Genomic DNA, 115,343 nt, shown 5'->3' with positions numbered 1-115,343 from the left:
TTAAAAAATCAAACTACTTTACCGGAAGGCGTTTATCTTTCAAGCTTAGCTCAAAAAATTGCTGCTTTTTTTGGATTTAAAACGAAACCAATTGTTGTTTCTAATGCCTGTGTTTCCGGAGTGATGGCAATTGCTGTTGCGAAAAATATGATTCAGGCAGGAAAATATAAAGATGCTTTTGTGATTGCCGGAGACGAAATTTCGGAGTTTGTAATTTCAGGCTTCAATTCTTTTCAGGCAATCGGAACAGAAATCTGTAAACCTTACGATAAAAACCGTGACGGAATTAATATTGGTGAAGCAACTGCAGCAGTTTATATCACAGGTCATTGCGAGGAACGAGGTGACGAAGCAATCTCAAACGAAAAATTTCGTTTCAAAATTTTAGGAGATTCAGCCATCAACGATGCGAATCATATTTCCGGTCCTTCAAGAACAGGAGATGGATTGTTTGCAAGCATTAACACTGCAATGACAGAAGCAAATATTCCTGCAGAGAAAATCGATTTTATTTCTGCACACGGAACGGCAACAATATATAACGACGAAATGGAAGCCATCGCTTTTAACAGAATGGAGTTACAAAACGTTCCTTTAAACAGTATGAAAGGTTATTACGGACATTGTTTGGGAGCATCGGGTTTATTGGAAAGCATTATTTCAATGGAAAGTGCATTGAAGAATATATTAATTCCATCTAAAAACTTTAAAGAGACGGGAACTTCCCAGTCTTTGAACATTATAAAAGAAAACCAACCTGCGGAAATCAAATATATTTTGAAAACAGCTTCAGGTTTTGGTGGGTGTAATGCGGCAATTGTTTTGGAAAAAGCATAAAATTAATTTTGTAATTTTGATAGATATAAAGTTTTAGAAAATGGAATCTACTTTAGAAATCAGAAAAAAAATTCATGAATTCATTGATATTGCGGATGAGAGAATTCTACGTATTTTCAAAGGAATTATTGATGCTGAAGAACAGGAGGATAATTATCCAGCTGTTCCAGATTATGTCTATGACCGAATCGAAGAAGAGCGTGAAAAATATCTGAAAGGAGAAGTAAAAACATCCAGCTGGGAGGAAGTAAAAGAAAGATTGATGAAAAAATTATGATTTATCAATTTTCTTTATCTCCAAATGCTGAAGCCGATTTGCTAGAAGCCGCATCATGGTACGAAAGTCAGCAAACCGGACTTGGAGAAAAATTTGCACAAAAGGTTGAATCTTATTTTTTCAGAATTCAAAATAATCCATTGCATTTTCCTTTAAAAAAAAGAAACTTACGGAAGGCATACATTCAAAAGTTCCCTTACGTAATCATTTATCAAATTATAGAAAATAATATTATTGTTTTTGCTGTTTTCAATACTCACCAAAATCCAGAGAAAAAGCCTTAAAATTTATTAATGAAGAAAACAGACATTTGCACCATAAAAAACTCAAAAATAATACTCAATAACGAAATTGTTTTTGAAACCCCGACCGAAAACTTTTCAGATTTTGCGAAAGAAGCCTATAAAAGTTTAGAACTGAGTTATCCTAAATTTCATAAGATGGATAACTTAAGTAAGCTTGCTTTTCTAGCTTCTGAAATGATTTTAAAAGATGAAGATCATAGTAGAACAGCATTAGTTTTTGCTAATAAATCATCAAGTTTAGACACCGATTTCAAATATCAGGAAAGCATCAATTCTCAAGGAAATTATTTTCCGAGTCCTGCTGTTTTTGTTTATACATTACCAAATATTTGTGTCGGTGAGATTAGTATCAGACACAAAATGCAGACAGAGAATGCTTTTTTCGTTTTAGATGAATTTGATGAAAAATTTTTAAACGATTACTCAGAACAGATTTTACAGTCAGGCAAGGCTGATAAAGTCTTGTGTGGCTGGGTAGAACTCTATCAGGAAAGTTATAAAGCTTTTGTATATTTGCTGACTATGTAATTTAACAATATAAAGATGTACCGGTTTATCAATATTTAAAATAATCTATAATTATTATTACATTGTTAAACTTCTACATTGGTACATTATAAATGAAATTTATTTATGGAAAACTTAAAAGAAGAATTAAAACACAAAATCATTGAAGTCCTTAACCTTGAAGACGTTGCAGTAGAAGAAATCAAAGATACAGATCCGTTATTCGGAGGAGGTCTTGGACTGGATTCTATCGACGCTCTTGAATTGATCGTTCTTCTTGATAAAGAATACGGAATAAAATTAGCCGATCCGAAAAAAGGAAAGGAAATTTTTTCTTCTATCGATACAATGGCGAAATTCATTGAAGAAAACAGAACAAAATAAATTAATATACCAATGTATCAATGTAACAGTCTAGCAATTGGTAAACTGTTACATTGATACATTGTTACATTTTGTAAAAATGAGTCAAAAAATTGCCATAACAGGAATGGGAATCATTTCCTCCATTGGAAACAATGTAGAGGAAAATTTTATTTCGCTGACAACCGGAAAACACGGAATTTCAGATATCCAATTGTTTGAAACCCGTCACACCGGAAATATCAAAACAGGTGAGATAAAATTATCTAATGAAGAATTGGTGCAGAAACTTCAGCTGAATGAAGATAATAATGCAACAAGAACTGCTTTATTAGGCATGGTTGCTGCAAAAGAAGCCGTAGAAAGTGCCGGAATTTCTGACATTAATGAATATAAAACAGGTCTTATTTCCTCAACCAGTGTTGGCGGAATGGATATCACCGAAAAATATTTCTACACCTACGAAGACTTTCCTGAAAAGCAAAAATATATAGACTCACACGATGCGGGAAATTCATCATTACTCATTGCAGACTATCTTGGCTTGAAAGGGATGGTTTCAACCATCAGTACAGCTTGTTCATCTGCGGCCAATGCGATTATGATGGGTGCAAAACTGATTAAAAATGGAGTTTTAGACCGTGTAATTGTTGGCGGAACTGATTCTCTTTCAAAATTTACCTTGAATGGATTTAATACGCTGATGATTTTGACGGATTCATACAATACACCTTTCGATAACGACAGAAAAGGTCTGAATCTTGGTGAAGCAGCAGCTTTTATTGTTTTGGAATCTGATGAAGTCGTGAAAAAAGAAAATAAAAAAGTTTTGGGTTATCTTTCAGGATACGGAAATGCAAACGATGCCCATCACCAAACCGCTTCTTCGGAAAATGGACAAGGTGCATTTTTAGCAATGGAAAAAGCGTTAAAAATTTCAGGCTTAAATAAAGAAAATATTGATTACATCAACGTTCACGGGACTGCAACTCCAAATAATGATTTATCAGAAGGAATTGCAATGATCCGAATTTTTGGTGAGAACAATGTTCCGGAATTCAGTTCTACGAAAGCTTTTACAGGTCATACTTTGGCTGCAGCAGCAGGAATTGAAGCAGTTTATTCGTTGTTAGCCATTCAAAATAATATCATTTTTCCTAATTTGAATTTTAAAAATAAGATGGAAGAATTTGATTTGACACCGGTTACTGAATTAAAGGAGAAAAATATCAACCACGTTCTTTCTAATTCATTTGGCTTTGGAGGAAATTGTTCAACTTTAATTTTCTCGAAATCATGAGTGCGGTTTACATCAACAGTGCAGCCTGTATTTCAGTTCAGGACACTTTAAATGAAAATTTCTTCGAAAATCTTAAACCTGAAAATTCCACTCAGGTTTTAAAAGCTATCGAACCGGCTTACAAAGAATTTATTCCTCCTGCAATGATCAGGAGAATGTCTAAAACAGTAAAAATGAGTTCTGTCGCTTCGAAATATGCTCTACAAGAAGCCGGAATTGAAAATCCTGACGCCATTATTGTCGGAACAGGAATGGGTTGTTCACAGGATTCTGAAAAGTTCTTAAAAAATGTTTTGGATAATAATGAAGAGTTTTTGACTCCGACTTTTTTTATTCAATCGACACACAATACTGTTGCAGGGCAAATCGCTTTAGGTTTGCAATGTCACGCTTATAATTTCACGTATGTGAACACTTCTTCGTCGCTGGAATTTTCGTTTTTGGATGCAAAATTACAGATCAATGACGGCGAAGCGGAAAATGTTTTGGTAGGTTCAACAGACGAGCAAACCGACAGAACAATGGAATTGTACAAATTAAACAAAACCATTAAAAAAGAAGAAAATTTTCCCGTTGATTATCTGACCTCAACAACTGATGGAGTAATTTGGGGAGAAGGAGCAAGTTTCTTTGTTTTAGGAAAAGATAAAACGGAAAGTTCTTATGCTCAATTAAAAGATATTCAGATCAGTAACCGATTAGATTTAGAAGAAACTCAACAATTTATTGAAGATTTTTTAGTTAAAAATAATTTGAAAAATGATGAAATTGATGCTGTAATTTTAGGATTTAGCGGAGACAAAGAATCTGATTCTTATTATAAAAAATCGATGGATTTATTTCCAGATTCAGCTTTGTTGTATTACAAACATTTGAGTGGAGAATTCAATACTGCAAGTGGTTTTTCAACGTTTATGGCTTGCCATATTCTTAAAAATCAGGAGATTCCGGAAGTGATGATGATTAATTCTATGAAGAAGGAGGAAATTAAAAATGTTCTGCTTTATAATCATCTTGGAGGGAGTGATCCTAGTTTGGTTTTATTAGAGAGAGCTTAGTTTGTTGAGTTTTTTTACGCAAGATAATCAGTCTTTTTGGTCATTCAGAGCGAAATGAAGTGTAGCGTGGAATCTAAGCAACGTTAAAATTTACACCGAGATTCTTACAGAATGACAAACATGCCGCTTAAAAAAATAGAATATTTAAACCAAAAAATTCAAAAACAATAAAGATGAAACATTACCCGTTTATCCTATTTTATCTTTTCTGTAACGTTTTTATTTACACGTTTCACGGAGGTTTTTTGGTGTATTTCTTTTGTTTTCTTGGATTTACGGCGGTTTTGGCTTGGGGTTCTTTTGATATTGAATTAGGATATTTTGTCAACAGTATTACTCATAAACGAACAAAAATCAAGGAAGTAGCTTTGACTTTTGATGATGGACCGACTGAATTCACTCCAAAATTTTTAGATATTTTAAAAGAAAATCAGGTAAAAGCAACCTTTTTCTGTATCGGAAAACAGATCGAAAAATACCCTGAAACTTTCCGAAGAATTATCGAAGAAGGTCACACGATTGGAAATCATACGCTTTCGCATTCGAATAATACAGGATTTTTATCAACATCAAAAATGGTTGAGGAAATTGAAAAATGTGATGAAGTAATGTTGAAAGTTGGAAATATAAAAACTAATTTATACCGACCTCCTTTTGGCGTTACCAATCCTAATATTGCAAAAGCCATCAAAAGAACTCACAAAAAAAGCATTGGCTGGAATGTTCGTTCATTGGATACGATCATAGACGACGAGAAAAAAATTTACAAAAAAGTAACTAAGGGATTAAAAAAAGGAAGCATCATTCTTCTTCACGATACTTCGGAGAAAACTTACAATGTCTTAGTAGATTTATTGTTATTTTTGAAGGATAAAAATTATTCAACTTTTACGGTTGATTCAATGATTAAAAATCAAAAAAAATGATTAAAAATATTGCTTTCGGAGCATTTTTATTAGTTTCTACTCTATTTTTTGCACAAAATACGGCAATGACAGGAGCGGAAGCAAAAGCATTTGTAACCAAAGTTTCATCGGAAACCAAAGAAATAAAATCTCTACAAGCTGATTTTACTCAAACCAAAAAAATGGATTTCTTGGATAAAAGCATTGTGACCTACGGGAGAATGTCTTTAAAAACACCTAATATTTTAAGCTGGAAATATCTAAAACCTTATCAGTACAGCATTATTTTTAAGGACAATAAAATTTTCATTAATGATCAGGGAAAAAAGTCTTCGGTTGATGCAAAGAGCAAAACGTTTGAAAAAATCAACAAACTGATTGTCGGAAGTTCAAACGGGCAAATGTTTAATGATCCTGAATTTTCTGTTACTTATTTGAAAAATGCCAATTTCAACATTGCAAAATTTACTCCGAAATCTGCTCAATTGCTGAAATATATTAAGCAAATCGAACTTCATTTTCCTAAAAACCAATCGACGGTTTCGCAGGTGAATATGACGGAAGCTTCGGGGGATACAACGAATATTGTTTTTAAAAACACAAAAATCAATGCGCCGATTTCTGCTTCAGAGTTTTCTTTATAGTCTGATTTCATTGTTGTTTCTCTCTTGTAAAACATACAAATTAACAGACGCAAAACCTGTTTCAAATTCTGAGAAAACGGTTGAAAATTTATATTTTTCTTCCACTGAAGACTATGTTTATAAATGTCAGATGGATATTTATAAAAATCATGTAAGCGGAATTTTAATTATCAAAAAAATCAACGAAACCACTCACCGCGTTGTGTTAACTTCGGATTTCGGAAATAAATTAATTGATTTTGAGATTTTTGAGAATGATTTTAAGTTGAATTATGTTTTACCGGATCTGGATAAAAAAATTGTCATCAACTTTTTAAAGAACGATTTTCAACATCTTTTAAGACAAAAATATCCTGTTAATGAAAGTTTTGAAAATGGTAATTCTGATATTTATCTTTCAAAAATTGATAAAAAATCCTACTATTTATTCTTCAACAAAGAAAATAATTTATTAAAACAAATCGTTTACACGAAAAATAATAAGGAAAAAATCGATTTTACTTTTGATGCAAAAAAACATATCTTCGCGGATAGTTTGAATCTTCAACATAAAGATTTCAAGATCAACATAAAACTATTTCAAATAACTGAAACTGAGTAGCCAATGCAGACCATTCTTACAGACTTTTATACGTTACAATCATACGAAAAAACAGAAAGCGGAAGTTTTATTGCCCATATTTCTTTAAATAGAGATCATGATATTTTCAAAGGTCATTTCCCTGGAAATCCAGTGACTCCAGGCGTTTGTATGATGCAGATCGTAAAGGAACTGACTGAAGAATTTACAGGTTTACAATTATTCTTAAAAACAGCTTCTAATGTGAAATTTATGGCAATTATCAATCCATTTGAAACACCGGATCTGAAACTGCAATTAGATATTACACAAACGGAAGAAGACGTTAAAGTAAAAAACATCACTTCTTTTGGCGAGACTATTGCATTAAAAATGTCAGTAAACTATCAAAAATTGATCTCATGAAGCTTATCTTTTCATTCTTAACCGTTTTTTTCACTCTTTTTTTCCAGTCAGGTCTTGAATCATTAAGAGAAAGCTATGCAAAGGCAAATTTATCGAATGCAAATACAGAAGCTTTCATCAATATTGCCGAAAAAACTTCAGGTTCTGATGCTGTGATTCAGGGATATAAAGCAGCTGCGCAGATTATGGGAGCCAAAATTGCAACTAAAAACAGAAAAGCCCTCGTAAAAACCGGTGCAACAAGTCTTGAAGCAATTATTAAAAGTAATCCGAACAACGCCGAGCTAAGAGTAATAAGAATGAGCGTTCAGGAAAATATTCCTAAAATTGTGGGATACAGAGGAAGTTTAAAAGATGACAAAGCATTTCTATTAAATAATTACGCTAAGCAGAATACTGCATTGAAAAATTATATCAAAAGATTTGCAGCTCAATCTAAAACAATGACAGAAGCAGAAAGAGCAACATTAAAATAAAACAATGATCCTTCCTGAAGTACAAAATGCAATTTCTGAAAAGAAAATCTGTGTTTTAATACCCACTTACAACAACGAAAAAACGCTGAAAAGAGTGATCGACGGTGTTTTGGATTATACTGAGAATATTATTGTTGTGAATGATGGTTCCACCGATTCCACACTGAAAATTTTACATGATTATCCTCAAATCAACGTAATTAATTTACCTGAGAATAAAGGAAAGGGAAATGGTCTTAAAATCGGCTTCAGAAAGGCAAAAGAATTAGGCTACAATTACGCCATTACAATAGATTCCGACGGACAGCATTATCCGGATGATATTCCTGTTTTTGTAGAGGCTTTGTTAGAAGAAAAAGAAGATATTCTTCTGATCGGAAACAGAAATATGTCACAAGATGGCATTCCAAAGAAAAGCAGCTTCGGGAATCGTTTTTCTAATTTCTGGTTTTGGTTTGAAACCGGAATTAAACTGGAAGACACGCAATCCGGTTACAGATTGTATCCTTTACACAAAATTCCAAAGAAATATTTCACCCCAAAATTCGAGTTTGAGATTGAAATTATTGTAAGAACTGCATGGAGACACATTCCTGTAAAAAATGTTCCCATAAAAGTGCTTTACGATCCTGCGGAAAGGGTTTCACATTTCAGACCTTTCAAAGATTTCACGAGAATCAGTATTCTGAATACGATTTTGGTGACAATTGCTTTAGTTTACATTATTCCGAGAAACTTCGTGAATAATTTCAAAAAAAAAAGCTTTAAAAGATTCATAAAAGAAGATGTGCTGGAAAGCGACGGAACCAACCGTACAAAGGCATTTTCTATCGCTCTTGGAGTATTTATAGGGTTCTCTCCTTTTTGGGGATTTCATACGTTGCTTACTATTTCTTTAGCCGTACTTTTTAAGCTCAATAAAGTTTTAGCTTTCGTAGCTTCCAATGTAAGTTTGCCGCCTTTTATTCCTTTTATTATTGCTGCGGCATTATTTTTAGGATCTCCATTCGTACATGGAGAAAGTAATATTCTAAACCAGGAATGGAATTTTGAATTGATAAAAAACAACCTGCTTCAGTACATTATCGGAAGTTTTATTTTGGCAACATCAATGTCTGCGATTTCAGGAATTGCCACTTTTCTTTTCCTGAACAAAGTAAGTCCTGATAATAATTGATTTCTTTGAAAGTTATTTCCCTGATTGAAATCGCCTTTCTCAATTTTTCAAAATAACCACAACGTTTGTCATTCCATAGGAATCCAAATCCATTTTTAAGAGATCGAATTGCGAAAATCTGTGCTTAGATTTCTACGGAGTGAAACTGAGTGTAAAATTTACTTTAGAATAAATTGAGTAAGATCCTTTAAAAACTGTTCATTTACATTTCCTTTGATTTCATAATCTTTCGGAGAGGGCGTTCCGGAACCCATTATAAACAAGTGACTTAAACCCGGATAAAACTTAAATTCTGCTGATTTATTACTTTTCAACTGATTTTTCCAAAGTACAAAATCTTTTTCCGTTACCTGATAATCTCTTCCTCCCTGTGCAAAAAACATCGGGGTTTTGATTGATTTTACAGCTTCAAGAGGCTTATAATCAATCAAATATTTCCAGTATGCCGCAGATTGTTCCAAAGGAAGTTCGGATTTTGGAGTATTCAAATTAAATTTACTCGAATTCAAAAAGTCAACTTTTTTCTTCATATCCAAAACATCTTTATCTGAAACTTTTGAAGGATCGATTTTATGAAGATATTCAAATTGCTCAACTAATAAATTCTGCAGTGGTCTTGCATTTCCAGCCATGAAAACATATTTTGAAACCTGAGCTTTTTCCGCAATTACAGGCATCAGATAAGCACCTTGACTGTGTCCCAAAACAATAATCTGATATCCTTTAAAATTTTCATTATTTTTAAAATAATTCGAAATATTTACCGCATCATTGATTGTCTCCTGCTCAACCGTAGACTGATCATTAAAAGTCTCAGGATTTGAATACGTTCTTTTGTCATATCTGTACGAAGAAATTCCGTTTTTTAAAAGATATTCAGCAATGTCTTTGAAGGGCTTGTTCTCTCCTATCGTTTCATCTCGATCTTGTGGTCCTGAACCATGAACTAGAATAACCAGTTTTTTATTATTGTTTTGCTCAGGCTGCAGAAGAATTCCGTTCAGATCAATACCATCACTTTTTATTTTTAAAACAGTTTTATCATCAGCTTTATCAAAAATTTTATGAGGAACAAAGTAAAAACCAACGATCTTATTACTTTCATTAAAGGTAATCTGAATGTCTAATTTTGCTTTAGAAAAGTCGGAATAGAAGTAATATGTATCTTTTTCGTTATTAGTTTCAAGAATATTTCTAAGTCCGCCCAATTGTCCTTCCAATTGCTCTTCCAAAGATTTTAAATCTTCCGGAGAAACCTGTCCGCCCATTGATGGATCAAAAAAAGCATGGGCTTTTTCCATATTTTTATCGGTAAACAACGTTTTGATGAATTGAGAACCAAGCTCTTTTCTGTTTTGAGCAAACGAAAATAATGATACAAAAATCAAAATTAGATGTAAAAATTTCTTCATGTTAATTCTTTAGTTTCTTCTTTGTTTTATTTAAATATTTTTCAATATTTTCTTTATCAGGAACGGTTGTGATTTCCTTCGTCAAAGCTTTTTCAAATTCAATTTTCGCTTTAGAATATTCTTTTTTATTAAAATAATACTTTCCGGATTGATAATAAACCAACCAAAAATCAGGATTCAAAGATTGATAATATGGGAGAAAATCATCCGTAAGTATCATATCTTTATCATCAGCTGCATTATTAACTTCAGAACTGGCAAACTTATATTCTTCATAATTTTTAAATTCCTGAGAATCTACAAAAGGATCTTTTGCAATATTCAATTCAGATTTTGAAAATTTACCGTTTTTTAATCTCTTATCGGAAAAAATTTCATTCAGATCATAACATACAAATTCTCCCAACTGATAAGGATTTGCAGACACCCAAACCAATTTTTTCTGTGGCGAAAAAATCACCGCATGATGTGCCAATAACTGGTTAATTGCTTTTTCATTTCCATAACCAATCTTCTGCCCTTTTAAACCAGATTTATCTCTTAAAATTGAAGCCATTTTTTCAGGAGTCAGCTTTTTATTTTCCTGTAAAAGTTCCTGTAGCTTTTCGTAACGGTATTCAGAATGACTTTCAAGAATATGTTTTTGATTTCTTTTATCATTTTTGTAAGCATCTGACTGAAAATGATTTGTACAGAAAACCCGGCTGGTATTTTCAACTTTGTAAACTCCGAAATTATCCGGAGAAACTTCAATAATTACGGCGCTTTTATCATTTGCACTTCCCACCAAAATCGATTCGGATACGAAAACTTTTCTTTTTTTGGCAATCTCAATCGCTTCATCAATAGTTGTAGCATATTGTAAAATTTCTCTTGTCACTAAAGAAATTGGTGTTTTTGCTGTTAAAGGAATTTTCGATTTTCCGGCATTGATTGTCACTGTAATTCCTTCTTTATTCATTCCCGAAACCACTCCAATCATCCCGGGCCAACTTACAGATATGTAAGGAATTCCGTTTTCCGGTTCTACAAATTCGATCAGTTTATTTTTAGCAAAATCATCCCCAACATAAAAATCAAAATTTCTTCCAATCAATAAATCTCCATCTTCTGTATTTTCGTTCCAGACTGCGAGAGAAGTACAGCCTACAACCATCAAATCCTGCATTGCATGACCGATATCGTGCGCTCCGTGCAAATACATGCTTCTTAGAAATTTTGGAGCAATAAAATCATATTTATCCGATGAATATTGAGATAATCCGTACAATTCTGCCTGAAAATCTTCACGAACATTCAGGTACATTTTTCGGTTGTACCATTTCAGAAAACCTCGTAATAAATTCTGCTTAAACTTCGACGGAACAAAACCTTCCACTTTTGAAAAGAAAATCTCTTCCTGTTTCTGCATCAAATTTTGCGTCAAAGCTCCGTTATTGTAACCCAGTTGCAAAGGATTTCCTTTGATATATAATTCCCAAAGCTGTTGCTTGTTTTTGGTCAAATAATTTTGATTAAAGCTAAAAGTTGAATCGTTTATTTTATTAACCTCCGGAATTTCAAGTGCATATTGTTTTACTTCAGGAATGTGTTTTATAGATTTTCTGACACCACAAGATGTAAGGTTAATTATCAAAAATAAGTAAAATAAAACCTTTATTTTGCGGTATTTGTCATTCTGATGACAGGAAGAATCTTTATAAATTAATTTAGATTCTTCATTAGGCTTTGCTCCATTCAGAATGACAGACTGTATATTATTTTTCACGTTTATTTTTATTAATCATTTGTGTCAACCGTTCATCGATCAGCTCTTTTCCTAAAATTTCCGCACAGGTATTGAAAGCACCGATTGTACAGCCCAGAATTCCGTGCATATTGACGGATTGGCCTGTAAGAAACAGATTATTGATCTTAGTTCTTGGGGAAACCATTGTTTTTAAAGGATTCTCAGAGCTTTTAATGTAGCCGTACATATTTCCTTCAAAGCTTCCGATATAATCTCGGTAAGACAGCGGAGAAGAGGTGTAAATACTTTTAATTGAACCTCTTAAATCCGGAATTTTCTTTTCCAAAGCATTAATCATTTTTTCTGCTTTTTCAAGTTTAAACCTTTCATACTGTTTTCCTCTTTCATGTTCATCTGCAACCGTATTGACGGTTTTCGCCCATTCTTTAACTTCATCAAAATCCATATAAGAAATTGCGGTTAAGCTTTCTGCAAATTCAGGTTCGTGTTTGGACTGTGTTGATGAAAGCATATAAGTTTCCGGCCAGCTTTCTTTTTTGTATTGATAAGCGTTCCAAACCAATTCTTCTGATGAATAATGGTAAATATTATAATTGAAATTTGGAATAGAATGAGGTTTCAACACAAAATAAACACTGAAACATGAAGGAACAGGTTCCCAACTCAACACTCTGTTTAAAAAGGATTTTTTTAAGCGATCTTCTCCAATCAATTTAATTGTTGAACGGATTTCTATATTTGAAATAATCTGTTTTGCAGAATATTCTTTTCCTGATTTGGTCTTTGCACCCGTTAACGTATTATTTTCATTAAAAATAAATTGCGAAACTTCCGAATGTTTATGTACTTCTGCTCCGTATTGACGAAGTTTTCGAATTAATAATTTAGAAATCTGGCTTCCACCTTTTACGCATTTGTACGCACTTTGAATATAAGAATTCACCGTCAAGGCATGAACGTAAAACGGAACATTTTCAGAATCACCACCATATAAAAAATTTGATCCTAATAAAACAGATTGTAGTTTTTTATTTGAAGTAATCGATTCAATGAATCTTTTTGTATTTAAATGGAGAATTTCTTCATTGTAATTATCCTTTCCGACCACATTGTATCTCGGAAACTGACCGCAAACTCTCTGAATTTCTTCACAATAATCTTCTAAATTTTCTCTTTCCTCAGGAAAATACTGAGATAACTGTTCAACAAAATTTTCATATCCTTGAGCATGGGGATATGCGATTTCATCATTTTCAAAAGTTATTTTGTCATAACCGTCTTCATCCATTTGCTGGATTTCAAGCTCATCCATAATTTCCAGATAAGAAAAATATTGATGTAAGTTTTGACCTTCTGAAAGTCCACCAAGATAATGAACTCCGGTATCGAAAATCAGTTTATCACGGGAAAATGTCTGTAAATTTCCTCCGTACTGATTATTTTTCTCCAGGACACAGACCTTCAGGCCTTCTTTCGCCAAAATTAGAGCCGAAATAAGACCTCCCAATCCGCTGCCGATTACAAGTATGTCGTATTCTTTTTTCAATGGAGAAAATGCGTTTTCTTTAAAGGTAAGAAATTTAGAATCAAAAGTCGATTTGTCAGGCTGAAAGTCTCAATATCGCTTAGATTCCTACGGAATGACAAACTATGAGAATAGAATCAGGTGCAAATTAAAACTTAATAATTAATTCTAAATAATCTTAAAGGTTTGAGTTTTTAAATATTAGTTTTTCGGGAGTAAAAGTAGGAAATTAATCCATATCATCCCAAAAATCGAAGTAATTGAACCATTGAAGAGGATATTTTTTAATCATAGATTCCAGATTTTGGGTGTAAGAATTCAAAAGTCCCTGCGCATCACGTTTTTTCACTTGTTGAGCGACTCTTGCAAATAAATGATAATGAAGATTTTTTTCTTTCATTACATACACATACACAACAGGAACTCCCAATCGGGAAGCAATCAGGAAAGGACCTGCCGGAAATTTTGCACTTTTGCCGAGAAGATCTCCTTCCAAAAATTTTGACCCTTCAAAATAACGGTCTCCTGTAAAACAGATCAATTCATTTTTTGACAAAGCTTCATTGATGTCAAAAATATGCGACATATCCTCTTTTACATAAATGAATTTGATATTGCTTTTTTTAACGGTAACACTTTCAAGGTATTCTTTAATGACCGTAACTTCCTGATCTGTTGTTACTAAATTAATCTGACAATCAAAATCAATCTCTGCGAAAAAATGTTCTGCAATTTCAAAATTCCCGATATGGGCACTGATTAAAACGCCGCCTTTTTTTTCTGCTAAAAGATTTTTGAGGTTTTCAACCCCATCGAACTCATAAGTATATTTATCTCTTAATCCTGCAGAAATAGCCGTTTTATCAATCAAAACAGTTCCAAAAGTGAAGTAACTTTTATATAAAGAAAGCTTTGTTTTCCAAAATCCGTAATTCAGTCTTTTCTGGAAATAATATCTGTAATATTTGTTGCTGTTTTTTTCGAATAAAAAGTAGTATAGCGCAACAAAATAAAGCACGAAATATGAACTTCTGATCCCGATATTTCTAATGCACCAGACGAAAATTCTATAGCCCAGAATCGTCCCTTTAGATTTACCTTTCCACTTGTTCATACTATTAATTTAACAATGTATCAGTCTAACAATGTAACAATATTGTAAACATTGGTAAACTGCTAGATTGCTATATTGTTACATTTTTTCAGAGTAAATTTTAATCAATAGTTATGCGTTTTTTTCAGTGATTTTATTTTCGATTGTTGAATAAAAATCATCAAAAGTGATCATTTTTTTAAAGTCTGCTTCACCTAATTTCACTCCGAAATTAGATTCAATCACCACAACCATATCAATGTAATCTAAGCTGTCTAAGCCTAAAGTTGTTTTTAAGTTTGCTTCATTGCTGATCTCATCGCCGTCTACTTCGAATTCATTTACTAAAAAATCGTTCACAATAGCAATAATTTTCTCCCTTTCCATGTTTTTAATTAAATTTTTTAACGATTAATGCGGAATTGGTTCCCCCAAATCCGAAAGAATTCGACAAAAATACGTCAATTTTTTGACTTTTTGTTTCTGCTACTAAATTTATCCTTTTCGCCTCATCGTCAGGATTTTCCAGGTTGATATTCGGGGCAACGAAATCATTTTGCATCATCAAAATTGAGTAAACTACTTCACTTGCACCTGCCATCCAACATTCGTGACCGGTCATAGATTTTGTAGAACTTACCGGAACTTCGCTTCCGAAAATCTCGTAGATGGCTTTTGCTTCATTTGCATCACCAATCGGTGTAGAAGTCGCATGAGCATTAATATAATCAATATCTTTCACCTGTAAACCAGACTGTTGCAAAGCTCTATTCATTGCTAAAGCAGGCCCGTCAACATTAGGTGTAGAAATATGTCCTCCATTTGAAGAAAAACCATAACCTACAATTTCAGCTAAAATTGTAGCTCCTCTTTTTTGTGCTGATTCTAGACTTTCAACAATTAAAGAAGCCGCTCCTCCACTAGGAATCAAGCCGTCTCTGTCCTTATCAAAAGGTCTTGAAGCTCTTGCAGGTTCATCTTCTCTTACAGAAAATACGCCTAATCCATCGAAACTCGCCATTGAATATTTATTGGTTTCCTGGGCTCCTCCACAAACAATTATATCCTGAAAACCGTTTTTAATCATCATATAAGCCAATCCCAAAGAATGAGAGCCGCTTGCGCAGGCTGCACTGATCGTTAAATTGATTCCTCTTAATTTAAAAATCGTTGAAAGATTCATGGTAACCGTGGAATTCATCGATTTGAAAATCGCTCCTGAACCCATTAAAGTTGTATCTTTTTTCTCTCTTGCAATGTCGATAGATTCTACAACTGCCTGAGAAACACTGTCGTTTCCGTATAAAATTCCGACTTCGTTATTATCTAAAAAGTCTTGGTCAATATTTGCCTGTTTTAAAGCATCAAGCGTAGCAACATAAGCATATTCGCTTTCTTCACCCATGCTTACGCGTTGTCTTCTGTTCAAAAGATTTTTCAGATCCGGCTTCGGAACAACTCCCGTTAATCCTGATCTGAAACCAAATTCTTTTCTTTCGTCCACTAAAACAATTCCGGATTTCCCTTGAAATAAAGATTCTTTCACCTCTTCCAAAGAAGTCCCGATGCAGGAATAAATTCCCATCCCGGTAATTACAACCCTATTTTCCATTTTTATAAATTTAACAATGTATCAGTTTGACAATGTAACAATAATTGGTACACTGGTAAATTGTTATATTGCTACATTATTTTATTATTTATGAGTAGATTCCTCCGTTAATATTAATAACTTCACCTGTAATGTACGAAGATTTTTTAGAAGCCAGGAACGCAACCAAATCTGCCACTTCTTCCGCTTCACCGAATCTGTTTGCAGGAATCATTGCTTTCAATTCGTCTTCATTGAATTCCTGAGTCATATCTGTTCTGATGAATCCCGGTGCGACTGCATTTACAGTGATATTTCTTTTTGCCACCTCTTGTGCAAGAGCTTTTGTAGCTCCCACCAAAGCTCCTTTGGCTGCAGAATAATTCGTTTGACCTGCTGTTCCTTTCACTCCGGAAACAGAAACCATATTGATAATTCTGCCATATTTGTTACGCAACAATTTTTGTATAAAGAAATTGGTTACGTTAAAAAATCCATTTAAACTTGTGTTAATCACAGCGTTCCAATCTTCACTTGGCATCCACATGAATAAACCGTCTCTTGTAATTCCGGCATTATTTACGATCACTTCAACAATAGCTTTTGGGTTATTTTCCTGCCATTCCCCCAAAACCTTTAAGGTTTCTTCGGCATTTCCTACATCGAATTTAAGAATTTCTCCTGTAGAACCCAATTCTTTAACTTTAGCCAAGGTATCCTTTGCTGCAGCTTCATTTGAAGTGTAATTAATTAAAATATGATAATTTTTTTCTTCTGCCAGTTTTATACAGATTGCTCTTCCAATTCCCCTAGAGCCTCCTGTGATGATTGCACATTTCATGTGTTTGCTATATTAGTTTTTTTAAGTAATTTTCCTTTTATTATGACAATTAATTTTAGTTAAAAATTACATTGTCTTTAAATATTGTTTAACATTTTCTAAATATGGATACATTACCATATCATCTGAGAACGCAGGAATGATCTTTCTTATTTCATCGTACAACTCTTTTGTTGAAGATGAAACTTTATCTTTAAAATCAAGATATTCAATAGCCTGAACAATCGTAATCGCTTCAATTGCCAATACTTCGAAAGCATTATCAATCACCTTTCTGCAAATCACAGCAGCGTTCGTCCCCATGCTTACAATATCCTGATTATCATTATTATTAGGTATACTGTGAACATACATGGGATTCGACAGCATCTGGCTTTCCGCGGTTGTAGAAGTTGCAGTAAACTGAACGCCCTGCATCCCGAAATTGAACCCCAACTTACCTAAATTGACAAAAGGCGGCAAAATTTCGTTGATTTTAGCATTTAAAAGATAGTTTAATTGTCTTTCAGCCAGCATTGTCAACTTTGTCACCACAATTTTTAACTTGTCCATTTCCAGAGAAATATAATCTCCGTGGAAATTTCCGCCGTGGTAAACATGTTGATCTTCAACGTTTATAATAGGATTATCATTCGCTGAATTGATCTCATTTTCCAATACTTTTTCCGTATATTCCAATGTATCTAAAACAGGTCCCAAAATCTGCGGAACACATCTTAATGAATAATATTCCTGAACTTTTTCTTTGAAAACCTTTTCCTGCTCTTCAAAGTGAGTATATAAATGGTCTTCTCTTTTTCTTATCAATTTACTGTCAGACAAATGTTCGCGCATTCTTGCTGCAATTTTTTGCTGACCTGCATGAAGTTTTGTTCCGTTCAAAGCTTCAGATAAATGATCATCATAAGCCTGAACAATTTCATTAATCGCACAAGATAATTTAATGGAAATATCAGTTAATTGATTGGTTTTGTACGCATTAACAATACCAATTCCCGACATTACAGAGGTTCCGTTCATTAAAGCCAAACCTTCACGTATTTCAACCTGAATTGGTTCCAAACCTTCAATTTCAAAAACTTCTTTTGTAGATTTTCTTTCACCTTTGTAGAAAACTTCGCCTTCGCCAATTAAAACCAAAGCCAGGTGAGCTAATTGCACCAAATCACCACTTGCACCAACCCCTCCGTGTTCGAAGATCAATGGCGTAATATCTCTGTTTATTAATTCTTTAAGTAAATTAACAACAGAATGATGAACCCCTGAATTTCCAAGAGACAAAGTATTCAATCTTGCCAACATACAAGCCTTAACCTCTGTCGGAGGAAGCGGATTTCCAATTCCCGAAGAGTGACTTCTGATTAAATTATATTGTAATTGATGGGTATCTTCATCGCTGATTTTGAACTGTGCCATCGGTCCAAAACCGGTGTTCACACCATATATTACTTTATTTTTCGAAAAATCCTTCAAGAAATGAAAACTTTTATCCACTCTGGCAAGAAGTGTTTCATCCAGTTCTATTTTTTCATTCTCAATGATAATTTTTTTAAAGTCGTTCAGTTCTAAAAAGTTATTTATTTTCATTAATTAAAAGTAATAATAGATAATTTTGTAATTATTAATTAATTGTCATTAATTTTGCGGCAAAGATAGAAGTTATTATTAAAATAAAAAATCAAAGATGAGCAAAGAATTTGTTGACGTTCTTGTAATCGGCGCGGGACCGTCGGGTTGCGTATCTTCTTCATACTTAAAGAAAAACAATGTCAACGTAAAAGTTGTTGAAAAGACGAAGTTTCCAAGATTGGTTGTCGGTGAAAGTTTAATTCCAAGAGTAATGGATCATTTTGATGAAGCCGGATTATTTCCTGCTTTGGATAAAATGGGTTTTGAAAAGAAATTGGGAGCGCGTTTTTTACGTGGCAACGAAGTCTGCATTTTTGATTTCAGTGATAAATTCGGCGAAGGCTGGGACTGGACTTGGCAGGTTCCTAGAGCTGATTTTGATAATACTCTTGCTCAGGAAGTCATTAATAAAGGAATTGACCTTGAATTTGAAACAGAAGTAATAGGTATTGAATTTAATGGGACAGACTCTATCACAACTGTAAAAAACAAGGACGGTAAAACGAAGGAAATTCATGCTAAATTTGTGATCGATTCCAGTGGTTACGGAAGAGTTTTACCGAGACTTTTAGATTTAGAAAAACCCTCAAAACTGTCTCCTCATTCAGCGATTTTTGCCCATGTAGAAGATGTTAACAGAGAGGAAGGAACGGAAGGAACATTGATTTCTTTTGATATTATTGAAACTGAAGTCTGGCTTTGGGTAATTCCTTTTTCAAATGGGAATACGAGTGTAGGAATTGTTGGTCCGACTGAATATATCGACAAACTATCTGAAAACGGAGACACAACGGAAGCGTTGAAAAAAGCAATCTCACTTTCTGATTATTATGTAAAACGTTTCGGAAATGTCGATTTTCTTTTTGAGCCGAAACATCTGAAAGATTATTCCTGTTCGGTGAAAAAATTATTCGGAGACGGATTTGCATTGACAGGAAATGCTTCGGAATTCCTTGATCCTGTTTTCTCTTCAGGAATGGCTTTTGCAACAGAAGGGGGAATGACGGCTGCGAAATTGGCAATAAGGCAACTGAACGGTGAAAAAGTTGACTGGCAAACAGAATTTGCTGATTATATTTTATATGGGGTTGATGTTTTTACAACCTACGTGAAAGAATGGTACACCGGAAATTTACAAGAATTATTTTTCCATCAACCGGAAAATCCTGATGTTAAAAGAAAAATCTGCGCCGTTTTAGCTGGCTATGTTTGGGATAAAAAAAATACATTTGTAAGAATACATGATACTGCAATAAAGAATCTTGCAGAATTCATTAAAACAGAAAAAATGCAATCATAAAAAAACGGTCTGAGATTTTCAGACCGTTTTTTGGTTTTATTTTTAAGGTTCTACTTTACATATCTCTCGATTCTCTGAGCAAGAGTTTTACCCGTTTTTGCAAAACCTTCACCCACCCTGGTTTCATTATTAAAATTACTTCCCCATTGATCTCCCGGAGCATCTACACTTTCAATTTCGAATAAAACTTTCTTAGTATTTGATTCTACAAAAGTAAGTTGTGTTGTTACTTTCGCAGGCTGCTTCATAATTCCGGCGTCCCAACCTGGATAAATCCATTTAACTTTCACTATTAATGTATATGGACTTTCGGCGTTTTCTTTTAATTTAGTATTAATATTTTCTTTCGAAAAGATTTTGTTGAATAACATAATAAATTTTGGATTCCAAAGTTCTTCTTTACTTCTCTCCCATTGTTTTCTCCAAATTTCACCGCTTCCTTCAGTCTTTTTATTAAGCTCTTCGACTCTTCTCGGGATATATTCAGCTTCTGTATAGTTTTCTTTCATCAGCTTCATATCAGAATAATCGAAAATTACATTAACAACTTCAGTTCCTTTTAGAAATTTAGCATCGCCGCTTTGGATCTTAAATTTTTGTGCCATCGCAACTGTTGATGTAGCAAAAAGCATCAACAAAAATAATTTTTTCATGTTTTATAATTTTATTTTAAATGTTTGAATATATTCAATAGATTTTATTTTTTAGTATAATGATCCACCTTCAAAGCCAGCATTTTTGAAGTTTTTGCATAACATTCTGCAATGCGGTCATTATTATTTGGAATTCCAATGACATTATCTCCAGTTGCTTTTATTCCTTCGACAACCATTAAAACATTATCCGGATTATCCGTCTCTATAAAAGTCATTTTAGAATTCATCTCTGCAGGAATACTCCCAATTCCTCCAAAAAATCCCTGAAAAATCCAGATCGGCTCGACCATTAAAGTGTATTTTGTCATTTCGAAATTTGTTGCAGCTTTTATATCTGTGTTTTTATTCCAAGAAGCTAGAAACTTATCCTGAAAAGTTTTTTCTTTAGAATATTGCCAATCAGCTTTCCATTTTTCAGCTTCTTCTTTACCACTTTTCTTTTCAATTTCTTTTATTCTATCCGCTATAAATTGATCTTCACTGATTTTTTTCTTGGCAAAAGTTACTCCTTCAAATTTGAAAACCACTTTTATGAATTTCTGATCTTTCAAAAAATTATAATCCCCAGAAATCACCTTCACTCTTTGCGCCACCAAACATGACGAAAAAGCTATAAAGAATAGAAATAATGTTTTTTTCATGTTTTTTTATTAGTTTTTTATCTTAAATCTGTAAATGTAATTGGTTTTCTGCTGTTTGGATTAAAAACAACTTTAGACAAAACATCAAAATCTATAATCTCAATTTTCGGACTTACCCTCAGTTTTGCTCGGAAATGATCTCTCACTTCATTTACAAAGTTTTCTGAGTCGCTGTTTGTACTTATTTTAATGATAATTTCATCCAATCCGATTTCATTTGACTGAATAACGATCTGGTAGCACAAAATAGTATTAAAATCATTCAAAATATCGTTCATCGCAGGCGGATACAAAGTTGTTCCTTTATATTTGATCATCTGCTGCTTTCTTCCGACAACAGGACCTAATCTCATCGTATTTCTTCCACACCGGCAAGGTTCGTAATGTGCTTTTACAATATCTCCTGTTTTGAATCGCAATAAAGGAAGTGCCTCAACTCCTAAAGTTGTAATCGTTAATTCTCCGCTTTCTCCTTCCTGAACAAGATTTCCATTCTCATCAAGAATTTCTGTGATGATTAATTCAGGATGTTGATGTCCTCCGATTTGATGTTCGCATTCTGTAAAAGCTGTGCTCATTTCTGTGGAAGCATAGGTAGAGAATAGCCTAATATCCCATTTTTCTTTGATCTTTTGTGAAAGAATATTATCTGTAAAATCCTGATTTTTGATACTTTCCCCGATACAAACAGCGCCGTAAACACTGGAATTTTTATAATCTACCCCATGTTTTTCAGCATAATCGATCATTTTCAACAGAAAAGAAGGAACAGTAATTAAATACTTAGGTTTATATCTGAAAATCGAATCCCATTGCAGTTCAGGAATTCCGGGCCCCATTCTGACAACGCTTGCGCCCATTTTTCTCAATCCTAAAAAATAAGCAAGTCCGGCCATGAATCTTTTGTCAATCGTTGTAATCATCTGCACAACATCACCTTTCTGGATTCCTGCACAGGCAAAAGAAATTGCTTCGTTGTAAGCCAGTCTTTCCAGGTCGTTATCTGATAATCCGAAAGTTACAGGATCTCCCAACGTTCCCGACGTCGTACTGTAATCCACTATTTTATCCGGAGTAATGCAGAAAAAGTCATCATTATTCTGTTGGATATCATTCTTTGTCGTTGTCGGAATTTTTTGCAGATCTTCTAAAGTCTGAATATCAGCAATGTCGATATTGTTTTCTTTGAATAATTTCTGATAAAAAGGTGAGTGCATTTCAAGATAAGTTAAAAGTTCCTGAAGTTTTTGCTCCTGAAACTTTTTTATTTCCTGAATGTCTGATTTTTCGATTGATGGATAAAATTCCAATGGTTTTTATTTTTAAAGAACAAATTTATTTAAAATTAAAAGATTGAATGATTAAAAATTTAAAAATTAGATCCGGCTACCATTTTATCTCTGAAAAGTAAAAGTTTGTGTATTTGTATTTCCGGCAGTGTTGGCTGTTGTAACTTTCAAAGTATGTGAACCAGAACCTTTTGGACATTTTTCATCGAAAATGTAGACAAAATCATCTTTTACACGGGAAAAACGAAGCCATTTTCCATCCAGTTCTGCACGAAAATATTCAATATCCCCTATTTTCGTCGTTCCCTTTAATTTTAATGAATTTGCAGTTACAACCGCTCCTTCTTTCCAACCTGGAGAAACTGATGGCGAAGTATTATCCAATAACAATCTGGCAGTTCCTAATCTGTTGAATTGACCTTCTGCCCAATCACCATTCCATTTTGCTTTGACCACATTTTTATCGCTTCCGTAATTGAGTTCTATGACGGATTTGTCTTTTTCTTCGTTTGACAATTTTCTGTCAGACCTAATTTTTAACGTATATTCATCATGAATCGGAATGTAAGGATTATTTAAAATAACAATATTAGAAACCGCTTCAGCATCAGTTTTTTCATTTATATTAAAATTTACAACATCATAAACTGCATTTTTGCTTAAATTAATTTCTGCGTTTTCGGTTTTAATCGTTTTTGCTTCGTTTGGATTTACCGTTTTATCATTCGATAAAATTTTATCTGAAGCTTGATTGAACTGAATTTTTGTAGTCAACCTGCTTGTATTTCCGTTGACGTCTTTCAAAATAATTTCAATATTGTGAACCTCATTATCCTGAAGATTAATAATTCCATCCGAACCGGAACTGTAATTTTTTAATTTCATTCCCGGTAAAGTCGATAAATGCTGAATACTCATTTTATCACGGACAAATTTCATATAATCGATACAGCCATTAATATAACGGGTATCATCATAATGTACTTTATCAATTTTAAAACTGTAAACCAATTTTCCATCCATCATTAATTCCGCACCATAAATTCCCAAATTAAAACCTTGATTGGCTTTATCCACCGCTTTTATCGCAAAGCTTACTTCAGGAGAGTTGACCTGAATAATATTAGAAGTATAAATATTGCCGTTTTTTTTAACAGCAACTCCATTCGCTCCGGGTTCATAAGTGCTAAAACGTCTGTCATACCAATATAAACCACTGATAATCGGAGCAATATTATCCGCAATACCAAATCCAAAAAGTAAAGGATTGATACATTCTTCTGTTTTTGTATCTCTGATTTCAAAATGCAGATGCGGACCTGCTGAACCTCCTGTATTTCCGCTCAAAGCAATTAACTGTCCTTTCGTTACAGGAAATTGATTCGGAGAAAAAGTAATATCCTGTTCCCATTTTTCATCCTTGTATTGTTTCTCTTTTACAAATTCGTCGAGTTTATCGAAATATTTATTCAAATGGGCATAAACTGTTGTGTAGCCATTTGGATGAGTGATGTACAACGCATTTCCAAAACCATAACGTTCCACTTTTATTCTGCTTACATAACCATCTGCCGCTGCTGCAACAGATAAATTTTCTTGGCTGTTTGTACGGATATCCAATCCCATGTGAAAATGATTGGAACGAACCGCTCCGAAATTGGCAGCCAGATTGATGGGAATATTTAAAGGATTTCTGAAATAATTTTGGGGATAATTATTCTGAGCTTGTATTATCGTTCCGATAAAAAAACAAACAATGAACATCATTCGGAAAAAGGCTTTCATACAAATGGTTTTAAGTGGTATTTTAAAATTACGAAATTTTGTTCTTATTTCCCACTGACTTCACTGATTTTCACAGATGTTTGTGTTCAATTAATTTAAACGCAAAGTTTTAATTTATTAAGTTTATTTATTCAGAAAGCAAAGGCAAATAAATTTGCCGCGCGAAGCTTGAAAACAAAGTTTCATCAAATCATCTTGTTGATTCTTCTTTGCTCACTTAAAATTGTGATTAATAAATTAAAACTTTGCGTTTAAAAATCTGCGTGAGAAGAAATTTAAGTCTTGACTAAAGTCAATTTGGAAACATTTTAAGTTAAGCAGGCTAAAGCCCGCTCCTATTGATGAAAACCAACAAAAATTTTGAGAAAGTTGTTTAAAATTACATTTAAAAAATCGACTGATTCACCCTTGATAATTCATATTTCAAACATCTCAACATTTATATTTCTGAAACAGAACTTTTTAATACAAACTATCAAAATAAAACATATATTATAAACCGACAAATTTTAGTAAATTTGCCAACTTAATTAATCAACGATATTGAGATATTACAATGAGCCAATTTAAAGAATACAAAAACCTCAACCTTATTGACGTAGCAGAGAATGTAGCGGAATTTTGGAAACAAAATAAAACCTTCAATAAGAGTGTTGAGATTCGTGAGGGGAAACCTGAGTTTGTTTTTTATGAAGGTCCGCCTTCAGCAAACGGTATGCCCGGAATTCATCACGTTATGGCCAGAGCTTTAAAGGATATTTTCTGTCGTTATCAGACTCAGAACGGGAAACAGGTTTTCCGTAAAGCGGGTTGGGATACACACGGACTTCCTGTGGAGCTAGGCGTAGAAAAAGAATTAGGAATCACTAAAGAAGATATTGGCTCAAAAATTTCTATTGAAGATTACAATAAAGCTTGTCGTGAAGCGGTAATGCGTTACACTGATGTTTGGAATAACCTTACCGAGAAAATCGGGTATTGGGTTGATCTTGAAGATCCATATATCACGTATAAGTCAAAATACATGGAAACGGTTTGGTGGTTGTTGAAGCAGTTGTATGATAAAGGACTATTGTACAAAGGCTACACAATACAGCCTTATTCTCCGAAAGCGGGAACAGGACTTTCTTCACACGAAGTTAACCAGCCCGGAGCTTACCGTGATGTTTCTGACACAACGGTTGTTGCACAATTCAAGACACTTCCGGAAACATTGCCTTCGTTCTTACAAGGTTTTGGAGACGTACATTTCTTAGCCTGGACGACAACTCCCTGGACGTTGCCTTCGAACACAGCTTTGACTGTCGGACCAAAAATCGATTATGTTTTAGTTAAAACTTTCAATCAATATACTTTTGAGCCGATCAATATTGTTTTGGCTAAAGCGTTGGTTGGAAAACAGTTTGCAAAAAAATATAGTGAAGGAACAGACGAAGATTTTGAAAATTACACTTCAGAAAGCAAAGTTATTCCTTACCAAATTTTAACAGAATTCAAAGGGGCTGATTTGGTTGGAATCAAATATGAGCAGTTATTAGATTACGCTAAACCTTACCAAAATCCGGAAAATGCTTTCAGAGTAATTTCTGGAGATTTTGTGACGACAGAAGATGGAACAGGAATCGTTCATACAGCTCCGACTTTTGGTGCTGATGATGCGAAAGTGGCTAAAGAGGCTACTCCTGAAGTTCCGCCAATGTTGGTTTTAAATGAAAACGGAAATCCGGTTCCATTAGTGGATTTACAAGGTAGATTTTTGTCTTTAGTAAAAGATGAAGTCTATGGTTTTGCCAACGAATATGTAAAAGCAGAATATCTGAATGACGAAGAAAAAGGCACAGAATTCAACATTCAGAAGGAGCAATTAAAATCAATCATCGCAGACTTAAAAAACTATCTTTCTGTTGACGAAAGAATTGCTTTAAAATTAAGAAAAGAAAATAAAGCTTTTAAAGTTGAAAAATACGTTCACAGTTACCCACACAGTTGGAGAACTGATGAACCGTTATTATATTACCCTCTAGATTCCTGGTTTGTAAAAATGACCGCTGTAAAAGACAGATTGGTTGAGTTGAACAAAGAAATTAACTGGAAACCAAAATCAACCGGAGAAGGTCGTTTCGGCAATTGGTTAGAAAATGTAAACGACTGGAATTTATCCCGTTCAAGATATTGGGGAATTCCGTTGCCAATCTGGAGAACTGAAGATTTGAAAGAAGAAATCATCATCGGTTCTGTTGAAGAATTGTATAATGAGATCGAAAAATCTATCGAAGCAGGATTCATGACAGAAAATCCTTTCAAAGGTTTTGTAATCGGAGATATGTCTGAAGAAAATTATTCTTTGGTTGATCTGCATAAAAATATTGTTGATAAAGTTGTTTTAGTTTCAGCTTCAGGAAAAGCGATGAACCGCGAAAGCGACTTGATCGACGTTTGGTTTGATTCAGGTTCTATGCCTTATGCACAGTTGCATTATCCTTTTGAGAATAAAGAATTAATCGATAATCATAAAGCATTCCCTGCAGATTTCATTGCAGAAGGAGTTGACCAGACTCGTGGTTGGTTCTACACGCTTCATGCGATCGGAACCACAGTTTTTGATTCTGTTGCTTATAAAAATGTAATGAGCAACGGACTTGTTTTGGATAAAGACGGCATCAAAATGTCAAAATCCAAAGGAAATACTGTTGATCCGTTTTATACAGTGAACAAATATGGTCCTGATGCTACCCGTTGGTATATGATTTCGAATGCAAATCCTTGGGAAAATTTAAAATTCTCTTGGATTAAGCCTAATAAGGAAAATGGAGAAGACTTTACTGAATATTCTCCTGGAATTGAGGAAACTCAGAGAAAATTCTTTGGAACATTATACAACACGTATTCATTCTTTGCATTGTATGCAAATGTTGACGGGTTCAATTATTCTGAAAAAGAAGTTGAAAATCGTCCTGAAATCGACAGATGGATTTTGTCTGAATTAAATTTATTAATCAAAGAAGTAAAAGCATTTTACGAAGATTACGAACCGACAAGAGTTGCAAGAGCAATCAACACATTTGCAAATGATAACTTGAGTAACTGGTACGTAAGATTGTGCAGAAGACGTTTCTGGAAAGGAGATTATTCGGAGGATAAGATCTCGGCTTATCAGACTTTATATACATGTCTTGAAACTGTTGCTAAATTATCTGCGCCAATCGCTCCATTCTTTATGGATCAATTGTATCAGGATTTAAATAAAGTAACTGGTAAAGAAAATGCTGAATCAATTCACTTAACGGATTTCCCTGTAGCTGACGAAAGTTTAATCGATCAGGATTTGGTTGAAAAAACGCATTTGGCTCAGACGATAACAAGTTTGGTGCTTTCAATCAGACGTGCAGAAAGTTTAAAAGTAAGACAGCCACTTCAAAGAATATTGATTCCTGTTTTGGATAAAAAAACGGAAGAGCAAATCTTGGCAGTTGCAGAATTAATTAAACAGGAAGTTAATGTTAAAGAATTGCAATTAATTAATGCAGAAGAAGCATCTCATTTAATTGTAAAACAGATAAAACCAAATTTCAAAGCGCTTGGTCCTAAATTAGGAAAAGACATGAAAGTGGTTGGTGGAGAGATCGCAAATCTTGATACGGAACAGATTTCAAAATTAGAAAAAGAAGGAAAATTAGACATCCAGGGATACGAAATTACGCTTGAAGATGTTGAAATTTCTACAAAAGATATTCCGGGATGGACAGTAACTTCCGACGGAAAAACAACTGTGGCATTAGATTTGACGCTAACAGATGAATTAAAATCTGAAGGTATCGCAAGAGAATTCATCAACAGAGTTCAGAACCTGCGAAAAGAGAAAGATTTCGATTTGACAGACAGAATCAATATTTTCCTTGAAGAAAACGCTCCTTTTCTGAGTGATATTCAGAAAAATGAGGAATATATTTCATCGGAGGTCTTGTCAAATAAAATAGAAATTGTATCTTCACTTTCAAATTTTAACGAAATCGAAATAGATGAGGTTAATTTTAAGATAAATGTTGAAAAAAATTAACATATAGTTATTGTTTTTCAAATACCATTTCATAATTTTATTAAAAAAGAGAAACGAACATGTCAGACGAAAGAGTAAGATACAGTGATGCTGATTTACAAGAGTTTAAAGCTATCATTAAAGAAAAAATAGAGAAAGCTGAAAAAGATTTACAACTGATCAGAGAGAGTTTTATCAATGACCAGAATAACGGAACTGATGATACTTCACCTACCTTCAAAGCATTTGAAGAAGGTGCAGAAACGTTGAGCAAAGAGCAAAATTCTATTTTAGCAGGAAGACAGGAAAAATTCGTGCGTGATCTTAAGAATGCTCTTATAAGAATTGAAAATAAAACTTACGGAGTTTGCAGAGTAACAGGAAAACTGATTCCTAAGGAAAGATTGTTGGCTGTTCCTCATGCTACATTAAGTATCGAGGCGAAAAATATGCAGAAATAACCACTAGGTTAATTAAAAATAAATTTGGGTTTATATCGTATTTCATGAAATACTTTATAAACCTAATTTTTAATGTATACCCATGACCGAATCATTAATTTTAATAATTATTATTGTCGCAGTTTTAGGATTTTTATACAAAGATTGGATCAAAAACAGATTCTTTCCTGATAAGCAGCGAAACTACACAATGGATGATAAATTCAATTCTGATAAACGAGACAGGGAAAAAGAGATCGACGAACTTTTAAGTAAAATGGGCAAAAACGGCATCAATGATTTATCTGCGCGGGACCGGAAAAAATTGGATGAATTGTCCAAAAAATAAAAAATAAATTAAAATAAAGATGGAGGCATTAATTGTACACCCAAAGAACCAAATGGAGCTGAACGCACTAAAAAGCGTGATGAAAGATATGGGAATTCGTTACGAAAAATTTCATACAAGAGGAGCAAAAACTCAAACCTTCGAGCCACGAACTCCTGCTAAAAAAGAAAATACCGGGAAAAACTTTAAAGACAAACCAAAGACAAACCTGTAATGAAAAAGATATTATTTGTAACCTTTCTTATTTTATTAATTGATCAGGCCTCAAAAATTTACGTAAAAACACATTTCAACTTAGGTGATAGTGTTTCTATTCTTCCAGGTTTCAAACTTACTTTTGTAGAAAATCCGGGAATGGCTTACGGACTTCATTTCGGTGGAATTATTGGTAAATATTTCCTTGTCATCATAAGAGTTATTCTAATCGGAGGAATGATCTATCTTTTCAAAAAATGGTTACAAAAAGGAGAATCGAACTATCTTCTGATTCCAATGTCAATGATTTTTGCAGGAGCCATCGGAAATTTAATTGACGGAATGTTTTATGGATTAATCTTTGATTATGGAACAGTTTACGAGTCAAGTATTGATCGGTGGATTGATTATAATGGTATTGCAAAAATTACCGCTTTTGGTCATGGATATTCTACTTTTATGAAGGGCTGTGTGGTTGACATGTTTCATTTTCCATTAGTAGACTGGAATGTTCCTGAAAGCTGGCCTTTAATAGGAGGAAAACATATTGAATTTTTTAAATATATTTTCAATGTTGCAGATTCAGCGATTACAGTAGGTGCAGCTTTATTATTGATTTTCAGAAAAAAAGCTTTCCCGAACGGTCTGGAATTTTAAAGGATCTTACACTCAATGAAAAAACTCATTAAAAATATTTTTAAAATTTTCCTGCTTCTTCTCGTTGCAGGAATTATTTTTATTGCCTGGGCGAATTATAGCATTAAAAAAGATAGCGATGCTCATATTTCTTACAATATTGCTGATGTTCCACAAACCAAAACCGCATTACTTTTAGGAACAGGTAAAAATCTAAGTAACGGACAACCGAATGCTTATTTTTACAATAGAATCCAAGCAACTGCCGATTTGTTTAAAAGTGGAAAGATCCAATATGTCATTGTAAGCGGAGACAACAGTCAGAAAGACTATAACGAACCTGAAGATATGCAGCTTACATTAATGAAATATGGAATTCCGCAGGATAAAATATTCCTTGATTTTGCAGGTTTCAGAACGCTGGATTCTGTTGTAAGAGCTAAAGAAATCTTTGGACAAACCAAGCTGGTTATTATTTCACAGAAGTTTCACAATGAAAGAGCCGTGTTTTTAGCCAAACAAAACGGCATTCAAGCATTCGGATTTAATGCGAAAGATGTGAATAAATATGCAGGCTTTAAAACCAATATGAGAGAATATCTGGCTAAAGCAAAAGCATACTTAGACCTGATTTTAGGAGTTGAACCGAAATTCGGAGGAGATAAGGTTTTGATTCCTTAGTTTTTTTGTTTTTTGCAGATTGGGTTGACTTTTTTGACGCAAAGTTTTAATTTAATAATAAACAGTTTCAATTGAGCAACGAAGAATCAACAAGTTGATTTGATAAACATCTTTTTCAAGCTTCGCGCAGCAAATTTATTTGCCTTTGTCTTCTAAAAATAATAGGTTTGGAAATAAAATCTTTGCGTTTAAATAAAGATAAAACACAATCATCTGTGAAAATCCGTACAATCAGTGGGAAAATAATTAAATTTGCAATTCATTAATTTTTAAATATAAATTTTAAACAATGTCAAGAATTCTTACCGGCATTCAAGCCACCGGAACACCACACCTTGGAAACTTGTTGGGTGCAATTATTCCTGCGATAGAATTATCGAAACAGGAAGGAAATGAGTCATTTTTATTTATCGCGAATCTTCACTCGCTGACACAGATTAAAGATGCAAAAGAACTTAAACAGAATACCTACGAGATTGCTGCGGCTTGGCTTGCTTGTGGATTAGATACCGAAAAAACATTTTTTTACAGACAGAGTGACATCCCTGAAACCTGTGAACTTTCTTGGCATTTATCTTGTTTTTTTCCTTATCAGAGATTGACTTTAGCGCATTCATTTAAAGATAAAGCAGACCGTTTGCAGGATGTAAATGCCGGTTTGTTTACCTATCCGATTTTAATGGCCGCAGATATTTTGCTGTACGATGCGGAAATCGTTCCTGTTGGAAAAGACCAGCTTCAGCATTTGGAAATTGCCCGTGATGTAGCTTCAAGGTTTAATAATCAGATGGGTGAAGTTTTGGTTTTACCTCAGGCTGAGCTTCAGGAAAACACAAAATATGTTCCCGGAGTTGATGGTCACAAAATGTCAAAATCCAGAGGAAACATTATCAATATTTTCCTGCCTGAAAAGGAATTGAAAAAACAGGTAATGAGCATTGAAAGTGATTCCAAATCTTTGGAAGAACCTAAAGATCCTTCTACGGACAAGACTTTTGCGATCTATGAACTCATTGCAACGCCTGAACAGACAGAAGAATTAAGAGCAAAATACTTAGCCGGAAACTTCGGTTATGGTCATGCTAAAAAAGAGCTTTTAGATTTGATTCTTGTAAAATTTGAGAAAGAAAGAGAACTTTTCTCTTATTATATGAACAATCTTGAAGAACTGGAAGCAAAACTTCAGGAAGGAGCGGGAAAAACAAGAGTAATCGCGACTGAAACAATTAAAAGAGTAAGAGAAAGTTTGGGAATTTAATTCTGACTTTTTACATAATAAGAAAGCCTTTCAAATTGAAAGGCTTTTATTTTTTATAAATATTCTTTAATCTGCAAAAGATGCTTAATGACTTTTAATCCTTCCTCTTCTCTTTTTTCATTCAAAACATCAAAGAAAATGACATCCATTCCGAAGTTTTGCGCACCGACAACATCTGCAATCCAGTCATCACCAATCAAAATACTATTCTCTTTCGTAGCATCAGAAAGCCCCAAAGAGTATTCGAAAATTTCCGGTCGTGGCTTTCTTACGCCAACAGAATCTGCGCTTGTAATAGTTTGAAAATATTGAGCAATTCCTGATAAAATACATTTTCTTTCCGTTACTTCTTTAAAGCCGTTGGAAATGATGTGCAAAGTATAATTTTTAGCTTTAAGATATTCCAGAATATATTCTGCGCCTTCCACCAATTCATTATGATTAAGAATTTTATCCAGAAAATGCTCTTCAAAATACATCGAAAGCTCTTCATCATCAATTCTGAAATGTTTGAAGGTATCATAAAAACGATGCTTTCTCAGATATTCCTTATCAATAATTCCGTCGCGGATATCTTCCCATAGTTTTTCATTGATCTCATGATAAACAGAATGAAATTCTTCAAAATCGATCTCATATTTTAAACCGATTTCTTCTTTCTCGAAAAGATCTTTGATGGTAAGATAAGCGTTCTTGCGGTGATCCCAAAGCGTATTGTCCAGGTCAAAAAAAATGTGCTGAATTTTCATACAGCACAAAATTAATAATTTTAATTTTTAGAAATCGGATAATTCTTGTTCTTGGCTTTCACAATCTCAAGACTCTTCGAAAAACTGAGCAAAAACTCAATTGTTTGTTTCTTAGGTTTCAAAGTTTTCACTTTTAAGGAATCATTTTTTCTCATAGGCGATTAAATGTTTTTCCTTAAAACGAGAATTTTCCGAAATTATTATCTATCTCGTTAAGACAATATTTTTTTCTTCCATGATTTTTCTCAGGTTGATCAAAGCATAACGCACTCTTCCTAGTGTAGTATTGATACTCATGTCGGTATGATCTGCGATTTCTTTAAAGCTTAAACCATCAAAAAACCTTAATTTAATCACCTCTTGCTGGTTTTCTGGCAAGAATTGAAGCATTCTTAAAAGGTCTTCCTGAATCTGGTTGGTTACCAATTGATCTTCAATATTTTCAGAAGGTTCTCTCAACAAATCAAAAATAGAATATTCGTCTGTTTCAAAAGTAGTTTCAGAAACTTTAATATTTTTTGCTTTTGATCTGAAATGATCGATAATAAGATTATAAGCAATTCTTTTTGCCCAAAGGATGAATTTTCCTTCTTCGTTATAACGTCCTTCTTTTAGCATAACAATAATCTTCATGAATGTATCCTGAAACACATCGTTTGCTAAATCTTCATCATTAATTTTGTAAAAAATGAATGTAAACAGTTCTCTCTGATGACGGTGAATAAGGGTCGATAACGCCTCTTCGTCTCCTTTCTGGTAAAGGGAAATTAGTAAACTATCCGATTTTGATTTCATAACTTCTTCTCAATAAATATTTTCGCTGACAATCTTTTTTCCAGATATTTTATCTGGTTTCAGCTGTAAATACAAAACAATTCTTCAGAGTAAAGTATAATCAATAGGCGGATACAATTTTATATGGTGTAAATATAATAAAATTTTAATAACTGTTAACCTATTATTAATTTTTTAAGAGAAAAATTTAAAAAAAATCAGTTAAACATGTCGTGAATGAACACAGTAGGGATATTTAGTGTAAAATTAATATTCAAACCTTTCAATTCTTTGCCATTTATTCCGCTATCTCCTATCGGAAAAGCATATCCTCCTGCCAAATCAAGGATTCCAAAAATCGTAACTCCAATTTTTGGTGCTATATATTTGTTGGTTCCTTCCGCTCCGATCAGGAAATAATAAGAGTGAGTGAAGTCTACATTTTTTTCAAAATTTAACAAAACATCCGCAGAAACTTTCGGCATAATGGCAAATTTGGAATTCGCAGAACCCATCATCGCAGTGGCTCCCAATCTGTAAATAACATCATCATTTTTAAGGAAAAGTAATTTACCCCCCAATTCCCCGAAACTCTGGTTTTGATATGTATAGCCTACGCTTATCATTTTATGCACCGTATATTGTGCTTTGGCGAATGTACTGAGGAAAAATAGGGAAAGGATTGTAATTACGAATCTAGCGTGCTTCATCTTCTATTTATTTAAGTGTAAAATTAAAAAAAACTGCCTTACCTGAAAGATAAAGCAGTTATTTATTATGTAAAGAAAAAATTAAATCCCGAAAGAAGCTTTAATTTCATCTACTTTGTCAAGTTTTTCCCAAGTAAAGAATTCTAATCCCGTAAGAGTTAATTCGTTCTTGTGACCTTTATTGAAAGTTTTATCAGCAATATAATGCTCTCTTCCCATATGTCCGTAAGAAGCTGTATCCTGATAAATTGGGTTTCTCAATTTTAGGTTTTGCTCGATTGCATAAGGTCTTAAATCGAAAATTGTAGAAACTTTTTTAGCAATATCTCCATCGTGAAGATCAACTTTTGCTGTTCCGTAAGTGTTGATATATAAACCACATGGCTCAGCAACGCCAATCGCGTAAGAAACCTGTACCAAAACCTCATCAGCAACACCTGCAGCTACTAAGTTTTTAGCGATGTGTCTTGTTGCATAAGCAGCACTTCTGTCTACTTTTGAAGGATCTTTTCCTGAGAACGCACCACCACCGTGAGCACCTTTTCCACCGTAAGTATCAACGATGATTTTTCTTCCCGTAAGACCTGTGTCTCCGTGAGGACCACCGATTACAAACTTACCAGTCGGGTTGATGTGATATTTGATCTGATCGTTGAATAACGCTTTGATTTCCTCAGTCTGTAAAGCAACTACTCTTGGAATCAAAATATTTTTGATGTCTTCTCTGATTTTGTTCAGCATTTCTTCTTCATCTCCGAAATCATCGTGTTGAGTAGAAACAACGATAGAATCGATTCTTACCGGCTTATGATCGTCAGAATATTCGATTGTTACCTGGCTTTTTGCGTCGGGACGAAGATATTTGATTTCAGAATCTTCTCTTCTAAGCGCAGAAAGTTCTTTAAGAATAGTATGTGCCAAATCCAATGCAAGAGGCATATAATTAGCCGTTTCATTAGTTGCATAACCAAACATCATCCCTTGATCTCCAGCGCCTTGTGCATTTGCTTTAGCTTCAAAAGACTCATCATTTACAGCTCTGTCAACACCCTGATTGATATCCGGAGACTGCTCGTGAATTGCAGAAATAACTCCACAAGAATCACCGTTAAACATATACTCTCCTTTTGTATATCCAATCCCGTTGATTACTTCTCTTGCAATCGTCTGAACATCCAAATAGGCATCAGATTTTACTTCCCCTGCCAAAACTACCTGTCCTGTTGTAACAAGAGTTTCGCAAGCTACTTTTGAAGACTTGTCGTATGCTAAAAAGTTGTCGATTAATGCATCGGAAATTTGGTCGGCAATTTTATCCGGATGTCCTTCTGAAACTGATTCAGATGTAAATAAATAAGACATATTACTCTATTTGTTTTTTAGATTAAAAATTCACGAAGAAAAATAAGAATAATTGCCCAGAATGTCTAAAAAAAGTAATACTGTTTTAGCATTTTTTTATAGAGGTTGCAATCAGGTCAAATTTTTCCTCGTTCGTAAACGTTGGCAAATTTAAGTACTATTTTTTAATACTCAAAATTTTTGCTTATTAATTATAATTTTCTTTAAATTAATGATTTATCAGGCTTTAACAATAAAAAACTATTGTGGTTTTATGCTTACGAATTCTTTTGGACTTTCGTGATAATTCAACTTTTTTTCTAATGAAGCTCTAATAGAATGTGATAATTCGTCAATAATTTTTTGTTTGAATGTCGGCTTGTAATAAATAATACTGATTTCTCTGTAAGGAAAAGGTTTTTTGAATCTGAAAACATTTTCCTTCTGCACCTCAGAAAGCTGGCTTAATGCAAGTTCAGGTAAAATACTTATTCCTCCAACTTTATCTACCATATGAACCAGAGTCTGGATATTTGAAGCCAGGAAATCTAAATTCTTAGGTTTCAAAGTATTTTCTTTTAAATGACAGATATTTTCAAATTGATTTCTCAGACAATTTCCTTCTTCAAGCAACCAGACTTTTTCTACATTAAGATCTTCGGGAACTACATAAGAATTTTTTTTATTTGCTTCAGTATCAGAACTATAAATCATTAATTCTTCATTAAACAGGAAGTCCTGATAAAACTCATCAGCAGTATCGTAAGGAGTTGAAATAATTCCGGCATCCAGCTCTCCTGCTTTCAAAGCTTTGATAATATTATCGGTTGTCATTTCTTTTACATTCATCTGGATTTTCGGATTATCTTCCAAAAATTTGAAAATCTCAGTCGGTAAAATAAAAGAAGAAACAGTAGGGATAATTCCCAGATTAATAGTTCCTCCTAAAATATTATTCAACAAATTAGCTTTATTTTTCAGCTCATTGACAGATTCTATGATAACCTTTGCCTGATCAATAATTTGTAGTCCCACATCTGTCGTACGAATGGGATGTGTTGTTCTGTCGAATACCTTTACATCCAGTTCATCCTCAAATTTCTGTATCATTGCACTTAACGTAGGCTGCGTAATGAAGCATGCTTGAGCTGCTTTACCAAAATGTTTGTACTTATCTACAGCGATAAGATACTCCAGTTGCTGAATGTTCATTTGATTAATATTATCTATTACAAAGATAAAATGTTTTTGCTATTAGTAATTAAAAATTGAAGTAAATTTGATATTTAATACGTCAATATAAATCGGTTTATTAACAAAACCGATTATTCAAATCATAACTCTATGGATTCTAAAAAATTAACTTTAAGTAACGGCTCTCCTTATTTTGAACATCAGGATTCACAAACAGTTGGTCCGAGAGGTCCGGTCTTGCTGCAGGATTTCATTTTACAGGAAAATCTTGCGCATTTTGTGAGAGAAAGAATTCCTGAAAGAATTGTTCACGCAAAAGGAAGCGGTGCTTACGGGACTTTTACTGTAACACATGATATAAGCCAATATACGAAGGCAAAATTATTTTCAAAAGTTGGGAATTCGTGCCGAATGTTTGCCCGTTTTTCTACCGTGGGAGGAGAAAAAGGAAGTGCCGATACCGCAAGAGATCCAAGAGGTTTTGCCTTAAAATTTTATACAGAAGACGGAAACTGGGATTTGGTGGGTAACAACACACCTGTTTTCTTTATTAAAGATGCTAAAAAATTCCCCGACTTTATCCACACTCAAAAAAGAGTTCCGAAAACGAACCTGAAAAGCGCAACTATGATGTGGGATTTCTGGAGCTTAAACCCGGAATCATTGCACCAGGTTTTAATCCTAATGTCAGACAGAGGAACTCCTCACGGTTATAGACACATGCATGGCTTCGGATCCCACACTTTCGCAATGATTAATGACAACAATGAAAGAGTCTGGGTGAAATTCCATTTTATAACAAAACAGGGAATCAAGAATTTCTCTAACGATGATGCCATAAAAATGGCCGGAGAAAACCCGGATTTCGCACAGGAGGATCTTTGCAGTGCAATTGAAGAAGGAAATTTTCCGAAATGGACAATGTATATCCAGGTAATGACTGAAGAACAGGCAAGAGATTTCAGATGGAATCCTTTTGACGTAACAAAAGTTTGGTTTCATGATGATTTCCCTATGATCGAAGTAGGAGAAATGGAATTAAATGAAGTTCCTGTGAATTATTTTGCTCACGTTGAACAATCCACTTTTTCACCAAGCAATTTAGTCAACGGAATCAGCTTCTCACCGGATAAAATGCTTCAGGGAAGATTATTTTCTTATCCGGATGCCCACAGATACAGAGTTGGTGTAAATTCTCATCTATTGGAAGTCAACAGATGCCCTTTTGCTGTTAATAACTATCAGAGAGACGGTTTCATGGCAGATTCAAGCGAATATCAGGACAAGCCGAATTATCACCCAAATAGTTTTGATGATATTAAGGCTGATTCTTCCTATAAAAATTATGAATACGAATTGGACAGCGCTCATGTTGCAAGCTACAACAGAAACGAAAACGACGATGATCATTACACTCAACCCGGATTATTGTATTCAAAGGCAATGAATGCTGAAGAAAGACAAAACCTGGTCAATAATATTGTCGGAAGTCTTCAGGGAATTACCGGTCCGAAAAAAGATGAGATCATTAACCGCCAGTTATGCCACTTTTTCAGAGCCAACATTGAGCTTGGCATGAAAGTAGCTTCACAGCTTAATGTCGTTATTGATGCCAATATGATGAACCATTCCAAATAATTACATTTAAGAATAATTTCAATCAGAAGGAAAAAAAGTTAATATTTTTTCCTTTTTTTTGTAAAAAATTTATAATTTGCGTGGAATAATATTTTAAAGTGAAAAATGAGTTACGAAAATATATTATTAAATAAAGAAGATAAATTATCTATCATTACAATAAACAGACCTGAAAGTTTAAATGCATTAAATGCTCAAACAATCAGGGAAATAAGTTCAGCTTTGGACGAATTGAATTCTGACACATCTTGTAGGGCGATTATCCTTACAGGAAGCGGAGAAAAATCTTTCGTTGCAGGAGCAGACATCAAAGAATTCAGTGATTTTGGACAGGAAAAGGCAGAAGAACTTGCACGAAACGGACAAAACGCTTTATTTAACAAAATTGAAAATATGACCAAACCTGTAATTGCAGCCGTAAACGGTTTCGCTTTAGGAGGTGGTCTTGAGCTTGCAATGGCATGCCACATCAGATATGCATCGGAGAATGCTAAACTGGGACTTCCCGAAGTAACTTTAGGATTAATTCCCGGTTATGGCGGAACTCAAAGACTTCCGAAGCTTGTAGGAAAAGGTATTGCCAACGAAATGATCTTCTCTGCCAAAATGGTTCCCGCTCAGAGAGCAAAAGAAATCGGATTGGTAAATGAAGTATACCCTATTGAAGAATTATTAACCAAAACAACAGAATTAGCAAACGTTATTGCCCACAATTCACCGATGGCAATTTCTAAAGCAATTCATGCTGTGAATTTATCAGATACAGACAAAGGTTTTGAAACCGAAATCAAATATTTCGGAGAGCTTTTTGACTTAGATGATAAAAAAGAAGGAGTTTCTGCGTTTTTAGAAAAAAGAAAACCAAACTTCTAAACTTTACCCTTAATACAAATTATTTCGAAAAAACTTAATGCTGCTGTATGAATAAGTTTGATAAAGCTTATCTAAAAATGGCTCAGGAATGGGCAAAACTATCCTACTGTAAACGAAAGCAGGTAGGAGCTCTTATTGTAAAAGATAGGATGATTATTTCAGATGGTTATAATGGTACTCCTTCGGGGTTTGAAAACTGCTGTGAGGACAATGAAGGCAAAACGCACTGGTATGTGCTGCATGCGGAAGCCAATGCTATTTTAAAACTGGCATCTTCCACGCAATCTGCAAAAGGCGGAACGTTATATTTAACACTGTCTCCATGCAAAGAATGCAGTAAGCTTATTCTCCAGGCAGGAATTGCCAGATTAGTCTACATTAATGAATATTCAGACGATGACGGGATATCATTTTTAAAAAACCATAATATTGAAATAGAGCAAATTTCGGACTGTGAACTAAAAAAATAACACAACAACATGACTTGGGATGAAAAAATTAAGGATTTTGAAATATTTCTTCGCTTTGAAAGAAATTTTTCAGAAAACACTCTCGACGCCTATATTCGAGACATTAAAAAACTAAAAGAATACGCAGTAGAAGATCTGGAAAACGTCGGTCCGGATATTATAGGCTATGAAAATCTGCAGGAATACATCTTCAATCTTTCCAAAAAAAAATTCAGTGAGAGATCTCAGGCAAGATGGATATCTTCGATTAAAGCATTTTTCAAATTCCTTTTGGAGGATGAATATCGTGAAGACAATCCGGCTTCTTTGCTTGAAGGTCCGAAATTGGGTCTGTACTTACCAGATACATTAAGTTTAGTTGATATCAACAAAATTATCAGCGCAATCGAAATAAATTCTGATCTGGGAAGAAGAAATCAGTGTATCATAGAAGTATTATACGGATGCGGACTTCGTGTTTCGGAACTTATCGAACTCAAAATTTCTAACATTAATATCAAAGAACAGTATATCAAAGTAAATGGAAAAGGAAATAAAACCCGTTTCGTACCTTTGGCTGAGTATACCGCAGAATTGCTGAAAGGTTACATTCAGGATACCCGTTCTAAGAATAAAATCAATAAAAAGTACGAGGATACGCTTTTCTTAAATAGCAGAGGAACATCGATGTCCAGAGTCATCGTATTCTTAATTATAAAAGAACTAACAGATAAAGCAGGTGTAAGCAAGAAAATCTCTCCTCACACTTTCAGACATTCTTTTGCCACACATTTGCTGCAAAATGGTGCAGATCTGCGTTATATCCAGGAAATGCTTGGTCATTCCAGTATTACTACAACAGAAATCTACACCCATCTGAAAACAGAGGAACTTCGGGATGTAATCTTGAATTATCACCCCAGAAATATTAATATTGTTCAATGAAAATATTGAAATATTGCCCAAACTGCGGCAAAGAATCTTTACAATGGGATGGCGAAAAGAAATGGAGCTGCCCAAACTGTAACTTCACATTATACAACAACGTTGCCGGAGCAGTAGCCGTGGTAATAAGATATAATGATGAAATTTACCTTACAAGAAGAAACAGAGACCCTAAAAAAGGAAAACTCGATCTTGCCGGAGGATTTGTTGATCCGAAGGAAAGCGCGGAAGAAACGTGCAAAAGAGAGCTTTTTGAGGAACTGCAGCTTGATGTTGATATTTCAAATTTAAAATACTTAACAAGCCTTCCGAATGTATATCAATACAAAGAGATTGATTATAATACGATTGATCTTTTTTATGAATATAATGTTTCTGAAAAATTCGAGGTTAATCTTGAATTAACTGAAATTTCTGAAGCAGTCTGGATTCCGTTAAAAGAATTGAATCTTGAAGATATTGCTTTTGATTCTCAGAAGAAGTTTTTTGAAGAGTATTTGAAGAATATTTAATTCAGAATTAAAAAATCTCCCGCAAGTTGCGGGAGATTTTTTAATTTAAACTTGAATCAATAAGTTTTGGATTTCAGCATTTCTTCAAAATATTTTGTCAGCAGTATTCTTTCTGCATCAGATAAATTGGCTTCTTTGTGATAAACAATATATCCCGACATCGGCATTGTCTTCCCGTGAACTGTTTCAATTGCCTGGCTGAGCATGCTTTCTTTCAACTCTTTGTTATAAGTCCCCCAAATCGAAAAGTTCAGATGTTCTCTTCCTTCATTGATATGGCTTTTCACAGACCACGAAATCGGGGCAATATAAGCGTATTTCGGATAAACCGTTTCATTGGAATGGCAATCGTAGCAGGCACCTTTTATTAATCCCCTTATTTTTTCAGGTGTATTTTTAGCATCTACAAAATTCATTTTATGATCCACAGGTTGATTCACTTTATTGGTCGGAATAAATTGCATTAAAGCAAAGCCAACCACACTCCAGAAAAGTATTTTTTTAAACGTCTTCATTCTTACCTCGTAGGTGATAACATTGCATTATCAGTCTTTAAATCTAGTTTCTTAGTATCTTTTGGAGTATCGGTATTTGTTTTCGGAATATTTAATTTTGAAACATCCAATACTCTGGTATCTTTCAAATCCCAATTTTCATTACTGTCCCAAAGTGGTCTCACAATCGCAGCTTTGTAATAAATATAAGAATCTTCTGCAAAGACATCATTCTGGAAATTGGCCTCATCCCAAAATTTATTTTCATTATTATCAACCAAAATCCTTACAATATATTCACCGGGTTTCAGAATATCAAATTTGACTTCGCTTCCTTTCGTATATTTTTGGAATAAAACTTTATCAGAAGTATCTAAAAGCTGAATCCAATAGCTTGAAGCCGGTGCATTTTGCAAGATAAATTTCAGACTTCCGAAGTTTTCAATTTTATCAACCTCAAAATCAAAACGTTTTGATTGAGAATTTTTAGCGTAAAAAGATGAAACCGTCTCTTTCGGAACTGTCAGCTGATATTTTTTTCCGGAAACAAAATCTGCATTAACCAAAATCTGATAAGGATTCGTTTCTGAAATTTTTGCAGTAAAAGGTATCGTATTGATAGAATCACCACCCACTTTCAAAGTCCATTTATCTGTATTGATTTTATCTAAATAATAATTTGAACTGATCTTAAAGTCTGATTTTGGAGCCAACATTCCGCCTCCATTATCGCTGTTGACATCCATCACGTTTTTCGCATTGTATTTGTAAAACAGAGATGCATTATAAAGAGTATCTTTCTTAAGATCAGCATTATAACCAAATTTCAAATTCTCCGTTACAGTTTGTCCAACATCACTTTTTACAGCATCAAACCAGATTCTTACCGTATCAGATTTTGGAGCATGCGTCACTTTATAATCCTTAAATTTTTCACTTAATGGCTGAACTTTCACATTATTAGGTCTCCCTTCAAAAGTCATGACAATTCCACCCGCAGCTTCCTTCATTTCCAGATATTTCACTGCTTTTTTAGAAGGATATAATTTTAAGTTTAATCCGGAAACAGATTTCTCAACTTCCACAGGATCTTTCTGGAAACCAACCTTTTCTTTACCAGCATCATACATTGAATTCCCATTTTCGTCTTCAAAAGCAATGATTTTATATTTTCCGGGAGCCAGATAATTTAATTCATAATATCCGTCGTCGTCTACTTTTGTGATATAGTAAGGTTTTTGTTTGTAATTGATCGTATCCTTTACCTGATAAAGGCCCACGACAAATTTATTTTCACTTCCTTTTTTAGTAGATAAAGCATCTTTAACCTCTCCGCTGACATAAAGATCATCCAGCTTTTCACCCGTAGAAAATGCAAAATTGTAATATCTTAAAATATTATTCTCATTATTATCTGCAATAGCATTTCCGAAATTAAAATTGTACGTTGTATTTGCCTGTAAAGTATCCGTCCACTGAATCAGAATAAATTTATTGGCAATATTCGAAGGAATAATACGCTTGATATTTTTAATCGGAGGAGAAATACTTAAATTCTTATTGATATCTTTTAATGTCACATATTCATCAAAATCAATGCGCAATTCTTTAATGTCTCTTGGTACATTAATTTTTGTCGTATCAATATTTGAACTTAAAAATTTCGGGGCTAATGTATCTTTCGTTCCACCAACAGGCGAACCCACCCTTGCACAGGACTGCAAAAGAAAGCCGATGACGAATAATAGAAGAAGTCTTTTCATGAACATGTTTACGCAAAAATAAACATTATTCTCCATAAACCTCACTATGTCCGTTCAATGTATCTTTATCATCACTCATAATGCTGTGAAGTTTATCTTTCTGAGGCGGAAAATCCTCAAATAATCCCGATAAAGCCAACGCTGTATATACTCTATTTGAATATTTGTTCCCGATCGCAATAATGGTCACCTTCGATTTTAATAAATGGGCAAAAACAGAGTTTGTTCCGTGCCACCAACCGTTGTGATAGGTTAATTTTTCACCATTATCAAAAATTTTCATTCTGAAACCAAGACCGTAATTATTCATTCCGAATTTTTCGTTGCTGTAAGGTGTGAAAACCATTTCCATTAAATCCGGTTTTAGAAAGTCTTTCGAGAACATTGCTTTTGAGAAATTATACAGATCTCTTGGCGTTGTATACACGTTTTTATCCCCGTAAATTAAATCTAAGCGATCTAAAGGATACAATCTGTTTCCGCCATAATAAAATGATTGAGAAGCCGTCGGAATATCTTTTTCCTGAAAAATGTAAGTATTTTTCATTTTCAAGGGATCAAAAATCATTGCCTTCATTGCCTGCGGAAACGGCATTTTTGTAACTTTTTCGATCAGTAAAGCCAGCATAGCAAAATTTGTGTTGCAGTACATGAAACCCGTGTCTGTATCTCTTGCCAAATCGGGTTTGTATTTAATAATCATATTTAAAACATCCTGATTTGTAATGAAAGTCTTTGAAAGCTCTGCCGGAGCAGGTTGAATTTTTGTAATGAAATATTCGTATTTCGGAAGCCCGCTTCTTTGCGCCAATAATGTTTGAACGGTAACATTCGGGTAAGGAAATCCAGGAAAAAACTGTGTCAGATGATCCGTTAATTTAATTTTTCCGGCTTCTACTAATTTCAGCATTGCCATTGCCGTCAATGTTTTTGAAACGGAAGCTACGTGAAGCGGTGTATTTTTATCAATCGCTTTTTGATTATCTTGTCTCGCAATACCTCTGTAATTTTCGTAAATAATATCGTCGCCTTTTGCCACCAAAATTCCGCCACTCAGATCGCTTCCTTCCCAAACTCTTTTGTAATATTGGTCGATATAACGAACCAAAGATGCTTTGTCAGGAATCTGACTGTCTCCTTTCGTGAAAACATTGCTTAAATCAACATTCCCGTAATTCGGAAGATTGGTCGAATTTTCAGCGACATTTTCTTGAGTTTCAGATTTTTTTTTGCAGGAAAAAAGGAATAAAAAGGCAGATAAAATAAGTATAAAATTACGCATCCTCATGATTTCAAAATGAGCGGCAATTTAATAAAACTCAAAATAAATAGTAAATATTGAGGGTGAATTATGAATTATTTAACATAAAACAGGAAAATCTAGAAAAGGTAAAATTTCAGAATTATGTTGATGCTTCGACAAGCTCAGCATGACACTGCTAAAATACACCGTTAAAAAATAGTATTAGAGAAATGTCATGCTGAGCTTGTCGAAGCATTTTATATTTAAATTAAGCAAACTCCGCCACAATTTTATCAACAATCACCTGCGCCAGTTTTTCTTTACTTTGATGCGTCCAACCAGCGATATGCGGTGTAACAATTACTTTTTCGGATTCTAAAAGATATTTTAAATCTTCATTTTCTACTTCTAAATTTTCAAAAGATGATTTTTCATATTCCAAAACATCAAGACAGGCTCCTTTTACTTTTCCGGCTTTCAGAGCTTCAACCAGACTTTTAGTTTCTATATTTTTTCCTCTTGCGGTATTGACAAAATAGAAGTCATTTTTCATATCAGAAATGAACGGTCCGTCGATCAGATAATACGATTCTTCCGTCAAAGGAATATGTAAACTCAGCACCTCAGCTTTTTCTTTCAATTCATTTAAAGAAACCTGAGTTGCATATTCATCAGAAAGATCAGGCAAAATATCATGGAAAATCACTTTACATCCAAAGCCTGAAAATCTTTTTGCTGTTGCCTTCCCCATATTTCCATAACCAATCAAACCGACAGTTTTCCCTAATAATTCGTCACCTCTGTTTTCTTCACGAAGCCAGATTCCGTTTTTCACTTCCTGAGAAGCGATAAAAAGTCGGTTCATTAAAATTAATAACATCCCGACAACATGCTCTGCTACAGAATCTCTGTTTCCTTCCGGAGAATTAATCAATTGAATTCCCAATTTTTCAGCAACCGGAATATCGATATTTTCCATTCCTGCTCCTACCCTAGCTATAAATTTCAGCTTTTTTGCTTTCTCTAAAAAGTTTTTATCTAAAGGTATTCTACTTCTGATAATAAGTCCGTCATAGTTTTCAATTTTGTTGCAAACTTCATCGTATGAAGACGTGAAATCTTCTTCCAATATAAAGTTTTTTGCTAGAAGCTGTTCAGTAATTAATGGATGATTTTTATCGAGGAGTAAAATTCTCATAGAAGACATAATTCTTATATTTGCTTGTGCAAAGGTAAGATTCAAAGCTATAGAAACAGCCTTTGTGAGATAGAATTTTTCAATTTTTGATTCAAATGAATTTACATAAAATTATTTTCGGCTTTTCAATTTTCTTACTTTTAGTCTATATAATATTATTGATGATAAAATTTCCATCAATTCAGGAAACCATTCCGATTCACTACTCATCAGAAGGTGCAGATGGATTTGGAAGTAAAATATTTCTGTTGCTGAATGTTGGCATTAATGCGATCATTCTATTTTTTATAGGATTAATATTATTTTATCCTCAAAAAGCATTTAGAAATAATCACAATTATCTGGAATCTTCGATAGAAACTCAATAAAAAACCGACAAATATTTTTGTCGGTTATATCTGTAATTGTAACATTAATTTTTTGTGGCCTTTCTTTAAAAGAGATTATTTAGGCTCTTCCTGAAAGAGTTTCTTCAATTCCACAGATTCTGAAGGCTTCATTCTACCGGAAAGGATTAATGATAATTCTTTTCTTCTCAAGGCAGCATCGAATCTTTCTTTTTCAAGTTCTGTTTCCGGCTCCATTTCAGGAATCGGGATTGGCCTGTTGAATTCATCTACTGCAACAAATGTGTAAATCCCTTTGTTGGTTTGTGTTTTTTTACGATTGATAGGATCATCCAGCCAAACATCAACATAAATTTCCATGGATGTAGAAAAGGCTCTGGAAACTTTGGATTCCATCACTACAATTCCTCCTTCCGGAATCGGATGATCGAATGAAACATGATTTACAGACGCCGTCACTACCCTTCTCTCGCAATGTCTTGTTGCGGAAATTGAAGCACATCTGTCCATTCTTGCCAACAATTCGCCGCCGAAAAGATTTCTTAACTGGTTGGTATCATTAGGAAGGACAATATTCGTCATTATCGTCAGAGATTCTGACGCCTTTTTTATTTTTGCCATTTATTATTCTTAGTGTTGTTTGTAGTTACAGGAGTTTTTACACTCTTTTCTACTACAGGTTGAACAGGCTGTTTCACCACTGAATCTTTTTTCAAAGAATCTACAACCGGAGTATGCGCCTGTACTTTCACAGTGTCTTTTTCAATTCTGTGAGTTTTTGTCTGTACAGAAATATTTGTTTTATCGAAAGATTTTTTACCAAAAAGGAGTTCCTGTTGAGAATAAGCGACAAACAAAATTCCCAAAACCGGAATAATAATCAGGAAAACCCAAAGAATAGATTTATTAAATTTATAATCCTTTTCCTTATTTACAGAAACACCTGGTTTCAGATCTTTGTTATTAATATCGGAAATTTTAATCTCTTCCAAACCATAAAAATCAGGATGATCAGACTGTAATCTGTTTCCTTTAAAATGAGTTTCGCCGTCTTCAATAAAAATTACTCCCAAACCTTGAATTTCCAAAGTCTGGTCTGCCTGCAGTTTTTTCTTCCAAAAATCTGTCTGAATCTGCAAATCTGTTTTCGAAGCTTCCAAAGTCATTTGTTTCTGGTTTGCTATAAAGCCTGCCAATTCCTCAGACTGAACTTCGTAATCCGGCACATAAACAATTTTACTGGCAGGAGGAAGAATACTCCCATTTTCGGAATTGATAATTGCTTTGGAATTTTCTAGAGAAAATACCCCAAAATTCGGAACCATCACAGTTCCAAATTGTTTCAAATATTCTAAAATGTAAGCTGAAATATTCATTTGGTCGCAAATTTATGACTTTTTCATGACTTTTAACGAGATTTATTTTTTATGAACAAGACTTTAAACAGTTTTAAATTTTACGAATTATTCAATTTCATGGTATTTGTTCGTTATTTACTGAACAATATCTAAAAAAAGACAAAATCCTAGCCCCGATTGGAGCGGCATCCTTTTTTATTGCGGTCGGAGCGAAGCGGAGACCGTAATAAAAAAGATATAGCAGAAAGCGGGAAATAGCTTCAAAGAAAAAAAAGACTGCCGAAGCAGCCTTAAAAATCTAACTTTACTTTTTACTATAATTTATTTTAAATATAGCCTGATTGATTTACTGAATTTTCCAGCTGATCCCAAACATAAAATTGGTTCCTGCCTGAGAAAAATAGTAAGGTTCGCCGTCGTAAACAGCACCGTTATTGACATACTTTTTATTGAAGATATTATTAACCAATAATTTCAACGCAATGTCATTATTTTTGATTTTAAACTGATATTGAGCATTAAAATCCGTCAAAAGATAGTCTTTCAACTGTAAATTTTTATCTTCTGTGTTATCAAGATATTGTTTTCCAACGTATTGATTCATCAAAGCAAACTGGAAGTTTTTGGTCGGATTGAATTTCAAACCTAAATTTGTGATAATGTCCGGCGAGAATGAAATTTGAGTATTTCCTAAATTTTTAGCCGCATCTTCATTTTCTATTTTAAAATCTAAATTTCTGTTGTTGCTGAAACTTACATTTCCCATAAGTTCCCATTGTTTTGAAAGTTTTGCCAAAGCTCCCAATTCGATTCCGCTTCTGTAGCTTTTCCCTGAATTGGTTCTGATGAAAGCTCCTACATTATTCAGTTCGCCATTCAAAACCAACTGATTAACATAATACATGTAATATAGATTTGCCGTAAATGATACAATTCCGAATTGTCTTTCAAAACCTGCTTCAAAATCGTGAAGTTTTTCCGCTTTTACATCATTGTTTGCCAATAAATCGTCTCTGTTTGGCTCACGATGTGCATGTGCGTAAGAAACAAAGACTTTTCCGTTTCCTATTTTATAATTAACCCCAACTTTTGGATTGAAGAACAGCCAGTTTTTGTCCAGATTTGCACCTTCATCATCTCCTGCAGTGATAATTTTTGTATCATAATCGATATTTCTCAGCTGTAAATCTCCGAAGATTTCGAAATTATGCAGTTTAATCAACGCTTTTGCAAAACCTGCGACTTCATTTTTCACAGAACGGCTTCTGTAATATTCGTGCTCATCAATTTGTGGTAAAAAAACTCCTGTCACATTTCCGAAATGTCTTCCGTAATACTGATTGGCAACAGCTCCAAAATTAACATCCACCATTCCCAGCTTCCCGTAAAGTGTAGAAACTATTCCGTAGAAATCGTTATTCAGCCATTTTTTTCTGATAAAATCCGAATATTCTTCACCATTTACATCAGCCAGATTATATCTCGCAAATGGATCGCCTTGCTTGTAATTTTCGTAATATCCCTTTCCTTTTGTATAATGTAAAGTGGTTTCTAAATTCCATTTATCATTAAACTTCTGTTCCCAAAGCAATTGATAATGATTTTGTCTGTAATTATCGGTTTCATTGTTATAAAAACCAACAATATTTTCCCAGTTTGCATCATAAATAGCTCCGGAATAGTTAAACTTAGGATCTGTTTCCCATGTTTTTCTGTCGATCCCGTTCCAAGCCTGATATGTTTTCTCTTTTCCTCCGAAAGCCATTAAACGAATTCTGGTATTTCCTTCTTCATATAAAGCAGTGAAATTATAAGAATCTAATTTTGATGAAGCCCTGTCGATATACCCGTCAGAATTAATGTGAGTATAACGTCCCATTACAGAAAGTCTGTTGCCCCAGAATTTTCCCGAGCCTATTTCTGCAGAATATTTATAAGTATTGAATGATCCGTAACTGTCGTCTGTTTTAAAATAAAACTTATCTTCCGGATCTTTTGAAAGCACGTTAATACTCGCTCCAAAGGCAGAAACTCCATTATTGGAAGTTCCGACTCCTCTCTGTATAACGATTTGTGAAGCAGAACTCGTCAAATCCGGAACATTCACGAAAAACGTTCCCTGACTTTCAGAATCGTTGTACGGAACACCATTCATCATGACATTAATTCCACTTCCGGAAACTCCACGAATTCTAAAACCTGTATAGCCAACACCATTTCCGGCATCAGAAGTTGAAATTATGGAAGTTTGATTTTTAAGTAAAATCGGTAAATCCTGACCAAGATTTTTGCTGTCAAGATCTTTTGCGACATTGATGATTTCTTTAGCAACAGGAAGTCTTTTGGTAAAATTAACGGCTTCAATCTCTCTTACTTTCAGAGAATCGGTATTTTGAGCTTGTAAAAAAGCAAAAGAGCCAACGGTAAGCCCTAAAAAAAATAATCCTTTCATTCTATAAATCTTTAAAATTTAATGAATAAAAGGGGCGGATTAAATAATGTAACAATTTATTGATTTAGCAGTCTAACAATGCAAATTGGTATATTGTTACACTGTTCCATCGGTACATTTTAAATTCCCTAAACAGCATTACCCGTTCCAGGTTCATTGGGTATAATCTCAGCTTGCTACAGCACCCCTTTATTTCAGCCGCAAAATTACAAAAAATATATAAGCCGAACAATTTAATATGTTTTGTTCTTAGAATCAATATAATAATAGTTCTTCCCATCTTTGGAAACATCAAACATTTTACCCAGTTTCCAGCTGAAATTACGCTTAATATCATTATATTCAAAAGGAATAATGATATTATTATGAACATCAATAACTCCAAATACATTATTTTTAGAAGCAATAATCATGGGATTTAAGACATCATCGCCTTCTAAAATATATAAATATTCGTATTGAGGATAAATTTGGAACTGTTTATAATCCTGAGGATTTTTAAATGTAGCTTTCTCTATAATTCCGTAAAAACCATTCATTGTGTACCCCTGAAACAATTGCTGAATATATTCTTTATGAACACATTGTCCAAGATCCTCCTGTTTAAACTGATAGACTCTTTTACCCTTTTTATCTACTCTATATGATATTTCATTTTTTTCTACCGTTGCATAATCTGCAGTCCCGTATTTTCTGACTTTTTCGTTCGGAGAATTTAAAAGATTACAGTCTTCATAGAAAAAAACAGCAATGTGATATTCCGGTTGAATGATAAATTTTCCTTTTTGATTTGTATAACCGAAATTCCCATCTTTCTTTTTAGGGATTAAAACAGGAAGATCCTTATTAATAATAGGAAGGTCAAGGTTTTTCTTTGTCGTTGCAGAATTCTTTTTAACAGTAGTTTTAGACGTGCTTTTAATGGATAGCTTCTTCACAGATTGAGTCTGAGAAAAAATGGAAATCGAAATAAAAAAACACAAAAATGGAACTACATTTTTCATAATCATCATTTGGATGCAAAAATAGCATTAAAAATAGAAAATATAAAATTCATATTTATAAAGAATCTAAATAATTTCGAGTATAAAAAATATTAAAAATCCGTAAATTTGGGAACATTTTTAAGTGTTTGATAATCTAAAAACGTTTTGGAAATATGTTTTTGGTATTGATATTATCAAAAAGTGTACAAATGTTACCCAAAAGAAAGTTTTTGCAACAAGACAGATCCAAGGTAAAATACTTACACTTTCAGAAAATCATACTCACCTCCAATAAAGCGAACATTATCTCACATTATAAATGAAGTAGATTATGTTGTTACTACTACAGGTCGTTTTTTACGGCAGATTTAAATAATTTTATTGTAATTTGAACACTGTTAAGAAAACCTGACAGTATAAACAACTGTTTTAACCTCTACGTTTAAAATTGAAAAGATTTCTATTATTATGAATATTTATCAGGATTACCTCCAAGAAATTGAAGAAAGAAAAAACCAAGGGCTTCATCCAAAGCCAATTGACAGTGCAGAACTATTAAGTGAAATTATTGCACAAATTAAAGATACAGCTAATGAATACAGGGCTGATTCTCTTAAATTTTTCATTTATAACACTTTGCCGGGAACAACAAGCGCTGCAGGTGTAAAAGCTAAGTTTTTAAAAGAAATCATTCTTGGAGAATCCGTAGTAGAAGAAATAACGCCTGCTTTCGCCTTTGAATTATTATCCCACATGAAAGGTGGTCCTTCAATTGAAGTATTGCTTGATCTGGCTTTGGGCAATGATATAACTATCGCCAAAGAAGCAGCAAACGTTCTTAAAACACAGGTTTTCCTTTATGATGCTGATACAAATCGTCTGAAGGAAGCATTCAATAGCGGTAACGAAATCGCACAAGAAATTGTTGAAAGTTATGCAAAAGCTGAATTTTTCACTAAACTTCCGGAGGTTGCTGAAGAAATTAAAGTTGTTACTTTCATCGCTGGTGAAGGAGATATCTCAACAGATTTACTTTCTCCGGGTAACCAGGCTCACTCAAGATCAGACCGTGAACTTCATGGTAAATGTATGATCACTCCTCAGGCTCAGGAGGAAATTAAAGCTTTACAGGCACAACATCCTGATGCAAGCGTAATGCTTATCGCTGAAAAAGGTACGATGGGTGTTGGTTCATCAAGAATGTCAGGTGTAAACAATGTGGCTTTATGGACAGGTAAACAAGCAAGCCCATACATTCCATTTGTAAATATTGCTCCGATTGTTGGAGGTACAAACGGTATTTCTCCAATTTTCCTTACTACAGTTGATGTAACAGGAGGTATTGGTATCGACCTTAAAAACTGGGTTAAAAAGCTTGATGAAAATGGCAACCCAATTCGTAACGAAGCCGGAGAACCAATTCTTGAAGAAGCTTATTCAGTTGCTACAGGAACAGTTCTTACCATCAATACAAAAACGAAAAAATTGTATAATGGAGATCAGGAATTGATCGACATCTCGAAAGCATTCACTCCTCAGAAAGTTGAATTCATCAAAGCCGGGGGATCTTATGCAATTGTTTTCGGTAAAAAACTACAAACATTTGCTGCGAAACTTTTAGGAATCGAAACTCCCCTTGTTTTTGCTCCTTCAAAAGAAATTTCTCACGAAGGGCAAGGATTAACGGCTGTTGAAAAAATCTTCAACAGAAATGCTGTTGGTGTTACTGAAGGTAAATTATTACACGCTGGTTCTGACGTTCGTGTAGAAGTAAATATTGTTGGTTCTCAGGATACAACAGGTTTAATGACAGCTCAGGAACTTGAATCAATGGCGGCTACAGTGATTTCTCCAATTGTTGACGGTGCTTATCAGTCCGGATGTCACACTGCTTCTGTTTGGGATAAAAAAGCTCAGGCTAATATTCCTAAATTAATGAAATTCATGAACGAATTCGGTTTGATCACAGCTCGTGACCCGAAAGGTGAATATCATGCAATGACAGACGTTATTCACAAAGTTCTTAACGATATTACCATTGACGAGTGGGCGATCATCATCGGTGGTGACTCTCACACAAGAATGTCTAAAGGTGTTGCTTTTGGAGCTGACTCAGGAACTGTTGCTCTTGCTTTAGCGACTGGTGAAGCATCTATGCCGATTCCCGAATCTGTAAAAGTAACATTTAAAGGAAACATGAAAGAACACATGGATTTCCGTGATGTTGTTCATGCAACTCAAGCTCAGATGCTGAAGCAGTTTGGAGGAGAAAACGTATTCCAGGGTAGAATCATTGAGGTTCATATCGGAACGCTTCCTGCAGATCAGGCATTTACATTTACAGACTGGACTGCAGAAATGAAGGCTAAAGCTTCTATCAACATTTCTGAAGATGATACTTTAATCGAGTCATTGGAAATAGCAAAAGGCAGAATTCAGATCATGATCGACAAAGGCATGGATAATCATAATCATGTTCTTCAAGGATTGATTAATAAGGCTAATAAGAGAATTGAGGAGATTAAAACAGGTGATAAACCTGCTCTGACTCCGGATTCTAATGCAAAATATTACGCTGAAGTTGTTGTTGATCTTGATGTAATCGTTGAACCAATGATTGCTGATCCGGATGTAAACAATGATGATGTTTCTAAGAGATATACTCACGATACGATCAGAGCGCTTTCTTATTATGGAGGAGAGAAAAAGGTTGATCTTGGTTTCGTAGGATCTTGTATGGTTCACAAAGGAGATTTGAAAATTGTTTCTCAAATGCTTAGAAACATTGAAAAACAAAAAGGTAAGGTAGAATTCAATGCTCCACTTGTAGTAGCTGCTCCAACATATAACATCATTGACGAATTAAAAGCGGAAGGAGACTGGGAATTCTTAGAAAAATATTCCGGATTCGAGTTTGATGACAATGCTCCTAAAGGTGAAGCACGTGTTGAATACAAAAACATGATGTATCTTGAGCGCCCCGGTTGTAACCTTTGTATGGGTAATCAAGAGAAAGCAGCTAAAGGAGATACTGTATTGGCAACTTCTACCCGTCTTTTCCAAGGAAGAGTGGTTGAAGATTCTGAACGTAAAAAAGGAGAATCTCTATTAGCATCAACTCCGGTTGTTGTTTTATCTGCTATTATCGGAAGAATTCCTAATATTGAAGAATATAAAGCTGCAGTTGAAGGCATTGATCTTACTAAATTCGCTCCACCTATCAAGGAGCTGGTTCAGGTTGGTCACTAATTAGAATTAGACGATAAGTCGAAAGACTGTTTTAAGTTATATAAGAAAGATTTTAGTCCATTGGATTAAAATCTTTCTTTTTTATTTAGAATCTTTCCATTTAAGAGTCATAAGAATTATTTTACCCTATGTCAACGATTCAAAAATTATTTTTTCCTTAACTTGATAGGTATTAAAAATCATAAATATTCATCTTATTTATACCATTTTAATAACGGTAGGAACAGTATTTGATGAATTTTTATTTATGGAAATTTTCCGCATTTAATTTTAAATTAAAGTCCGGAAAAACTTTTTAGAAAAGAAAAATTAAAATAGATATGACTTTCGACATTGACATGATCAAAAAAGTGTACGAGCGTTACCCAGACAGAATTGCTGCGGCAAGACAAATCGTGGGAAAACCTCTTACCCTTTCAGAAAAAATCCTTTATACCCACTTATGGGAAGGTAATGCTACACAAGCATATGAAAGAGGAAACTCTTATGTAGACTTCGCACCGGACAGAGTAGCAATGCAGGATGCAACGGCGCAAATGGCGCTTTTACAATTCATGCAAGCTGGAAAAGCAAAAGTAGCCGTTCCTTCAACGGCTCACGCCGATCACTTGATTCAGGCGAGAGTAGGTGCGCAGGCAGATTTACAGGAAGGTCTTAATAAGAATTCAGAGGTTTTCAACTTCTTGGGTTCTGTTTGTGATAAATATGGAATCGGTTTCTGGAAACCGGGAGCAGGAATCATTCACCAGGTTGTATTAGAAAACTACGCATTCCCGGGAGGAATGATGATCGGAACTGACTCTCACACGGTAAATGCAGGAGGATTAGGAATGGTTGCCATCGGAGTTGGTGGTGCAGATGCCGTAGACGTAATGGCAGGAATGGCTTGGGAGCTTAAAATGCCAAAATTAATCGGTGTAAAATTAACCGGAAAAATGTCTGGCTGGACTTCTGCAAAAGACGTTATCTTAAAAGTTGCAGGAATCCTTACTGTAAAAGGCGGAACAGGATGTATTGTAGAATATTTCGGAGAAGGTGCTCAATCTTTATCCGCAACAGGTAAAGGAACAATCTGTAACATGGGTGCTGAAATCGGAGCTACGACTTCTACTTTCGGATACGATGATTCTATGAGAAGATACCTTGCTTCTACAGGAAGACAGGATGTTGTAGACGCAGCTGATGTTATTGCTGAACACTTAACAGGTGATGCTGAAGTTTATGCAAACCCGGAACAATATTTCGATCAGGTTATTGAAATCAACCTTTCTGAGTTGGCTCCACATTTGAACGGACCTTTCACTCCGGATTTAGCAACTCCCGTTTCTGAATTTAAAGCTAAAGCTGAAGCAAACGGATGGCCAATTGAAGTAGAATGGGCATTGATCGGTTCTTGTACGAACTCTTCTTATGAAGATTTATCAAGAGCGGCTTCTATCGTTGAAGATGCTGTTGCTAAAGGTGTTAAGCCGAAAGCGATCTTAGGAATTAACCCGGGTTCTGAGCAGGTGAAATTCACAGCCGAAAGAGATGGTTTCTTGGATTCTTTCAGAAAATTTGAAAATGCAAGAATCTTTACCAATGCTTGTGGACCTTGTATCGGACAATGGGACAGAGAAGGTGCCGAAAAAGGTGAGAAAAACTCAATTATCCACTCTTTCAACAGAAATTTCGCGAAAAGAGCAGATGGTAATCCAAATACTCACGCATTCGTAGCTTCACCGGAAATGGTAGCTGCCATTGCAATTTCAGGAAGATTAGATTTTAACCCAATCACGGACACATTAACCAATGAATCTGGTGAACAAATAAAATTAAACGAACCTCAAGGTTTTGAATTACCTTCAAAAGGCTTTGCGGTAGATGACAACGGATATCAGGCACCATCTGCGGACGGATCTTCAGTTGTTGTAAAGGTAAGCCCAACTTCAGACAGACTTCAGTTATTGGAAGAATTCCCTGCTTGGGATGGTAAAAATATTACCGGAGCAAGACTTTTAATTAAAGCTTTCGGAAAATGTACAACCGACCACATTTCTATGGCCGGACCTTGGTTGAAATACAGAGGTCACCTTGATAATATTTCAAATAATATGTTGATCGGAGCTGTAAATGCTTTCAACATGGAAACAAACAAGGTAAAAAATGTATTGACGGCAGAATATGGAGAAGTTCCTGCTGTACAGAGAGCATATAAAGCCGCAGGTGTTCCTTCAATCGTTGTCGGAGATCAAAACTATGGTGAAGGTTCTTCAAGAGAACATGCAGCAATGGAACCAAGACATCTTGGTGTAAAAGCAGTATTGGTAAAATCATTCGCAAGAATCCACGAAACAAACCTGAAAAAACAAGGGATGTTAGGAATAACTTTCGCTAATGAAGCAGATTACGACAAAATCTTAGAAGACGATGTAATCAATTTCTTAGATCTTGATCAGTTTGCTCCAGGAAAACAACTGACTTTAGAATTCATTCATTCAGACGGAACTAAAGACATCATCATGGCAAACCATACTTACAATGATCAGCAAATTGATTGGTTTAAGGCTGGTTCTGCATTAAACCTGATTAAGCAACAAGAAAATTAATTGTTAGATTTAATTAATCATAGAAAAAGCAACTTCAAATTGGAGCTGCTTTTTCATTTTATTTTTGTTAAAAGATTCATCCGGAAGCTCTCTCCTATTGGGATTTCCTGATCCGAAACCAAGGTTACTTTTTTTGTTCCTAAGCTTTTAATCTGATTTAGATTAATGATAAACGATTTATGAATTCTCACAAAAGAATTTTCCGGAAGCTGTTGTTCCATCGACTTTAATGTATCCAAAACTATATATTCCTCCTCTCCGGTTCTGATATTTACATAATCTTTGATACTTTCAACATAAAGAATTTCATCGAAATTAATTCTATGCTGCTGTCCCGAAGATTTTACAAAAAAATGAGAATCTTCTTTTCCTTCATTCATTGAAAAACGTTCCTGCGCTTTTAAAGCACTTTTATAAAAACGTTCAAAAGAAATAGGTTTTAAAAGATAATCAACAATATTATGTTCGTAGCCTTCCAAAGCATATTCGGAATAGGCAGTCGTCAAGATATATTTCTGCTTATCACCTAAGATTTTCATGAAATTAATCCCTGTAAGTTCCGGCATTTGGATATCCAGAAAAACAAGATCCGACTCATTATTTTGAATATATTCTAAGGCATCAATCGGATTTTCAGTGGAGAAAATCAATTCAAGAAAAGGAATTTTCTGTACATAACTTTCCAACAGCGAAATCGCTAATGGTTCGTCGTCCACAACAATACATTTAATTTTATTCATTTCGCAAATTGATTTTTAAATCTACAATAAATTCTGTTTCTGAATTTTTTATGTTTAATTCATATTTTTTAGGATATAGAATTTCCAACCGTTTTTTCACATTTTCAATTCCGATCCCCGAAAGTGAATCTTTCATTCTCTCTTTTTTATAATTTAAAAGATAAAAATGTAGAATCTGATTATCATCTGAAAGTTTCATTTCGAAACCTTTATTTCTAAAATCGCCATGTTTAAAAGCATTTTCCACAAAAGGAACCAAAATCATTGGAGAAATATTTAATTTAGGATAATTGATGTTTTTCTCTATAATTAATAATTCCGAATTTTTAATTCTCAACTTTTCAAGAGCCGTTAAACTATCGATATAACCAATTTCTTTATCCAGAGAAATTACATCTTTTTCAAGATCTTTTGTAGTATATCTCAAAAGTTGACTCAATTCTTCAATCGCAGGTAAGGCTTTATCCGAATTCTGATAGACCAAAGAATAAATATTATTCAAAGAATTAAAAATAAAATGTGGATTGATCTGTGTTTTCAAAGCCTGCAATTCGGCATTCTTCTTAGCTTTCACCAATTCTGTTTTTTCTACTTCTGTTTTAATAAAGTATCTAAAAAACCAAAATGTTGTACTAATAAAAATGGTTGTGCTGCTGTAAAAAATATTATCGAAGTAATAATAAATAAATTGAGTTCCCTCCGCATAATTTCTAACCCCGAAAAAGGTCGGCAAAAACCATTCTTCCATAAAATAACGAACGCCGACAAAACAACTTGCACTAAGGAAAAATACAATGACTGATTTGTAAATTTTATCTCCATCAAAGAACTTTGGAACGACCACAAAATAATTAACATAGAAACAAATGATACTTGTGATAAAGAAAGTAATATTAAAGATCGTATTCTTCGAATTAAAAACACAATAAGGAATAAGAACCGCTCCGGTTACATAAATTGCCCAAAAGAAAATATGCAGATAAAGAAGTTTATTGATTTTCATATAGCAAAAATAGATTTTCTAAGAAATTTCAACACTTTTTTTCGACAAACGATTCATTTTTTCCGATGAAAAATGTTTCATACCTCTTCATATTCTGTTTATCGAAATGCTGTTTTATAATAATTCCATGAATGATAATTTTGTCAAAAATCAATCTCATGAAAACATTATTATATACATTTTTGCTTTGTTTATCAACACTACTTTCTGCTCAGAGAAAACCATCAGAATATTTTCCCAATCCAAAAACGAAAGTTTTAGTTGTAGGATCATTTCATTTCGATTATCCTAATCTTGATGCTCATAAAACCGATAAAGATGATCGGGTAGATGTCTTATCGCCAAAAACAGCAAAAGAAGTGACCGAACTTATTAATTATATCAAAAAATTTAGGCCTACAAAAATTGCAATCGAAGCATGGCCAAACTGGAATGCCAATCAAAAATTAAAAGAATATAAAGAAGGTAAGTACGCAGATCAAAGAGATGAACGTTATCAAATTGCGATGCGTATAGCAAAAGAACTAAATCTTACCGAGCTATACAGTATTGATGCAAACTCGGTTTTGAATGATCTGCAGGAAAAATTTGGCAAAAAAGACTCGATGTACTTTAAAAATCTGAGTGCAGATTATGATTTTTTAAGTGATGATCTTATTTCAAAACAGTACAATGCCTTTTTTAAAAGTTCAGAACCGAAAAATTTCAAATCATTATTAGATCTTTTCAAATTCATGAACAGCAAAGAATATCATCAGTATGAATATGGTGCCTATCTAAGTGGGGATTTTAAACTGAGAGAACATGACGGCGCAGATATGCTGGCTTTATATTGGTACGACAGAAATCTGAGAATGTTTAGAAACATCCAGAATATTCCGCATACTTCAGAAGACAGAATACTGGTGATTGCAGGAAACGGTCATGCATCGGTTTTAAGACAATTATTCACCTCATCACCTGAGTTTGCATATACAGAATTCTCTTCATTAAAATAGAACAAGCAAATTCCTTATGTAACAAAAATTCTTTTTCAACGTCTAACTTAGTAGAAGTAGAAAAAAATTATGAAAAAAGCAATTATTGCGTTATCTCTTTTGGGCAGCATATTTACTTTTGCTCAGGAAAATACCAACAATCAAGTCAAGGAAAAACAAATCGAAGGTGTTACTATCACCAAAACTAAAAAAGCCGTTGAACAAAAAGCCGACCGCACGATTTTTGATTTTTCTGAGCAGCCTCAGCTGAATAACGGAAATGTTTTAGAAGGAATTAAAAAACTTCCGGGATTGGTTTCCACAGATATTGCAGGAATGATGTATCAGGGAAAAATCCTTGATGTTTATTTGAACGGAAGACCTTTAAATATTACTTCCAACGAACTGAATTCTTTTCTTGAAGGAATGCCCGCAAACTCAGTAGACAGAATTGAAGTGATCACACAACCCGGCGCAGAATTTCCTGCCACTTCAGGAGGAGCGATCATGAATATTATCACAAACAAAAATGCAAATAAATATTTAACTGCAACGTATTCAGGGAATTATTCTTTTACGAATTATGATAAATTTCGAAGCAGAACAACAAATTCATTAAACTTAAATGCCAGAAATAAGATTTTTGGATGGCAGTTAAACATCGGTCAAAATTATCGTGAAAGCATGCTGAACGGTCAACAGGATGAGTTGCTTACAAGTAATACAAGCAGATACGGACGAGGATATTTTGCAAAATCCGGTTTGACTTTTGATCTTGGACAAGACAGATTGTTACTAAACTACGATATTTATCACAATAATAATGACAACTATACTTTCAGTGATGGTCATGGAGATTTACCTTATCAAAATAATTCCAAAGATTTGAGAGAGGCTTTTTATAATTCTTCTGATGTTGCTCATACCGATAATTTGAGACAGGAAGCCGTTGCAACATATCAAAAACGCTTTGCCGACAAATCTCAAAAACTAGACTTCCAGTTTGGATATACACGTTCCGATAGTAAATTTGCCCAGGATAATTTTTTCCAGGATGGATATTTTACTTTCGCTCCGAATCAGCCAATTAATAGTCCGACGAATGGTTTAAAAGATGTTTTGAATAATAAATCTTTAATGAATATTTTTAATTTCAAAGTAGATTATTCTCAACCCATTAAGCTTTTGGATGGCGGAAAAGTAAATTTCGGAGGATTATATGAAAAACAGGATTATAATACAGAAAGCTTTGGAATCACCAACCTCGATTATCAAAGACAAACTGCTTCAACTTATCTTGAATTTCAGGCTAAACTGAAAAAATTCGACTTTATTTTAGGTTCCAGAGCTGAAAATTATGATATTTCCGGTATTACCCGATTTTATGACAAAAATGGAAATCTGACCCAAGCTGATTTAATTCCTTTTAATAAATTTAAATTATTTCCGAACGCAAGTGTTCAATACAACTTGATGAATCAGGTTTATATTGCTGCTAATTATAACAAAAAAATAAGTTTACCAAGTATTTCTGCGTTGAATCCTAATAACGTAACGTTCTCAGGACCAAGTACGGAAGTAACCGGAAATCCCAATCTGCAACCCACAATTTTTGACAATTATGAATTGAAAATTTCGGCCTTCGATTATGCATTTATCGGATACAGTGTAAGTTCGGCCAATAATCAGGTAGCTCAAATCATCAGGAAAGATGGCAGAAAATTATATAATGAACAGGTGAATATTTCGAACATGAAAATTCATAACTTCAACATTGGACTTCCGATTCCGTTCATGGTTTTCAGTAAACCTTTAAGTGAAATCATGAAGTTTGATTTCAATCCTGACAAGATAAATTTCATGTATTTATATGCCGGTTATCAAAAACATGACATTGATAATCTGAACAATAAAGGTTTCTGGATTTTAAATGCAATGGCGCAGGTTATTTTACCGAAAGACATCAAATTGACGGCAAATTACAGCTATTTAACTCCAAAAGCCGGTTATTTTTATTTTACCGCTGAAAAACCTTTCAATAATTCATTTGATCTTAGTTTAACGAAAAAATTTATGGACAATCGTTTAACGGTTTCTGTTTTTGCAAATGATATTTTCAACGGGCAGGTAATGCAAGTACGTTCTAATCCACCATCGGGAACTCCGGTAGTTATTAGCAGTAAATATGATACGAGAAATTTCGGATTTTCTATTAATTATAAAATTCCGACGAGAAATAAATTAGCAAAAGAAGACGCCAATATTTTGAATCAAACGAAAAAAGAGGATAATAGCGGAGTGATGCAACAGGGGCAATAACAAAAGTATAAATAAACTAAAAACGAGTCAGCAAATATCTTGTTGACTCGTTCTTTTTAAAACAATATAAATTAAAAATCAATCGTCTGAAATCTCCAGTGTAAGGTATCAATCAACGTGATTTGATTTACATTTAAAGGCAAATCTGTCATTATTTTCAAAGCCTGATTTGCCATCATACTTCCTACAATTCCCGGCAAAGCACCCAAAACTCCGAGGCTGTCACAATCCGGAAGGTTTTCATCAAAAGGTGGTTCCGGAAATAAATCTCTTAGATTTTTGCTTCCGTCATAATTGAAAACAGCAATCTGTCCTGAAAACCCTAAAATACTTCCGTAAACCAAAGGTTTTCTAAGTTTTACACAAGTATCATTAATTAAATATCTGGTTTTAAAATTATCAGAACCATCAATGATAATATCAAACTGAGAAATAATTTCTTCTGCGTTGGATTCGTCAATTTTATTTTCCATTCCGATAAAATTGACATGATGATTCAGTTTTTTCACAAACTCTTCCGCACTTTTCACTTTCGATTTCCCAACAGAATTTTCATTATGAATGATCTGTCGGTTTAGATTATGCAATTCAACCTCATCAAAATCTGTAACACCCAAAGTCCCAACTCCCGCTGCAGCCAAATATTGAATAACAGGACTTCCTAATCCTCCCGCTCCTATCACCAGAACTTTTGAATTCATGATTTTCCGTTGACCTTCCAAACCGATTTCTTCAATAAAAATCTGTCGGCTGTATCTTGAGAAAATGTCTTTGCTTTTCATTATACTATTTTAAGTTTCAACCATTAAGATTTTATTTTTCAACTCCACTATAAACGGAATCCCAATCCTTCATCACAGGATCGTAACCTGCTTTTTTAATGATATTTTTAATTTTCTCCATGCTTCTTTCGTCGCTGGTTTCAAATTGCTCCAACGATTCTTTATCAACCGCATAACCTCCCGGATTTGTTTTTGAAGCAGCACTCATCGCTGTTGCTCCCAGTGAAATAATATTGTCTCTGAATTTTTCATTTTCTCTCGTAGAAATAGAAATTTCCAAGTCCTCATTCCAAATTCGGTAAGCGCAGATTAATTGTAATAAATCTCTGTCGGACATGATAAAATTTGGTTCGATAATTCCTTCCGCAGGTCTTAATCTAGGAAACGAAACAGAAAATTTACTTTTCCAATATTGTTTTTGAAGATAATCGATGTGAAGCGCGTTAAAAAAACTGTCAACTCTCCAATCTTCCAAACCAAGCAAAACGCCCAATCCCATTTTATGAATTCCTGCTTTTCCAATTCTGTCAGGCGTTTCCAGACGGAAATTGAAATTTGACTTCTTTCCTTTCGGATGATATTCTTTATAAACTTCCTGATGATAAGTTTCCTGATATACCAAAACGGCATTCACACCTGCATCATGAAGCTGTTGATATTCCTCCTCCGATAAAGGCTGAACTTCAATCGAAATATTTGCAAAATGAGGCTTCAATAAACGAACAGCATTCAGAAAATAATCAATACCAACTGTTTTATTTGCTTCACCGCTTACCAACAAAACGTGATTGACTCCCATTGATTTCAAAACGGATGCTTCAATCATTAATTCCGTGTCAGAAAGTGTTTTTCTTTTAATCGAATTATCTAAGCTAAAACCGCAGTATGTACAAATATTCTGGCATTCATTACTCAGATACAACGGCGCATACAACTGAATTGTTTTCCCAAAACGTTTTTGAGTAAGCTGTTGTGTCATTGTTGCCATTAATTCTAATTTCTGAGCAGCAACTGGTGAAAGAAAATTCAGGAAATCTTCTATTGTTTTATTCTTTTTTTGAAGACTACTTTCCACATCAGATAACGTCACTTTTTCAAGTTTCGCCTTTACCTCATCCCATTGGTATTTTTCAAAAAAATCTTTAAAACTTTTCATAAAATTTACTTTTAATCTAAATAATCTATTATGGAATAGGACTTCATCCTATCCTTTACTGAATTGTCCCTTCAGGGCTCTTATTTTGCTGGCTTTAATCAAACAAAAAAGAAGTGAGCGGACTTGACGCTTCCGCATGATTTGAAATGACTCCCAAACCGGATTCAAAAGCTCTTCTTCCGGCAATTACGCCTTCTTTAAAAGCCAATGCCATATTCACAGGATTTCTCGCAACAGCAACTGCTGTATTCACCAAAACCGCATCAGCGCCCATTTCCATTGCTTTTGCAGCATCGGAAGGTGCGCCAATTCCAGCGTCTACAACAACAGGAACATTACTCTGACTGATGATTATTTCTAAAAAGTCTAATGTTCTCAGACCTTTATTAGTTCCAATCGGTGCTCCGAGAGGCATTACAACTGCTGTCCCTGCATCTTCCAGACGCTTACACAAAACCGGATCGGCATGAATATAAGGCATCACGATAAATCCTAGTTTTGCCAATTCTTCTGTTGCGTACAACGTTTCAATCGGATCAGGTAACAAATATTTAGGATCCGGATGAATTTCCAATTTTATCCAATTGGTTTCCAACGCTTCTCTTGCTAATTGTGCTGCCAAAACTGCTTCCTTAGCTGTTCTTGCTCCTGAAGTATTGGGCAAAAGGTGAGATTTTGTTGGTTTTAAAGCATTCAATAAATCATCTTCTGAAGATTGAGAATCAATTCTTTTCAACGCCATTGTTACCATTTGGCTGCCTGAAGCGATGATAGAATCGGTCATTTCTGAAAGATTTCCGAATTTTCCTGTTCCTAAAAACAATCTCGATTCAAAAATTCTGTCTGCTATTATTAATGGATGATTTTTCATTGTAAAACAGTTTTAAATTCGTTGATAATGGAAGGCTTATTGGTAATTTGTCCCGAAACTGCCACTCCGTAAATTCCGATTTGTTGTAATAATTCAATGTCTTCCAAAACCACTCCACCAATGGCGAATATTTTCGGAATGTCTAATGATTTTTCGTTTAAATCCTGAATGATTTTTTCATACCCTTCAAAACCTAAAATCGGACTTAGCTGTTCCTTAGTCGAAGTAAATCTTAACGGTCCCAAACCAATATAATCACATGATTCGTTCATTCTCTGAAGAACATCTGAAATGGTGTTTGCCGTTCCTCCAATGATTTTATTTTCCCCTAAAATATGTCTCGCAATTTCCACGGAAGTATCTTTTAATCCTAAGTGAACGCCGTCTGCATCAATTTCTTTTGCAATCTGAACATGGTCGTTAATGATACAAACCGTTTGATTATCCGAACATAATTTTTTTGAAATTTCACAAAGTTTGATGAATTCATTCTCCGGAGCATTTTTCCAGCGAACCTGAATCCATTTTACTCCATTATCAAGGGCTTTTCGAATGTTCAGCTCCTGATCTTCTATGGTAAATCCTTGAGATATGTATTGTAATTTTTCCATTATTTAATTTGAATGAAATCCTAGCAAAGTAGAATTACTTGTTAAAAAATTTTCAATGTATAATTTTCCGTTTCGGCAGGCTTCTTCTACATTTTTTCCTAAAGCTAAATGACTTGTAATCGCAGAAGAAAGCACACAGCCGGAACCATGTTTTGGATAATAAACAGAAGTTTCATCAGTTGGATGAATTGAAATTTCTTTCCCATTCTCCAATAAAATATCTGTGCCTAACTTATCCTCTCGATGTCCACCTTTTATTAAAACTGAACATGAATTTTTTGTATTTTTAAAAAGATTAAATTCCTGTAAAACCTTATATTCATTATAGTTTGGTGTAATTAAATCAATTTGTTTTAAAACATCTTCAAGTTCAGAAATTGTATTCAAATCAAAAAAAGAAAATTCAGAAGTGCTTTTCAACACAGGATCCCAAACAATTTTTGCTTCAGAATTAATAGATCTAATTTTTTCTACAATTTGAGTTAAAAATTGAGCATCTTTTACCACTCCGATTTTAACTGCAGTAATGTGATAATTTTTCATTAAAACATCAATCGAGTTCAGAATTTCCTCTAAAGGTTGCCAATTCAGGCTCAAACATTGAGATTCTGTCTGTAAAGTCATTGCTGTACAAACTCCCAAACCTTGAACTTTCAATTGTTCAAATGTTTTAATATCTGCCGATAAACCGGCACCACCACTTGGGTCGTAGCCTGCAATACTCATTACGAAAGGACGTTCTGTCTGCATTTTTTGAAAATATTTAAAGGTTCATTACTTGCCCAAATTACTCCTAACAAAGCCACTCCATCTACATCATTATCAAAAACTTTATTAATATTATTTTCATTAATTCCTCCTAAAGCAATCAGTTTCACATTTGGATTATCTCGTTTTTTAATATCATTCAAAATCGTTGAGTTTTCTCCGTATCCTTTTTTAGAAATACTTGGAAAAACCGGACTGATAAAAGCATATTCCCAGTCTTCATTTAATAGATTAAAAGCTTCAATATCATGAACAGACGTTGAAATCGTTCTATCTGCAAAAGATTTATACAAACCATTTTGCCTATCAATTTCTCTGAAATGCAATCTCGAAATATTAAAATTTTTCACAAAATCATAATGACTGTGCAAAACCAATCGATGATGAAACTCAGAATCTATCTTTTGAATAAAATCCGTCATTTCTTCGGAATTAATAAAAGGTTTTCTGATGTGAAGCAAATCCAATCCTTCCTGAAATAATTCGTTAATTAATTCAGTTTCGTTCTGAACAACTTCTTCAGGAGTGATTACGATGATCATATATAAATTTCTTTCCCCTTTTCGATGAATTCCTGTGATTTGTCGAACATTCCTTTTTCTGCGGATTCACGGATTTCCTGTGTAATTTTCATGGAACAGAATTTTGGGCCGCACATCGAACAGAAGTGTGCAATCTTCGCTCCGTCCGCAGGAAGTGTCTCATCGTGATAAGATCTTGCTGTATCCGGATCTAGTGAAAGATTGAACTGATCTTCCCAACGGAACTCAAATCTGGCTTTGCTCAAAGCATTGTCTCTATATTGTGAGCCGGGATGACCTTTCGCCAAATCTGCAGCATGAGCAGCCAGTTTGTAGGTGATAACTCCCACTTTTACATCTTCCTTATTCGGAAGCCCTAAATGTTCTTTTGGTGTCACATAACACAACATCGCACAACCGAACCAACCAATCATCGCCGCTCCGATTCCTGAAGTAATGTGGTCGTAACCGGGTGCAATATCCGTCGTCAAAGGGCCTAATGTGTAAAACGGTGCTTCGGCGCATACTTCTAATTGCTTCTCCATGTTTTCTTTAATCATGTGCATCGGAACATGGCCGGGACCTTCAATCATCACCTGAACATTATGTTTCCAAGCGATTTTTGTCAATTCCCCTAAAGTTTCCAATTCTGCAAACTGTGCTTCATCATTCGCATCGGCAATCGAACCCGGACGAAGGCCGTCACCCAAAGAAAAGGCAACGTCATATTTTTTCATGATCTCACAGATTTCCTCGAAATGGGTGTACAAAAAGTTTTCTTTATGATGATACAGGCACCATTTTGCCATGATAGAACCTCCTCTGGAAACAATTCCCGTCACACGTTTTGCCGTCAAATGAATATATCTCAACAAAACTCCAGCATGAATCGTGAAGTAAGAAACGCCCTGCTCTGCCTGTTCGATTAAGGTATCTTTAAAAATTTCCCAAGTCAGATCTTCTGCCACACCTTTTACTTTCTCCAATGCCTGATAAATCGGAACGGTACCAATCGGAACCGGACTGTTTCTGATAATCCATTCTCTGGTTTCGTGGATATTTTTTCCGGTTGATAAATCCATAATTGTATCGGCTCCCCAACGACAAGCCCAAACTGCTTTTTCAACTTCTTCTTCAATGCTTGACGAAACGGCGCTATTTCCAATGTTGGCATTAATTTTAACCAAAAAGTTTCGTCCGATAATCATCGGTTCACTTTCGGGGTGATTGATGTTATTGGGAATAATTGCTCTTCCGGCTGCAATTTCGTCTCTTACAAATTCGGGAGTGATTTTGCTTTTCGGAGTTCTTGCTCCAAAACTGTTTCCCGGATGTTGAAAAGCCATGTCTTTTGAAACAGAATCCAATTGCTCTATCTTTTGATTTTCTCTGATGGCAATATATTCCATTTCAGGAGTGATGATGCCTTGTTTTGCGTAATACAATTGGGTAACTTCCTGTCCTTCCTTCGCTACTTTTGGCTTGTGATTGTAAGAAAAACGCAGTTCATCCAGTTTTGAATCGGCTAGACGGGCTTTTCCGTATTCTGAAGTAATTCCGTCAAGAATTTCTACATCATTTCTATCCAGAATCCATTGTTCTCTGATCCTTGGAAGCCCTTTTTCGATATCAATTTCTGAATTTTCGTCGGTGTAAGGACCTGACGTATCGTAAATTGTAACCGGAAGATTTTCTTCAATTTTTCCATTGGTAAGCTTTGTCGGACTTAAGTGTATTTCGCGCATCGCTACATTGATTGGGTGAATTTTCCCTTCAACATAGATTTTTTTTGAGTTCGGAAACGGCGAACGTGTGATTTTATGAGCCATAAAAATATTTTTTAACCGCCTTGAGTAGCAGTAATGATTAAAATTGAATCGTTGTTGTTGAGAATTATTTCCGCCCAGAATGACTGCGGAATAATACGATTGTTGAGGGCAACTGCAATACCTTTTTGTTTTTGAGGTGCCTCAATAGCCATTAATGCTTCCAGAGTTTCGGGAAGTACATCAAAGGTTTTTCGTGTGTGATTGATTGTGAGTTCCATTCCTAAATTTTTTAAAACACTTTAGGAATGCCCATCATTGTACAGTAGAATGTACAGCAAAAGTCATCTCACTTTTCCCTACGCTAGTATGATCTAGAATCAGGTTCAAAGGGTAAAATCTCAGCCCGTTATTCAACGGACACCCCTAAAGTATGGGACGAAGGTAGACATTTTTTTGAAATGAACAAAATTTTCAATTTTTTCAGCAAATAAAAAAGACCATCTCGATTTGAGACAGTCTTTTATTTATTAAGATTTTCTTTTATTCCTCACAAGCTCTCCAAATCGCATCATTTTGCGGAACAGGAGCAACAATTTCAATATTTTCTTTGGTTACGGGATGTATAAACTCCAATTTTCTGGCATGAAGATTTATACCTCCATCAGGATTAGACCTTGGAGATCCGTATTTCAAATCACCTTTAATCGGAACTCCTGTTTTAGACAACTGAGCCCTTATTTGATGATGCCTTCCTGTTTCCAGATCAATTTCCAATAAAAGATAATTATCTAAACTTTTAATAACATTGTAAGTCAGGATTGCTTCTTTTGCACCATCCGTAACTTTTGGAAAAACAATGGCTTTATTATTTTTTTCGTTCTTCTTTAAATAATGGACCAACCTTTGTGTTTTTGGAATCATTTCTTTCGCTACAACTGCCCAATAGGTCTTTTTAATCTCCCGGTTTTTAACCATTTGAGTCAAACGGGAAAGTGCTTTGGAAGTTTTGGCATAAATCACCAAACCCGAAGTCGGTCGGTCAATACGATGCACCAAGCCGAGAAAAACATTTCCCGGCTTGTCATCTCTTATTTTTATAAAATTCTTGATTGAATCTAATAAAGATTCGTCGCCGGTTTTATCACCCTGGACAAGCTGCCCGACTTTTTTATTAATGACCAAAAGATGGTTGTCTTCATAAACAATCTGCTCCTCCATTTTTTACTGACGATAATTGGGTCTGTTTGAAAATGAAAGAATAATTCCTGCCAAAAGACCTATGGTTTTTATTCCCGAAATTTTCCAACCTAAAGGAAAAAATGCTCCAATAACACATAATGCAGCTGCACCATACATCGCATACATAAAATTTTTATTGTTCAGCGAAGGCGCCTGAAGGAAAAAACTTATTCCAATTAAGACATAAAAAACTTTTCGGGAAAGCAGATCATTGATTTCCTGAGAAAAGAAATTGAACCATCCTGCTGCGAGGCAAACCAATGCAACGATAGATAAAATTCCCTGCGTAGACTGTTGATTTCTCATCAATTAATAACTTTCGCTTTCGTTAGGAAATTCCTGACTTTTTACATCTTTCACATATTGAGCAACGGCCCCTGTAATTTCTGTGTAAAGATCAAGATATCTTCTTAAAAATTTCGGACTGAAACCTTTGTTCATTCCCACCATATCATGGTACACCAAAACCTGTCCGTCACAATGAGCTCCGGCTCCGATTCCGATTGTCGGGATTGAAATCGATTCCGTAACTTTTTTAGCCAGATCTGCCGGAATTTTTTCCAAAACAACTGCAAAACAACCTAATCCTTCCAAAAGTTGGGCATCTGCAATTAATTTCTCAGCTTCAGCTTCTTCTTTCGCTCTTACTTTATAGGTTCCGAATTTATAAATCGACTGAGGGGTTAAGCCCAAATGTCCCATTACAGGAATTCCGGCGTTGATAATTTTTTTAATAGATTTTGAAATCTCTTTTCCTCCTTCAATTTTCACAGCATGAGCTCCTCCTTCTTTCATCATCCTTACCGCAGATTCCAATGCTTTTTCAGGATTGCTCTGGTATGTTCCGAACGGTAAATCGGCAACAACCAAAGCCCTGTCGGTTCCTCTGACCACACTTTGAGAATGATAAATCATCTGATCTAAAGTAATCGGCAAAGTCGTTTCAAAACCCGCCATTACATTAGCTGCAGAATCTCCTATCAAAACAGCATCAATTCCTCCCGCATCTACCATTTTCGCAGTGGTAAAATCGTATGCCGTAAGCATCGTTATTTTTTCCTTGTCGAATTTCATTTTTCGCAAGGTTTCAGTCGTAACTTTTTTAATTTCAGAATGAACAGACATAATTTTATCTATTTTTAAAAGTTAAAAAAGTCGGCACTGAGCCGACTTAAAGTTTTGTATGATTTTATAAAACTACGTGACCTAGTTTCATTAATTTGTCGTGGTTGAGAATTCTTATATTTCTACCGTCTACTTCGATGAGATTGTCTCCCTTAAACTCAGAAATCAGACGAATTGCACTTTCTGTAGCCGTTCCAATGATATTGGCGATTTCTTCCCTTGTTAAAGAAATTTTGATGAAACCTTCAGGATCAACTCCCAGTTTCTGTTCCAAAAGCAATAAAATTTCTGCTAATCTTTCTCTCACGGTTTTCTGAGCAAGGAAAGTAATCGTATTGGATGATTCTCCCAATTCATAAGAAATTTTCTGAAGCATCACAAAAGAAAGCTGAGGATCAACTTCCAAAAGATACATAAAAACATCGGCAGGTAAAAAAGTAGCTTCAATGTCTGTCATTGCTTCGGCTTTTGCCTGAAAATTTTCTCCGCAAAGTAAGGAACGATAACCGATGATATCTCCTTCTTTGATAAATCTTAAAATCTGATCTTTCCCAAAAGCTCCCGATTTTGATAACTTGGCAGCACCTTTCTCTAAAAAGTACACTCCTTTCGGTGTTTCTCCATCCTCAAAAATGGTATCGTGCTTTTGAAAACTCAGTTTTTTTTTTGCGTTAATGTATTTCTCAAAATCAGCGCTAGAAAGTCTTTCCTTAAATGATTTATCATTAAAAACTCTGGCGAACCTCTCCTCGATTGCAATCTGTTGTTCCTGCGACATTTTATATGACATTTATCACAAAAATAGAACTTTTTAACTCGATAAACAAAAAAAATTGTTATAATTTTGTAGTTCAATAATTTATGGAGGTGAGCGAGAACTGTTTTCATTGTGGTCAAGGGATCGAAAAGGAAAGAATTTTGTTTGATGAAAGAATTTTCTGTTGCAATGGCTGCAAATCGGTCTACGAAATTCTAAATACCAATAATTTAACTAATTTTTACGAGCTAAATAAGAGAGCCGGAATTCGTCCGGGTGATGAAAATTCTACGCAGTACGATTATTTAGATACTCAGGAAATCTTCGATAAAGTTACGGATTTTTCTGAAGGAAGCACAAGTCTGGTCACATTCAAAATTCCTGTAATCCACTGTTCTTCCTGCATTTGGCTATTAGAAAGTCTTCATACGATTAACAAAAATATAAAATATTCTCAGGTTAATTTCACAAGAAAGACTTTACAAATCTCATTCAGCCATAACGATCTTAAATTAAGCGAATTAGCTAATTTTTTAACAAATTTAGGATACAAACCTGTTATTAGCCTTGAAACAGCCGATAAAAACGTAGAACATCTCGACAAATCTTTACTTGTAAAATTTGCGATTGCCGCTTTTGCGTTCGGTAACGGAATGTTTCTTTCTTTCCCTGAATATATTGGTGGCGAAGATTACTGGATGGATCATTATAAAGGACTTTTCAGAGCTTTGATGTGCTTTTTGGCAATTCCGGTTGTTGTTTACTCTGCTTCGGATTATTACAAATCTGCATGGTATGGTTTAAAAAACAAAATCGTCAACATTGATGTCCCGATTGTTTTGGGAATTATTGTTCTTTTTGGACGAAGCCTATATGAAGTTGCAACCAATTATGGTTCAGGATATTTCGACACATTATGTGGACTTTTATTCTTCATGCTTTTAGGGAAAATTTTCCAGAAAAGAACATACAGTGCACTTTCCTACGACAGAGATTACAAGTCATTTTACCCAATTGCAGTAACAAAAATTGATTTTGAAGGAAAACAGAACAATATTTTACTCTCCGAAATTAAAATCGGAGACAGGATTTTAGTCAGAAATCAGGAAATTATCCCTGTTGATGCTATTTTGATTAATGGGGAAGGAAATATTGACAATAGTTTTATCACAGGAGAAAGCGAAAGCATCAGCAAACAACCCGGAGATAAAATTTTTGCGGGAGGAAAACAGATCGGCTCTTCGCTGGAACTGGAAGTTATCAAAAACGTAGATCAAAGTTACCTTACACAGCTTTGGAACAAAGAGGCTTTTAAAAAACACGAAACAGGACTTGATACATTGACCAATAATGTAAGTAAATACTTCACATTTATCATTTTAGGCATTGCTTTAATTGCAGGAACCTATTGGTATTTTATTGATTTAAAAATAATGTTTCAGGTGATTTCTGCCATCCTGATCATTGCCTGTCCTTGTGCACTTGCACTGTCTGCTCCGTTCACTTTCGGACACATTATGAGGATTTTAGGTCGAAATAAGTTTTATGTAAAAGACACCCTGACAATCGAAAAAATTGCAAAACTTGACACAATCGTTTTTGATAAAACAGGAACCATTACTCACAGAAAAAAATCCAATATTAAATTTGAAGGTTCCGAGATCAAAGAATTTGATTTACAGAATATTAAAACATTATTAAAGAATTCAAATCACCCGCTTTCAAAATCTCTTTATGAATTTACTGAAGTTAAAGATGATTATTTCCCTGTTGAAAATTTTAAGGAAATTTCAGGGAAAGGCTATGAAGCAAGTGTGAGAGGAAATACTTATAAAATCGGCTCTGCTCGCTATAACAATCAGGAATCTAAAAACCTTGAAACAGCAGTTTACATCAGTAAAAACGATGAGTTTTTAGGGAAATTTATCTTTAAAAATGAATATCGTGAAAATCTTAAAGATCTTTTCAAAAAACTCACCAATTATAAAGTTTTCATCTTAAGCGGAGACAATTCTTCTGAAGAGAATCAACTGAAAGAATTAATTCCTAATTACAAAGGAATGGCTTTCAATCAAAATCCGGAAGACAAACTCAATTACATTAAGAATCTTCAGGATCAAAAAATGAAAGTTGCGATGCTCGGAGACGGTCTGAATGATGCCGGAGCTTTAAAACAAAGCAACGTAGGAATCGCTATTGCAGATGACTCTAACAGCTTCACTCCTTCATCTGATGTTATCATGAACGGCGAAAAAGTTGTCGCACTAGACAAATACCTTAATGTTTGCAAAGGCTCGATCACAATTGTGAAAATTACATTTATAATTAGTTTTCTTTACAATATTATCGGTTTAAGTTACGCAGTTACAGGACATATGCATCCTCTTTTCGCTGCTGTTTTTATGCCTGCGAGTTCTATTACAGTGGTTTCATTCACTACACTTTCAACCTGGATTCTGGGCAGAAAATACTTCAAATAAAGCGCTAAAAAGCCCTTATTTAGACTGATTTTAAATTAGCCAAAACCCGTATTTCGTGATGAATGTCATTATTTTTCACTAAATTTGAACCCCGAAAATAGGTTAATTTTGTTGTCTGATGGATATTCTATATTTAATGATCCTTTGCAGTGTTTCTTTGGCTGCAGTTTTCCTGGTCGTGTTTATAGTATACGCCAGAAAAGGACAGTTTGAAGATGATGAATCTCCGGCTGTTAGAATTCTCTTTGACTCCGATGAAATAAAGGAAAAAGAAGAAACTGGCAACAAAGAAAGCGATAATGAAAAAGGAGAAAATAATAAAATTGAAGAAAAAAGTGAATAGTTGATATGGAAACACAAAAGTTTAGTTATGACAACAGTATTGTTCGGGCATTCCTTTATGCGACCGTAGGATTCGGGATCATAGGGTTTTTGTTCGGGCTTACAGCGGCATTAATGCTTTTCTATCCTGAACTTCCAGAATTCTTTTTTGGAACAGATGATACAACCATTAACAGTATGGGTGGTAGTATTCAAGGATTAATAAACACACATGGTGCATTTGGATTCGGAAGAATCAGAATGTTGCACACAACCACTGTAATCTTTGCATTCGTAATGAACATCGTTTATGTAGGAGTTTATTACTCTTTACAGCGATTATTAAAAACAAGAATGTACAGTGATACATTGTCTTGGATCCACTTCTGGACTTGGCAGATCATGATTTTGGTGACCTATGTTACATTCTTCATGGGAATTAACACTTCTAAAGAATACGCAGAACACGAATGGCCAATTGATATTCTGATCACATTTTCATGGGTCATTTTCGGAGCAAATATGTTCTTAACTATTGCAAAAAGAAGAGTAAGACACTTATATGTAGCAATCTGGTTCTACATTGGTACTTGGATCGCAGTAGCAATGCTTCATATTTTTAATAACTTGGAAGTTCCACTATCTTTCACAGGCTGGAAATCTTATTCGGCTTATGCAGGGGTAAAAGATGCTATTGTACAATGGTGGTACGGTCACAATGCGGTTGCATTCGTATTAACGACTCCGGTTCTTGGTTTGATGTATTATTTCTTACCAAAAGCTGCAGACAGACCGGTGTTCTCATACAAACTGTCTATTATTCACTTCTGGTCATTAATTTTCGTATATATCTGGGCTGGTCCTCACCACCTTCAGTATACAGCTTTACCAGCTTGGGCTCAAGCAGTGGGAACAGGTTTCTCAATCATGCTTATTGCACCATCTTGGGGAGGAATGCTAAACGGACTTCTTACACTGAGAGGAGCTTGGGATAAAGTAAGAGAAAATCCTATTTTGAAGTTCTTCGTCGTTGCAGTTACTTGTTATGGTATGGCAACATTTGAAGGTCCGCTTTTGGCAACTAAAAACATTAATAAAATTGGTCACTTTACAGACTGGGTAATTGGTCACGTACATTTAGGTGCACTTGGATGGAATGGTTTCATGGCGTTCGGTGTTATTTATTACCTAATCCCAATCTTGTGGAGAACTAAGATATATTCAGTGAAACTTGCTAACTGGCATTTCTGGTTAGGTACATTAGGTATCATTTTCTATGCAGTACCAATGTATATTTCAGGATTCACACAAGGTCTAATGTGGAAACAATTCAACCCGGACGGAACTTTAGTTTGGAAAAACTGGCTGGATACGGTAACTGCAATTATTCCTTACTTTAAAATGAGATTCGTAGGAGGATTATTTTATCTTACCGGAGGATTATTAATGGTTGTAAACCTTATTGCAACGGTAAGAAAAGGATCATTCCAAAAAGATGTTCCGGCAGAAGCACCAGCTTTAGCAAACATCGGAAAAAACAGAAAAGAAGGAGAAGGAACTCACCTTTGGTTGGAAAGAACTCCTGTATTGTTAGGTATTTTATCTTTATTAACAATCTCAATTGGTAGTATGGTGGAAATTATCCCTACTCTATCACTTAAGAAAAGCGTACCTACAATTTCAGCTGTTAAACCATATTCTCCATTAGAATTAGAAGGTAGAGATATCTATATCAGAGAAGGATGTAACGCTTGTCACTCACAGATGGTAAGACCATTCAGAGATGAGATTACGAGATTTAACGGTAAAAACGGACAGTACTCTAAAGCGGGAGAATTTATTTACGACAGACCATTCCTTTGGGGATCAAAAAGAACAGGACCGGATTTACATAGAGAAGGCGGTAAAAACCCAAGTTCTTGGCATTACAAACACATGTATAACCCAAGATCTACATCTGCAGGTTCTATCATGCCTCGTTACCCTTGGTTGATCGCTACAAATCTAGACAGATCTAAGATGGTAGACAAAATGAAGCTAATGAAGAGTGCATTTGATGTACCTTACACAAAAGCTGAAATTGACTCTGCAAATTCTTGGGCAGATAATCAGGCAACAAAAATTGTAAAAGATATCTTCTCTGAAGCAGCCGACTTAAAAACAGCTTATGCTAAGAGACCTAAAGGAGAATTAGAGAAAAAAGAAGTAGTAGCTCTTATCTCTTATTTACAAAGATTAGGAACGGATATCAAGACAACTGAAATAAAAACAGCAAGTAATAACTAAACATTAAAAGGTTCACATCATGATACCTCAGAACTTTAAAGATATATTATCCAATACAGAAAACGCAGGTTTCTACCAAACACTGGCTCTGATTTTCTTTATGCTGTTCTTCGTGGCTTTGGTAATCTATGTTTTTAGCAAGCCTAAAAAATATTACAAGGAAGAAGAAGAAGCACCTCTGCAGGACGATCAGGATGACGATTTTAATTTAAAAAATTAAACTATTTATTATGAAACAAAGAACACCGGTTGTTGTAAACATTTTAATAATAATTGGACTTTTAATAGTTTTTTATTATCTGTTTGTACAAAGTTATGATTTCTTAGGATCACCTTATTTCTGGGGAACTGTAGTGATTGGCGGTATTTTAGCATATATCCACAGTGCAATCGGAGATTTGATTGAGAATAATAAATTCAAAAAATTATCTCCAGAGGAAAAGGCAGCATATTTAGCAGAAAAGAAAGTTCCTTTCCTGAGAAGAATGTATGATGCAGCCTTCAAAAAGCAATCTGCGGCTGAAGAAAAAGACATCCTTATCGACCACGGTTTCGACGGAATCATGGAGTTGGATAACCAATTACCAAAATGGTGGGTAGGTTTATTCTATTTTGGGACTGCTTTTTGTATTGTTTATATATGTGCATTCTCTTTCACAGATTTCGCTCATCCATTAAGCGAATATGAAAAAGAATACAAAGAGCAATTGGCAGCAATTGACAAATATAACAGTGAGCAACCTCCTGTAACAATCGAAACAGCTAAATATTCGGCTGATAATATTGCAGAAGGTAAAGAGCTATTCAAAACCAACTGTGCATCTTGTCACAAAGAAGATGGTAGTGGTGGTATTGGTCCGAACTTAACAGATAATTTCTGGATCAATCAGCCTGAGAAAACATTATTTAAAAATGTTTTCCATATGGACTGGAACGGTTCGCCTAATAACCCTACGATGAGACCATTCGGTAAAAACGGAGAAGTTTCTGGTGCTGAAATTGAAAAAATAGCAGCGTATGTTTACCACATAAACCAAGAACAGCCTCCAGTGACACAGGCTCAGGGTGGAGCAGCTCCTCAGGGAACTGAAGCTCATTGGGAAAAAGAATAATTTAACTTAAAATAAATTAAAACATATGAAAAAACATAATTTGTTATTAGATAAAAAATAGTAACGAATTATGTTTTTCTTTTTTTAAATACTTTACAAAATGTCAGATATAGAAGAAACAGAAGTACGCGGCGGACAGGGACAAGTTCTGGACCCTGAAACTTACAGAGATTCTATCGGGACAATGTATCAATCCGGAAAAAGGAAATGGGTATATCCCAGAAAGCCAAAAGGTAAATACACCAATTATAGAAACCTTGTAAGTTATACTTTACTACTTGTTTATTTTGCTGTACCATTTATTAAAATCAATGGTAATCCGCTTATTTTATTTAATGTAATCGATAGAGAGTTTTTCATTTTCGGACAACCTTTCTACCCTCAGGATTTTTTCATCCTTACACTAGGAGCCATTGTCTCTTTAATATCAATTATCATTTTTACGATTGCGTTCGGAAGAATTTTCTGCGGGTGGATTTGTCCTCAGACAATTTTTATGGAATCTATATTTCGTAAAATAGAATATCTTATTGAAGGCGACCGAAACAAGCAGATGAAGCTTGACAGACAAGAATGGAACAGCGAAAAGATATGGAAAAGAGGTTTGAAATGGACTGTTTACCTTATAATTTCGCTTATCATCACTCACTTCATGTTCATGTATATTGTGGGCTACAAAGAAGTATTCACAATTGTATCTGAAGGACCGTTTACTCATCCTACCAATTTCATTGTTATGATTCTCTTAACAGCAGCATTTTACTTTGTATTTGCGTGGTTCAGAGAGCAGGTTTGTACATTGGTTTGTCCGTACGGAAGATTACAGGGAGTTTTAATTGATAAAGACACGGTAAATGTTTTTTATGATTTTAACAGAGGTGAAAACAGATCAAAATGGAGAAAAGGTGAAGACAGAAAAGTAGCCGGAAAAGGCGATTGTATCGACTGTCACCAATGTGTAGTAGTTTGTCCTACCGGAATTGACATCAGAGACGGGCAACAGCTGGAATGCATAAACTGTACAGCTTGTATTGATGCCTGTGATGAAGTGATGGAAAAAGTTGGTCTTCCCAAAGGACTGATAAGATATGCCACAGAAAACGAAATCGAAAACCAGACTCCGTTTAAGTTTACAGGCAGAATGAAAGGTTTTGCCATCGTTTTGGCACTTCTGACTGTATTTTTAGGGTATCTTCTTACCAGTAGAGCAGAAATGGAAGCCAAATTCATCAAACCTGCCGGAAGTACATTCTTCGTAAGAGACGGAAAAATTACCAATACATACAATTATACTTTCTTAAACAAAACAAACGATAAGAAAATCGTTACGATTAAAGTGATTGAGCCTGTACATGGAGAAATTATTTACAGTGCTTCAAGCAAAATTCCTGTAGAAAGAGATAAAATCACGAAAGGAACAATTAATATCAGTTTCCCGGAAAATGATATGAAGCTTTCTAAACAGAATATCACGATCGGAGTTTATGACATGAAAGGAAAACTGGTCGATTCTTATAAAACATATTTTGAAGGACCATTTAAATTACAATTTTAATTTTTAAAAATGAAAAACTTTAGTTGGGGACACGGTGTTGTAATCGCACTAGCTTCGTTCATTATTTTTATATTATCCATGATGTTTCTTTTCCCGAACGGGCAGAAAAACTCTGAAATGGTAACCGATAATTACTATGAAGAAGAATTAAAATATCAGGATGTAATTGATGCTAAAAAAAGAGCAGACCAATTGCAGGAAAAACCTGTTTACAGCCAGGATAAAAATGGAATTAAGGTAACTTTCCCAAAAGATTATGACAATTCTAATACAACGGTAAAATTTGTTTTAAACAGAACCGAAGACCAGAATTTAGATGTAAAAAAATCGGTACAGCTTAATGCCGACAAATCATTTTTAATTCCCGCACAGGTCTTGAAAATCGGGAATTATACATTAAGATTAAATTGGACGAAAGACAAAACAGACTACAGAATGGATTATGATGTGATATGGAAATAGCACTTATTGTATCGGCGATTGGATTAGGTTTTGCTTCCGGATTTCATTGTATCGGGATGTGTGGACCTATTGCCCTGTCGATGGGATTAACCAAAAAACAGGCTACCAATTATTACCTTCAGAATCTTACCTATCAGTTCGGAAGAATTTTCACCTACTCCCTTTTAGGAGCTGTTTTAGGAATTATTGGTGAAGGTTTTGAAATGGCTGGTTTTCAAAAATATCTGACGATTGCTGTCGGAATTTTATTGATTATCATGGCTCTTTTTTCATTTGGAGGAAAAGATTTTGCTTCCAAAATCCCTTTCTTTTCTAAATTTTTGTATTCCGTAAAATCTAATTTAGGAAGATTGCTTCAAAAAGCAGACTACCGCTCCAGATTTACAACTGGAATATTAAATGGGTTTTTACCATGCGGAATGGTTTATATGGCTTTAACGGCAAGCTTAGCAAGCGGAGGAATATGGCAGGGAGCTTCATATATGGCTTTATTTGGATTGGGAACACTTCCATTCATGTTTGCGGTAGTTTTGGTCGGGAATCTTATGAATCAAGCCTTTAGAGTAAAAGTTTTAAAAGTGATTCCTGTGGTTATGATTATTTTGGGCGGATTATTTATTATCAGAGGTCTTGAGTTGGGAATTCCTTACATTTCTCCACGAGCCGAAGCCATGACGATTTCAAAAGACAGTCAGGGCGACTGTCATTTACCCGGAGATCACAGTACACATGATCATAGCAAGGTTAATTGCCATTAAAGAGATTCAAAATCTATGAGAAAGGTTTTATTTTTACTTTTAATCAGTTTTTTTGCGCTTCAGTCATGTTCAGTGGAATCTGAGGTTATTTTTCATAAAAACAACACTTCAACCACAATGGTTGACATTGATATGAAGGATGCCATTGTTGTTTTGAAATCAAGAATCGCAGACTCTTCCCAGACAAAAAAAACCGGAATTGAAGATCTTGAAAAAATACCGAAAAACTGGACAAGCGTTTACAAATTCAATAAAGAAATAAAAAAACTCAAAATTGAAGGTTCCGATTCCATTAAAATCATGAAAAAAATCTTTCTGAAATCTAATTTCGACAAAGATGAAATGACAGGATTTTCACTGAAAATGGATCATTTTTCAAAAGGTGATTATCAATCAGCAAGACAATTATCAAAAAATTATCAGCTTCCAATCGATCAACAGGCAATGAATTCATGGGATGGAAAAACACTGACAATTGATACTGGTGAACTGACACTCAATGGAATTAAAAATATCCTTACGAATAAAGAATTTACTTCTACGCAAGCTCAAACTTCACTGGAATATGTAAAAATGATGTACAAGAAAATAAGTACAACATTAAGATTTGAGAAGAAAATAAAATCCATTACCGGAAAACACGACTGGATCACCAAAACCGATGATTATTCTTTAAAGATAAATTATGATCTCAGTTATTTATTTAGTAAAGAAAACGATAGAAAACCTCTTTTGAATGCTGATGAAAAAATAATTGTTGTTACGGAATAAAAAACAAACCCACCGAAAATTTCGGCGGGTTTCTATTTAATCTTAATTAATCACATCAAATCTCGCATATTCAGCAATCTTCTTCGGAAGCTTAATTCCTTCTGCTGTCTGATTGTTTTCAAGCAAAGCCGCCATAATTCTTGGTAAAGCCATCGCAGAACCATTCAGCGTATGAACCAGCTGAGATTTTCCGTCTGCTTTGTAACGGCACTTCAATCTGTTCGCCTGGAAAGTTTCAAAATTAGAAACAGAACTTACTTCCAGCCACATTTCCTGAGCCGCGCTCCAAACTTCGAAATCATACGTCATTGCAGAAGCAAAACCTGTATCTCCACCACAAAGTCTTAACACCCTGTAAGGCAATTCAAGATCTGTAAGAATTTCTTTGATATGCTCAACCATTTCTTCCAAAACAGCATAAGAATTTTCAGGCTTTTCAATTCTTACGATTTCTACCTTTTCGAACTGATGAAGACGGTTCAAACCTCTTACGTGAGCTCCGTAACTTCCCGCTTCTCTTCTGTAACATTGAGAGAAAGCCGTATTTTTAATCGGAAGATCTTTCTCTTCCAATAAAACATCACGATACAGATTAGTCACAGGAACTTCCGCTGTAGGAATTAAATATAAATTATCTTCATTAATAAAATACATTTGTCCTTCTTTATCAGGTAATTGCCCTGTTCCGTAGCCGGATGCTTCATTCACAACGTGAGGCGGATTTACTTCCATATATCCTTTCTCAACATTTTTATCTAAGAAATACTGAACCAAAGCTCTCTGCAATCTTGCTCCTTTTCCAAGATAAACCGGAAAACCTGCTCCTGCAATTTTTACTCCCAATTCAAAATCGATAAGATTGTATTTTTTTGCCAGTTCCCAGTGAGGTATTGCTCCTTCACCAAGACCTTCCACGTCGTGAGACTGGTAAATGATCTCATTATCATCTGCAGAAGCTCCGCTTTTCACCAATTCATTCGGAATGTTCGGAAGCTGATATAAAATCTCTAATAAAGCCTTTTCCTTTGCATCTAATTGATTTTTCAATTCCGACGTCGACTCTTTGTATTGTGCTGTTTTAGATTTTGAGGATTCTGCTTCTTCTTTTTTTCCTTCTTTCATTAAAATCCCGATTTCTTTGGAGATTTTGTTGATTTCGGAAAGTTGAGAATCTAATTCAAACTGAATTTTTTTTCTTTCTTCGTCAGTAGCAATAGCCTCGTCTACCAACTCAAGATTCTTGAATTGTCTCTTCTTAAGACCTTCTAAAACGCGCTCTTTGTTGTCGCGCAAAAAATTGACTTGTAACATTTTATTTAGATGTTAGTTATTAGAATGTTGAGCACCAAAATGTCAACAGTTTTGCAAATGTAAAAAATTATTTTACGATAGTAACTACGTTTGAGCTTCCAGGTTGTTTTGTAAATCTCAACGTATCATTATAATATACTTTCGAGACCTCAAAAACCGATGGTGTCATTCTGTACTGAATTTCCAGTTTTTCATTAATTGTATCAAGAACGGTGGCGTTTAATCTCTTTATCATTGATACCGTAATTACCGAATGATAGGTTTTATTGTTTGGATCAAGTGTATCCAGTCCTACTCTTTTTGCTCCTGCAATGTATTCTATAAAAAGTGTAGAATCTGCTGTTGCTTTCAACGAACTGCTTACCGGAGCAAGATCGGCAACACCATTTACATCATTCATTGAATAGGTGAAGTAGGTCATATCCTTCTTTGCATGAAACAGATCCCGTCCCGCACCATTTTTCATATAAATATTTAAGATCTGATCAATTTTCTGCAAATCGTCATCATCGCTTTTGCAGCTCAGAAAAGCGAAAAAAACAACCAGAAATCCAAAAACAATATTCCTCATTTCCAACAAAGATAAAAACTTATTTTTATTTCGTAATCTTATTTTTCTTTAAGACTTTATTTAAAAGTAAATTAATTTCAGTTTTTGAAAGCATGAAATCATGAATATGAAATTCTGTAATCCGATAAAATCTCCAGAATAATAATCCCGACGACAGACAGTATGAAACTGAAGTAATCACACAAGCTCCACGAATTCCCCATTTCGGAATAATGAAAAAAGAAGAAATCACGGTAAAAATAAGCCCGATAATTGCTTTGACATTTAAAATTCTTAGCTTATTAATTCCGGCAAAATAATATCCGATAATATTACTTGTCGCAATTGCTAAAATTCCGGGTGAAAGAAACAAAACAATCTCTTTGGTCTGGCTAAAATCTTTCCCGAAAATCATTGAGTACAATTGAGCAGGAATCAGCAACATTACAATGATAAATAATAAGGTAATTAAAAAACTTATCCTTAAAGAAACTTTTGTTTTTTCAATAGCTTCGTTTGAGTTTGCATTATTAACAACATCAGCATAAAGCACTACAGAAAGGCTTCGACTAACCGTCCAGATCGCTTCTGAAAAGGCAATTCCGACGGAAAAAACTCCCACACTTACAATTCCTTTAAAATATTCCAGGAAATAAAATGATAATCTGTTATTTAAAAACTGAAGAAAGGCACTTAACTGGGTTTTCCATCCATAATCGAATAATTTGATGCCAATTGCTTTAGAAAACGAAATCTTACTAAAATCACAATGCTTAATAACCTGAAAAGCACTCATCAAAAACAAAACTCCAAAACAGCTTATCTGAGCAATAAAATACGCATTAACTGAGGTAATTTTAACAATATAAATGATGACAGCAATAAATACAATGTGTACAATCTGCTGTAAAACCGTGTATAAGTTGAACATTTTAATATTATGCTGTCCCACAAACAGATTTACGTTTGCAGCAAGAAGCGAAGACAGGACAGAAAGTCCTATTAAATAATTTGAGTATTCTAAAGCATGATTAAAACTGAAAATAACAGGAATTAAAACCCCTACTAAAATCGACCACAGATAAGCAAACGGTAAAATTTCTTCCGTTTTAAACTTTGAAGCAAAATAACTCATGCTGCTTCCCACAAAAATATTTGCAAAAAAACTGATGATCGTAAGATCCGCAATCACTATCGAAATCACTCCTTTCCCTTCACTTCCCCACATATTTGTGGAGTAAATGACTAATCCGAAATTTAATATCAAAATTAAAAACCGGGAAACAAAAGTTTTCAGAATAGTGCTCTTCATCATTTTATTGTATTGATTTTGATGAAGTTTACGAATTGTTCTTTAATAACATTCCAGTTGTATTTTTCCTCATATGCTTTTCTTGCATTTTGAGCATGATCTGAATATAATTCCGGGTTTTCGATATATTGTAGAATATTGTTGGCAATCGCATCCGAATTTTCGGGATCTACAAGAAAACCGAATTTTGAAACATCCAAATGTTGTCTCGTTGCTTTCAGATCTGTGTATATTACAGGTTTTCCGGAAGCGGCATAATAAAATATTTTGATCGGCAGACAGTGATGATTTTCGTAATTCATGGTTCTCAAATCGAAACAGATATCTGCATCCGAATAAGCTTCCGTAAAAGTTTCAAAAGAAGTTGATTTTCCGATTTTAATATTTTCAAACTTATATTTTTTAATCAATTCAGAAAAATATTTTTCATCTTTTTCCTTTCTGGAGCCGCCAATTAACAGAATTGAAATTTCCAGTTCAGGTTTCTTTTTTCTTAAACTGTCTATCGCAGCGAAAAAATTTCCGATTCCTTTTTCTTCGGAAAACTGTCCGGTGTAGCAAAGTGTAATTTTATTTGGCTCTAATTTTTTACTATTTTGATGAATATAAACATCATCCGGATAATAAGGTAAAACGACACTTTTTTTCCAGGGAAAAAAGAAAGCCAAAGGAAATTTCTTGGTCTCTTCTCCAAAAATATAATGTGTACTTATCAATCCTGCATATAATTGAATCAAAAAAAACTTAATGGCATGAATAATATTTAATGGAAAAGCATAATTTTCAACCATTCTCATGGAAGGATACCATTCTGTAATGTCATAAATAATGCTGATTTTTTTTTCTTTTTTAAACTTTTTCGCAGCAATCACCGACAATGGTTCCGAGCAAATAATACAATCCGGTTGGTAAGAATCTAAAACTCTTTCGAAAACTTTCGTTTTCTCTTCCGTACTTTTTTCTAAAACCGGGTAAGATTCAACTTCAATTCCATCAACAATTCCCTGAAATTCTGAAGAAAGACTGCAGATTTTAACCTTATTTCCCTTATCATTTAACGCTTTCGCCTGATGATAAAAAATTCTATCATCGTCGTATCGGTGGGCGGTTGTTAAAAAAAGGATTTTAGACATTTTTTAATCAGAAATCTTTTATTGATTGATTTTTTACAAATATACTTTAAAGCAAAAAAGTGGAACAACTCCACTTTTTATTTCATTGATTTAAATATAAATTTTATTTAATTCCGGCTGCCCAGCTTCTTTCGAAAGGCAAAAGGAAATTTCCGATAAACTCCATATAGGTATTTTTTGAAAAGTCAAAAACCTGAATATCCTTAGAAATTTCTCCACTCCTTACTTTTGACTTGAAATCAATAAGTTTTAATGTTTTTACTTCCCCGTTTTCTACAAAACTGGCTTTCATTCTGTCGAAAAGACCTAACTGATATTCTCCATCAATCTCCCTCATAATCTTTCCTAATGCATCAATGCTGCAACCAGAAGCCATTTCTTTTTCTTCGTCTACACAAATGACGATAAACTGATTTTTTTCAATTTTAAAAGATGATGAAAGTGGTTTTCCGTGGGCTGCCCAAGTTGCCAGAAAATCAAAAAGTTTTTCTGTAATTACCTTTGCCTCTTTTGTTTCAAAAGGTCTTGATGCAGGATATATAATAACTCTATAATCGTTGGTTTCTACTATGCTTGATTCTTCAATCTTCATTTCTGATACATTTAAAGTTCAAAATTACGCAATTTTCCTGAGTTTGAAACCATTATACTTTTTGCTCAGAGAATATAAAAACATTATAAAAAGAAGAACAATAAAGCCAATGAAAAATCTGGTATCGGAAGAGGCCGGAAAAAACAAAAATTTAATATAAATATTTAAAAACAAAAAACCTGAATACACCCTTATCCACAGATCCTTTGAAAAGTAAAAAATCAATCCAATGAGAGATAAAGAAACAAGTGTAATTTTCTTAAAATTAATTAATTTGATAAATAAAATTTCAAAATATTCTCTTACTCCGAAATCTGCCGCTTTTGCAGAAATCAAGGGCCTTCTTTCAATGAATGTATCATAGAAAACTTCTTTCCAACCTGGATATTCATAATATTTAACGATGAAAATATATAAAATTAAAAGTATAAAAGCCTGAAATAAATATAGAAAATCAAACTTTTTAACATTAAAAAAATTAAATATTATTGTTGTGGCAAAATATGACAACGCAAAAATAATATAATCCGGACGAATTAATATTAATAATAAAAGGACTGAAAAAATAATCCAGGAATTACATTTTCTTAATAAAGCTGCCGCAAAAATTAGTAAAAATAAAAAAGTCAGCATATCCGGTGAAGGTGTAGTCGACATATGGAAAACCGGCGGTAAAACCAGTACTAAAAAAGTGAATATCGGGGGTAAAAAATAATTTTCGGGAAATATGATTTTAATAATGTAAAAAAGTAGTAATCCTGAAAAAAAACAGGAAATAATACTTATCCATAAAACCGACATCGGTGCAGAAAGACCTGCTTTATAAAGGATTAAAATTAAAAAATTGTATCCAATTTTAAACTTATAATAAGCAATCTGCTCAGTGAAAGCTTGTGTATTTTTATAAAAGAAGTTTTTTGCCTTACCCGGACTTATCTTATCGAGACCAATAATATCTTTGAACTGTAAATCTGGCGCTTCCTTTTTTATGGACTGATAAGTAAAACGATGAACTTTTTGGGGAAAATCCGGATATTCTGAAGAAAATAGACATCCTATATAACCTGGCATATCCCAATCATACACTTTGTTTTTATAGCTTCCAAATGTAAGAAACACCAAAACAAATAATGTAAAAATAAAGGAAATCCCCCATTTTACTTTCATAATAGACTTTATAGATCTTCCGCTTCAGCAAGAAGCTCAACGATATCTTTTACAGCAACTTCTTCATTTTTGTTGAAGTGTTTTACACCGTCTGTCATCATTGTATTACAGAACGGGCAACCTGTTGCAATTACTTTCGGTTCAAAAGATAAAGCTTCTTCAGTTCTTTCGATATTGATGTCTTTTTTACCTTTTTCGGGTTCTTTAAACATCTGAGCTCCTCCTGCTCCACAACAAAGTCCGTTGGTTTTACAACGCTTCATTTCTACAAGCTCAGCATCCAGTTTTTCAAGTAAAACTCTTGGAGCTTCATATTCATCATTTGCTCTTCCTAAATAGCAAGGATCGTGGAAAGTGATCTTTTTACCTCTGAAAGCTCCACCTTCGATCTTCAAACGACCATCTTCCATTAGTTTTCTAAGAAACTGAGTGTGGTGAATAACTTCGAAATTACCTCCTAAGCTAGGATATTCATTTTTAAGGGTATTGAAACAGTGCGGACAAGCCGTAACTATTTTTTTTACTTCGTAAGCGTTCAGAACTTCAATGTTCGTTAAAGCCATCATCTGGAAAACAAATTCGTTTCCTGCACGTTTTGCAGGATCGCCGGTACAGCTTTCTTCCTGTCCTAAAACGGCGAATTCAACGCCTATTTTATTTAAAATTTTGCAAAATGCTTTCGTGATTTTTTTGGCACGGTCGTCAAAACTTCCTGCACATCCCACCCAGAATAAAACTTCAGGTGATTTTCCTTCGGCAGCATATTCTGCCATTGTTTTTATATTGAAATCCATTTTAAATCAATTTATCAATATAGCAATGTAACAGTTTACCAATGGAATGATTGTTACATCGTTACATTATTTACATTGTTACATTAATTAATCATTCGCCCAATTCAGACGATCTGCCTGATTGTATTGCCAAGGAGCAGCATTGTTTTCCACATTCGTCATCATCAGATTCAGTTCCTGTGGTGCAGCAGACTGTTCCATCACAAGGAATCTTCTCATTTCGAAAATAATAGAAAGCGGATCAAGCAAAACCGGACAAGCTTCTGTACATGCATTACACGTCGTACAAGCCCAAAGTTCTTCTTTTGTGATATAATCGTTCAAAAGTTTTTTTCCGTCGTCTTCGAATTTACCATTCTTATCGATATTTCTTCCAACTTCTTCCAGACGATCTCTGGTTTTCATTAAAATTAATCTGGGAGATAATTTTTTTCCTGTAATATTTGCAGGACAAACAGATGTACAACGACCACATTCCGTGCAAGAATAGGCGTTTAGTAACTGAACCTGATTTAAATCAAAAACATCTTCAGCACCGAATTTTGAAGGAACATCTGCTTCACTCCCCTCTGCCGGAGCAGCATAAGGATCTGCATTTGGATCCATCATTAACTTGATTTCTTTAGTTACAGATTCCAGATTATTGAATTTCCCTTTCTTCTCAAGATTTGCATACCAAGTGCTTGGGAAAGCCAAGATAATATGCAAATGCTTAGAATAATAAAGGTAATTCATAAAAAAAAGAATTCCTACAAAGTGAAACCACCAAGCTGCTTTTTCCGTAAAGATCAAAAATCCGTTATCGAAACTGAAAATTTCTAAAATAGGAACAAAAATCATTTCACTGATCGGGAATGATCCAAGATGATGAAAACCTTCAACACCTCTTGTTTGTAGAATCAAGTCTGAAGCATTCATTTTAAAGAAAGCCATCATTAAGGCAAATTCTATGATCAGAATCCAGTTGGCATCTTGTTTCGGCCATCCGAAAAGTTCTTTCATTGTTAATCTTTTAACCCCGTAAAAATTTCTACGGATGAAGAAAGTAACAACTCCGATCACAACTAAAAGTGCTAAAACTTCTAATGTTGCTGTAAAGAAATTGTAAAAAGTATGTCCGAAAATAGTTGATAAAAATCTATGTGTCCCGAAAATTCCATCAACGATTATCTCAACGAGTTCAATATTAATAATGACAAAACCAACATACACGAAAAGGTGCAAAATCCCGGCTACAGGACGTTTACTCATTTTACTCTGTCCCATTGCCACTCTTGCCATGGTTTCCCAACGCTCACCTTTTCTGTCGTTTCGGTTGATTTCCCGTCCTAATCTGATGTTTCTATATATCTTCTGCAGACTTTTTGCAAACAGCCCAAAACCTACAACCAATAAGATCAGAAAAATAACATTATCGATATATTGCATGGCCTATATATTAGTCTTTACTGTTCTTACCAAAAACCGAGAAATTAACATATTTCTTAGGGTTAGCTTTCAAATCTTCAATCAACGAATTCAAATTGTTTGATGCTGCATTAAGATTATTATAAAGCTGGTCGTCTTTCATTATTTTACCTAAACTACCTTCACCTCTGTCAATTCCTGAAACTACGTTGTTCAACTGACCAACAGTAGCATCCAAATTTGCAATGGTTGCATTCAGTTTTTTAGTATCAATACTTTCTGCTAAATTTCCGTATTTATCTAAAGTAACTTTACCTGTCTGCATTGTTACACTTGCATCATCTAAAACTTTCTGAAGTTTCGGATCGTTGTGACCAACTAAAGAATTTACACTTCCTGCAGTTGTTTGTAAAGCAGCAACGGTTTTATTAAGATTAGCCAATAATGCTTTAATTTCCTGTCTGTTTTGTGCATCTACCAATTGATTTGCGTTTGTCATCAACGAGTCTACTCTATGCAAAACGGTTTGTAACTGATCTTTTACAGGACCTACCTGAGAAGACAGACTTCCTAAAGTTCCTAATTTGAAGGCTCCTTTTAAAGTATCTCCATCTTTTGCAGTTTGTCCACCATACATAAGATTAATTCTCATTTCCTTTCCAGACATCAATCCCGGTTCAAAAATCTCTAATGTTGAATTTTTTGAAAACTCAAAATTATTGTCAACCGTTATTTTTACTAAGAAATCGATTTTACCGTCTTTCCCGGTACGAGGAATGATTTTATCAACCTGTCCTACTTTCAAACCATTGATTGAAACAGGAGAAGATTGTGCTAATCCCTCTACATTATCATATTGTGCGTAAAATATATTATCGGTAGTAAAAAGGCTTCTGCCTTTCATAAATTGAAACAACACCACGAAACCAATAATGGCTAAAAGTGCAATCACACCAGCTTTTAATTCTTTACTGAACTTCACTTGCTAAAATTTTTCTAATGAGCAAATATACTACATTTAAATTAATGTTTTTCTTTATTGCTCTGCGTTAAATACAAAAAAAGCGGCAAAAACTTTGCCGCTTTTTATCTCTATGAGAAATATTTTTTATTGTTGAGAACCTAGCTTATTCCAGATCTCGATTCTGTAGTCATCAATATCAGCATTGTCCTGTAAGCTTTTTAACCAAGCCTGTCCGAACATTCCTGCACTTCTTTGAGTAACAGATTCTGTGAATTGTTTAAGATCTCCAGGTTGTTTGTTTACTGTTTCGTTCTTTTTGATTAAAACATAAACTCCTGTTCCGCCTTCAACCGGATTAGAAAGTTTTCCTTTCGCTACACCGAATGCAGCACCCGCAACTTTAGGCTCCATTGAACCTGCAACTGATGGATTCAACAGGTTTACCTGTGCAGTCTGTTTTGTAGTTCCAAATTGCTTAGCAATCTGATCTAAACTGCCTGCTTTACCAATTTTATCAGAAATCTGTTTTGCAGCCAATTTATTTTTCACTACCACTTCGATCTGGTCTCTTACAGATTCAGGATCTGCAGTTCCTTTTTCCTGCTTACCGTTTAAGTAAACTACGATTTTATCTCCTGTTCCGTCTACCGTAAAGAATTCTGTATCTCCTTTCTCTCTTTTCTTATCGAAAGCCCACGCAAGGATTTCACCATCTTTCTCAGTTCCTAAACCTTGAAGCTGACCATCAAATCTTTTCGCTTGTTTTGGATTAGAGAATTGGAAGTTTCCTTTCTTAGCAATATTCACGAAATCGTTGAAAGATTTCCCTTGAACCTGTTGAATGAATCTTCTTGCTTTTTTATCCGTTTCAGCTTCTGTAGCATCAGACGGCTTCACGGCTTTTACTAAATGAGCAACTTTATACCCCATCGTTCCTGCTTTTTTATCTTCAACATTGATGATGTGATAACCGAATTCTGTTTCCGCAAGACCTGTAGAACCTTTAGCATTACTTGCCAAGAAATTAAGATATCCAGGAGCGAACTGACTTTGAGGAGTCGTCCATCCCACACTACCGTTTCTCTCAACTGCATTTGGTTCATCAGAAAGCTTAAGACCGTTTGCAAATGCAGCAGGATTAGCTTTAATCACAGCTAAAAGACTGTCAGCAATCTTTTTTGCCTGTTCTTTAGTTCTTGTAGCAGTAGATCTTTCTGCACCTTTATAGGCAATCAAAATATGTTTAGATAATGTAGAGTCTGAAGCTTTTTTATCCAAAAGTTTAGAAACTACATAGAAGTTTTGTTCTTTGTACGGTCCGAAAGTCTGTCCGATAGCTGCGGTTGCAACTTGTCCCTGAATAGTTTGTGGCAACTGATTTGGTGTCACATACTGAGGATTGAAAGGCATATCAGAATTCGCCATTACAAACATAGAATCGTTCTTTGTATTCTGGAAGTTTTCAGTACCGCCACTTGCATCAGTTCCGGCAGAGAATAATTTTGTAATCTCTTTTTGAGCTGCTGCGTCATCCGCTGCACTTGGAGCAGAAGGAAAATAAACAATACCTAAATTTCTGCTTGCTTCAGCTTTGAACATTACAGGATGCTTATTGATATAATTCGCTAAGTCTTCTGTTGTAACTTTGATATTATTTTTTTGAAGATAAGTTGCATAATCAATTTTCACGAAATCGATATCAGCTAACTGATCTCTTTCTTTCATTAATTCTTCCGCTTCTTTTTTACCTGTAGTGATACCTGTAGAAACATTAGCAAAAACCTGTCTCGCCATCAATCTGTATTCGATTGATTTTCTGGTTTTCAACCACTGGTTGTAACTTTCAGGAGAAGTAGCCTGCATTTCTTCAATCTGTTTCTTAAGTTCCTGAGTTTTGAAGTTACCTTTCTCATCAAAGAACTGCTTCTGCTGAGCAAACATCTGATCATAAGGAAGCTGATTCCAGAAATAATCTTCTGTCATTTCGAAGCCCAGTTTCTCAAACTGCTGCTTAATAAGTTTGGATTGTACCAATAACTGCCAAGCCTGTTCTTCAAGACCAGTCTTTGGCTGACCTTGTTGGTCGGCCTGTTGCTGCAGCACGAAAAGTTGATCATTAAACTCTTCACGGGTAATTTTCTCACCATTTACTTTTCCTAAAACATCAGGATTTTTCCCAAAAACCTTATCAATACTATCGGGGTTTACAAGGAACGCCAAAAGCGCCAATGCAATTACTCCCATCAAAAGCCAAGGTCTACTCCTAATTTGTCCTAAAATTGCCATTATATATATTATAGTTTTTTATCAGTTTGCGAAAATACACATTTTTAAGAAATTACGGAACTCCAAGTGCTTTTTTTAATTTTTAAAATTCAAATTTTACAAAAAAAGGAAATTTTGACCATATTTTTTACTAAAAAACAAATGGCATGGCTCTTGTGCAATTTAAGAGCACATACTATGTTACTCTATTTAAAAGCATACTGTGAAATTTCACGTTAACGAATAAAAACGACAATGACAATTTGTCATTCGATTTACTATGACAGAATTTGAAGATATTAGTTTAGAAGAAATGATAAGCGACGGATTTGATATTGTAGCTGAAGAGATCAACCTTACTGATCTTGCGGAGACAGAAAAAAATTCTGAGCAAAAAATATTCCCTATCCTTCCCGTAAGAAATATGGTAATGTTCCCGAACGTTGTCATTCCTATTACAGCAGGAAGAAAAACATCTATTCAGCTTCTTGAGGAAGCTCAGAAAAACGGAGATTTAATCGGAATTGTAAGCCAGAAGAATTCTGAGCTGGAACAACCGGGCGAAAAAGATTTTTATCAGACAGGAACTTTAGCGAAAATTATTAAGATCATAAAACTTCCTGAAGGTAATATTACTGCAATTACTAAGGGTTTTCACAGGTTTAAAATCAAAAAAATTGTTGAAAATCAACCTTATTTCAAAGCCGAAATTTCAAAATTGAAAGACGGAAAAGCAAAAAACAAGGAAGAATATGAAGCATTACTGGAAAATGTTAAAGATTTAGCTCTAAAAATAATCGAGCTGGATCCCAATATTCCCAATGCTGCGAATTTTGCGATAAAAAATATTAATAATAATGATGATCTGTTAAATTTCATCTGCACAAACGCCAATTTCCCTTCTACCGAAAAGCAAAAACTGCTTGAAGAGAAAAATTTAATGGAAAGAGCGAACAAATGTTATGAAATGATGCACGAAGATTTCAGAAAACTGGAATTGAGAAATCAGATTCATCAGAAAACATCAAAGGATCTTGACAAACAGCAGAAAGAATACTTTCTGAATCAACAGATTAGAACCATTCAGGAAGAATTGGGAGGGGGAACTGAAAGTGATATTGAAGATCTGATTGCAAAAGCAAGAAAGAAAAAATGGAGCAATGAAGTTGAAGAACATTTCCAAAAGGAAATCAACAGATTACAACGTCAAAACCCAAACTCGCCGGATTATAATGTTCAGAGAAATTATCTGGACTTTTTCACTGATTTACCTTGGGAAACCTACACAAAAGATGTTTTTGACATTGCAAAAGCCGAAAAGGTCTTAGATAAGGCTCATTTTGGCTTAGAAGATATCAAGAAAAGAATTTTGGAGCACATGGCTGTTTTAAAACTAAAAAACAACATGAAATCCCCTATTCTACTTTTAGTTGGACCTCCGGGAGTTGGTAAAACATCATTAGGAAAATCAATTGCAGACGCGCTTGGAAGAAAATATGTAAGACTTTCTTTAGGTGGGCTTCACGACGAAAGCGAAATCCGCGGACACAGAAAAACATATATCGGTGCAATGGCGGGAAGAATCTTGCAATCTATCAAGAAATCAGGAACTTCCAATCCTGTTATCGTTTTGGATGAGATGGATAAAATTGCTCAAGGATTACACGGTGATCCAAGCTCTGCACTTCTTGAAGTTCTTGATCCTGAACAAAATAAATCTTTTTATGATAATTTCTTAGAAATGGGTTATGATCTGTCTAAAGTAATGTTCATTGCAACGGCAAACTCATTATCAACGATTCAAAGTCCGCTTTTGGACAGAACTGAAATCATTCAGATTGCAGGCTATACTTTAGAGGAAAAAATTGAAATTGCAAAAAGACATTTAATTAAAAAACAACAGGAAGAAAACGGTTTGGATTCAAAATCATTCAAACTTGGAAATCCTGAACTGAAACATATTATTGAAGCTCACACTTCAGAAAGCGGTGTAAGATCTTTGGAAAAAAGAATTGCAGGAATCGCACGTTGGGTTGCATTGCAGACAGCTTTAGTAAAAGAATATGATCCTAAAATTTCTCTTGAAAAAGTGGATGAGATTTTAGGAGTTCCAAGACCAAAAAGCTTGTCGGAAATCACGGGAGTTCCAGGCGTTGTCATCGGTCTTGCATGGACAAGTGTCGGAGGAGATATCTTATTCATTGAAAGCATTTTAAGCAATGGAAAAGGTTCTTTAACAATGACAGGAAATTTAGGAACTGTGATGAAAGAATCTGCAACAATTGCTTTGGAATATATTAAAGCAAAATATGATGAATTGGGTATTTCTCAGGACGATATCGAAAAGAAAAACATCCACGTTCACGTTCCGGAAGGAGCAACTCCGAAAGACGGTCCTTCTGCGGGAATCGCAATGCTGACTTCGATGGTTTCTTCGTTTAAAAATAAAAAAGTAAAACCTCATCTTGCTATGACAGGTGAAATTACCTTAAGAGGAAAAGTACTTCCTGTAGGCGGAATTAAAGAAAAATTGCTGGCTGCAACAAGAGCCGGAATTCAGGAAGTAATTCTTTGTGTAGCCAACAGAAAAGATGTTGAAGAAATCAAAAAAGATTACCTGAAAAACCTTAAAGTTCACTATGTCAACAGAATGGAAGAAGTAGTTGACATCGCGATCGAAAAATAAATATACATATTAACATTCTCAATAAAAGAAAACACGTCTCATATTTTTGGGACGTGTTTTTGATTTTATAGTAATAATCTGTCGTCTGCCTTATTACAATTAATATTTTAAAATTAAATATTGGAAATTAAAACATAAAAATCAAATCGGGAGACCTTTTCTTAATGGCATACAATTCTCCAGAGCTTATAAAAAGAATTCAAGTTAATTAACGAAATAAACCCTTCAATTCGGAGGGTTTTTCTTATTTTTATGCTGAAGATTTTGAAATTATGAATTTACTTCGACTTCCTTTTTTGGTCAAACTTACACTTGTTGTCATTTCCATTATTGGTCTTGGCTATCTTTTGGCGTTGGGAGAAAGCATTTTAGCACCTTTCTTTCTGGCATTTTTGATGGCAATGCTTTTTTTGCCGATTGCCACTTTTATGGAAAAAAGACTGAGATTTACAAGATCGTTGTCTACGATTGCTTCGGTTTTGATTATGCTCATTATTTTAACAGGATTAATTTATTTCTTCGGGTCACAATTATCCGATTTCAGTAAAGATATTCCGCATTTAAGAGGACAGTTTACAGCAGTTTTTGCAGATCTTCAGCATTGGGTTTCAAAAACCTTTCATGTAAAAATTGATGAGCAGTTTACTTATCTCGATCAGGGGTTGGATAAGCTTCTCTCTTCGACAGGCGTTATTTTGGGTTTCACCTTTGGCGTTTTCTCGACGGGACTTGGTTTTATTGTTTTCTTTATTTTATTTTTCATTTTTATTCTAAATTACAGAAGGATTTTGAATAATTTTATCGTAACAGTTTTTAATGAAAAACATAAAGCAAGCGTACAGGAAATTGTAAATGAAGTGAGAATTATGACCAAAAAATACATTTTCGGACTTTGTCTGCAAGTGATTATTGTTTCTATTCTTACATCAACAGTTTTAACTATTTTAGGCGTAAAATATGCTATTCTTTTGGGGATCTTAACGGGTTTATTAAATGTAATTCCTTATTTGGGAATATGTATTTCACTTTTAATTTCATGTTTTATTGCTTTTGCAACCACTACTCCGTCAACCTGTATTTATGTAGCTATCGGTTATATTGGTATTCACATTGTTGACGGAAATATTGTTTTACCATTTGTAGTCGGTTCAAAGGTAAAAATCAATGCATTATTTTCTTTTCTTGGAATTATCATTGGAGAACATCTTTGGGGAATTGCAGGAATGTTTCTGTGTATTCCGGCAATCGCAATTATTAAAATTATTTTTGAAAGAGTGGATGGTTTAAAACCTTGGGGAAAATTATTAGGCGAAGAAGAAAGACCACACAAAAAGAAAAAAAGCTACAAGATCTCGAAGAATATTACCTTAAAGGAAATGGACTGATTATAAGTAATTGGTAATAAGTAATTAAACCTGATTAATTTATATAAAGAAAGCCTTCAAATTGAAGGCTTTTTATTTTTTATGCCGCACAAAGTGGCTGCAATCCGTTCGGACAGGTTTCCGTACAATAAATGTATGTTCCACTGTCGGGACAATATCCGATTGGATCTCCTGGAGGATCAGTCGGTCCGCCTCCACCTCCTAAACAAGGATCTCCTGGTGGAATTTTACATGGACAGCCAATTGGTCCGATATCACATTTTCCGGGACCTCCGCCACCTTGAATTTCTTTTAAATCTCTACGATTTAATTTTTTAAGATTTTTCAACATACTATTTCGTTTTAATTTGTCTTGTGAAACAAATATATAAAATCAAAAGATATAACCGCAAAATATTTCCCTTAAAAGAGAATATAAATATTTTTTAATCTCTTTTAATCAACCGATTATAATTTTATTTAATTTTAATAAAAAATCATATCATGAAAATCGTAAAATTTATTCTGTCCCTTCTTTTCGGACTTATGTTTATCAATGCCGGATTAAACAAATTCTTTAATTATATGCCAATGGAAAAACCTACTCCGGAGCAAATGAAACTTTTTGCAGCATTCGGAGAAATTCATTGGTTGATGCCATTAGTAGGAATTGTAGAAGTCATTGGCGGATTATTATTTATTTTCCCTAAAACAAGAGCTTTAGGAGCTATTGTCATTTTACCGGTTATGGTAGGAATTGTTGTTCACGTTTTCACGATGGATAAATCCACCATGGGAATGTCAATTGCAGGAGTTCTATTCCTGATCAATCTTTGGATGATTATTGACAATAAAGAAAAATATAAAGCTTTAGTAAGCTAAGCTGTTAATGATTGATGGTCAATTGTGAATTCACTTTCATGAAAATACACAATTGACCATTCAAATTAATTTTATACGAATGCACTGAATCCCGTAATTGATCTGCCGACAATCAGTGAGTTGATTTCTTTCGTTCCTTCGTAAGAATAAATTGCTTCCGAATCGGCTACGAACCTTGCTACATCATATTCAAGAAGAATCCCATTTCCACCCATTACTTCACGTGCCCTGGAAACAATATCTCTTGTTCTTAATGTACAGAAAACTTTGGCTAAAGAAGCGTGTTCGTCTTTTAAAATACCCTCATCCTGCATTTCGGAAAGCCTGAAGACCATCGTTTGCATTGCAGTAAGATTCGACAGCATTTCAACCAAATGTCCCTGAATCATCTGAAAAGAAGCAATTGGTTTACCAAATTGTTCTCTTTTTCTGGTATAATCTAAAGCACTTTCATAAGCTCCTCTTGCGCAGCCTGTTGCCATCCATGCAACTCCTGCTCTGGTCATTCTCAGTACTTTTGCCGTGTCTTTGAATGAATTGGCATTTTGCAATCTGTTTTCTTCTGTTACTAAGCAATCCTTCAATGTAATCAATCCGTTCTGAACAATTCTCAACGCCATTTTTCCTTTAATTTTCTCAACAGAATACCCAGGATTATCTTTTTCAACAATAAAACCTTTTACTTCTCCATCATCTAAGTCTCTTGCCCAGATAATAATTAAATCTGCAAATGTTGCGTTTCCAATCCATTTTTTTTGTCCGTTCAAAATCCAGCCTTCCGGAGTTTTTTTACAGGTTACGGTTAAACCTCCTGCAGCTCCGGAGCCAACTTCAGGTTCTGTTAACCCAAATGCTCCTATTTTTTCAAATTTCTGCATTTGAGGAAGCCATTTTTGCTTTTGCTCTTCCGAACCGCAGATATAAATAGAACCCATCGACAAACCCGATTGTACTCCAAAGAAAGTCGCGATCGAAGCATCAATTCTTGCCATTTCCATCGCAATAACTCCTTCCATTAAAAAAGGCATTCCGGGACATCCGTAACCTTCATAAGTAACACCACAAATATCCAATTTCTGGAATTTTGGAATTAATTCAAACGGAAATTCATCTCTCAGCCAATAATGATTCACCAAAGGTTTTACTTCTTTTTCCATAAAAGCTCTCACTTTAAGCTGAATTTCTCTTTGTTCGGGAGATAAAGTGTGATAAATATCGTAGAAATCACCGTCGATTGGAGGAAGCTCTTTCTTTTTCTTGTTGGGATCTAGCATTTTCATTAAACCTCCGAGCTGTTTATCATCGAGTTTTGAAAAGTTTTGCATCAGTTTCGGCAGGTCAACTTTTTGAGAAATAGCACTTAGCTGATCAAAATCTATTGATCTGAATAAATCTATTGCGTTTCTGATTTTGGAAAAAGTATTTGACATAGTAATTGTTTGTGTATTGATTTGTAAAAGTTAAGCAAAAATTAATCCGAAAACAAGTCTCTTTCATCTAATTTATTTTACAAAATGCTGATCTTAAAATAGTTAAAACAGAATTTTTCTTTACAAAATTTTTACTCGTGATTTTCAAACGTTACAAAAAATTCTGCTGGAACTTTGGGATAAGCAAAACATTAAAAATAAATATCATGAAAACAACTTACATCAAATTATCAATCGCTACAGCACTTTTATTAGGAATTTACTCATGCAAAAAAGGAGAAGCTTCTGCGACAGAACTTGAAGCATATGCAACTGCAGATTCAGCCGCGATTGTGACATCAGACAGTATTTCTTCCGTTGCAACCATGAAAGTAAAGGACAAACAATTTATCAAAACAGCAGATGTAAATATGGAAGTGAAAGATGTTTATGAAGCGACAATTTCTATTGAAAAATCAGCTCAGGAATTGGGCGGATTTGTAACACATAGTAATTTGAAAAGTAATGTTGTTTCAGAAGATACTTACAATACTTCAAACGAAGAAGCTATGTTGGTGAAAAAATATCAGTCGGAAAATATGATGCAATTAAGAGTTCCGACAGAAAAACTGGGAGAATTATTGACCTTAATTAACAGTAAAAAATTATTCCTGAACTCAAGATCAATTAACGCTGAAGATGTGACTTCAAGTATCAAATATGCTGAACTGGAAGGAAAAAGAATTAAAAAAACAGGCGAAAATATTGACAAACTGAAAACCAACAAAGACAAAGTCAATATGAGTAACGATAATATGTCGGAAAACAATCAACAGCAATTGGCAAATATGGATGTTACGGATAATTTGAAATACAGTACAGTTGATATTTATATCAAAGAACCGAAACTCCGCATCGCCGAAATCGCTATTACCAATACAAAAAGTATTGACGATAAATACAAATTCAATTTCATTTACAGTGCAAAATCCGCTTTTGTAGAAGGATATTATTTAATCCAGAGAATTGTGGTGGGATTAATTATGATTTGGCCAATTTTATTGATCGGAGCTGCGATTGTTTATTTTTTAAGAAAAAGAAAACCAAGTAAAAAATCAGAACAGAATATCTCAGAAATATAAGCTTTCCTAACCTTTGGTTATCAATATATATTTTAAATTTTACAAGAAAACCTCCAGAATTCTGGAGGTTTTTATGATTAGAATTTTCTTTTCAGAATTTCAGGCTTTGTTTTATATAAATGAAGAATCAACTCTCCGAAAAGCGTATTTGCCCAAGCAAACCACGATCTTGTAAAATCTTTCGGATTATCAACATCAAAGGACTCGTGGATAAATCCGGTTCCGGCGTGAGTTGCTTTTAATATTTTTAAACAATAGATAATTTCTTCATCATTATCGGTAGTCAAAGCCTGCATAATCAAACCTAAAGGCCAAATTTTATGTTCTCCGATGTGCGGTCCGCCAATTCCTTTGGCAAATTTCCCTTCACTGAACCACGGATTTGCTTTGCTTAAAGAAAATTTTCGGGTGTTTTTATAAATTTCATCTTCTTTTGAAGCATATCCCAAATAAGGAATTGACAGCAAATTCGGAACATTTGCATCATCCATAAACAAAGCATTTCCGAAACCGTCGATTTCTAAAGCATAGATTTTTCCGGCTTCAGAATGATTTAGAATCGCATGCTTTTGAATTGCTTCATCAATTTCTTCAGCTAAATTTTTAAATTGAACAGAAGAATTTTCATCTTTTAAAATCTTAGAAAAAATTTCGGCAATTTGTCTCAAAGAAACCACCGCAAACATATTGGAAGAAACCAAAAACGGATAAAAAGTGGCATCATCAGAAGGTCGGAACATCGAATGAATTAAACCATTTTTTTTCGTTGGATTTCCATAACCGCCACCAAATTGAGTGTCTAAAGGATTTCCATTTGATCTTTGAAATTTATACGGTCCTTTGGAATCTTTTCTTTGCTGCTCTTTGAAAGTCTGCAAAATTAATAACATTGCTTTTTTCCAATCGGTATCGAAAACTGAAGAATCTCCCGTCGTTTTCCAATAATTGTAAGACAAACGCATCACATAACACAAAGAATCTATTTCCCATTTCCGTTCATGAATTCCGGGTTTCATTTGCGTAGAATCGTCTTTCCATTCACTTATTTTGCTTACATCATCAAAAAAAGCATTGGCATAAGGATCCAGAAGAACACATTCAACTTGTTTATTAATCACTCCTTTCAACAGATTTTTCAATTTTTCATCTTCATTAGCAAGGCTTAAATACGGATAAACCTGTGCCGAAGAATCACGAAGCCACATCGCGTCGATATCTCCTGTGATTACATATGTATAAGGTTTATTATTCTTTTGATAAAATTTTACTGTTGTATCCAGAGTATTGGGGAAACAATTTTCAAACATCCACACCAACTCTTCATCAGCAATAGATTTTTTAATCGTTTTAATCATTTTTTCAACGACTTCCGAAGTAAATTTTCTTTGAGCTAAATTGGGTCTTTTTGAAATGAAATCATCTGTATATAAAAATTTTGCAGAGGTTGGTAAAACAAAAAATCCAAGTCCCAAAGATGACTTTTTAATGAAATTTCTTCTGTTAAGCATGATTTTAATGAAAAATATTTAAGCATAAAAGTAATAATTTTAAAGATTAAAAAATTCATTTATAATAAACTTAGAATTGATTTTTAATTATCAATTAACATCATTGAAGTAAAATTCCGTAAATTTGCAAATCAATAATTTTGCATGAGGATTTGGCATTCAACAATCCTAGATCCGAAGCCTTAAAACCTTAATTTCTAAATATATGCTATCAAAAATAAATCCTACTCAAACAAACAGCTGGAAAGCGCTTGACGAACAATTTGCAAATAATGATTTCGATTTAAGAAGCCTTTTTGCATATAATCCGAATCGTTTTAATGAATTTTCTATTAAAAGATCTAACTTTTTGTTTGATTATTCTAAAAACCTAATTGATTCTAAAACTAAAAACCTTTTATTGAATCTTGCAGAAGAATGTCAATTGAAAGATGCAATTTCTAAAATGTTTTCGGGAGATAAGATCAATGAAACTGAAGGAAGAGCAGTTTTACATACAGCTTTGAGAGATTTTTCCGACAAGGAAATTTTGGTAGACGGAGAAAATATCAAACCTCAGATCAGAAGAGTTCTTAATCACATGAAATCATTCTCTGAAAGCATCATTTCAGGAGATCATAAAGGATTCAGCGGAAAAGAAATTACCGACGTTGTCAATATCGGAATCGGTGGTTCTGATTTGGGACCTGTGATGGTGGTTTCGGCTTTGAAACATTTTAAGACAAGGTTAAACGTTCATTTTGTTTCCAATGTGGACGGAAATCATATCGCAGAAGTTGTTAAAAATTTAAACCCTGAGACAACTTTATTTATCATTGCTTCTAAAACGTTTACGACGCAGGAAACGATGACCAATGCCAATTCAGCAAAAGATTGGTTCTTAAAAGCAGGAAAACAAGAAGATGTAGCCAAACACTTTGTTGCTTTATCAACTAACGTTCAAGCAGTTAAAGAATTCGGAATTGCAGAAGAAAACATCTTCGAATTCTGGGATTGGGTTGGCGGAAGATATTCACTTTGGAGCGCAATCGGCTTAAGTATCGTTCTTTCGGTCGGATATGAAAATTTCGAGCAATTATTAAGAGGAGCTTACGATACGGATCAACATTTCCAGACGGCAGAATTCTCTGAAAATATTCCTGTTTTAATGGGATTAATAGGAATTTGGTATCGTAATTTTTATGCAGCCACAACAGTTGCAATTCTTCCTTATTCTCAATATTTAGACAGATTTCCTGCCTATTTCCAACAAGGAGATATGGAAAGTAACGGAAAATGTGTTGACAGAAACGGTGAATTTGTAGAATATGAAACAGGACCAATCATTTGGGGAGAACCGGGAACAAATGGACAACATGCTTTCTATCAATTGATTCACCAAGGAACAGAATTGATCCCTGCGGATTTTATTGCCTATGCAAAAAGTCCGAACAAAGTTTCTGATCACCAAGATAAATTACTGGCTAACTTTTTTGCTCAGACCGAAGCACTTGCCTTTGGAAAAACGGAAGAAGAAGTTGAGGAAGAATTAAAAAATTCAGGAAAATCTGATGAGGAAATTGATTTCTTATTAAACTACAAGGTCTTCCATGGAAACACTCCAACTAACTCGATATTATTCAATGAATTAACTCCTTTTTCATTAGGACAATTAATTGCTTTGTATGAACATAAAATTTTCGTTCAGGGAGTAATCTGGAATATTTTCAGTTTCGACCAATTCGGAGTAGAATTAGGAAAAGTATTGGCAAATAAAATCTTACCGGAATTAGAAAATAATGAGACAGTTAATTCTCATGACAGCTCTACAAATGGGTTGATTAATTATTATAAAGGAAATAAATAAGAAAGTAAATATCTAATAAAAGTAAAAATGGCAGAAATTCTTGACGGATTAAAAGTATCCAAAGAAATAAAACAGGAAATCAAGGCTGAAGTTGATAAGATCATCGCAAGCAAAAGAAGAGCACCACATTTGGTGGCAATTCTTGTTGGAAACAACGGAGCAAGCAAGGCTTATGTAAATGCAAAAGTGAAAGACTGCGAAGAAGTAGGATTTCAATCCAGCTTAGTGAAATTTCCAAGCACGGTTTCCGAATCTGAATTATTGGAAAAAATCGAGGAACTTAATAAGGATAAATCTGTAGACGGATTTATCGTTCAGTTGCCTTTGCCCGATCAGGTTGATCAGGAAAAAATCATCAACGCAATCGATCCAAGAAAAGATGTTGACGGTTTCCACCCTACAAATTTCGGAAAAATGGCTTTGGAAATGGATACTTTCTTGCCTGCAACTCCATTCGGGATTTTAACTTTATTAGAAAGATACAATATAGAGACAAAAGGTAAAGATTGTGTCATCATCGGAAGAAGTAAAATCGTAGGAAGACCAATGAGTATCTTAATGGGAAGAAAAGATTTCCCAGGAAATTCAACGGTTACTTTGACGCATTCATACACAAAAGATATCGAAGAATATACTAAAAAAGCAGACATCGTAATTACAGCTTTAGGAGACCCTCACTTCTTAAAAGGTGAAATGATCAAAGACGGAGCGGTGATTGTGGACGTAGGAATTACAAGAGTAGACGACGATTCTCCAAAAGGATATTATTTGGCAGGTGATGTAGATTTTGACAGCTGTGCTGCAAAAGCAAGCTGGATCACTCCGGTTCCGGGAGGTGTCGGTCCTATGACAAGAGCGATGTTGATGAAAAACACCATCATTGCTTACAAAACCTCAGTCTATAACGACTAATTTTAAAATGAATAAAGAAGAAGATATTTTATTAAAAGAAGGTAAAATGCTCCCTGTAATGGAGCATTTTTACACTCTTCAGGGAGAAGGAGCACACACCGGAAAAGCAGCCTATTTCATCAGATTGGGCGGTTGCGACGTCGGGTGTCACTGGTGTGATGTAAAGGAAAGCTGGGATCCGGCTTTACATCCATTAATGAATGCAGAAGAAATTGCAGGAATTGCGGCAAGTCATTGTAAAACAATTGTTTTAACAGGCGGTGAACCGCTAATGTGGAATCTTGATATTTTAACATCCAAATTAAAAAAATTGGGATGCACCATTCATATTGAAACTTCAGGAGCTTACCCGATGAGCGGACAAATCGACTGGATCACCCTTTCACCAAAGAAAACTGGGCTTCCAAAAGAGGAAATTTATGAAAAGGCAAGCGAGCTTAAAGTAATTGTTTTCAATAATAACGACCTTAAATTTGCACAGGAACAGGCAGCGAAAGTTTCGGAAAACTGTACTCTATATCTTCAGAGTGAATGGAGCAAACGAGATGAAATGTACCCGAAAATTACAGACTTCATTTTGGAACACCCGGAATGGAGAGCATCAGTTCAGACCCATAAATATCTGAATATACCGTAAAAAATATGTAACTTCGCTCCTCGTATCCCTAGAAAACCGATAGATGCAGAGAATTCGATACTCTAGATACCTGAAATCGATCATTATTTTGCTTGACCTTTTGGTTATTGCATCTATTTTTATATTCTTTTTCGTAAGCAGAAATCAGGATTTAAAATATAATCAGGAAACCTGGTACCAGAATGTTTTTTCTTTGGTATTATTATTTTTGTTTTGGATGCTTCTGAGCGGCAGAACAAAGATCTACAATATCCCGAGAAATTTGACGTACACCTTGTTTCTGGAGCGGCTTCTCGTACACTTTCTGTTATTTATTCTTGGCGTTTTACTGATTGGAAAAGTCAGTTATAATGTATTTTTCAATTCGGATATTTACTGGCTTTCGTTTTATCTGTTTTTCTTTATTTTCTTAGCAAAATCATTAATATTCTTTGGAATTAAATATTTCCGTAGTTTGGGTATTAACCACAGAAATATTATGTTCTTAAATGAAAACAGTTCCACGGAAGTTTTAAAGAATATTTTAAAGGACAGAAGAGATTACGGTTACAAAATTTTCGACTACACCAATCCTGAAATAAAAGCAGAAGAATTAATCGAATTCTGGAAAACAAACGGAATTCATACCTTATTTATTCCGACAGAAAATTCTTACAATGAAAGAACAGAAAAAGAGCTTTTTAGATTAGCAGAGGCCAATAAAGTTCATATTTCGTTGATTCCCAGTATTACACAAAGTGATTTTTTCCTTTACGATATGGGATATATTCAGACGCAACCCGTTCTTAATCAGGCAAGATATCCTTTAGATTATTATTCTAATTTTTTATTAAAAAGAACTTTCGATATTGTTTTTTCAGCTATAATTTTGGTTACGATTTGTTCATGGCTATTCCCGATTATTATAATTTTAATTAAATCTTCATCAAAAGGGCCTGCTTTTTTCATACAGAAAAGATATGGTTTTCATGAAGAGGTTTTTGAATGTATTAAATTCAGAACAATGGTCGTGAATGAAGAGTCTTCGACAAAAACGACAGCAGAAAATGACGCAAGAATAACAAAAATAGGTAAATTTTTAAGAAAAACAAGTCTCGACGAAATGCCACAATTTTTGAATGTCTTGAAGGGACAAATGTCAATCGTAGGCCCAAGACCGCATATGTTGGCTGTCGATAACTATTATAAGCCGAAAATAGGACGATATAGCTTGAGAAGCATGGTAAGTCCGGGAATTACGGGTCTTGCACAAGTAAACGGGCTTCGTGGTGATGCCGGAGACGTAGAAGTTGAAATGAATAAGCGAGTTTTGGCAGATGCTTTCTACGTGAGAAACTGGAGTTTTGTGCTTGATCTTGTCATTATTTTAAAAACCATTTTATTGGTTGTAGGTGGAGATAAGAACGCAAAATAAAGATTTTGGTCTACATTATGATATATAATTTTAATAGCAAAACGGAGGCTTAGCCTTCATCTCAACTTTAATTTAATTCAATAAAAAAAGTCTAATTTAGCAGAATGTTAAAAAAGTTTTTTACAGCAGTAGGAGAATACATTATCCTTATTGGTAAATCCATGCAGAAACCTCAGAAAATGAGAGTGTTCTGGAAGCTGTTCATGAGAGAAATCAACGATTTGGGAGTCAACTCTTTTGGGTTGGTGATCTTTACATCTATATTTGTTGGGGCTGTTGTTGCCATTCAAATGTTTAATAATTTTGATGCTTCAGATTTCCCTATACCTACTTCATTTGTAGGATATGCAACAAAGGCAGTTTTGGTATTGGAATTTGCACCTACCATTATCAGTCTGATCTTAGCCGGAAAAGTAGGTTCATATATTGCATCAAGTATCGGAACGATGAGAGTTTCTGAACAGATTGATGCGTTGGATATTATGGGCGTAAACTCACCTAACTTTCTGATCTTACCAAAGATACTTGCTTGTATGATTTTTAATCCTTTATTAATTGCCATAAGTATTGTTTTCGGTATTGGCGGAGGATATATTGCAGGAATTTTAACAGGAAACTGGACAACAAACGACTATATCACCGGTATTCAAATGTATATGCCTAATCTTTTCATTTATTATGCATTTACTAAAACTATTGTTTTCGCATTCGTCATTGCAACCGTACCTTCATATTTCGGATATAATGTAAAAGGAGGTTCATTGGAAGTAGGTAGAGCGAGTACACAGGCGGTAGTATGGACGATGGTATTCATTATCCTTTCAGAATTGCTATTAACCCAATTAATATTAAGCTAATGATTGAGGTAAAAGATCTTAAGAAAAGTTTTGATGAAGTTGAAGTACTTAAAGGGATTTCAACAACTTTTGAAAAAGGAAAAGTAAATCTCATCATTGGGCAAAGTGGTTCCGGAAAAACCGTTTTCCTTAAAAGTTTACTGAATGTTTATCAGCCTTCATCGGGAGAAATTCTTTTTGATGGCAGAGATATCAACGTCATGAACAGAGAAGAAAAACAGCACTTACGATCCGAGATCGGAACATTGTTTCAGGGAAGTGCACTGTTTGACTCTTTAACTGTTGAAGAAAACATTATGTTTCCTTTGGACATGTTCACCAACTTAACTTTCAGAGAGAAAAAAAGAAGAGTTTTTGAAGTAATCGGAAGAGTACATTTAGATAAAGCCAACAGAAAATTCCCATCAGAAATTTCCGGAGGTATGCAAAAACGTGTGGCGATTGCAAGAGCGATTGTAAATCACCCGAAATATCTTTTCTGTGACGAACCCAACTCAGGATTAGATCCTTATACATCGAATATTATTGATGATCTTTTGCTGGAAATTACAAAAGAATATAACACCACCACCATCATCAATACACATGATATGAACTCCGTAATGACGATTGGCGAGAAAATTGTTTATCTGAGATTAGGAATTAAAGAATGGGAAGGAAACAAGGATATTCTGATCACGGCAGGCAATAAAAATCTGATCGATTTCGTTTATTCTTCGGAACTCTTTAAAGAATTAAGAGAATATTTACTTGAGAATAATAAAACTATTGAGAATACAATCACAAAAATTGACGATAATGAAAAAGGTATTTAGTATAGCATTAATAGGTTTTTCTATGTTTGCTTCTGCACAAATTTCTTTGGCAGGGAAAGCAAATTTAATTTTCCCGACAGGATCGCCTTCTTGGCAGAATATTAAAGGGACAGTAAACCAAGCCATTGAAGGAGAAGGAAAAAATAATGTTGGTTTCAACGTTGGTCTTTCCTTAAAAGCAAATCTTCCTGCCTCATTTTTCTTAATGCCGGAATTGTACTACACTTCTTTCAAAAGTGATTTTACAGATCCAACTTCTAATACAACTTTTGATATTAAAAACAATCGTATTGATCTACCGGTTCTTGTTGGTCATAAAGTTTTAGGAGATTTTTTAGGCGTTTTTGTGGGTCCGGTTGCGAGCTATAATTTAAGTAAAGAAGATTCTTTCAACGATTTTAAAGAAAATGCAAGAGATAACTTCACGGTTGGCTATCAATTTGGAGCTCAGCTTGAAATCAAAAAATTACTTTTGAATGCGAGATATGAAGGAGCTTTCAGTAAGGACTCGAGAAACTTCATTAATAAAGTTTCCGGAGAAGAAATAAGATACGACAACAGACCCAATTTATTTATGGTAGGAGTCGGCTACAAATTCTAAATTCAACGAAAATAACAATTATAAAAAATCCTCAAGTCTTAGATTTGAGGATTTTGATTTTCATGATTTCGAAGTTCGGCTTCACGTCTTGCAATTTCGGCAGCCTGTTTTTCCAGATCTTCTTTATCTTTTTGCAATTGTTTGAATTCTTTTCTTTTTTGTTCTTCTTTTATGGCACTCCCTTTACTTACATATCCTACCATTCCACCGATAATCAAACCGATTCCGATTCCTCCCAATATTCCCATGATATGAGGCATTCCCAAATCATTAATTGTAAAATTGGATGATGTTAAATAGAATAAAAGCACCGATAATGCTAAAAGTACAAGTCCGATAATGGTTAAATTTTTCATAGTGTTGTGTTTAAGTGATTAAATAAAAAGCCTTATCAAATTTAGTGAAAATATAATAAGGCTTTTACTCAGGATTAAAATTCTATATAGTTTTATACTTTTCCACCTGCAGCTTTGTAATATTCAAGAGCTTTAGGTAGGTTTTTATTGATGTCTGAAATCCTTGTTTCAGGATTCGGGTGGGTTGATAAGAATTCCGGTTGTCTTGCTCCTGTAGCAGCAGATTCCATCCTATTCCAGAAAGGAATTGCCTCTCTTGGATCGTATCCCGCCATTCCCATTAAATATAATCCCATTTGATCTGCCTCAGATTCCTGATTTCTTCCGTATTTCAGCAATGCAACCTGAGAACCGATAGGATAAACTTTTTCAAAAACACTAGCCCATTGACCGTTGGAAATTGTTCCTCCCAAAATCTGTCCTCCATACTGAGCAACCATTGCCTGAGAAATTCTTTCGTTTCCGTGTCCCGCCAATGCGTGAGAAACTTCATGTCCTAGAACTACGGCAAGTCCGTTATCATTTTTCGTAACCGGTAAAATTCCTGTATAAACAGCAACTTTTCCGCCCGGCATACACCAAGCATTCAGCTCGTTGCTTTGGATAAGATTAAACTCCCAATTATAATTTGCAAGATCCGCAGAACGTCCGATCTGCTGATAATATCTTTCAGCGGCAGATTTTATTCTGGAACCTACATTTACCACCCTTTTAGCATCTGCAGTTCCTGCAATTACTTTAGATTTGCCCAATGTTGTTTTGTATTCCTGAGCAGACATGGTCATGATTTCTGAGTTATTTGCCAGTTGCAAAGAAGATCTTCCCGTAATCGGGTTTGTAGTACAAGCTACCACTGACAGAGCAATGGCTCCAATTTCAAAAAAGTGTTTTATTTTCATAGTTTCGAGTGTATTAATTCAACCTTTACAATTTTTATTCCAAAACAAAATCTAAGCAATATATTTGCATACATTTTGCTATTTAAATTTAACAATTATTTTACTATCATGAAAAAGTATATTTCAATCATATTCACATTTGCATTTTTATTGATTTTCCACAGCGGATTTTCTCAAAGTAAAGTTGATCCCCAAAATTTGACTGAGCTTGTAAATTCAGAAGATTTTTCATTTCGTGCAGAAAGAGCAACGCCTACAAATTACGATGTTATTAATATAATGAATTCGATGCCGAATTCTACCTCAACCAGAATTTTGGATCTTTCGGGAAGCAATTACAGCATTGATTTAAGAAAAGACAAACTTGAGGTTACTTTACCTTATTTCGGAAGAGTTTTTAACCCGACTTACGGAAATACCAGCCAAAACAGTTACAGATTTACTTCAAAAGATTTTACAGTAACCAAATCTCAAGGTAAAAAAGGAAAATGGATCGTAAAAATTAAAGTAAACGACCAAAGCACTGTTGATGAAATCATTATTGAAGTTTTCAAAAACGGAAAAGCTTACACATCGATAAGAAGCAACGACAGACAACCGATTTCTTACGACGGATTCATTTCAAAAAATGAAGTGGAAAAAGAAAAGCTTTAGTCTTTATTAAGAAATTTTTCAACAAATAATTTTGCTTCGGTACTTGGATTTGAAACCATTGTCGAAGCATTTTTTTTGTGCTGAACATACGCTTCTTCCACGGAATTATCCCTTTTCATCATCGATAAAATATATTCCTGAACCCAATATTCAAAGCGCTTTTCTGCCTGCTGCGTTCTTACTTGTTCGAATCTGTTGGTTTTCTTTTTAAGATTTATAAAATCATTAATTTTTTCAAAAACATCACTCAGACCTTCATTATGTAAAGCAGAACCCAATAAAACCGGAATTTTCCAATTCTTTTCTTTTGGCGGAATAAAATCTAAAGCACGTTTTAATTCTAATCTTGTATTTTTTGCTTTTTGAAGGTTATCTTTTTCTACTTTATTAATGAAAACCACATCCACCATTTCCATAATTCCGCGTTTGATTCCCTGAAGCTCGTCTCCACCACCTATAATTTTTAGAAATAAAAAAACATCGGTAATATCTGCAACCAAAACTTCGGACTGCCCCACTCCAACAGTTTCAATTAAAATATAATCATAACCTGCAGCTTCACAAATCATCATTGTTTCAAAAGTAGTATTGGCAACTCCGCCCAAAAAACCGGAACTCGGGGAAGGACGAATGAAAGCGTTTTCTTCTTTGGAAAGCTCTTCCATTCTGGTTTTATCACCCAGAATACTTCCTTTATTAATTGCCGAACTCGGATCGATGGCTAAAACAGCCACTTTTTTACCATTCGAAATAACTAATCTTCCGAAATTTTCTATAAAAGTTGATTTTCCGGCACCCGGAACTCCCGTCACTCCCACTCTGATTGAGTTTCCGGTAAAAGGCATGATTTGTTTTAATAATTCCTCTGCCTGTTGCCTGTGCTCAGCTTTTTTACTTTCAACTAATGTGATAGCTTTTGCGATCAGACGTTTATTTCCCGATCTTATTCCTTCTATTAGCTCTTCTGTAGAAAATTTCATTGATTCAAAAATAATAATTAATTATGAGAAAGTGAAGTGTCAATCGTCAATTATGAAAGGTTAAATCACTTAATGTTTTTTCTCTAATTTGTATTTCTTCTAAATTATGCACCATTATATCAATGAGAAAGGGATTTTCCTACATTTGTTTTAATCAAATAGTTTAAACATGAAAAAAATAATCGCTGTAGCATCATTCACTGCTGTTTTATTAGCATCTTGTACACCAAAAGCCTCAACAGCAACAGCTCCGACAGTAGCAACTTCTACAGCAGAACAGATCGCCCAGGGAAAAACAATCTTCGAAAATTCTTGCGGAAGATGCCACAAATTGCCAGATCCTACAGCTCATACTTCGGTACAGTGGGTAGGAATTATGAATTCTATGGCTCCAAAAGCGAAACTTACAGATGAGCAACATCAGTGGGTTTACGACTATATCGTATCTGTGAAAAAATAAATCACTTAAAAAAATATTAGTATGAAAAAATTGATTTTGGGCATGATCTTAGGTTCTGCATCTTTAGTTGTATCGTGCGGACCGAAAAGTGTAGCCGTAACCGGACCAAAATACACTTCATCTGAGCAATTAACTCAGGGAAAAACAATTTTTGAAAACTCATGCAACAGATGTCATAAACTACCGGACCCGACAAGACACGACGATCAGGGATGGATAAAAACATTGAGTAGAATGGCTCCAAAAGCCAAATTGAGCGATGACCAACACCAAATGGTTTATGATTATCTGATTTCTGTAAATAAAAAATAGGCTTTCTTCTGAAAGTCTATTTTATTTTAATTCTATTCCCAAACCTGGTTTTTGGGAGAGAATTATTTTCCCGTTATCCACAAAATTTCCAGTAGCGTAATCATTGGAAATAAGATTTGCACCGTCTAAATCTGCATAATCAACAAGCCCCGTCAGAATACAGCCTGCGGAAATACCAACGGTGGATTCTGTCATACAGCCAATCATGATTTTGTAATTTAATTCTCTTGCTTTTTTGATCATTTCCAAAGCGGGAGTCAATCCGCCACATTTCATTAATTTGATATTGACGCTTTTGTAATAAGGAATTAATTCGTCCAATGAATCCAAATCTTGACAATCTTCGTCTGCCATCCAATTGGCGAAACTTTCTTTTTTAAGAATTTTATACTGATCAATGGGTCTTGGTTGCTCTAAATATGAAAAATTCTGAACCTCAATATTTTCCTGAAGCCAGATACAATCTTCATCGGTAAAGCTTGCGTTGGAGTCTAAAGCGATATTTCTATTTAATTGTAACAATTTTTCGACATTGTTTTTATCTAAACCTTTACATTTTACTTTGAATTTGTTCCAACTGCTTTTTTCAATTTTTTGAATCTGTTTATCAATTTCCCCGACAGAAATGGTGATTGAACTTTCCACTAAATTTTCAGAAGGAAGCTGATTTAATTCAATAAAACTTTTGTTTTCCAGTTTCCCGAAAAGATCCCAATAGGCACAATCCAAAGCAGAAAGTAGAAACGGATGAAGATTTAAACTCAATAAAAATTTGAAAAATTCTTTCGGATGAATGATTTTCTGAACTTCAATTTTAGGCTGAATTTCTTTTAATTTTAAAACAAAACTTTGAAGATTGATCTGATAATAATCGATCGCAACGCACTCTCCGTAGCCTTTATAATTTTGGTGAGACAGCTCTATTAATAATGCATCACGATGATTGTAATTTCCGTAAGCAATTGAGAATGTTTCTTTTAATTGAAGTTGTTTAAGTTTAAACAGTAATTCCATTATTAAATTTACAAAAAAAGGAGACTTATTTTGTCTCCTTCTTCTTTTTAATTTGTTTTTTCTTTGGCATTTTAGATTTTATAAATTTCCTGCGGTCTCTTACCAAATCTAAATTACATGAGGTGAAACAGTGTTTCTCAGCTTCATTTAAAAATTTCAAGGCATTTGTTAAGCTTCCTCTTTTTTCAGAAAGTAGCGATCGGTGAAGCCAAATTGCAGATTTATCAATCCCTTTAATTTTCAAAGAATACCGAATCAGCTTTTCGGCTTCATGGAAATCTTCGTTGTCCAAAAGACATTTAATGTAATATTGTGGAACATTTAAGTTCGTCACATCACACTGCATTGCTTCTTCAAAATAAAGCTTTGCTTTTTCGTAGTCGATCAATATTTCGCTGTAAATTCTACCCATCAGACACAGACTGTCTGCATCTTCGGGATCGTAGGACAACGCATAATTCAACGCTTCCAGACAATCCGGCAAGCTGTAAGGATAATTATCTAAAGCCTCAAAATAGTATTTACTTTTAGTTAAGGTCATTTTTATAGTTTTTTAATTCGTTTTTCAGTTGATTTCTTTCTTTTTTGAAAGATTTTTCCTGATAATTCTTTTTAAAATCTGTTCCGGAAAATGTACGGATCGGATTTCCTCTCTGCACCTGCAAATGATTGTTCCAGGTTTCCTGCATTCTTTTTTGAAGCTGAATAATATTCTGTTCCATCACTTTTTCTTTTAATCTTATAATAGACAGTTTTTTATTCTCCAATTGCGAACGCGAATCCTGCACGAAAACACTTTGTCCCGTCGGTACATGAGTTGCGCGAACGGCAGTATTTACTTTATTTACATTTTGCCCGCCACTTCCCTGACTTCTTGTTGTTTGGAATTGGATATCTTTTTCATTAAAATTAATCTTCTCCAAACCTTCCAGTTCAAAAATACCAATGAACCAATTACTTCTTTTGTGCAGTTTCCGGAATGTACTTTTTCCCGTCCAACAAATACTTCCCAACCATGTTTTTAAAAATTCATTTAAATTTTTTGATTTTAAAAGTATGGTCACGGATTTCAATGTCAGATTTTCATCGCCTTTTTCACGGTGGATGATTTCGTACTCTATATTATTATCTTTTGCTTCCTCAAGGAATACCTTCAGAACTTTCGCCACTACCCACTGACATTCTAAGGGTCCTCTTCCTGAGGTTATTTGTATTAGTTTTTCCATTGTTATTTTGGCATTTCACTTAATCTCGGATGACCGACAGGATCAATTCCTTTTTCCAATAAATCTTTTGCAGCCATGACCGCCCAACATTTATCACTGGAATGAATATTTCTGTAAAATGAAAGTAAAACATCAGGTTTCACCACTTTGAATCCATTGGTTTCGACAGTTTCCAAATCATTTCTTTCAAAGAAATCAATCGTTATTCTATGGAATTTTTCGTTTTCCAGTTCGATTGTTTTCTCATACCTGCGGAAGTTTTCTTCGCTGGGCAGATGATCGTAACGTGTCCAGACTTTCTGAAAACCTTCCTGCTGAAGAATCATAACGACTTCAGCTACACTTTCCTTATTTACAAAAACATCAATATCCTTGTGGTCATGAGCGTGTTTGTATTCCGTGTGTCCTATTTCTGTCATAAAATGCCACGCCCAACCTCCTGATAAAATGACTTTATTTTTTAATTTCTCTAAAATTTCCAGTCCATGTTGAATTCTAAATTCCGGCCAGACTTCACCGTATCTTTTTATGTTATGTGGTGCTCCCATTTTTTTGCTTTTTAATGGTTTTCTATTTTGTCATTTCGAACGAAACAAAGTGTAGTGAGAAATCTGTTTTGAAGATTCTTCATTCCTTTTCGTTGCATTTTTAATGACAGTGATATTATTTAAACCTTATAGGTTTTTA

The 115,343-nt window shown here is 34.4% G+C and carries 113 protein-coding genes and 1 riboswitch (1 of these 114 cut by a window edge); of the genes, 54 read left to right on the top strand and 59 right to left on the bottom strand.

Annotation, left to right across the window (positions count from 1 at the left end; all coding sequences use genetic code 11):
- The 13 genes from ABD745_RS19220 to ABD745_RS19160 form a co-directional block, all read left to right on the top strand.
- Positions 1 to 837 carry the 3' portion of a beta-ketoacyl synthase N-terminal-like domain-containing protein gene (locus ABD745_RS19220; protein WP_344833937.1) on the top strand. 333 nt of this gene lie to the left of the window's left edge, so only the last 837 of its 1,170 coding nucleotides appear in the window; its start codon lies off the left edge, out of view; the stop codon is at positions 835 to 837.
- Between the two features lie 40 nt (positions 838 to 877).
- Positions 878 to 1,114: a hypothetical protein gene (locus ABD745_RS19215; protein ID WP_047398614.1), complete on the top strand. Its 237-nt coding sequence runs from the start codon at positions 878 to 880 to the stop codon at positions 1,112 to 1,114.
- Complete coding sequence (locus ABD745_RS19210) at positions 1,111 to 1,398, top strand: type II toxin-antitoxin system RelE/ParE family toxin (RefSeq protein WP_344833935.1); 288 nt, start codon at positions 1,111 to 1,113, stop codon at positions 1,396 to 1,398. The genes ABD745_RS19215 and ABD745_RS19210 overlap by 4 nt, the downstream gene beginning before the upstream one ends.
- A gap of 9 nt (positions 1,399 to 1,407) precedes the next feature.
- On the top strand, positions 1,408 to 1,947 hold the full coding sequence (locus tag ABD745_RS19205; protein ID WP_344833933.1) for a 3-oxoacyl-ACP synthase: 540 nt from the start codon (positions 1,408 to 1,410) through the stop codon (positions 1,945 to 1,947).
- Between the two features lie 105 nt (positions 1,948 to 2,052).
- The gene (locus tag ABD745_RS19200; RefSeq protein ID WP_312090512.1) at positions 2,053 to 2,310 is read left to right on the top strand and encodes a phosphopantetheine-binding protein; all 258 of its coding nucleotides are present in this window, start codon (positions 2,053 to 2,055) and stop codon (positions 2,308 to 2,310) included.
- A gap of 79 nt (positions 2,311 to 2,389) precedes the next feature.
- On the top strand, positions 2,390 to 3,589 hold the full coding sequence (locus ABD745_RS19195) for a beta-ketoacyl-[acyl-carrier-protein] synthase family protein (protein WP_344833926.1): 1,200 nt from the start codon (positions 2,390 to 2,392) through the stop codon (positions 3,587 to 3,589).
- On the top strand, positions 3,586 to 4,647 hold the full coding sequence (locus tag ABD745_RS19190; RefSeq protein WP_344833923.1) for a beta-ketoacyl synthase N-terminal-like domain-containing protein: 1,062 nt from the start codon (positions 3,586 to 3,588) through the stop codon (positions 4,645 to 4,647). Before ABD745_RS19195 ends, ABD745_RS19190 begins: the two co-directional genes overlap by 4 nt.
- A 173-nt stretch (positions 4,648 to 4,820) precedes the next feature.
- Complete coding sequence (locus ABD745_RS19185; RefSeq protein WP_344833920.1) at positions 4,821 to 5,573, top strand: polysaccharide deacetylase family protein; 753 nt, start codon at positions 4,821 to 4,823, stop codon at positions 5,571 to 5,573.
- On the top strand, positions 5,570 to 6,196 hold the full coding sequence (gene lolA2 / locus ABD745_RS19180; protein WP_344833917.1) for a flexirubin biosynthesis/transport protein LolA2: 627 nt from the start codon (positions 5,570 to 5,572) through the stop codon (positions 6,194 to 6,196). The genes ABD745_RS19185 and lolA2 overlap by 4 nt, the downstream gene beginning before the upstream one ends.
- Complete coding sequence (gene lolB2 / locus ABD745_RS19175; protein ID WP_344833914.1) at positions 6,162 to 6,797, top strand: flexirubin biosynthesis protein LolB2; 636 nt, start codon at positions 6,162 to 6,164, stop codon at positions 6,795 to 6,797. Before lolA2 ends, lolB2 begins: the two co-directional genes overlap by 35 nt.
- A 3-nt stretch (positions 6,798 to 6,800) precedes the next feature.
- Positions 6,801 to 7,181 (top strand): ApeI family dehydratase, encoded by a 381-nt coding sequence (locus ABD745_RS19170; protein WP_344833911.1) that lies wholly within the window; start codon positions 6,801 to 6,803, stop codon positions 7,179 to 7,181.
- Positions 7,178 to 7,657 carry a hypothetical protein gene (locus tag ABD745_RS19165; protein ID WP_047398624.1) on the top strand — a complete coding sequence of 160 codons (480 nt, stop codon included), beginning with the start codon at positions 7,178 to 7,180 and terminating at the stop codon, positions 7,655 to 7,657. Before ABD745_RS19170 ends, ABD745_RS19165 begins: the two co-directional genes overlap by 4 nt.
- 4 nt (positions 7,658 to 7,661) lie before the next feature.
- Positions 7,662 to 8,834, top strand: a complete 1,173-nt coding sequence (locus ABD745_RS19160) for a DUF2062 domain-containing protein (protein WP_344833907.1) — start codon at positions 7,662 to 7,664, stop codon at positions 8,832 to 8,834.
- Between the two features lie 158 nt (positions 8,835 to 8,992).
- Here the strand turns inward: ABD745_RS19160 and ABD745_RS19155 are convergent, their stop codons facing one another.
- The 8 genes from ABD745_RS19155 to flxA all read right to left on the bottom strand — a co-directional run bounded on the left by ABD745_RS19155 (position 8,993) and on the right by flxA (position 18,633).
- Positions 8,993 to 10,246 (bottom strand): alpha/beta hydrolase, encoded by a 1,254-nt coding sequence (locus ABD745_RS19155; RefSeq protein ID WP_344833904.1) that lies wholly within the window; start codon positions 10,244 to 10,246, stop codon positions 8,993 to 8,995.
- Position 10,247: 1 nt separating this feature from the next.
- Positions 10,248 to 11,906: a C45 family autoproteolytic acyltransferase/hydrolase gene (locus ABD745_RS19150; RefSeq protein WP_344834056.1), complete on the bottom strand. Its 1,659-nt coding sequence runs from the start codon at positions 11,904 to 11,906 to the stop codon at positions 10,248 to 10,250.
- 97 nt (positions 11,907 to 12,003) lie between these two features.
- A complete protein-coding gene (locus tag ABD745_RS19145; RefSeq protein WP_344833902.1) occupies positions 12,004 to 13,542 on the bottom strand; it encodes a phytoene desaturase family protein in 1,539 nt (512 codons plus the stop codon).
- Positions 13,543 to 13,750: 208 nt separating this feature from the next.
- Entirely contained in the window at positions 13,751 to 14,635 is an 885-nt protein-coding gene (locus tag ABD745_RS19140; protein ID WP_344833899.1) for a lysophospholipid acyltransferase family protein, read from the bottom strand.
- Between the two features lie 111 nt (positions 14,636 to 14,746).
- A complete protein-coding gene (locus tag ABD745_RS19135; RefSeq protein ID WP_344833896.1) occupies positions 14,747 to 15,001 on the bottom strand; it encodes an acyl carrier protein in 255 nt (84 codons plus the stop codon).
- 4 nt (positions 15,002 to 15,005) lie between these two features.
- Positions 15,006 to 16,226, bottom strand: coding sequence for a beta-ketoacyl-[acyl-carrier-protein] synthase family protein (locus tag ABD745_RS19130; RefSeq protein WP_344833892.1), 1,221 nt, complete (start codon positions 16,224 to 16,226; stop codon positions 15,006 to 15,008).
- A gap of 88 nt (positions 16,227 to 16,314) precedes the next feature.
- A complete protein-coding gene (flxB, locus tag ABD745_RS19125) occupies positions 16,315 to 17,046 on the bottom strand; it encodes a flexirubin biosynthesis SDR family reductase FlxB (protein WP_344833889.1) in 732 nt (243 codons plus the stop codon).
- 66 nt (positions 17,047 to 17,112) lie between these two features.
- Positions 17,113 to 18,633 carry a flexirubin biosynthesis tyrosine ammonia-lyase FlxA gene (flxA, locus tag ABD745_RS19120; protein ID WP_344833886.1) on the bottom strand — a complete coding sequence of 507 codons (1,521 nt, stop codon included), beginning with the start codon at positions 18,631 to 18,633 and terminating at the stop codon, positions 17,113 to 17,115.
- Positions 18,634 to 18,730: 97 nt separating this feature from the next.
- Here flxA and ABD745_RS19115 point away from each other — a divergent pair, with 97 nt between their 5' ends.
- On the top strand, positions 18,731 to 19,975 hold the full coding sequence (locus ABD745_RS19115) for an NAD(P)/FAD-dependent oxidoreductase (RefSeq protein WP_344833883.1): 1,245 nt from the start codon (positions 18,731 to 18,733) through the stop codon (positions 19,973 to 19,975).
- A gap of 50 nt (positions 19,976 to 20,025) precedes the next feature.
- On the opposite strand, the gene ABD745_RS19110 is transcribed toward ABD745_RS19115, so the two are convergent.
- The 4 genes from ABD745_RS19110 to ABD745_RS19095 form a co-directional block, all read right to left on the bottom strand.
- The gene (locus ABD745_RS19110) at positions 20,026 to 20,628 is read right to left on the bottom strand and encodes a hypothetical protein (protein ID WP_344833881.1); all 603 of its coding nucleotides are present in this window, start codon (positions 20,626 to 20,628) and stop codon (positions 20,026 to 20,028) included.
- Between the two features lie 44 nt (positions 20,629 to 20,672).
- Positions 20,673 to 21,272 carry a hypothetical protein gene (locus ABD745_RS19105; RefSeq protein WP_344833879.1) on the bottom strand — a complete coding sequence of 200 codons (600 nt, stop codon included), beginning with the start codon at positions 21,270 to 21,272 and terminating at the stop codon, positions 20,673 to 20,675.
- Positions 21,273 to 21,289: 17 nt separating this feature from the next.
- Entirely contained in the window at positions 21,290 to 22,582 is a 1,293-nt protein-coding gene (flxY, locus tag ABD745_RS19100) for a flexirubin biosynthesis putative acyl-CoA ligase FlxY (protein WP_344833875.1), read from the bottom strand.
- 84 nt (positions 22,583 to 22,666) lie between these two features.
- Entirely contained in the window at positions 22,667 to 24,346 is a 1,680-nt protein-coding gene (locus tag ABD745_RS19095) for a M23 family metallopeptidase (protein WP_344833873.1), read from the bottom strand.
- Positions 24,347 to 24,902: 556 nt separating this feature from the next.
- Here ABD745_RS19095 and ileS point away from each other — a divergent pair.
- From ileS to trpS, 7 genes are all read left to right on the top strand, one after another.
- Entirely contained in the window at positions 24,903 to 28,403 is a 3,501-nt protein-coding gene (gene ileS, locus ABD745_RS19090) for an isoleucine--tRNA ligase (RefSeq protein WP_344833870.1), read from the top strand.
- Positions 28,404 to 28,462: 59 nt separating this feature from the next.
- Positions 28,463 to 28,843 (top strand): TraR/DksA family transcriptional regulator, encoded by a 381-nt coding sequence (locus ABD745_RS19085; RefSeq protein WP_002983772.1) that lies wholly within the window; start codon positions 28,463 to 28,465, stop codon positions 28,841 to 28,843.
- Between the two features lie 82 nt (positions 28,844 to 28,925).
- Positions 28,926 to 29,171 carry a DUF6576 domain-containing protein gene (locus tag ABD745_RS19080; RefSeq protein WP_344833868.1) on the top strand — a complete coding sequence of 82 codons (246 nt, stop codon included), beginning with the start codon at positions 28,926 to 28,928 and terminating at the stop codon, positions 29,169 to 29,171.
- A 19-nt stretch (positions 29,172 to 29,190) separates the two neighbouring features.
- Positions 29,191 to 29,385, top strand: a complete 195-nt coding sequence (locus ABD745_RS19075; protein ID WP_047398649.1) for a DUF2683 family protein — start codon at positions 29,191 to 29,193, stop codon at positions 29,383 to 29,385.
- Positions 29,385 to 30,023: a lipoprotein signal peptidase gene (locus tag ABD745_RS19070; RefSeq protein ID WP_344833865.1), complete on the top strand. Its 639-nt coding sequence runs from the start codon at positions 29,385 to 29,387 to the stop codon at positions 30,021 to 30,023. Before ABD745_RS19075 ends, ABD745_RS19070 begins: the two co-directional genes overlap by 1 nt.
- Before the next feature lie 15 nt (positions 30,024 to 30,038).
- Entirely contained in the window at positions 30,039 to 30,683 is a 645-nt protein-coding gene (locus ABD745_RS19065) for a SanA/YdcF family protein (protein ID WP_344833862.1), read from the top strand.
- Positions 30,684 to 30,972: 289 nt separating this feature from the next.
- Positions 30,973 to 31,941 (top strand): tryptophan--tRNA ligase, encoded by a 969-nt coding sequence (gene trpS / locus ABD745_RS19060; RefSeq protein WP_344833860.1) that lies wholly within the window; start codon positions 30,973 to 30,975, stop codon positions 31,939 to 31,941.
- Positions 31,942 to 31,994: 53 nt separating this feature from the next.
- On the opposite strand, the gene ABD745_RS19055 is transcribed toward trpS, so the two are convergent.
- From ABD745_RS19055 to ABD745_RS19035, 5 genes are all read right to left on the bottom strand, one after another.
- The gene (locus ABD745_RS19055; RefSeq protein ID WP_344833857.1) at positions 31,995 to 32,690 is read right to left on the bottom strand and encodes a YjjG family noncanonical pyrimidine nucleotidase; all 696 of its coding nucleotides are present in this window, start codon (positions 32,688 to 32,690) and stop codon (positions 31,995 to 31,997) included.
- A 204-nt stretch (positions 32,691 to 32,894) separates the two neighbouring features.
- Positions 32,895 to 33,485: a sigma-70 family RNA polymerase sigma factor gene (locus tag ABD745_RS19050; RefSeq protein WP_047398657.1), complete on the bottom strand. Its 591-nt coding sequence runs from the start codon at positions 33,483 to 33,485 to the stop codon at positions 32,895 to 32,897.
- Positions 33,486 to 33,682: 197 nt separating this feature from the next.
- A complete protein-coding gene (locus ABD745_RS19045) occupies positions 33,683 to 34,174 on the bottom strand; it encodes a hypothetical protein (RefSeq protein WP_344833854.1) in 492 nt (163 codons plus the stop codon).
- 81 nt (positions 34,175 to 34,255) lie between these two features.
- Complete coding sequence (gene metK, locus ABD745_RS19040; protein WP_344833852.1) at positions 34,256 to 35,536, bottom strand: methionine adenosyltransferase; 1,281 nt, start codon at positions 35,534 to 35,536, stop codon at positions 34,256 to 34,258.
- A 240-nt stretch (positions 35,537 to 35,776) separates the two neighbouring features.
- The gene (locus ABD745_RS19035; RefSeq protein WP_047398661.1) at positions 35,777 to 36,727 is read right to left on the bottom strand and encodes a LysR substrate-binding domain-containing protein; all 951 of its coding nucleotides are present in this window, start codon (positions 36,725 to 36,727) and stop codon (positions 35,777 to 35,779) included.
- A 132-nt stretch (positions 36,728 to 36,859) separates the two neighbouring features.
- Here ABD745_RS19035 and ABD745_RS19030 point away from each other — a divergent pair, with 132 nt between their 5' ends.
- The 5 genes from ABD745_RS19030 (at position 36,860) to ABD745_RS19010 (ending at position 41,126) form a co-directional block, all read left to right on the top strand.
- Entirely contained in the window at positions 36,860 to 38,347 is a 1,488-nt protein-coding gene (locus ABD745_RS19030; protein WP_344833847.1) for a catalase, read from the top strand.
- Between the two features lie 105 nt (positions 38,348 to 38,452).
- Positions 38,453 to 39,220, top strand: a complete 768-nt coding sequence (locus ABD745_RS19025; protein WP_344833845.1) for an enoyl-CoA hydratase-related protein — start codon at positions 38,453 to 38,455, stop codon at positions 39,218 to 39,220.
- A 47-nt stretch (positions 39,221 to 39,267) separates the two neighbouring features.
- The gene (locus ABD745_RS19020; protein WP_344833842.1) at positions 39,268 to 39,690 is read left to right on the top strand and encodes a deoxycytidylate deaminase; all 423 of its coding nucleotides are present in this window, start codon (positions 39,268 to 39,270) and stop codon (positions 39,688 to 39,690) included.
- Positions 39,691 to 39,699: 9 nt separating this feature from the next.
- Positions 39,700 to 40,614 carry a site-specific tyrosine recombinase XerD gene (gene xerD / locus ABD745_RS19015; RefSeq protein ID WP_344833840.1) on the top strand — a complete coding sequence of 305 codons (915 nt, stop codon included), beginning with the start codon at positions 39,700 to 39,702 and terminating at the stop codon, positions 40,612 to 40,614.
- The gene (locus tag ABD745_RS19010) at positions 40,611 to 41,126 is read left to right on the top strand and encodes an NUDIX hydrolase (RefSeq protein WP_344833838.1); all 516 of its coding nucleotides are present in this window, start codon (positions 40,611 to 40,613) and stop codon (positions 41,124 to 41,126) included. The genes xerD and ABD745_RS19010 overlap by 4 nt, the downstream gene beginning before the upstream one ends.
- Positions 41,127 to 41,182: 56 nt before the next feature.
- On the opposite strand, the gene ABD745_RS19005 is transcribed toward ABD745_RS19010, so the two are convergent.
- The 4 genes from ABD745_RS19005 to ABD745_RS18990 form a co-directional block, all read right to left on the bottom strand.
- Positions 41,183 to 41,641, bottom strand: coding sequence for a heme-binding domain-containing protein (locus ABD745_RS19005; RefSeq protein WP_344833835.1), 459 nt, complete (start codon positions 41,639 to 41,641; stop codon positions 41,183 to 41,185).
- Between the two features lie 2 nt (positions 41,642 to 41,643).
- The gene (locus tag ABD745_RS19000) at positions 41,644 to 43,383 is read right to left on the bottom strand and encodes an Ig-like domain-containing domain (RefSeq protein WP_344833832.1); all 1,740 of its coding nucleotides are present in this window, start codon (positions 43,381 to 43,383) and stop codon (positions 41,644 to 41,646) included.
- 25 nt (positions 43,384 to 43,408) lie between these two features.
- On the bottom strand, positions 43,409 to 44,671 hold the full coding sequence (locus ABD745_RS18995; RefSeq protein WP_344833829.1) for a serine hydrolase domain-containing protein: 1,263 nt from the start codon (positions 44,669 to 44,671) through the stop codon (positions 43,409 to 43,411).
- Between the two features lie 223 nt (positions 44,672 to 44,894).
- Positions 44,895 to 45,824, bottom strand: coding sequence for a 2-hydroxyacid dehydrogenase (locus tag ABD745_RS18990; protein WP_344833826.1), 930 nt, complete (start codon positions 45,822 to 45,824; stop codon positions 44,895 to 44,897).
- A 95-nt stretch (positions 45,825 to 45,919) separates the two neighbouring features.
- Between ABD745_RS18990 and ABD745_RS18985 the strand changes: the two genes are divergently transcribed.
- Positions 45,920 to 46,192, top strand: a complete 273-nt coding sequence (locus ABD745_RS18985; RefSeq protein WP_344833823.1) for a DUF1648 domain-containing protein — start codon at positions 45,920 to 45,922, stop codon at positions 46,190 to 46,192.
- Between the two features lie 75 nt (positions 46,193 to 46,267).
- Here ABD745_RS18985 and ABD745_RS18980 read toward each other — a convergent pair whose 3' ends face one another.
- From ABD745_RS18980 to ABD745_RS18965, 4 genes are all read right to left on the bottom strand, one after another.
- Positions 46,268 to 46,792, bottom strand: a complete 525-nt coding sequence (locus tag ABD745_RS18980) for an acyl-CoA thioesterase (protein WP_344833821.1) — start codon at positions 46,790 to 46,792, stop codon at positions 46,268 to 46,270.
- A complete protein-coding gene (locus ABD745_RS18975; protein ID WP_344833818.1) occupies positions 46,780 to 47,547 on the bottom strand; it encodes a hypothetical protein in 768 nt (255 codons plus the stop codon). Before ABD745_RS18975 ends, ABD745_RS18980 begins: the two co-directional genes overlap by 13 nt.
- Before the next feature lie 328 nt (positions 47,548 to 47,875).
- Positions 47,876 to 49,981, bottom strand: coding sequence for a TonB-dependent receptor (locus ABD745_RS18970; RefSeq protein ID WP_344833816.1), 2,106 nt, complete (start codon positions 49,979 to 49,981; stop codon positions 47,876 to 47,878).
- Positions 49,982 to 50,214: 233 nt separating this feature from the next.
- The gene (locus ABD745_RS18965; RefSeq protein WP_344833813.1) at positions 50,215 to 50,985 is read right to left on the bottom strand and encodes a WG repeat-containing protein; all 771 of its coding nucleotides are present in this window, start codon (positions 50,983 to 50,985) and stop codon (positions 50,215 to 50,217) included.
- Between the two features lie 450 nt (positions 50,986 to 51,435).
- On the opposite strand from ABD745_RS18965, the gene ABD745_RS18960 reads away from it, so the two are divergent.
- Together ABD745_RS18960 and ABD745_RS18955 are read left to right on the top strand one after the other, a co-directional pair.
- Entirely contained in the window at positions 51,436 to 54,216 is a 2,781-nt protein-coding gene (locus ABD745_RS18960) for a bifunctional aconitate hydratase 2/2-methylisocitrate dehydratase (protein ID WP_344833810.1), read from the top strand.
- 320 nt (positions 54,217 to 54,536) lie between these two features.
- A complete protein-coding gene (locus tag ABD745_RS18955; protein WP_344833805.1) occupies positions 54,537 to 56,804 on the top strand; it encodes an aconitate hydratase in 2,268 nt (755 codons plus the stop codon).
- 53 nt (positions 56,805 to 56,857) lie between these two features.
- Here ABD745_RS18955 and ABD745_RS18950 read toward each other — a convergent pair whose 3' ends face one another.
- Positions 56,858 to 57,544, bottom strand: a complete 687-nt coding sequence (locus tag ABD745_RS18950; RefSeq protein ID WP_344833802.1) for a LytR/AlgR family response regulator transcription factor — start codon at positions 57,542 to 57,544, stop codon at positions 56,858 to 56,860.
- Positions 57,537 to 58,547, bottom strand: coding sequence for a sensor histidine kinase (locus tag ABD745_RS18945; protein ID WP_344833799.1), 1,011 nt, complete (start codon positions 58,545 to 58,547; stop codon positions 57,537 to 57,539). Before ABD745_RS18945 ends, ABD745_RS18950 begins: the two co-directional genes overlap by 8 nt.
- Before the next feature lie 158 nt (positions 58,548 to 58,705).
- Here ABD745_RS18945 and ABD745_RS18940 point away from each other — a divergent pair, with 158 nt between their 5' ends.
- Together ABD745_RS18940 and ABD745_RS18935 are read left to right on the top strand one after the other, a co-directional pair.
- The gene (locus tag ABD745_RS18940; protein ID WP_344833797.1) at positions 58,706 to 59,545 is read left to right on the top strand and encodes a DUF5694 domain-containing protein; all 840 of its coding nucleotides are present in this window, start codon (positions 58,706 to 58,708) and stop codon (positions 59,543 to 59,545) included.
- A gap of 69 nt (positions 59,546 to 59,614) precedes the next feature.
- Positions 59,615 to 61,843, top strand: a complete 2,229-nt coding sequence (locus ABD745_RS18935) for a TonB-dependent receptor domain-containing protein (RefSeq protein ID WP_344833795.1) — start codon at positions 59,615 to 59,617, stop codon at positions 61,841 to 61,843.
- Positions 61,844 to 61,914: 71 nt separating this feature from the next.
- On the opposite strand, the gene ABD745_RS18930 is transcribed toward ABD745_RS18935, so the two are convergent.
- From ABD745_RS18930 to ABD745_RS18875, 12 genes are all read right to left on the bottom strand, one after another.
- Positions 61,915 to 62,625, bottom strand: a complete 711-nt coding sequence (locus tag ABD745_RS18930) for a HesA/MoeB/ThiF family protein (protein WP_344833793.1) — start codon at positions 62,623 to 62,625, stop codon at positions 61,915 to 61,917.
- Between the two features lie 31 nt (positions 62,626 to 62,656).
- Positions 62,657 to 63,781: a 2-iminoacetate synthase ThiH gene (gene thiH / locus ABD745_RS18925; protein WP_344833790.1), complete on the bottom strand. Its 1,125-nt coding sequence runs from the start codon at positions 63,779 to 63,781 to the stop codon at positions 62,657 to 62,659.
- Positions 63,782 to 63,875: 94 nt separating this feature from the next.
- Positions 63,876 to 64,652, bottom strand: a complete 777-nt coding sequence (locus tag ABD745_RS18920; protein WP_344833787.1) for a thiazole synthase — start codon at positions 64,650 to 64,652, stop codon at positions 63,876 to 63,878.
- Positions 64,649 to 65,263 carry a thiamine phosphate synthase gene (gene thiE, locus ABD745_RS18915; protein ID WP_344833784.1) on the bottom strand — a complete coding sequence of 205 codons (615 nt, stop codon included), beginning with the start codon at positions 65,261 to 65,263 and terminating at the stop codon, positions 64,649 to 64,651. Before thiE ends, ABD745_RS18920 begins: the two co-directional genes overlap by 4 nt.
- Positions 65,264 to 65,266: 3 nt before the next feature.
- Entirely contained in the window at positions 65,267 to 66,013 is a 747-nt protein-coding gene (locus ABD745_RS18910) for a hydroxymethylpyrimidine/phosphomethylpyrimidine kinase (RefSeq protein WP_344833781.1), read from the bottom strand.
- Positions 65,989 to 66,573 (bottom strand): thiamine phosphate synthase, encoded by a 585-nt coding sequence (locus ABD745_RS18905; RefSeq protein WP_344833779.1) that lies wholly within the window; start codon positions 66,571 to 66,573, stop codon positions 65,989 to 65,991. Before ABD745_RS18905 ends, ABD745_RS18910 begins: the two co-directional genes overlap by 25 nt.
- A complete protein-coding gene (gene thiC, locus ABD745_RS18900) occupies positions 66,570 to 68,381 on the bottom strand; it encodes a phosphomethylpyrimidine synthase ThiC (protein ID WP_344833777.1) in 1,812 nt (603 codons plus the stop codon). The genes ABD745_RS18905 and thiC overlap by 4 nt, the downstream gene beginning before the upstream one ends.
- An 11-nt stretch (positions 68,382 to 68,392) precedes the next feature.
- Complete coding sequence (thiS, locus tag ABD745_RS18895) at positions 68,393 to 68,599, bottom strand: sulfur carrier protein ThiS (RefSeq protein ID WP_344833775.1); 207 nt, start codon at positions 68,597 to 68,599, stop codon at positions 68,393 to 68,395.
- 58 nt (positions 68,600 to 68,657) lie between these two features.
- Positions 68,658 to 68,756, bottom strand: a riboswitch (TPP riboswitch).
- Between the two features lie 105 nt (positions 68,757 to 68,861).
- Positions 68,862 to 69,539 (bottom strand): RluA family pseudouridine synthase, encoded by a 678-nt coding sequence (locus ABD745_RS18890; RefSeq protein ID WP_344833773.1) that lies wholly within the window; start codon positions 69,537 to 69,539, stop codon positions 68,862 to 68,864.
- 3 nt (positions 69,540 to 69,542) lie between these two features.
- The gene (locus tag ABD745_RS18885; protein ID WP_344833770.1) at positions 69,543 to 69,866 is read right to left on the bottom strand and encodes a hypothetical protein; all 324 of its coding nucleotides are present in this window, start codon (positions 69,864 to 69,866) and stop codon (positions 69,543 to 69,545) included.
- A gap of 3 nt (positions 69,867 to 69,869) precedes the next feature.
- The gene (panB, locus tag ABD745_RS18880) at positions 69,870 to 70,685 is read right to left on the bottom strand and encodes a 3-methyl-2-oxobutanoate hydroxymethyltransferase (RefSeq protein ID WP_344833768.1); all 816 of its coding nucleotides are present in this window, start codon (positions 70,683 to 70,685) and stop codon (positions 69,870 to 69,872) included.
- Between the two features lie 64 nt (positions 70,686 to 70,749).
- Complete coding sequence (locus ABD745_RS18875) at positions 70,750 to 71,463, bottom strand: cyclic nucleotide-binding domain-containing protein (RefSeq protein ID WP_047398707.1); 714 nt, start codon at positions 71,461 to 71,463, stop codon at positions 70,750 to 70,752.
- 89 nt (positions 71,464 to 71,552) lie between these two features.
- Here ABD745_RS18875 and ABD745_RS18870 point away from each other — a divergent pair, with 89 nt between their 5' ends.
- The 9 genes from ABD745_RS18870 (at position 71,553) to ABD745_RS18830 (ending at position 81,187) form a co-directional block, all read left to right on the top strand.
- The gene (locus ABD745_RS18870) at positions 71,553 to 73,922 is read left to right on the top strand and encodes a heavy metal translocating P-type ATPase (RefSeq protein ID WP_344833765.1); all 2,370 of its coding nucleotides are present in this window, start codon (positions 71,553 to 71,555) and stop codon (positions 73,920 to 73,922) included.
- Positions 73,923 to 74,040: 118 nt separating this feature from the next.
- Positions 74,041 to 74,265, top strand: a complete 225-nt coding sequence (ccoS, locus tag ABD745_RS18865) for a cbb3-type cytochrome oxidase assembly protein CcoS (protein WP_047398708.1) — start codon at positions 74,041 to 74,043, stop codon at positions 74,263 to 74,265.
- A gap of 5 nt (positions 74,266 to 74,270) precedes the next feature.
- On the top strand, positions 74,271 to 76,529 hold the full coding sequence (ccoN, locus tag ABD745_RS18860; protein WP_344833761.1) for a cytochrome-c oxidase, cbb3-type subunit I: 2,259 nt from the start codon (positions 74,271 to 74,273) through the stop codon (positions 76,527 to 76,529).
- Between the two features lie 19 nt (positions 76,530 to 76,548).
- On the top strand, positions 76,549 to 76,749 hold the full coding sequence (locus ABD745_RS18855; protein WP_047398710.1) for a cbb3-type cytochrome oxidase subunit 3: 201 nt from the start codon (positions 76,549 to 76,551) through the stop codon (positions 76,747 to 76,749).
- Between the two features lie 10 nt (positions 76,750 to 76,759).
- The gene (locus tag ABD745_RS18850; RefSeq protein ID WP_344833757.1) at positions 76,760 to 77,641 is read left to right on the top strand and encodes a cbb3-type cytochrome c oxidase N-terminal domain-containing protein; all 882 of its coding nucleotides are present in this window, start codon (positions 76,760 to 76,762) and stop codon (positions 77,639 to 77,641) included.
- Positions 77,642 to 77,741: 100 nt separating this feature from the next.
- Positions 77,742 to 79,196, top strand: a complete 1,455-nt coding sequence (gene ccoG / locus ABD745_RS18845) for a cytochrome c oxidase accessory protein CcoG (protein WP_344833755.1) — start codon at positions 77,742 to 77,744, stop codon at positions 79,194 to 79,196.
- 9 nt (positions 79,197 to 79,205) lie between these two features.
- Positions 79,206 to 79,658 carry a FixH family protein gene (locus ABD745_RS18840; protein WP_047398713.1) on the top strand — a complete coding sequence of 151 codons (453 nt, stop codon included), beginning with the start codon at positions 79,206 to 79,208 and terminating at the stop codon, positions 79,656 to 79,658.
- Positions 79,649 to 80,416 carry a sulfite exporter TauE/SafE family protein gene (locus tag ABD745_RS18835; protein WP_344833751.1) on the top strand — a complete coding sequence of 256 codons (768 nt, stop codon included), beginning with the start codon at positions 79,649 to 79,651 and terminating at the stop codon, positions 80,414 to 80,416. The genes ABD745_RS18840 and ABD745_RS18835 overlap by 10 nt, the downstream gene beginning before the upstream one ends.
- 15 nt (positions 80,417 to 80,431) lie before the next feature.
- Positions 80,432 to 81,187 (top strand): hypothetical protein, encoded by a 756-nt coding sequence (locus ABD745_RS18830; RefSeq protein WP_344833749.1) that lies wholly within the window; start codon positions 80,432 to 80,434, stop codon positions 81,185 to 81,187.
- A gap of 42 nt (positions 81,188 to 81,229) precedes the next feature.
- Here ABD745_RS18830 and serS read toward each other — a convergent pair whose 3' ends face one another.
- The 10 genes from serS to ABD745_RS18780 form a co-directional block, all read right to left on the bottom strand.
- Positions 81,230 to 82,498: a serine--tRNA ligase gene (gene serS / locus ABD745_RS18825; RefSeq protein ID WP_344833747.1), complete on the bottom strand. Its 1,269-nt coding sequence runs from the start codon at positions 82,496 to 82,498 to the stop codon at positions 81,230 to 81,232.
- A 67-nt stretch (positions 82,499 to 82,565) separates the two neighbouring features.
- Complete coding sequence (locus ABD745_RS18820) at positions 82,566 to 83,069, bottom strand: hypothetical protein (protein WP_344833745.1); 504 nt, start codon at positions 83,067 to 83,069, stop codon at positions 82,566 to 82,568.
- A gap of 25 nt (positions 83,070 to 83,094) precedes the next feature.
- Entirely contained in the window at positions 83,095 to 84,363 is a 1,269-nt protein-coding gene (locus ABD745_RS18815; RefSeq protein WP_344833743.1) for an MATE family efflux transporter, read from the bottom strand.
- On the bottom strand, positions 84,360 to 85,493 hold the full coding sequence (locus ABD745_RS18810) for a glycosyltransferase (RefSeq protein WP_344833740.1): 1,134 nt from the start codon (positions 85,491 to 85,493) through the stop codon (positions 84,360 to 84,362). The genes ABD745_RS18815 and ABD745_RS18810 overlap by 4 nt, the downstream gene beginning before the upstream one ends.
- A gap of 103 nt (positions 85,494 to 85,596) precedes the next feature.
- Positions 85,597 to 86,085 (bottom strand): hypothetical protein, encoded by a 489-nt coding sequence (locus tag ABD745_RS18805; RefSeq protein ID WP_344833738.1) that lies wholly within the window; start codon positions 86,083 to 86,085, stop codon positions 85,597 to 85,599.
- 24 nt (positions 86,086 to 86,109) lie between these two features.
- Positions 86,110 to 87,252, bottom strand: a complete 1,143-nt coding sequence (locus ABD745_RS18800) for a hypothetical protein (RefSeq protein WP_344833736.1) — start codon at positions 87,250 to 87,252, stop codon at positions 86,110 to 86,112.
- An 8-nt stretch (positions 87,253 to 87,260) separates the two neighbouring features.
- Entirely contained in the window at positions 87,261 to 88,046 is a 786-nt protein-coding gene (locus ABD745_RS18795; protein WP_047398731.1) for a heterodisulfide reductase-related iron-sulfur binding cluster, read from the bottom strand.
- 87 nt (positions 88,047 to 88,133) lie between these two features.
- Positions 88,134 to 89,474 carry a 4Fe-4S dicluster domain-containing protein gene (locus tag ABD745_RS18790; RefSeq protein WP_344833733.1) on the bottom strand — a complete coding sequence of 447 codons (1,341 nt, stop codon included), beginning with the start codon at positions 89,472 to 89,474 and terminating at the stop codon, positions 88,134 to 88,136.
- 10 nt (positions 89,475 to 89,484) lie between these two features.
- Positions 89,485 to 90,435, bottom strand: coding sequence for an MlaD family protein (locus ABD745_RS18785; RefSeq protein ID WP_344833730.1), 951 nt, complete (start codon positions 90,433 to 90,435; stop codon positions 89,485 to 89,487).
- A gap of 126 nt (positions 90,436 to 90,561) precedes the next feature.
- Positions 90,562 to 92,703 carry a peptidylprolyl isomerase gene (locus ABD745_RS18780; RefSeq protein WP_344833728.1) on the bottom strand — a complete coding sequence of 714 codons (2,142 nt, stop codon included), beginning with the start codon at positions 92,701 to 92,703 and terminating at the stop codon, positions 90,562 to 90,564.
- A 259-nt stretch (positions 92,704 to 92,962) separates the two neighbouring features.
- Here ABD745_RS18780 and lon point away from each other — a divergent pair, with 259 nt between their 5' ends.
- Together lon and ABD745_RS18770 are read left to right on the top strand one after the other, a co-directional pair.
- Positions 92,963 to 95,368: an endopeptidase La gene (gene lon, locus ABD745_RS18775; RefSeq protein WP_344833725.1), complete on the top strand. Its 2,406-nt coding sequence runs from the start codon at positions 92,963 to 92,965 to the stop codon at positions 95,366 to 95,368.
- A gap of 272 nt (positions 95,369 to 95,640) precedes the next feature.
- A complete protein-coding gene (locus ABD745_RS18770; RefSeq protein ID WP_344833723.1) occupies positions 95,641 to 96,753 on the top strand; it encodes an AI-2E family transporter in 1,113 nt (370 codons plus the stop codon).
- Between the two features lie 79 nt (positions 96,754 to 96,832).
- Here the strand turns inward: ABD745_RS18770 and ABD745_RS18765 are convergent, their stop codons facing one another.
- Positions 96,833 to 97,084, bottom strand: coding sequence for a bacteriocin-like protein (locus ABD745_RS18765; protein WP_344833720.1), 252 nt, complete (start codon positions 97,082 to 97,084; stop codon positions 96,833 to 96,835).
- 152 nt (positions 97,085 to 97,236) lie between these two features.
- On the opposite strand from ABD745_RS18765, the gene ABD745_RS18760 reads away from it, so the two are divergent.
- Complete coding sequence (locus tag ABD745_RS18760) at positions 97,237 to 97,614, top strand: DoxX family protein (RefSeq protein WP_344833717.1); 378 nt, start codon at positions 97,237 to 97,239, stop codon at positions 97,612 to 97,614.
- 71 nt (positions 97,615 to 97,685) lie between these two features.
- Here the strand turns inward: ABD745_RS18760 and ABD745_RS18755 are convergent, their stop codons facing one another.
- Positions 97,686 to 99,044 (bottom strand): acyl-CoA dehydrogenase family protein, encoded by a 1,359-nt coding sequence (locus ABD745_RS18755; RefSeq protein WP_344833714.1) that lies wholly within the window; start codon positions 99,042 to 99,044, stop codon positions 97,686 to 97,688.
- A gap of 206 nt (positions 99,045 to 99,250) precedes the next feature.
- Here ABD745_RS18755 and ABD745_RS18750 point away from each other — a divergent pair, with 206 nt between their 5' ends.
- Positions 99,251 to 100,165 (top strand): DUF4349 domain-containing protein, encoded by a 915-nt coding sequence (locus ABD745_RS18750; RefSeq protein ID WP_344833711.1) that lies wholly within the window; start codon positions 99,251 to 99,253, stop codon positions 100,163 to 100,165.
- A 77-nt stretch (positions 100,166 to 100,242) separates the two neighbouring features.
- On the opposite strand, the gene ABD745_RS18745 is transcribed toward ABD745_RS18750, so the two are convergent.
- The gene (locus tag ABD745_RS18745; protein ID WP_344833709.1) at positions 100,243 to 101,673 is read right to left on the bottom strand and encodes a glycoside hydrolase family 125 protein; all 1,431 of its coding nucleotides are present in this window, start codon (positions 101,671 to 101,673) and stop codon (positions 100,243 to 100,245) included.
- A 205-nt stretch (positions 101,674 to 101,878) separates the two neighbouring features.
- Here ABD745_RS18745 and pgi point away from each other — a divergent pair, with 205 nt between their 5' ends.
- From pgi to ABD745_RS18710, 7 genes are all read left to right on the top strand, one after another.
- Positions 101,879 to 103,519, top strand: coding sequence for a glucose-6-phosphate isomerase (gene pgi, locus ABD745_RS18740; RefSeq protein ID WP_344833707.1), 1,641 nt, complete (start codon positions 101,879 to 101,881; stop codon positions 103,517 to 103,519).
- Between the two features lie 27 nt (positions 103,520 to 103,546).
- On the top strand, positions 103,547 to 104,431 hold the full coding sequence (locus ABD745_RS18735; RefSeq protein WP_344833705.1) for a bifunctional 5,10-methylenetetrahydrofolate dehydrogenase/5,10-methenyltetrahydrofolate cyclohydrolase: 885 nt from the start codon (positions 103,547 to 103,549) through the stop codon (positions 104,429 to 104,431).
- A gap of 7 nt (positions 104,432 to 104,438) precedes the next feature.
- Positions 104,439 to 105,068, top strand: coding sequence for a 7-carboxy-7-deazaguanine synthase QueE (locus tag ABD745_RS18730; RefSeq protein WP_344833702.1), 630 nt, complete (start codon positions 104,439 to 104,441; stop codon positions 105,066 to 105,068).
- 43 nt (positions 105,069 to 105,111) lie between these two features.
- On the top strand, positions 105,112 to 106,482 hold the full coding sequence (locus ABD745_RS18725; protein WP_344833699.1) for an exopolysaccharide biosynthesis polyprenyl glycosylphosphotransferase: 1,371 nt from the start codon (positions 105,112 to 105,114) through the stop codon (positions 106,480 to 106,482).
- A gap of 104 nt (positions 106,483 to 106,586) precedes the next feature.
- Positions 106,587 to 107,339, top strand: coding sequence for an MlaE family ABC transporter permease (locus ABD745_RS18720; protein WP_344833696.1), 753 nt, complete (start codon positions 106,587 to 106,589; stop codon positions 107,337 to 107,339).
- A complete protein-coding gene (locus tag ABD745_RS18715) occupies positions 107,339 to 108,154 on the top strand; it encodes an ATP-binding cassette domain-containing protein (RefSeq protein ID WP_047398746.1) in 816 nt (271 codons plus the stop codon). Before ABD745_RS18720 ends, ABD745_RS18715 begins: the two co-directional genes overlap by 1 nt.
- A complete protein-coding gene (locus ABD745_RS18710) occupies positions 108,138 to 108,755 on the top strand; it encodes an outer membrane beta-barrel protein (protein WP_047398747.1) in 618 nt (205 codons plus the stop codon). Before ABD745_RS18715 ends, ABD745_RS18710 begins: the two co-directional genes overlap by 17 nt.
- 38 nt (positions 108,756 to 108,793) lie before the next feature.
- Here ABD745_RS18710 and ABD745_RS18705 read toward each other — a convergent pair whose 3' ends face one another.
- Both ABD745_RS18705 and ABD745_RS18700 read right to left on the bottom strand, forming a co-directional pair.
- Positions 108,794 to 109,111, bottom strand: a complete 318-nt coding sequence (locus ABD745_RS18705; RefSeq protein WP_344833693.1) for a hypothetical protein — start codon at positions 109,109 to 109,111, stop codon at positions 108,794 to 108,796.
- A gap of 92 nt (positions 109,112 to 109,203) precedes the next feature.
- Positions 109,204 to 110,010, bottom strand: a complete 807-nt coding sequence (locus tag ABD745_RS18700) for a M48 family metallopeptidase (RefSeq protein ID WP_344833690.1) — start codon at positions 110,008 to 110,010, stop codon at positions 109,204 to 109,206.
- Between the two features lie 108 nt (positions 110,011 to 110,118).
- On the opposite strand from ABD745_RS18700, the gene ABD745_RS18695 reads away from it, so the two are divergent.
- The gene (locus tag ABD745_RS18695; RefSeq protein ID WP_344833688.1) at positions 110,119 to 110,664 is read left to right on the top strand and encodes a DUF4251 domain-containing protein; all 546 of its coding nucleotides are present in this window, start codon (positions 110,119 to 110,121) and stop codon (positions 110,662 to 110,664) included.
- On the opposite strand, the gene meaB is transcribed toward ABD745_RS18695, so the two are convergent.
- The gene (meaB, locus tag ABD745_RS18690; protein WP_344833686.1) at positions 110,661 to 111,644 is read right to left on the bottom strand and encodes a methylmalonyl Co-A mutase-associated GTPase MeaB; all 984 of its coding nucleotides are present in this window, start codon (positions 111,642 to 111,644) and stop codon (positions 110,661 to 110,663) included. The two genes, ABD745_RS18695 and meaB, sit on opposite strands and share 4 nt — an antisense overlap.
- Positions 111,645 to 111,813: 169 nt before the next feature.
- Between meaB and ABD745_RS18685 the strand changes: the two genes are divergently transcribed.
- A complete protein-coding gene (locus ABD745_RS18685) occupies positions 111,814 to 112,104 on the top strand; it encodes a cytochrome c (protein WP_047398752.1) in 291 nt (96 codons plus the stop codon).
- Between the two features lie 21 nt (positions 112,105 to 112,125).
- On the top strand, positions 112,126 to 112,416 hold the full coding sequence (locus ABD745_RS18680) for a cytochrome C (RefSeq protein ID WP_344833682.1): 291 nt from the start codon (positions 112,126 to 112,128) through the stop codon (positions 112,414 to 112,416).
- Positions 112,417 to 112,437: 21 nt separating this feature from the next.
- Here the strand turns inward: ABD745_RS18680 and ABD745_RS18675 are convergent, their stop codons facing one another.
- The 4 genes from ABD745_RS18675 to ABD745_RS18660 are packed head-to-tail and all read right to left on the bottom strand — an operon-like array spanning position 112,438 to position 115,204.
- Positions 112,438 to 113,430 carry an enolase C-terminal domain-like protein gene (locus ABD745_RS18675; RefSeq protein WP_344833680.1) on the bottom strand — a complete coding sequence of 331 codons (993 nt, stop codon included), beginning with the start codon at positions 113,428 to 113,430 and terminating at the stop codon, positions 112,438 to 112,440.
- A gap of 25 nt (positions 113,431 to 113,455) precedes the next feature.
- The gene (locus tag ABD745_RS18670) at positions 113,456 to 113,971 is read right to left on the bottom strand and encodes a tetratricopeptide repeat protein (RefSeq protein WP_344833678.1); all 516 of its coding nucleotides are present in this window, start codon (positions 113,969 to 113,971) and stop codon (positions 113,456 to 113,458) included.
- Positions 113,958 to 114,656: a peptide chain release factor H gene (gene prfH / locus ABD745_RS18665; protein WP_344833675.1), complete on the bottom strand. Its 699-nt coding sequence runs from the start codon at positions 114,654 to 114,656 to the stop codon at positions 113,958 to 113,960. Before prfH ends, ABD745_RS18670 begins: the two co-directional genes overlap by 14 nt.
- A gap of 2 nt (positions 114,657 to 114,658) precedes the next feature.
- Positions 114,659 to 115,204, bottom strand: coding sequence for a nucleotidyltransferase domain-containing protein (locus ABD745_RS18660; RefSeq protein ID WP_344833673.1), 546 nt, complete (start codon positions 115,202 to 115,204; stop codon positions 114,659 to 114,661).
- Positions 115,205 to 115,343 lie beyond the last annotated feature (139 nt).

Source organism: Chryseobacterium ginsenosidimutans (assembly GCF_039536845.1).
Classification (GTDB): domain Bacteria; phylum Bacteroidota; class Bacteroidia; order Flavobacteriales; family Weeksellaceae; genus Chryseobacterium; species Chryseobacterium ginsenosidimutans_B.
This window is presented reverse-complemented; position numbering and strand designations above follow the sequence as displayed.

What these genes read in the sequence shown, in the direction of transcription:
- ABD745_RS19215 (WP_047398614.1), top strand. Translation starts at nt 878, where the DNA reads ATGGAATCTACTTTAGAAATCAGAAAAAAAATTCATGAATTCATTGAT.
- ABD745_RS19210 (WP_344833935.1), top strand. Translation starts at nt 1,111, where the DNA reads ATGATTTATCAATTTTCTTTATCTCCAAATGCTGAAGCCGATTTGCTA.
- ABD745_RS19205 (WP_344833933.1), top strand. Translation starts at nt 1,408, where the DNA reads ATGAAGAAAACAGACATTTGCACCATAAAAAACTCAAAAATAATACTC.
- ABD745_RS19200 (WP_312090512.1), top strand. Translation starts at nt 2,053, where the DNA reads ATGGAAAACTTAAAAGAAGAATTAAAACACAAAATCATTGAAGTCCTT.
- ABD745_RS19195 (WP_344833926.1), top strand. Translation starts at nt 2,390, where the DNA reads ATGAGTCAAAAAATTGCCATAACAGGAATGGGAATCATTTCCTCCATT.
- ABD745_RS19190 (WP_344833923.1), top strand. Translation starts at nt 3,586, where the DNA reads ATGAGTGCGGTTTACATCAACAGTGCAGCCTGTATTTCAGTTCAGGAC.
- ABD745_RS19185 (WP_344833920.1), top strand. Translation starts at nt 4,821, where the DNA reads ATGAAACATTACCCGTTTATCCTATTTTATCTTTTCTGTAACGTTTTT.
- lolA2 (WP_344833917.1), top strand. Translation starts at nt 5,570, where the DNA reads ATGATTAAAAATATTGCTTTCGGAGCATTTTTATTAGTTTCTACTCTA.
- lolB2 (WP_344833914.1), top strand. Translation starts at nt 6,162, where the DNA reads ATGCGCCGATTTCTGCTTCAGAGTTTTCTTTATAGTCTGATTTCATTG.
- ABD745_RS19170 (WP_344833911.1), top strand. Translation starts at nt 6,801, where the DNA reads ATGCAGACCATTCTTACAGACTTTTATACGTTACAATCATACGAAAAA.
- ABD745_RS19165 (WP_047398624.1), top strand. Translation starts at nt 7,178, where the DNA reads ATGAAGCTTATCTTTTCATTCTTAACCGTTTTTTTCACTCTTTTTTTC.
- ABD745_RS19160 (WP_344833907.1), top strand. Translation starts at nt 7,662, where the DNA reads ATGATCCTTCCTGAAGTACAAAATGCAATTTCTGAAAAGAAAATCTGT.
- ABD745_RS19155 (WP_344833904.1), bottom strand. Translation starts at nt 10,246, where the DNA reads ATGAAGAAATTTTTACATCTAATTTTGATTTTTGTATCATTATTTTCG.
- ABD745_RS19140 (WP_344833899.1), bottom strand. Translation starts at nt 14,635, where the DNA reads ATGAACAAGTGGAAAGGTAAATCTAAAGGGACGATTCTGGGCTATAGA.
- ABD745_RS19135 (WP_344833896.1), bottom strand. Translation starts at nt 15,001, where the DNA reads ATGGAAAGGGAGAAAATTATTGCTATTGTGAACGATTTTTTAGTAAAT.
- ABD745_RS19130 (WP_344833892.1), bottom strand. Translation starts at nt 16,226, where the DNA reads ATGGAAAATAGGGTTGTAATTACCGGGATGGGAATTTATTCCTGCATC.
- flxB (WP_344833889.1), bottom strand. Translation starts at nt 17,046, where the DNA reads ATGAAATGTGCAATCATCACAGGAGGCTCTAGGGGAATTGGAAGAGCA.
- flxA (WP_344833886.1), bottom strand. Translation starts at nt 18,633, where the DNA reads ATGAAAATAAATAACTTTTTAGAACTGAACGACTTTAAAAAAATTATC.
- ABD745_RS19115 (WP_344833883.1), top strand. Translation starts at nt 18,731, where the DNA reads ATGAGCAAAGAATTTGTTGACGTTCTTGTAATCGGCGCGGGACCGTCG.
- ABD745_RS19110 (WP_344833881.1), bottom strand. Translation starts at nt 20,628, where the DNA reads ATGAAAAAATTATTTTTGTTGATGCTTTTTGCTACATCAACAGTTGCG.
- ABD745_RS19105 (WP_344833879.1), bottom strand. Translation starts at nt 21,272, where the DNA reads ATGAAAAAAACATTATTTCTATTCTTTATAGCTTTTTCGTCATGTTTG.
- ABD745_RS19095 (WP_344833873.1), bottom strand. Translation starts at nt 24,346, where the DNA reads ATGAAAGCCTTTTTCCGAATGATGTTCATTGTTTGTTTTTTTATCGGA.
- ileS (WP_344833870.1), top strand. Translation starts at nt 24,903, where the DNA reads ATGAGCCAATTTAAAGAATACAAAAACCTCAACCTTATTGACGTAGCA.
- ABD745_RS19085 (WP_002983772.1), top strand. Translation starts at nt 28,463, where the DNA reads ATGTCAGACGAAAGAGTAAGATACAGTGATGCTGATTTACAAGAGTTT.
- ABD745_RS19080 (WP_344833868.1), top strand. Translation starts at nt 28,926, where the DNA reads ATGACCGAATCATTAATTTTAATAATTATTATTGTCGCAGTTTTAGGA.
- ABD745_RS19075 (WP_047398649.1), top strand. Translation starts at nt 29,191, where the DNA reads ATGGAGGCATTAATTGTACACCCAAAGAACCAAATGGAGCTGAACGCA.
- ABD745_RS19070 (WP_344833865.1), top strand. Translation starts at nt 29,385, where the DNA reads ATGAAAAAGATATTATTTGTAACCTTTCTTATTTTATTAATTGATCAG.
- ABD745_RS19065 (WP_344833862.1), top strand. Translation starts at nt 30,039, where the DNA reads ATGAAAAAACTCATTAAAAATATTTTTAAAATTTTCCTGCTTCTTCTC.
- trpS (WP_344833860.1), top strand. Translation starts at nt 30,973, where the DNA reads ATGTCAAGAATTCTTACCGGCATTCAAGCCACCGGAACACCACACCTT.
- ABD745_RS19055 (WP_344833857.1), bottom strand. Translation starts at nt 32,690, where the DNA reads ATGAAAATTCAGCACATTTTTTTTGACCTGGACAATACGCTTTGGGAT.
- ABD745_RS19050 (WP_047398657.1), bottom strand. Translation starts at nt 33,485, where the DNA reads ATGAAATCAAAATCGGATAGTTTACTAATTTCCCTTTACCAGAAAGGA.
- ABD745_RS19045 (WP_344833854.1), bottom strand. Translation starts at nt 34,174, where the DNA reads ATGAAGCACGCTAGATTCGTAATTACAATCCTTTCCCTATTTTTCCTC.
- metK (WP_344833852.1), bottom strand. Translation starts at nt 35,536, where the DNA reads ATGTCTTATTTATTTACATCTGAATCAGTTTCAGAAGGACATCCGGAT.
- ABD745_RS19035 (WP_047398661.1), bottom strand. Translation starts at nt 36,727, where the DNA reads ATGAACATTCAGCAACTGGAGTATCTTATCGCTGTAGATAAGTACAAA.
- ABD745_RS19030 (WP_344833847.1), top strand. Translation starts at nt 36,860, where the DNA reads ATGGATTCTAAAAAATTAACTTTAAGTAACGGCTCTCCTTATTTTGAA.
- ABD745_RS19025 (WP_344833845.1), top strand. Translation starts at nt 38,453, where the DNA reads ATGAGTTACGAAAATATATTATTAAATAAAGAAGATAAATTATCTATC.
- ABD745_RS19020 (WP_344833842.1), top strand. Translation starts at nt 39,268, where the DNA reads ATGAATAAGTTTGATAAAGCTTATCTAAAAATGGCTCAGGAATGGGCA.
- xerD (WP_344833840.1), top strand. Translation starts at nt 39,700, where the DNA reads ATGACTTGGGATGAAAAAATTAAGGATTTTGAAATATTTCTTCGCTTT.
- ABD745_RS19010 (WP_344833838.1), top strand. Translation starts at nt 40,611, where the DNA reads ATGAAAATATTGAAATATTGCCCAAACTGCGGCAAAGAATCTTTACAA.
- ABD745_RS19005 (WP_344833835.1), bottom strand. Translation starts at nt 41,641, where the DNA reads ATGAAGACGTTTAAAAAAATACTTTTCTGGAGTGTGGTTGGCTTTGCT.
- ABD745_RS19000 (WP_344833832.1), bottom strand. Translation starts at nt 43,383, where the DNA reads ATGAAAAGACTTCTTCTATTATTCGTCATCGGCTTTCTTTTGCAGTCC.
- ABD745_RS18995 (WP_344833829.1), bottom strand. Translation starts at nt 44,671, where the DNA reads ATGAGGATGCGTAATTTTATACTTATTTTATCTGCCTTTTTATTCCTT.
- ABD745_RS18990 (WP_344833826.1), bottom strand. Translation starts at nt 45,824, where the DNA reads ATGAGAATTTTACTCCTCGATAAAAATCATCCATTAATTACTGAACAG.
- ABD745_RS18985 (WP_344833823.1), top strand. Translation starts at nt 45,920, where the DNA reads ATGAATTTACATAAAATTATTTTCGGCTTTTCAATTTTCTTACTTTTA.
- ABD745_RS18980 (WP_344833821.1), bottom strand. Translation starts at nt 46,792, where the DNA reads ATGGCAAAAATAAAAAAGGCGTCAGAATCTCTGACGATAATGACGAAT.
- ABD745_RS18975 (WP_344833818.1), bottom strand. Translation starts at nt 47,547, where the DNA reads ATGAATATTTCAGCTTACATTTTAGAATATTTGAAACAATTTGGAACT.
- ABD745_RS18970 (WP_344833816.1), bottom strand. Translation starts at nt 49,981, where the DNA reads ATGAAAGGATTATTTTTTTTAGGGCTTACCGTTGGCTCTTTTGCTTTT.
- ABD745_RS18965 (WP_344833813.1), bottom strand. Translation starts at nt 50,985, where the DNA reads ATGAAAAATGTAGTTCCATTTTTGTGTTTTTTTATTTCGATTTCCATT.
- ABD745_RS18960 (WP_344833810.1), top strand. Translation starts at nt 51,436, where the DNA reads ATGAATATTTATCAGGATTACCTCCAAGAAATTGAAGAAAGAAAAAAC.
- ABD745_RS18955 (WP_344833805.1), top strand. Translation starts at nt 54,537, where the DNA reads ATGACTTTCGACATTGACATGATCAAAAAAGTGTACGAGCGTTACCCA.
- ABD745_RS18950 (WP_344833802.1), bottom strand. Translation starts at nt 57,544, where the DNA reads ATGAATAAAATTAAATGTATTGTTGTGGACGACGAACCATTAGCGATT.
- ABD745_RS18945 (WP_344833799.1), bottom strand. Translation starts at nt 58,547, where the DNA reads ATGAAAATCAATAAACTTCTTTATCTGCATATTTTCTTTTGGGCAATT.
- ABD745_RS18940 (WP_344833797.1), top strand. Translation starts at nt 58,706, where the DNA reads ATGAAAACATTATTATATACATTTTTGCTTTGTTTATCAACACTACTT.
- ABD745_RS18935 (WP_344833795.1), top strand. Translation starts at nt 59,615, where the DNA reads ATGAAAAAAGCAATTATTGCGTTATCTCTTTTGGGCAGCATATTTACT.
- ABD745_RS18930 (WP_344833793.1), bottom strand. Translation starts at nt 62,625, where the DNA reads ATGAAAAGCAAAGACATTTTCTCAAGATACAGCCGACAGATTTTTATT.
- thiH (WP_344833790.1), bottom strand. Translation starts at nt 63,781, where the DNA reads ATGAAAAGTTTTAAAGATTTTTTTGAAAAATACCAATGGGATGAGGTA.
- ABD745_RS18920 (WP_344833787.1), bottom strand. Translation starts at nt 64,652, where the DNA reads ATGAAAAATCATCCATTAATAATAGCAGACAGAATTTTTGAATCGAGA.
- thiE (WP_344833784.1), bottom strand. Translation starts at nt 65,263, where the DNA reads ATGGAAAAATTACAATACATATCTCAAGGATTTACCATAGAAGATCAG.
- ABD745_RS18910 (WP_344833781.1), bottom strand. Translation starts at nt 66,013, where the DNA reads ATGCAGACAGAACGTCCTTTCGTAATGAGTATTGCAGGCTACGACCCA.
- ABD745_RS18905 (WP_344833779.1), bottom strand. Translation starts at nt 66,573, where the DNA reads ATGATCATCGTAATCACTCCTGAAGAAGTTGTTCAGAACGAAACTGAA.
- thiC (WP_344833777.1), bottom strand. Translation starts at nt 68,381, where the DNA reads ATGGCTCATAAAATCACACGTTCGCCGTTTCCGAACTCAAAAAAAATC.
- thiS (WP_344833775.1), bottom strand. Translation starts at nt 68,599, where the DNA reads ATGGAACTCACAATCAATCACACACGAAAAACCTTTGATGTACTTCCC.
- ABD745_RS18890 (WP_344833773.1), bottom strand. Translation starts at nt 69,539, where the DNA reads ATGGAGGAGCAGATTGTTTATGAAGACAACCATCTTTTGGTCATTAAT.
- ABD745_RS18885 (WP_344833770.1), bottom strand. Translation starts at nt 69,866, where the DNA reads ATGAGAAATCAACAGTCTACGCAGGGAATTTTATCTATCGTTGCATTG.
- panB (WP_344833768.1), bottom strand. Translation starts at nt 70,685, where the DNA reads ATGTCTGTTCATTCTGAAATTAAAAAAGTTACGACTGAAACCTTGCGA.
- ABD745_RS18875 (WP_047398707.1), bottom strand. Translation starts at nt 71,463, where the DNA reads ATGTCGCAGGAACAACAGATTGCAATCGAGGAGAGGTTCGCCAGAGTT.
- ccoS (WP_047398708.1), top strand. Translation starts at nt 74,041, where the DNA reads ATGGATATTCTATATTTAATGATCCTTTGCAGTGTTTCTTTGGCTGCA.
- ccoN (WP_344833761.1), top strand. Translation starts at nt 74,271, where the DNA reads ATGGAAACACAAAAGTTTAGTTATGACAACAGTATTGTTCGGGCATTC.
- ABD745_RS18855 (WP_047398710.1), top strand. Translation starts at nt 76,549, where the DNA reads ATGATACCTCAGAACTTTAAAGATATATTATCCAATACAGAAAACGCA.
- ABD745_RS18850 (WP_344833757.1), top strand. Translation starts at nt 76,760, where the DNA reads ATGAAACAAAGAACACCGGTTGTTGTAAACATTTTAATAATAATTGGA.
- ccoG (WP_344833755.1), top strand. Translation starts at nt 77,742, where the DNA reads ATGTCAGATATAGAAGAAACAGAAGTACGCGGCGGACAGGGACAAGTT.
- ABD745_RS18840 (WP_047398713.1), top strand. Translation starts at nt 79,206, where the DNA reads ATGAAAAACTTTAGTTGGGGACACGGTGTTGTAATCGCACTAGCTTCG.
- ABD745_RS18835 (WP_344833751.1), top strand. Translation starts at nt 79,649, where the DNA reads ATGGAAATAGCACTTATTGTATCGGCGATTGGATTAGGTTTTGCTTCC.
- ABD745_RS18830 (WP_344833749.1), top strand. Translation starts at nt 80,432, where the DNA reads ATGAGAAAGGTTTTATTTTTACTTTTAATCAGTTTTTTTGCGCTTCAG.
- serS (WP_344833747.1), bottom strand. Translation starts at nt 82,498, where the DNA reads ATGTTACAAGTCAATTTTTTGCGCGACAACAAAGAGCGCGTTTTAGAA.
- ABD745_RS18820 (WP_344833745.1), bottom strand. Translation starts at nt 83,069, where the DNA reads ATGAGGAATATTGTTTTTGGATTTCTGGTTGTTTTTTTCGCTTTTCTG.
- ABD745_RS18815 (WP_344833743.1), bottom strand. Translation starts at nt 84,363, where the DNA reads ATGATGAAGAGCACTATTCTGAAAACTTTTGTTTCCCGGTTTTTAATT.
- ABD745_RS18810 (WP_344833740.1), bottom strand. Translation starts at nt 85,493, where the DNA reads ATGTCTAAAATCCTTTTTTTAACAACCGCCCACCGATACGACGATGAT.
- ABD745_RS18805 (WP_344833738.1), bottom strand. Translation starts at nt 86,085, where the DNA reads ATGAAGATTGAAGAATCAAGCATAGTAGAAACCAACGATTATAGAGTT.
- ABD745_RS18800 (WP_344833736.1), bottom strand. Translation starts at nt 87,252, where the DNA reads ATGAAAGTAAAATGGGGGATTTCCTTTATTTTTACATTATTTGTTTTG.
- ABD745_RS18795 (WP_047398731.1), bottom strand. Translation starts at nt 88,046, where the DNA reads ATGGATTTCAATATAAAAACAATGGCAGAATATGCTGCCGAAGGAAAA.
- ABD745_RS18790 (WP_344833733.1), bottom strand. Translation starts at nt 89,474, where the DNA reads ATGCAATATATCGATAATGTTATTTTTCTGATCTTATTGGTTGTAGGT.
- ABD745_RS18780 (WP_344833728.1), bottom strand. Translation starts at nt 92,703, where the DNA reads ATGGCAATTTTAGGACAAATTAGGAGTAGACCTTGGCTTTTGATGGGA.
- lon (WP_344833725.1), top strand. Translation starts at nt 92,963, where the DNA reads ATGACAGAATTTGAAGATATTAGTTTAGAAGAAATGATAAGCGACGGA.
- ABD745_RS18770 (WP_344833723.1), top strand. Translation starts at nt 95,641, where the DNA reads ATGAATTTACTTCGACTTCCTTTTTTGGTCAAACTTACACTTGTTGTC.
- ABD745_RS18765 (WP_344833720.1), bottom strand. Translation starts at nt 97,084, where the DNA reads ATGTTGAAAAATCTTAAAAAATTAAATCGTAGAGATTTAAAAGAAATT.
- ABD745_RS18760 (WP_344833717.1), top strand. Translation starts at nt 97,237, where the DNA reads ATGAAAATCGTAAAATTTATTCTGTCCCTTCTTTTCGGACTTATGTTT.
- ABD745_RS18755 (WP_344833714.1), bottom strand. Translation starts at nt 99,044, where the DNA reads ATGTCAAATACTTTTTCCAAAATCAGAAACGCAATAGATTTATTCAGA.
- ABD745_RS18750 (WP_344833711.1), top strand. Translation starts at nt 99,251, where the DNA reads ATGAAAACAACTTACATCAAATTATCAATCGCTACAGCACTTTTATTA.
- ABD745_RS18745 (WP_344833709.1), bottom strand. Translation starts at nt 101,673, where the DNA reads ATGCTTAACAGAAGAAATTTCATTAAAAAGTCATCTTTGGGACTTGGA.
- pgi (WP_344833707.1), top strand. Translation starts at nt 101,879, where the DNA reads ATGCTATCAAAAATAAATCCTACTCAAACAAACAGCTGGAAAGCGCTT.
- ABD745_RS18735 (WP_344833705.1), top strand. Translation starts at nt 103,547, where the DNA reads ATGGCAGAAATTCTTGACGGATTAAAAGTATCCAAAGAAATAAAACAG.
- ABD745_RS18730 (WP_344833702.1), top strand. Translation starts at nt 104,439, where the DNA reads ATGAATAAAGAAGAAGATATTTTATTAAAAGAAGGTAAAATGCTCCCT.
- ABD745_RS18725 (WP_344833699.1), top strand. Translation starts at nt 105,112, where the DNA reads ATGCAGAGAATTCGATACTCTAGATACCTGAAATCGATCATTATTTTG.
- ABD745_RS18720 (WP_344833696.1), top strand. Translation starts at nt 106,587, where the DNA reads ATGTTAAAAAAGTTTTTTACAGCAGTAGGAGAATACATTATCCTTATT.
- ABD745_RS18715 (WP_047398746.1), top strand. Translation starts at nt 107,339, where the DNA reads ATGATTGAGGTAAAAGATCTTAAGAAAAGTTTTGATGAAGTTGAAGTA.
- ABD745_RS18710 (WP_047398747.1), top strand. Translation starts at nt 108,138, where the DNA reads ATGAAAAAGGTATTTAGTATAGCATTAATAGGTTTTTCTATGTTTGCT.
- ABD745_RS18705 (WP_344833693.1), bottom strand. Translation starts at nt 109,111, where the DNA reads ATGAAAAATTTAACCATTATCGGACTTGTACTTTTAGCATTATCGGTG.
- ABD745_RS18700 (WP_344833690.1), bottom strand. Translation starts at nt 110,010, where the DNA reads ATGAAAATAAAACACTTTTTTGAAATTGGAGCCATTGCTCTGTCAGTG.
- ABD745_RS18695 (WP_344833688.1), top strand. Translation starts at nt 110,119, where the DNA reads ATGAAAAAGTATATTTCAATCATATTCACATTTGCATTTTTATTGATT.
- meaB (WP_344833686.1), bottom strand. Translation starts at nt 111,644, where the DNA reads ATGAAATTTTCTACAGAAGAGCTAATAGAAGGAATAAGATCGGGAAAT.
- ABD745_RS18685 (WP_047398752.1), top strand. Translation starts at nt 111,814, where the DNA reads ATGAAAAAAATAATCGCTGTAGCATCATTCACTGCTGTTTTATTAGCA.
- ABD745_RS18680 (WP_344833682.1), top strand. Translation starts at nt 112,126, where the DNA reads ATGAAAAAATTGATTTTGGGCATGATCTTAGGTTCTGCATCTTTAGTT.
- ABD745_RS18675 (WP_344833680.1), bottom strand. Translation starts at nt 113,430, where the DNA reads ATGGAATTACTGTTTAAACTTAAACAACTTCAATTAAAAGAAACATTC.
- ABD745_RS18670 (WP_344833678.1), bottom strand. Translation starts at nt 113,971, where the DNA reads ATGACCTTAACTAAAAGTAAATACTATTTTGAGGCTTTAGATAATTAT.
- prfH (WP_344833675.1), bottom strand. Translation starts at nt 114,656, where the DNA reads ATGGAAAAACTAATACAAATAACCTCAGGAAGAGGACCCTTAGAATGT.
- ABD745_RS18660 (WP_344833673.1), bottom strand. Translation starts at nt 115,204, where the DNA reads ATGGGAGCACCACATAACATAAAAAGATACGGTGAAGTCTGGCCGGAA.